At 59.6% G+C, this 113277-nt stretch carries 109 protein-coding genes, 3 tRNA genes, 4 pseudogenes and 1 riboswitch (2 of these 117 cut by a window edge); of the genes and pseudogenes, 71 read left to right on the top strand and 45 right to left on the bottom strand.

Translation table 11 applies throughout. The features are described from left to right. Window positions 1-52 carry the end of a hypothetical protein gene (locus tag ACOYW1_RS03565; protein WP_482421684.1) on the top strand. Its footprint begins 347 nt before the window's first position, so the window shows 52 of its 399 coding nt (coding positions 348-399); its start codon lies off the left edge, out of view; the stop codon is at window positions 50-52. 396 nt (window positions 53-448) lie between these two features. On the opposite strand, the pseudogene ACOYW1_RS03560 reads toward ACOYW1_RS03565, so the two are convergent. The 14 genes and pseudogenes from ACOYW1_RS03560 to ACOYW1_RS03495 form a co-directional block, all read right to left on the bottom strand. Further along, window positions 449-974 (bottom strand): annotated as a pseudogene (locus ACOYW1_RS03560) (2-oxoacid:acceptor oxidoreductase family protein). A gap of 17 nt (window positions 975-991) precedes the next feature. Beyond that, the gene (locus ACOYW1_RS03555; protein WP_482421683.1) at window positions 992-1792 is read right to left on the bottom strand and encodes a 2-oxoacid:ferredoxin oxidoreductase subunit beta; all 801 of its coding nucleotides are present in this window, start codon (window positions 1790-1792) and stop codon (window positions 992-994) included. Then, a pseudogene (locus ACOYW1_RS03550) lies at window positions 1793-2939 on the bottom strand (2-oxoacid:acceptor oxidoreductase subunit alpha). A 74-nt stretch (window positions 2940-3013) separates the two neighbouring features. Next, window positions 3014-3220 carry a 4Fe-4S dicluster domain-containing protein gene (locus tag ACOYW1_RS03545; protein ID WP_180136688.1) on the bottom strand — a complete coding sequence of 69 codons (207 nt, stop codon included), beginning with the start codon at window positions 3218-3220 and terminating at the stop codon, window positions 3014-3016. 93 nt (window positions 3221-3313) lie between these two features. Continuing rightward, on the bottom strand, window positions 3314-3640 hold the full coding sequence (locus ACOYW1_RS03540; RefSeq protein ID WP_482421682.1) for an MGMT family protein: 327 nt from the start codon (window positions 3638-3640) through the stop codon (window positions 3314-3316). A gap of 293 nt (window positions 3641-3933) precedes the next feature. Next, entirely contained in the window at window positions 3934-4230 is a 297-nt protein-coding gene (locus tag ACOYW1_RS03535; RefSeq protein ID WP_482421681.1) for an oligopeptide/dipeptide ABC transporter ATP-binding protein, read from the bottom strand. Further along, entirely contained in the window at window positions 4149-4901 is a 753-nt protein-coding gene (locus tag ACOYW1_RS03530; RefSeq protein ID WP_482421680.1) for an ATP-binding cassette domain-containing protein, read from the bottom strand. The genes ACOYW1_RS03535 and ACOYW1_RS03530 overlap by 82 nt, the downstream gene beginning before the upstream one ends. Before the next feature lie 544 nt (window positions 4902-5445). Beyond that, entirely contained in the window at window positions 5446-6453 is a 1008-nt protein-coding gene (locus ACOYW1_RS03525; protein ID WP_482421679.1) for an ABC transporter ATP-binding protein, read from the bottom strand. Window positions 6454-6455: 2 nt separating this feature from the next. Next, window positions 6456-7502, bottom strand: a complete 1047-nt coding sequence (locus tag ACOYW1_RS03520) for an ABC transporter substrate-binding protein (protein ID WP_482421678.1) — start codon at window positions 7500-7502, stop codon at window positions 6456-6458. Next, a complete protein-coding gene (locus ACOYW1_RS03515) occupies window positions 7499-8254 on the bottom strand; it encodes an ABC transporter substrate-binding protein (protein WP_482421677.1) in 756 nt (251 codons plus the stop codon). The genes ACOYW1_RS03520 and ACOYW1_RS03515 overlap by 4 nt, the downstream gene beginning before the upstream one ends. 215 nt (window positions 8255-8469) lie before the next feature. Then, the gene (locus ACOYW1_RS03510) at window positions 8470-9513 is read right to left on the bottom strand and encodes an ABC transporter permease (RefSeq protein WP_482421676.1); all 1044 of its coding nucleotides are present in this window, start codon (window positions 9511-9513) and stop codon (window positions 8470-8472) included. Further along, on the bottom strand, window positions 9510-10520 hold the full coding sequence (locus ACOYW1_RS03505) for an ABC transporter permease subunit (RefSeq protein WP_180136693.1): 1011 nt from the start codon (window positions 10518-10520) through the stop codon (window positions 9510-9512). Before ACOYW1_RS03505 ends, ACOYW1_RS03510 begins: the two co-directional genes overlap by 4 nt. A gap of 337 nt (window positions 10521-10857) precedes the next feature. Then, window positions 10858-11430 (bottom strand): hypothetical protein, encoded by a 573-nt coding sequence (locus tag ACOYW1_RS03500; protein ID WP_482421675.1) that lies wholly within the window; start codon window positions 11428-11430, stop codon window positions 10858-10860. A 5-nt stretch (window positions 11431-11435) separates the two neighbouring features. Further along, on the bottom strand, window positions 11436-11801 hold the full coding sequence (locus tag ACOYW1_RS03495; RefSeq protein WP_482421674.1) for a diacylglycerol kinase family protein: 366 nt from the start codon (window positions 11799-11801) through the stop codon (window positions 11436-11438). A gap of 393 nt (window positions 11802-12194) precedes the next feature. On the opposite strand from ACOYW1_RS03495, the gene mraZ reads away from it, so the two are divergent. The 21 genes from mraZ (at window position 12195) to ACOYW1_RS03390 (ending at window position 34841) form a co-directional block, all read left to right on the top strand. Further along, on the top strand, window positions 12195-12647 hold the full coding sequence (gene mraZ, locus ACOYW1_RS03490) for a division/cell wall cluster transcriptional repressor MraZ (RefSeq protein ID WP_482421673.1): 453 nt from the start codon (window positions 12195-12197) through the stop codon (window positions 12645-12647). A 6-nt stretch (window positions 12648-12653) separates the two neighbouring features. Further along, window positions 12654-13592, top strand: a complete 939-nt coding sequence (gene rsmH / locus ACOYW1_RS03485; RefSeq protein ID WP_482421672.1) for a 16S rRNA (cytosine(1402)-N(4))-methyltransferase RsmH — start codon at window positions 12654-12656, stop codon at window positions 13590-13592. Window positions 13593-13673: 81 nt separating this feature from the next. Continuing rightward, window positions 13674-13973 carry a hypothetical protein gene (locus ACOYW1_RS03480; RefSeq protein WP_482415209.1) on the top strand — a complete coding sequence of 100 codons (300 nt, stop codon included), beginning with the start codon at window positions 13674-13676 and terminating at the stop codon, window positions 13971-13973. 87 nt (window positions 13974-14060) lie between these two features. Next, window positions 14061-15824 carry a peptidoglycan D,D-transpeptidase FtsI family protein gene (locus ACOYW1_RS03475; RefSeq protein WP_482421671.1) on the top strand — a complete coding sequence of 588 codons (1764 nt, stop codon included), beginning with the start codon at window positions 14061-14063 and terminating at the stop codon, window positions 15822-15824. Continuing rightward, on the top strand, window positions 15821-17320 hold the full coding sequence (locus ACOYW1_RS03470; protein ID WP_482421670.1) for a UDP-N-acetylmuramoyl-L-alanyl-D-glutamate--2,6-diaminopimelate ligase: 1500 nt from the start codon (window positions 15821-15823) through the stop codon (window positions 17318-17320). Before ACOYW1_RS03475 ends, ACOYW1_RS03470 begins: the two co-directional genes overlap by 4 nt. A gap of 10 nt (window positions 17321-17330) precedes the next feature. Then, window positions 17331-18725, top strand: coding sequence for a UDP-N-acetylmuramoyl-tripeptide--D-alanyl-D-alanine ligase (locus ACOYW1_RS03465; protein ID WP_482421669.1), 1395 nt, complete (start codon window positions 17331-17333; stop codon window positions 18723-18725). A gap of 9 nt (window positions 18726-18734) precedes the next feature. After that, window positions 18735-19814, top strand: coding sequence for a phospho-N-acetylmuramoyl-pentapeptide-transferase (gene mraY, locus ACOYW1_RS03460; protein WP_482415205.1), 1080 nt, complete (start codon window positions 18735-18737; stop codon window positions 19812-19814). Window positions 19815-19822: 8 nt separating this feature from the next. After that, window positions 19823-20851, top strand: a complete 1029-nt coding sequence (gene murD / locus ACOYW1_RS03455; RefSeq protein ID WP_482421668.1) for a UDP-N-acetylmuramoyl-L-alanine--D-glutamate ligase — start codon at window positions 19823-19825, stop codon at window positions 20849-20851. Then, a complete protein-coding gene (locus ACOYW1_RS03450) occupies window positions 20766-21176 on the top strand; it encodes a glutamate ligase domain-containing protein (RefSeq protein WP_482423648.1) in 411 nt (136 codons plus the stop codon). The genes murD and ACOYW1_RS03450 overlap by 86 nt, the downstream gene beginning before the upstream one ends. Next, a complete protein-coding gene (gene ftsW, locus ACOYW1_RS03445; protein WP_482421667.1) occupies window positions 21169-22272 on the top strand; it encodes a putative lipid II flippase FtsW in 1104 nt (367 codons plus the stop codon). The genes ACOYW1_RS03450 and ftsW overlap by 8 nt, the downstream gene beginning before the upstream one ends. Then, complete coding sequence (gene murG / locus ACOYW1_RS03440; RefSeq protein ID WP_482421666.1) at window positions 22262-23356, top strand: undecaprenyldiphospho-muramoylpentapeptide beta-N-acetylglucosaminyltransferase; 1095 nt, start codon at window positions 22262-22264, stop codon at window positions 23354-23356. Before ftsW ends, murG begins: the two co-directional genes overlap by 11 nt. A gap of 47 nt (window positions 23357-23403) precedes the next feature. Next, a complete protein-coding gene (murC, locus tag ACOYW1_RS03435) occupies window positions 23404-24777 on the top strand; it encodes a UDP-N-acetylmuramate--L-alanine ligase (protein WP_482421665.1) in 1374 nt (457 codons plus the stop codon). 2 nt (window positions 24778-24779) lie between these two features. Further along, window positions 24780-25727, top strand: coding sequence for a UDP-N-acetylmuramate dehydrogenase (murB, locus tag ACOYW1_RS03430; RefSeq protein WP_482421664.1), 948 nt, complete (start codon window positions 24780-24782; stop codon window positions 25725-25727). Window positions 25728-25749: 22 nt separating this feature from the next. Beyond that, window positions 25750-26547, top strand: coding sequence for a cell division protein FtsQ/DivIB (locus tag ACOYW1_RS03425; protein ID WP_482421663.1), 798 nt, complete (start codon window positions 25750-25752; stop codon window positions 26545-26547). 12 nt (window positions 26548-26559) lie between these two features. After that, complete coding sequence (gene ftsA, locus ACOYW1_RS03420) at window positions 26560-27786, top strand: cell division protein FtsA (RefSeq protein ID WP_482415198.1); 1227 nt, start codon at window positions 26560-26562, stop codon at window positions 27784-27786. 176 nt (window positions 27787-27962) lie between these two features. Next, the gene (gene ftsZ / locus ACOYW1_RS03415; RefSeq protein ID WP_180136708.1) at window positions 27963-29168 is read left to right on the top strand and encodes a cell division protein FtsZ; all 1206 of its coding nucleotides are present in this window, start codon (window positions 27963-27965) and stop codon (window positions 29166-29168) included. 434 nt (window positions 29169-29602) lie between these two features. Further along, complete coding sequence (locus tag ACOYW1_RS03410; RefSeq protein WP_482415197.1) at window positions 29603-30184, top strand: peroxiredoxin; 582 nt, start codon at window positions 29603-29605, stop codon at window positions 30182-30184. A gap of 168 nt (window positions 30185-30352) precedes the next feature. After that, on the top strand, window positions 30353-30751 hold the full coding sequence (locus ACOYW1_RS03405; protein WP_482421662.1) for a YkgJ family cysteine cluster protein: 399 nt from the start codon (window positions 30353-30355) through the stop codon (window positions 30749-30751). Window positions 30752-30867: 116 nt separating this feature from the next. Beyond that, window positions 30868-31713: a metal ABC transporter ATP-binding protein gene (locus ACOYW1_RS03400; protein WP_482421661.1), complete on the top strand. Its 846-nt coding sequence runs from the start codon at window positions 30868-30870 to the stop codon at window positions 31711-31713. Continuing rightward, window positions 31710-32555, top strand: coding sequence for a metal ABC transporter permease (locus ACOYW1_RS03395; protein WP_482415194.1), 846 nt, complete (start codon window positions 31710-31712; stop codon window positions 32553-32555). Before ACOYW1_RS03400 ends, ACOYW1_RS03395 begins: the two co-directional genes overlap by 4 nt. A 714-nt stretch (window positions 32556-33269) precedes the next feature. After that, window positions 33270-34841, top strand: a complete 1572-nt coding sequence (locus tag ACOYW1_RS03390) for an alanine/glycine:cation symporter family protein (protein WP_482415193.1) — start codon at window positions 33270-33272, stop codon at window positions 34839-34841. A gap of 146 nt (window positions 34842-34987) precedes the next feature. Here the strand turns inward: ACOYW1_RS03390 and ACOYW1_RS03385 are convergent, their stop codons facing one another. Continuing rightward, window positions 34988-35365: a translation initiation factor Sui1 gene (locus ACOYW1_RS03385; protein ID WP_482421660.1), complete on the bottom strand. Its 378-nt coding sequence runs from the start codon at window positions 35363-35365 to the stop codon at window positions 34988-34990. Between the two features lie 231 nt (window positions 35366-35596). Beyond that, window positions 35597-37435, bottom strand: coding sequence for a glycerophosphodiester phosphodiesterase family protein (locus ACOYW1_RS03380; RefSeq protein WP_482421659.1), 1839 nt, complete (start codon window positions 37433-37435; stop codon window positions 35597-35599). A 555-nt stretch (window positions 37436-37990) separates the two neighbouring features. Here ACOYW1_RS03380 and ACOYW1_RS03375 point away from each other — a divergent pair. Next, window positions 37991-38950 (top strand): class I SAM-dependent methyltransferase, encoded by a 960-nt coding sequence (locus ACOYW1_RS03375; protein WP_482421658.1) that lies wholly within the window; start codon window positions 37991-37993, stop codon window positions 38948-38950. Between the two features lie 538 nt (window positions 38951-39488). Beyond that, complete coding sequence (locus tag ACOYW1_RS03370; RefSeq protein ID WP_482421657.1) at window positions 39489-40079, top strand: pseudouridine synthase; 591 nt, start codon at window positions 39489-39491, stop codon at window positions 40077-40079. A 790-nt stretch (window positions 40080-40869) separates the two neighbouring features. Here ACOYW1_RS03370 and epmA read toward each other — a convergent pair. After that, complete coding sequence (gene epmA / locus ACOYW1_RS03365; protein WP_482421656.1) at window positions 40870-41775, bottom strand: EF-P lysine aminoacylase EpmA; 906 nt, start codon at window positions 41773-41775, stop codon at window positions 40870-40872. 11 nt (window positions 41776-41786) lie between these two features. Continuing rightward, window positions 41787-42596: an XRE family transcriptional regulator gene (locus tag ACOYW1_RS03360; RefSeq protein ID WP_482421655.1), complete on the bottom strand. Its 810-nt coding sequence runs from the start codon at window positions 42594-42596 to the stop codon at window positions 41787-41789. A 237-nt stretch (window positions 42597-42833) separates the two neighbouring features. Here ACOYW1_RS03360 and ACOYW1_RS03355 point away from each other — a divergent pair, with 237 nt between their 5' ends. The 23 genes and pseudogenes from ACOYW1_RS03355 to ACOYW1_RS03245 all read left to right on the top strand — a co-directional run bounded on the left by ACOYW1_RS03355 (window position 42834) and on the right by ACOYW1_RS03245 (window position 57630). After that, the gene (locus ACOYW1_RS03355; protein WP_180136718.1) at window positions 42834-43268 is read left to right on the top strand and encodes a Mor transcription activator family protein; all 435 of its coding nucleotides are present in this window, start codon (window positions 42834-42836) and stop codon (window positions 43266-43268) included. Window positions 43269-44422: 1154 nt separating this feature from the next. Further along, window positions 44423-44575 carry a hypothetical protein gene (locus ACOYW1_RS03350; protein WP_482421654.1) on the top strand — a complete coding sequence of 51 codons (153 nt, stop codon included), beginning with the start codon at window positions 44423-44425 and terminating at the stop codon, window positions 44573-44575. Between the two features lie 16 nt (window positions 44576-44591). After that, window positions 44592-44774 (top strand): hypothetical protein, encoded by a 183-nt coding sequence (locus ACOYW1_RS03345; RefSeq protein ID WP_482421653.1) that lies wholly within the window; start codon window positions 44592-44594, stop codon window positions 44772-44774. Window positions 44775-44928: 154 nt separating this feature from the next. After that, window positions 44929-45462 (top strand): hypothetical protein, encoded by a 534-nt coding sequence (locus ACOYW1_RS03340; protein ID WP_482421652.1) that lies wholly within the window; start codon window positions 44929-44931, stop codon window positions 45460-45462. Next, window positions 45459-46034, top strand: a complete 576-nt coding sequence (locus ACOYW1_RS03335; protein WP_482421651.1) for a phage baseplate assembly protein V — start codon at window positions 45459-45461, stop codon at window positions 46032-46034. Before ACOYW1_RS03340 ends, ACOYW1_RS03335 begins: the two co-directional genes overlap by 4 nt. 10 nt (window positions 46035-46044) lie before the next feature. Further along, the gene (locus ACOYW1_RS03330) at window positions 46045-46260 is read left to right on the top strand and encodes a hypothetical protein (protein ID WP_482421650.1); all 216 of its coding nucleotides are present in this window, start codon (window positions 46045-46047) and stop codon (window positions 46258-46260) included. 367 nt (window positions 46261-46627) lie between these two features. Next, the gene (locus ACOYW1_RS03325) at window positions 46628-46984 is read left to right on the top strand and encodes a GPW/gp25 family protein (RefSeq protein WP_482421649.1); all 357 of its coding nucleotides are present in this window, start codon (window positions 46628-46630) and stop codon (window positions 46982-46984) included. Then, window positions 46981-47871 carry a baseplate assembly protein gene (locus tag ACOYW1_RS03320; RefSeq protein WP_482421648.1) on the top strand — a complete coding sequence of 297 codons (891 nt, stop codon included), beginning with the start codon at window positions 46981-46983 and terminating at the stop codon, window positions 47869-47871. The genes ACOYW1_RS03325 and ACOYW1_RS03320 overlap by 4 nt, the downstream gene beginning before the upstream one ends. After that, window positions 47868-48224 carry a phage tail protein I gene (locus ACOYW1_RS03315; protein ID WP_482421647.1) on the top strand — a complete coding sequence of 119 codons (357 nt, stop codon included), beginning with the start codon at window positions 47868-47870 and terminating at the stop codon, window positions 48222-48224. Before ACOYW1_RS03320 ends, ACOYW1_RS03315 begins: the two co-directional genes overlap by 4 nt. After that, window positions 48221-48439, top strand: a complete 219-nt coding sequence (locus tag ACOYW1_RS03310; RefSeq protein WP_482421646.1) for a hypothetical protein — start codon at window positions 48221-48223, stop codon at window positions 48437-48439. Before ACOYW1_RS03315 ends, ACOYW1_RS03310 begins: the two co-directional genes overlap by 4 nt. 9 nt (window positions 48440-48448) lie before the next feature. Further along, window positions 48449-48586 carry a hypothetical protein gene (locus ACOYW1_RS03305; RefSeq protein WP_482421645.1) on the top strand — a complete coding sequence of 46 codons (138 nt, stop codon included), beginning with the start codon at window positions 48449-48451 and terminating at the stop codon, window positions 48584-48586. Between the two features lie 103 nt (window positions 48587-48689). Beyond that, on the top strand, window positions 48690-49070 hold the full coding sequence (locus tag ACOYW1_RS03300) for a phage tail-collar fiber domain-containing protein (protein WP_482421644.1): 381 nt from the start codon (window positions 48690-48692) through the stop codon (window positions 49068-49070). Between the two features lie 111 nt (window positions 49071-49181). Beyond that, entirely contained in the window at window positions 49182-49703 is a 522-nt protein-coding gene (locus ACOYW1_RS03295; protein ID WP_482421643.1) for a phage tail protein, read from the top strand. A 42-nt stretch (window positions 49704-49745) separates the two neighbouring features. Further along, the gene (locus ACOYW1_RS03290) at window positions 49746-50342 is read left to right on the top strand and encodes a tail fiber assembly protein (protein WP_482421642.1); all 597 of its coding nucleotides are present in this window, start codon (window positions 49746-49748) and stop codon (window positions 50340-50342) included. A gap of 54 nt (window positions 50343-50396) precedes the next feature. Beyond that, a complete protein-coding gene (locus ACOYW1_RS03285) occupies window positions 50397-50804 on the top strand; it encodes a hypothetical protein (protein WP_482421641.1) in 408 nt (135 codons plus the stop codon). Continuing rightward, the gene (locus ACOYW1_RS03280; RefSeq protein WP_482421640.1) at window positions 50743-51573 is read left to right on the top strand and encodes a phage tail sheath family protein; all 831 of its coding nucleotides are present in this window, start codon (window positions 50743-50745) and stop codon (window positions 51571-51573) included. The genes ACOYW1_RS03285 and ACOYW1_RS03280 overlap by 62 nt, the downstream gene beginning before the upstream one ends. 404 nt (window positions 51574-51977) lie before the next feature. Beyond that, window positions 51978-52385 (top strand): annotated as a pseudogene (locus ACOYW1_RS03275) (phage major tail tube protein); the annotation flags it as partial. A 331-nt stretch (window positions 52386-52716) separates the two neighbouring features. Continuing rightward, complete coding sequence (locus ACOYW1_RS03270) at window positions 52717-52962, top strand: phage tail assembly protein (protein ID WP_180136728.1); 246 nt, start codon at window positions 52717-52719, stop codon at window positions 52960-52962. A 490-nt stretch (window positions 52963-53452) separates the two neighbouring features. Beyond that, window positions 53453-54373 carry a hypothetical protein gene (locus tag ACOYW1_RS03265; RefSeq protein ID WP_482421639.1) on the top strand — a complete coding sequence of 307 codons (921 nt, stop codon included), beginning with the start codon at window positions 53453-53455 and terminating at the stop codon, window positions 54371-54373. 785 nt (window positions 54374-55158) lie between these two features. After that, complete coding sequence (locus ACOYW1_RS03260; RefSeq protein ID WP_482421638.1) at window positions 55159-56028, top strand: hypothetical protein; 870 nt, start codon at window positions 55159-55161, stop codon at window positions 56026-56028. Between the two features lie 24 nt (window positions 56029-56052). After that, the gene (locus tag ACOYW1_RS03255) at window positions 56053-56490 is read left to right on the top strand and encodes a phage tail protein (RefSeq protein WP_482421637.1); all 438 of its coding nucleotides are present in this window, start codon (window positions 56053-56055) and stop codon (window positions 56488-56490) included. Continuing rightward, on the top strand, window positions 56487-56693 hold the full coding sequence (locus tag ACOYW1_RS03250; RefSeq protein ID WP_482415172.1) for a tail protein X: 207 nt from the start codon (window positions 56487-56489) through the stop codon (window positions 56691-56693). Before ACOYW1_RS03255 ends, ACOYW1_RS03250 begins: the two co-directional genes overlap by 4 nt. 1 nt (window position 56694) lies before the next feature. Further along, window positions 56695-57630 (top strand): contractile injection system protein, VgrG/Pvc8 family, encoded by a 936-nt coding sequence (locus ACOYW1_RS03245; protein WP_482421636.1) that lies wholly within the window; start codon window positions 56695-56697, stop codon window positions 57628-57630. Window positions 57631-58445: 815 nt separating this feature from the next. On the opposite strand, the gene ACOYW1_RS03240 is transcribed toward ACOYW1_RS03245, so the two are convergent. Together ACOYW1_RS03240 and ACOYW1_RS03235 are read right to left on the bottom strand one after the other, a co-directional pair. Further along, window positions 58446-59771 (bottom strand): histone deacetylase family protein, encoded by a 1326-nt coding sequence (locus ACOYW1_RS03240; protein WP_343052467.1) that lies wholly within the window; start codon window positions 59769-59771, stop codon window positions 58446-58448. Window positions 59772-59859: 88 nt separating this feature from the next. Continuing rightward, on the bottom strand, window positions 59860-61506 hold the full coding sequence (locus ACOYW1_RS03235) for a hydantoinase/oxoprolinase family protein (RefSeq protein WP_482421635.1): 1647 nt from the start codon (window positions 61504-61506) through the stop codon (window positions 59860-59862). A gap of 772 nt (window positions 61507-62278) precedes the next feature. On the opposite strand from ACOYW1_RS03235, the gene ACOYW1_RS03230 reads away from it, so the two are divergent. The 11 genes from ACOYW1_RS03230 to ACOYW1_RS03180 all read left to right on the top strand — a co-directional run bounded on the left by ACOYW1_RS03230 (window position 62279) and on the right by ACOYW1_RS03180 (window position 70493). Continuing rightward, entirely contained in the window at window positions 62279-63001 is a 723-nt protein-coding gene (locus tag ACOYW1_RS03230) for an enoyl-CoA hydratase/isomerase family protein (RefSeq protein WP_482415168.1), read from the top strand. 39 nt (window positions 63002-63040) lie between these two features. Next, a complete protein-coding gene (locus tag ACOYW1_RS03225; protein WP_482421634.1) occupies window positions 63041-63448 on the top strand; it encodes a VanZ family protein in 408 nt (135 codons plus the stop codon). Between the two features lie 532 nt (window positions 63449-63980). Continuing rightward, the gene (locus ACOYW1_RS03220) at window positions 63981-65306 is read left to right on the top strand and encodes a (Fe-S)-binding protein (RefSeq protein WP_482415166.1); all 1326 of its coding nucleotides are present in this window, start codon (window positions 63981-63983) and stop codon (window positions 65304-65306) included. A 593-nt stretch (window positions 65307-65899) separates the two neighbouring features. Beyond that, a tRNA-Met gene (locus tag ACOYW1_RS03215) sits at window positions 65900-65976 on the top strand. A gap of 60 nt (window positions 65977-66036) precedes the next feature. Beyond that, window positions 66037-66113 (top strand) — tRNA-Met (locus tag ACOYW1_RS03210). A gap of 302 nt (window positions 66114-66415) precedes the next feature. Further along, a complete protein-coding gene (locus tag ACOYW1_RS03205) occupies window positions 66416-66799 on the top strand; it encodes a DnaJ family domain-containing protein (protein WP_482421633.1) in 384 nt (127 codons plus the stop codon). Between the two features lie 34 nt (window positions 66800-66833). After that, on the top strand, window positions 66834-67778 hold the full coding sequence (locus ACOYW1_RS03200; protein ID WP_482421632.1) for a D-alanine--D-alanine ligase family protein: 945 nt from the start codon (window positions 66834-66836) through the stop codon (window positions 67776-67778). Between the two features lie 67 nt (window positions 67779-67845). Continuing rightward, window positions 67846-69627 carry a phosphoribosylamine--glycine ligase gene (purD, locus tag ACOYW1_RS03195; RefSeq protein WP_482421631.1) on the top strand — a complete coding sequence of 594 codons (1782 nt, stop codon included), beginning with the start codon at window positions 67846-67848 and terminating at the stop codon, window positions 69625-69627. Between the two features lie 90 nt (window positions 69628-69717). Further along, entirely contained in the window at window positions 69718-69855 is a 138-nt protein-coding gene (locus tag ACOYW1_RS03190; RefSeq protein ID WP_482421630.1) for a hypothetical protein, read from the top strand. Beyond that, a complete protein-coding gene (locus tag ACOYW1_RS03185; RefSeq protein WP_482423647.1) occupies window positions 69821-70366 on the top strand; it encodes an L-threonylcarbamoyladenylate synthase in 546 nt (181 codons plus the stop codon). The genes ACOYW1_RS03190 and ACOYW1_RS03185 overlap by 35 nt, the downstream gene beginning before the upstream one ends. 40 nt (window positions 70367-70406) lie before the next feature. After that, window positions 70407-70493 (top strand) — tRNA-Leu (locus ACOYW1_RS03180). Between the two features lie 1116 nt (window positions 70494-71609). Here ACOYW1_RS03180 and ACOYW1_RS03175 read toward each other — a convergent pair. Beyond that, window positions 71610-71996 carry a LysR family transcriptional regulator substrate-binding protein gene (locus tag ACOYW1_RS03175; protein WP_482421629.1) on the bottom strand — a complete coding sequence of 129 codons (387 nt, stop codon included), beginning with the start codon at window positions 71994-71996 and terminating at the stop codon, window positions 71610-71612. Beyond that, complete coding sequence (locus ACOYW1_RS03170) at window positions 71993-72490, bottom strand: LysR family transcriptional regulator (protein WP_482421628.1); 498 nt, start codon at window positions 72488-72490, stop codon at window positions 71993-71995. Before ACOYW1_RS03170 ends, ACOYW1_RS03175 begins: the two co-directional genes overlap by 4 nt. Before the next feature lie 140 nt (window positions 72491-72630). Here ACOYW1_RS03170 and ACOYW1_RS03165 point away from each other — a divergent pair, with 140 nt between their 5' ends. Next, window positions 72631-73914 carry an APC family permease gene (locus ACOYW1_RS03165; RefSeq protein ID WP_482421627.1) on the top strand — a complete coding sequence of 428 codons (1284 nt, stop codon included), beginning with the start codon at window positions 72631-72633 and terminating at the stop codon, window positions 73912-73914. A 39-nt stretch (window positions 73915-73953) separates the two neighbouring features. Here ACOYW1_RS03165 and ACOYW1_RS03160 read toward each other — a convergent pair whose 3' ends face one another. Continuing rightward, the gene (locus tag ACOYW1_RS03160; protein ID WP_482421626.1) at window positions 73954-74604 is read right to left on the bottom strand and encodes a LysE family transporter; all 651 of its coding nucleotides are present in this window, start codon (window positions 74602-74604) and stop codon (window positions 73954-73956) included. 153 nt (window positions 74605-74757) lie between these two features. On the opposite strand from ACOYW1_RS03160, the gene ACOYW1_RS03155 reads away from it, so the two are divergent. Both ACOYW1_RS03155 and ACOYW1_RS03150 read left to right on the top strand, forming a co-directional pair. After that, on the top strand, window positions 74758-75195 hold the full coding sequence (locus ACOYW1_RS03155) for an Lrp/AsnC family transcriptional regulator (protein ID WP_482421625.1): 438 nt from the start codon (window positions 74758-74760) through the stop codon (window positions 75193-75195). Window positions 75196-75521: 326 nt separating this feature from the next. Next, window positions 75522-75598, top strand: a riboswitch (cyclic di-GMP riboswitch). Between the two features lie 49 nt (window positions 75599-75647). Next, on the top strand, window positions 75648-76253 hold the full coding sequence (locus ACOYW1_RS03150) for a PEP-CTERM sorting domain-containing protein (protein ID WP_482421624.1): 606 nt from the start codon (window positions 75648-75650) through the stop codon (window positions 76251-76253). A gap of 84 nt (window positions 76254-76337) precedes the next feature. On the opposite strand, the gene ACOYW1_RS03145 is transcribed toward ACOYW1_RS03150, so the two are convergent. After that, entirely contained in the window at window positions 76338-77375 is a 1038-nt protein-coding gene (locus ACOYW1_RS03145; RefSeq protein WP_482421623.1) for a glycosyltransferase family 9 protein, read from the bottom strand. Between the two features lie 451 nt (window positions 77376-77826). Between ACOYW1_RS03145 and ACOYW1_RS03140 the strand changes: the two genes are divergently transcribed. From ACOYW1_RS03140 to ACOYW1_RS03130, 3 genes are all read left to right on the top strand, one after another. After that, window positions 77827-78075 (top strand): hypothetical protein, encoded by a 249-nt coding sequence (locus ACOYW1_RS03140; protein ID WP_482415136.1) that lies wholly within the window; start codon window positions 77827-77829, stop codon window positions 78073-78075. Window positions 78076-78087: 12 nt separating this feature from the next. Beyond that, window positions 78088-78474, top strand: a complete 387-nt coding sequence (locus ACOYW1_RS03135) for a peroxiredoxin-like family protein (protein WP_482418843.1) — start codon at window positions 78088-78090, stop codon at window positions 78472-78474. A 73-nt stretch (window positions 78475-78547) separates the two neighbouring features. Next, window positions 78548-79387 (top strand): pirin family protein, encoded by an 840-nt coding sequence (locus ACOYW1_RS03130; RefSeq protein ID WP_482421622.1) that lies wholly within the window; start codon window positions 78548-78550, stop codon window positions 79385-79387. On the opposite strand, the gene ACOYW1_RS03125 is transcribed toward ACOYW1_RS03130, so the two are convergent. The 4 genes from ACOYW1_RS03125 to ACOYW1_RS03110 form a co-directional block, all read right to left on the bottom strand. After that, a complete protein-coding gene (locus ACOYW1_RS03125; protein ID WP_482421621.1) occupies window positions 79377-80720 on the bottom strand; it encodes an ATP-binding protein in 1344 nt (447 codons plus the stop codon). The genes ACOYW1_RS03130 and ACOYW1_RS03125 overlap by 11 nt on opposite strands. A 33-nt stretch (window positions 80721-80753) precedes the next feature. Beyond that, window positions 80754-81482, bottom strand: a complete 729-nt coding sequence (locus ACOYW1_RS03120; RefSeq protein WP_482423646.1) for a response regulator — start codon at window positions 81480-81482, stop codon at window positions 80754-80756. 158 nt (window positions 81483-81640) lie between these two features. Next, complete coding sequence (locus ACOYW1_RS03115; RefSeq protein WP_482421620.1) at window positions 81641-82345, bottom strand: phosphatase PAP2 family protein; 705 nt, start codon at window positions 82343-82345, stop codon at window positions 81641-81643. After that, on the bottom strand, window positions 82333-84267 hold the full coding sequence (locus ACOYW1_RS03110; protein ID WP_482421619.1) for an LTA synthase family protein: 1935 nt from the start codon (window positions 84265-84267) through the stop codon (window positions 82333-82335). The genes ACOYW1_RS03115 and ACOYW1_RS03110 overlap by 13 nt, the downstream gene beginning before the upstream one ends. A 522-nt stretch (window positions 84268-84789) precedes the next feature. Here ACOYW1_RS03110 and ACOYW1_RS03105 point away from each other — a divergent pair. Both ACOYW1_RS03105 and ACOYW1_RS03100 read left to right on the top strand, forming a co-directional pair. Further along, window positions 84790-85524, top strand: a complete 735-nt coding sequence (locus ACOYW1_RS03105) for an alpha/beta hydrolase (protein ID WP_482421618.1) — start codon at window positions 84790-84792, stop codon at window positions 85522-85524. 16 nt (window positions 85525-85540) lie between these two features. Further along, window positions 85541-86365 carry a HesA/MoeB/ThiF family protein gene (locus ACOYW1_RS03100; protein ID WP_482421617.1) on the top strand — a complete coding sequence of 275 codons (825 nt, stop codon included), beginning with the start codon at window positions 85541-85543 and terminating at the stop codon, window positions 86363-86365. A gap of 43 nt (window positions 86366-86408) precedes the next feature. Here ACOYW1_RS03100 and ACOYW1_RS03095 read toward each other — a convergent pair whose 3' ends face one another. Then, complete coding sequence (locus ACOYW1_RS03095; RefSeq protein ID WP_482415129.1) at window positions 86409-86945, bottom strand: outer membrane beta-barrel protein; 537 nt, start codon at window positions 86943-86945, stop codon at window positions 86409-86411. Window positions 86946-87912: 967 nt separating this feature from the next. Between ACOYW1_RS03095 and ACOYW1_RS03090 the strand changes: the two genes are divergently transcribed. The 4 genes from ACOYW1_RS03090 to ACOYW1_RS03075 all read left to right on the top strand — a co-directional run bounded on the left by ACOYW1_RS03090 (window position 87913) and on the right by ACOYW1_RS03075 (window position 92333). Next, window positions 87913-88449, top strand: coding sequence for an outer membrane beta-barrel protein (locus ACOYW1_RS03090; protein ID WP_482421616.1), 537 nt, complete (start codon window positions 87913-87915; stop codon window positions 88447-88449). A 404-nt stretch (window positions 88450-88853) separates the two neighbouring features. Beyond that, complete coding sequence (locus ACOYW1_RS03085; RefSeq protein WP_482421615.1) at window positions 88854-89873, top strand: DUF3187 family protein; 1020 nt, start codon at window positions 88854-88856, stop codon at window positions 89871-89873. Between the two features lie 172 nt (window positions 89874-90045). Next, a complete protein-coding gene (locus tag ACOYW1_RS03080) occupies window positions 90046-91131 on the top strand; it encodes a 4Fe-4S binding protein (protein ID WP_482421614.1) in 1086 nt (361 codons plus the stop codon). Between the two features lie 218 nt (window positions 91132-91349). Further along, window positions 91350-92333 (top strand): GlxA family transcriptional regulator, encoded by a 984-nt coding sequence (locus ACOYW1_RS03075; protein ID WP_482421613.1) that lies wholly within the window; start codon window positions 91350-91352, stop codon window positions 92331-92333. Here the strand turns inward: ACOYW1_RS03075 and ACOYW1_RS03070 are convergent. The 8 genes from ACOYW1_RS03070 to ACOYW1_RS03035 form a co-directional block, all read right to left on the bottom strand. Then, window positions 92314-93201 (bottom strand): alpha/beta fold hydrolase, encoded by an 888-nt coding sequence (locus ACOYW1_RS03070; RefSeq protein ID WP_482421612.1) that lies wholly within the window; start codon window positions 93199-93201, stop codon window positions 92314-92316. The genes ACOYW1_RS03075 and ACOYW1_RS03070 overlap by 20 nt on opposite strands. Before the next feature lie 129 nt (window positions 93202-93330). Further along, a complete protein-coding gene (locus tag ACOYW1_RS03065) occupies window positions 93331-93744 on the bottom strand; it encodes a hotdog fold domain-containing protein (RefSeq protein WP_482421611.1) in 414 nt (137 codons plus the stop codon). A 167-nt stretch (window positions 93745-93911) separates the two neighbouring features. After that, entirely contained in the window at window positions 93912-96146 is a 2235-nt protein-coding gene (locus ACOYW1_RS03060; RefSeq protein ID WP_482421610.1) for a molybdopterin-containing oxidoreductase family protein, read from the bottom strand. A 623-nt stretch (window positions 96147-96769) separates the two neighbouring features. Continuing rightward, window positions 96770-97291 carry a hypothetical protein gene (locus tag ACOYW1_RS03055; protein WP_482421609.1) on the bottom strand — a complete coding sequence of 174 codons (522 nt, stop codon included), beginning with the start codon at window positions 97289-97291 and terminating at the stop codon, window positions 96770-96772. Then, the gene (locus ACOYW1_RS03050) at window positions 97281-97964 is read right to left on the bottom strand and encodes a hypothetical protein (RefSeq protein WP_482421608.1); all 684 of its coding nucleotides are present in this window, start codon (window positions 97962-97964) and stop codon (window positions 97281-97283) included. Before ACOYW1_RS03050 ends, ACOYW1_RS03055 begins: the two co-directional genes overlap by 11 nt. Before the next feature lie 199 nt (window positions 97965-98163). Then, complete coding sequence (locus ACOYW1_RS03045; RefSeq protein WP_482421607.1) at window positions 98164-99750, bottom strand: sigma 54-interacting transcriptional regulator; 1587 nt, start codon at window positions 99748-99750, stop codon at window positions 98164-98166. Window positions 99751-99963: 213 nt separating this feature from the next. Further along, the gene (locus tag ACOYW1_RS03040; RefSeq protein WP_482421606.1) at window positions 99964-100704 is read right to left on the bottom strand and encodes a DUF3656 domain-containing protein; all 741 of its coding nucleotides are present in this window, start codon (window positions 100702-100704) and stop codon (window positions 99964-99966) included. After that, entirely contained in the window at window positions 100622-101794 is a 1173-nt protein-coding gene (locus ACOYW1_RS03035; protein WP_482421605.1) for a peptidase U32 family protein, read from the bottom strand. The genes ACOYW1_RS03040 and ACOYW1_RS03035 overlap by 83 nt, the downstream gene beginning before the upstream one ends. A 437-nt stretch (window positions 101795-102231) precedes the next feature. On the opposite strand from ACOYW1_RS03035, the gene ACOYW1_RS03030 reads away from it, so the two are divergent. Further along, on the top strand, window positions 102232-104295 hold the full coding sequence (locus tag ACOYW1_RS03030; protein ID WP_482421604.1) for a methyl-accepting chemotaxis protein: 2064 nt from the start codon (window positions 102232-102234) through the stop codon (window positions 104293-104295). Between the two features lie 84 nt (window positions 104296-104379). Here ACOYW1_RS03030 and ACOYW1_RS03025 read toward each other — a convergent pair whose 3' ends face one another. From ACOYW1_RS03025 to ACOYW1_RS02990, 8 genes and pseudogenes are all read right to left on the bottom strand, one after another. Continuing rightward, complete coding sequence (locus ACOYW1_RS03025; RefSeq protein WP_482421603.1) at window positions 104380-105504, bottom strand: NADH:flavin oxidoreductase; 1125 nt, start codon at window positions 105502-105504, stop codon at window positions 104380-104382. 393 nt (window positions 105505-105897) lie between these two features. After that, a complete protein-coding gene (locus tag ACOYW1_RS03020) occupies window positions 105898-106128 on the bottom strand; it encodes a TetR family transcriptional regulator C-terminal domain-containing protein (RefSeq protein WP_482421602.1) in 231 nt (76 codons plus the stop codon). Continuing rightward, window positions 106083-106499: a TetR/AcrR family transcriptional regulator gene (locus tag ACOYW1_RS03015; RefSeq protein WP_482421601.1), complete on the bottom strand. Its 417-nt coding sequence runs from the start codon at window positions 106497-106499 to the stop codon at window positions 106083-106085. Before ACOYW1_RS03015 ends, ACOYW1_RS03020 begins: the two co-directional genes overlap by 46 nt. A gap of 304 nt (window positions 106500-106803) precedes the next feature. Next, window positions 106804-107067 (bottom strand): hypothetical protein, encoded by a 264-nt coding sequence (locus ACOYW1_RS03010; protein ID WP_482421600.1) that lies wholly within the window; start codon window positions 107065-107067, stop codon window positions 106804-106806. Between the two features lie 312 nt (window positions 107068-107379). Then, entirely contained in the window at window positions 107380-110355 is a 2976-nt protein-coding gene (locus ACOYW1_RS03005; protein ID WP_482423645.1) for an efflux RND transporter permease subunit, read from the bottom strand. Between the two features lie 230 nt (window positions 110356-110585). Next, a pseudogene (locus tag ACOYW1_RS03000) lies at window positions 110586-111278 on the bottom strand (efflux RND transporter periplasmic adaptor subunit); the annotation flags it as partial. A 367-nt stretch (window positions 111279-111645) separates the two neighbouring features. Continuing rightward, window positions 111646-112824: a TolC family protein gene (locus ACOYW1_RS02995; RefSeq protein WP_482421599.1), complete on the bottom strand. Its 1179-nt coding sequence runs from the start codon at window positions 112822-112824 to the stop codon at window positions 111646-111648. 4 nt (window positions 112825-112828) lie between these two features. Then, window positions 112829-113277, bottom strand: partial view of a hypothetical protein gene (locus ACOYW1_RS02990; RefSeq protein WP_482421598.1) — the 3' end only. Its footprint extends 658 nt past the window's final position; the window shows 449 of its 1107 coding nt (coding positions 659-1107); its start codon lies off the right edge, out of view — the gene reads right to left on this strand; the stop codon is at window positions 112829-112831.

Here is a 113277-nt window from a genome sequence, read left to right as displayed (position 1 = left end):
CATCGACACCCGATTCATGAAAAAATATCAGCGTTTATTCAGCCGGCCTTAGGCGGGTAGGGAATAAAGCCCCTGCACCCCAGGTTCGCACATGCTCCGCCCCTTCGTTCCTCAGGGACATCATGGTTAAAGAGACCTGTCCGGCGTGGCTTGAAAAAAAGCTCCGCAAAAAACTTTCCTAAGAAAATGTCGAAATTGTTTCGGCAGAGCCTGGAAGGCTTACTCAAGACCTGTTTGTCAAACTTTTTAAAAGTTTGGCCCCCGGCAGGGCCGCCGGAGGCTTTTTTGAGCTGAATAGTTACGATCGACGTTTGTTTAAAAGGCGAATGAGATTTGACCCGAGGAACGAGGCGCAAAGCACATTCGCAATCTGCTTTCAAGGTGGTACACCTTGCCGCCGGAGGCTTGTTTTGATCTGAAGAGTTACACACCCGCCCTGCTCAAGCCGTTAAAGCCTCTGTCCGAAACCATGCCCCAGGTCCAGGGCCTTGCCATTCATTTCCACGTATGCCTCGGGCACCCGCTTTTCTATGACGGCACGGATTGATTCTGTGCGCACCACGCCGATGAGCCCCATGAGGGCCCCCAGCATGCAGATATTGAAGGCCACGGGGTCGCCAAGCTCTTCCATGACCGACTGGAACATGGGCAGGCTTACCTGACGGGCGTCGACTTTTTTCCCGGGGGCGGGCGCGCGCCAACCGCTGATGAAGAAGGCCGCCCCGCACGATAATGGGGGTGAATTTGTCGTAGGCCTCCTGGGTCAGGCACACCAGCACGTTGGGCTGGGTCACCTTGGGAAAGAGAATGGGAAACTCGGAGATGATGAGGTCTCCACGTGTTGCCCCACCCCTTGCTTCCGCGCCGTAAGACTGGGACTGAACCGCCACGAGCCCCTCGTGGAGAACGGCTGCTTCGGCCAGGATGATGGCGGCGGTGATAACGCCCTGCCCCCCTGAGCCCGAAAACACCATGCGGTACTTTTCCATGGTCACTTGCTGGCATAATCGCGGATCACCGCCTCGTAGGCGTCGCAGTATTCGGTTCGCTCCTCCTCCACAAAAATCCCCCGTTCAAGGATATCGGGGTTCTCCCTGGCCTTGGCCGACCCGATGGGGGCGGTGTTTGTCTTAAAGTACTCCAGCATGGCCGAAGCATCTGCCAGCTGGTTTCTCCGGCCGAACTGGGTGGGGCACTGGCTTAAAAACTCCACCACGGAAAACCCCTTGTGCTGGATGGCCTTTTTCAGAATCTGGATCCCCTCCTTGGCGTGGTAGGTGGTGGTGCGTGCCACAAAGGAGGCACCTGCTGCCCGTGCGAGTTCCACCGCGTCAAAGGCGTTGTCGATGTTGCCGTACGGCGCGGTGGTGGCCATGGCGTCCGGGCAGGTCATGGGGGAGTACTGTCCGCCGGTCATGCCGTAGATCCTGTTGTTCATCACAATGGCGGTAATATCGATGTTCCGCCGGGCCGCGTGGATAAAATGGTTGCCCCCGATGGCCAGGGCGTCGCCATCTCCCATGGGCACGATGAGGGTGAGCTCTGGCTGGGTAAACTTTACGCCCGTGGCAAAGGCCAGGGCCCTGCCGTGGAGGGTGTGCAGGGAGTGAAAATCCACATACCCTGAGATCCGCGCCGAGCATCCGATGCCGGAGGTGACCACGATGTCGCTCTTGTCCACGGCCAGCTCCTCGATGGCCCGGACCAGACAGTTCAGCACCGTGCCATGGCCGCATCCCGGGCACCACATGTGCGGAAAAAAACGCTCACGGATATAGTCTCGGGTCCCCATCTACACCCCCTTGCCCTGGATGATCCGCAGGATGTTCTTGATGTTGGTGGGAGAGATCAGCTCCCCGTCGATGCGGTTGGCCAGAAAGACCCGTTCCGGGTTGTCCACGGCCGCCTTCACCGCCTCGGTCACCTGCCCCTTGTTCATCTCCACCACCACGATATTCGTGGCGTTCCGACACTTTTCCCGCACAAGAAGCGAGGGAAAAGGCCAGATGGATTGCAGCTTGAATGACCGATTTTTGGCCGCGCCTGCGCCGGTTCTCCACGGTGTGAAGGGCCGATCGCGCGGCCGAGCCAAAGGAGAGGAGGATCACCTCCGCGTCCTCCAGGTACGCTTCCTTGTAGCGGGTGATCTCGTGGACGTTGGTTTCGATCTTGTCCACCAGGTGGTTCAACAGGCTCTCCACCACCTCGGGCTTGCCCGAAGGGAAGCCCCACATGTCGTGGTAGAGGCCGGTGACGTTGTATCGGTGCACCCCGCCGAAGTCGCTCATGGGCAGCCTTCCGTCCTCCCGGGGCAGGTAGGGGTGATAGTCCACCCCCCGCTTTACCGAAGTGCGGAGCCGATCCACCACAGGCAAAACGCCGGGCTCGGGGATCACGAGCTTTTCCCTCATGTGCCCGATCACTTCATCAAAAAGGAGAATAACAGGGGTGCGGTAGGTCTCGGCCATGTTAAAGGCGTGGACGGTCATGGCAAAGACGTCCTGGTGATTGGAAGCGGTAAGGGTGATGATGGCGTGGTCCCCGTGGGTGCCCCAGCGCGCCTGGTTGACGTCCCCCTGGGCCACATGGGTGGGGTTTCCCGTGGACGGACCGCCCCGCTGCACGTTGACAATAACGCAGGGGATCTCGGTCATCACCGCGTAGCCCAGGGCCTCCTGCATCAAGGAGAAGCCCGGGCCGCTGGTGGCGGTCATCACCTTGTTGCCCGTGAGCGACCCACCGACAATGGCGCACATGGAAGAGATCTCATCTTCCATCTGAATGAAACGGCCCCCGCGCTTCGGCAACCGCCTTGCCAGAAGTTCTGCGATCTCCGTGGAGGGCGTGATGGGGTAGCCCGCAAAAAATCCGACCCCCGCATACAGGGCCCCTTCCACACACGCTTCGTTTCCCTGAACGAACACAACGGTCTCTTCCATATGGGCAGCCTCTTTCGGAGCGCAACGGTTAAAGATCCTGAGCGTTTGTCACATCGGCAAATGGTATGGGCGATTCACTTTTCCACGATCACTTCGCTGGCGAGCTCCGGGCACCTCAGCTCACAGAGCCTGCAGCAGGTGCACTTTTCCGGATGGGCCACAACCACCTTGTCAAAGGGGTCTTTTTCCAGGACCTCCTTTGGGCAAAAGTGGATGCACACCCCGCACCCCTTGCACCAGTCCCGGTTGATGACGATCTCCTTCAATTTCTGTGGCCTCATGGTTGCGCCCTCCTTGCGTTATCCGGTCGCTATGAGTTGCCCTGTCGCGGGAATTACTCCCTGTTTTAGGGGTAGAGGTTTTGCAGGGGATTGTCAAGAAAAAGAGATTTCGTGAGGAACCCACAAATAGCGATCCAGATCCAGGCCGCCGTCCGGGCCGAAGACAACGCCTTCGGCAGCAAGAAGACCGGCCTGTATATCCCGGGACGAGCCGGTCAGAGAGATCCGCCCCAAGCGGTTCACCACACGGTGCCAGGGCAACCCCTCCGTTTCAGAGCAGCTGTGGAGAATACGGGAGACCTGGCGCGCCCCCCGAGGGTTTCCCGCGGACGCGGCCAGAAGGCCGTAGGTGCACACACGGCCGGAAGGGATGGCGCGGATCAGGGTGATCACGCGCCGGGTAAAAAGAGAGTGGGACACAAAGGCCTCCAAGGACAAAATCGGTTTTAAAATCGTGCCTCCGGCGGGCAGGAGCTTAAGCCCCTGCACCCCAGGATCGCAAATGCTTCCGGGCTGTGCCCGTACGTAAGCGGATCGGCCTGGCTAGTTTCTTATAAAATTATCCGGGTTAAGCTGTCGGAAACAAATAATCACACAATAGCTCGCCAGAATACCGCTGGGACTTGACCACAGGAATGAGGGGCAAAGCCCGGCGGTAATTTGCTTTCAAGGTGCTACACCTTGCAGCCGGGAGGCATGCTTTTTCCAAGTACCTAAACCACTTGGGGCTCGTACAGATGGCAGGCCACGAGGTGCCCTTGCCCCTGGTCCAGGAACTCGGGTTCTGTGGTGCGGCAGATGTCCATGACGTGGGGGCAGCGGGTGTGGAACCGGCACCCGGACGGGGGGTGGATGGGGGACGGCACATCGCCCTTGAGGATAATGCGGTTTCCCTGCGCCCCGGGCTCGGGCACCGGGATGGCGGAGATCAGCGCCTGGGTGTAAGGGTGCAGGGGCTCGCGATAGATGGTGTCGGCGTCGGTCTGCTCCACGATTTTGCCCAGGTACATGACGGCCACCTGATCCGACACCAGGCGCACCACTGCCAGATCGTGAGCGATGAACAGGGTGGTGGCCCCATCTCCTCCTGAAGGTCGAGGAGCAGGTTAATCACCTGGGACTGGATGGAGACGTCCAGGGCCGAGACCGGCTCGTCACAGATCAAAAGGTCCGGGGAAAGAGCGATGGCACGGGCAATGCCGATGCGCTGGCGCTGGCCACCCGAAAACTCATGGGGAAACCGACTCTCCGCAGACCGGGGCAGCCCCACCTGATCCAGAAGCTCGGCCACACGCTTTCGCCTGGACGGCCCGTCCCCTATGCCATGGATCACCAGAGGTTCCTGGATGATCTCCCCCACGCTGTGGCGGCTGTTGAGGGACTCGAACGGATCCTGAAACACCATCTGGATACGGCGCCTGAAAGGCTTCAGCTCCTTTTCGGTGAGGGTGGTGAGATCCGTTCCGTCAAAACGCACGCTGCCGGAGGTGGCCTCGTACAAAGCCGCCAGGGTGCGCCCCAGGGTGCTCTTGCCGCACCCGGACTCCCCCACCAGCCCCAGGGTCTCGCCCGGGGCCACGGAAAAGGAGACTCCGTCAACGGCGTGGACATTCCCCACCTTGCGCTTGAAGACGCCCCCCGTCACCGGAAAGTATTTCACCAGATCCTTCACCGTCAACATGCCGTGCCGCTCCTTCCAATGGTTGCAACGTGTCCAAAAAGAATAAAATACCTGCCTCCGGCGGCCAAGGGCTGAGCCCTTGGAACCCAGGATTGCAAATGCTCCGGGGCTCGTTCCTCGCCCTGCGCATTTGCTGACGGGCTTCGCCCGTGTTGGATACCAGCGTTAAGGTGCGATGCGCTTGTATCGGGGTACCTTTCGCTCCCAGGCAGAGCCTGAGAGCGAGAAGAAGAATAAAACCTGGCACCTGTTTATGTGACATCCTGTAGGGTGTGCTTGCGCACCATTTGTTTGGAAAACCGCCATCTTTTGCTATGTCTATACGGCGTGACGGTCACCCGCACAGGTAGTTTTATGACCGTTACGATTCTTCAGCGGTGCCCAAGCGCACCCTACCTCCCCGGTAACGCGTCCCCCACATAAAAATACGATTGCGCACCCTTTACATTTTACACAACCTGTCTGTCTCACTTTTTAAAAGCTTGGCCCCCGGCAGGGCCGCCGAAGGCAGGCTTTTGGCAACGACCTTGAGCGTTGGGTTGGCTCAAGCCCCTTGGTGGTCGTACAGGTGGCAGGCCACTTCATGGTCCTGGCCTACCATCAGGTCAGCCGGCACCTCGGCTGCACAGCGTTCCATGGCATGGGGGCAACGGTTCCTGAACCGGCAGCCCGAGGGCAGCTCCATGAGCCCGGGCACCTGGCCGGTGATGGTCTCAAGACGGGTTTTCCTCGGGGAATCCAGCCGGGGCATGGAGGCGAGGAGCCCCTTGGTATACGGGTGCCTGGGGTCGGAGAAAAGGGTCTTCACAGCAGCCCGTTCCACCACCTTGCCCGCATACATCACCACCACGTCGTCGCACTGCTCGGCGATGACGCCCAGGTCGTGGGTAATGAAGATCACGGACATGCCCATGGAGGCGCGGATGTCCCGAATCAGATCGAGAATCTGGGCCTGCACCGTGACATCCAGGGCGGTGGTGGGCTCGTCCGCAATGAGAATGGAAGGTGACAGGGCCAGGGCCATGGCGATCATCACCCGCTGGCGCATCCCGCCGGAGAGCTGGTGAGGATAGGCGGACAGGCGACTTTCGGCATCGGGAATACCCACGGCCGAAAGAAGGCGCACCACCTCGGCCTGCAACTCTTTTTTTCCCATCTCGGGCTGATGAATGCGAAGGGGCTCGGAGACCTGTTTGAAGAGGGTGTGGACGGGATTCAGGGCAGCCATGGGCTCCTGAAAGACCATGGCCACGGAAGCGCCCCTCACCGTCTGCATGGCATCGGCGGAGAGGCCCAGAAGGTCGGTACCGTCCAGCACCACCTCCCCCTCCTCAATGCGGGCCATGGGGCGCGGCAGAAGGCGCATGACGGAAAGGGCTGTCACGCTCTTGCCGCAGCCTGATTCTCCCACGATCCCCAGGGTGCGCCCTCGGGTCAGCTCAAAGCCCACCTTGTCCACGGCCCTGACCACACCGGCCTCGGTGTCAAAGGCCACGGTGAGCCCACGCACCGAGAGAATGGGATCGTCCGTTTGCCGAAGATCGTCTGCCATGCCTATCCTTTCGGCTTGAAGGTCTCGTCGATGATGGTCACCGGCTCAAATGCCTTTTTCTTTTTCATGGCCTTCTTTGTCTCCTCGTGGCGGGCCTTGTCGTACCAGAGCACGCTGTCGCCAAAGGGGTCAAAAAGGTCATTGGAGTGCTTGGTGCCGGGGGGCTCGGGCAGCCGCCACCAGCGCCAGTACGCCTGTCTGAAATAGGGCACCATCATGGTGGGCACAAAGTTCGCCTGATCGTGGAGCATGCGCTGGATTTTCCGGGAAAGGACCTTGCGCTCCTCTTCGTCCAGGGAGTTGTGGTAGCGGTCGATGACCTCATCCAGTTCCTTGTTGTCCGTGTTGGTGATGTTGTTGGTCTGGGGCTTGTGGGCGTTGTCCGAGTGGTAGGTCTGCCAGTACCTCGGATGAAAGCTGGTGGACCAGGCCATCATGGCCACGTCGTGTCGCTTCTCCAGAAATTTCTTGAAGGCCGCAGAGTTGTCCAGCTTCTGGAGGCGAATCTCCACTCCGGCCTTCTTTGCTTCTTCCTTGAGCACCACAAGCCGCTCGGTGATCTCATCAAAGGAGTAGCTCACCTCCACGGAGAACCGCTTACCCTCCTTCTCCCAGATGCCGTCGCCTCCCCGAGCCCACCCCGAAGCGGTCATGTACTCGGCCACCTTGCCGATGTCGTAGGGGCGTGCTTCGATGCTCTCGTCCGTGTACTCCCCGTATCCCTGGTAGGCCTGCTTCAGGCGGAAGTAGTCACCCCGAAGCACTTTCTTGATCACCTTGTCCACGTTCATGGCGTAGGCAAAAGCCAGACGCACGTTACGATCCTTGAAGATCTCCCGGTCCTCGTTGAGGTAGAAGCCCTGGGGCGGTCGCCTGGTGTCGTTGAAAAACCAGATCCGCTCCACATACCCCTTGTTTACCACGTCGGTGTCGCTCTTGCGGTACCAGTATTTGGGATAGGTAATGCGAAAGGTGTCGAAGCGCCCTTTGCGGAAATACTCCCACTGGGTGTTGTAGTCCCGCACCACACGGAAGATCACCTTGTTCACATTGTACCGGCCCTTGGTGTCATGGAGAGGTCACTTCCACCGAGTCCTTTTTCCGGGTAAAGACAACCTCTTTTCCCTTTAAAGGAGCTGATCTGGTACGGGCCGGTGTTGGGAACAATCTTCCAGTTGTACCTGGCAACAAAGTCTTTACCGAGCTTGCCGTAATAATGGCGCGGGGTGGGTGAAATGGTAAGCTTCAAGTGCAGGTCCGGCTCCGCCCTGGTGCTCACCACCGCCAGTGTATGGTCGTCGTAGACGATAACCTTTTCGATCTCCTCGGTGTAATAGCGGTTGTACCAGGGCGCCACGATATCCTTGGAACGCATGAACTCCAGGGTATAGGCAAAATCCCCGGCCGTCACCGGCACCCCGTCGGACCAGCGTGCCCTGGGGTCGAGCTTGAAGTACATGGTCGTCTTGTCGTCCCCGAAGGCCCAGTGGGTGGCCAGGGCCGGGATAATCCGCTCGGTGTTGGGGTGAAGCGCCACCAGGCTCATCTGGTTGGCCCCGATGTTGCTCCGAAAGCTGCCGTTGGAATCCGGCCCCACGGTGCGGAAGGTCAAAGGGTAGCTGGCAATGGCACTTCGAAACACCCCGCCCTTCACCGCATCCGGGGAGGCAAAGACCGGGTCCTCATGGTTGGTCAGCCACGTTATCCCTTCGGGCAAGGTTTCGCCTGCCAGGCAGGCTCCCCCCCACACCAAAAAAGCCAAAGTCAAAACGATGAACCGAGCCATCACCTGTTGTCGCATTCTGTTCTCCTGATAAAAATAAAAACCCCCGGGACTCGCCCACAAGCCGCCCGCCCCCTTTCCCCTTTCGCCTTTAGCCCTTAGCCTACCCCATTCCCCCGTTTTTCCTATCACCTGTTTTCCCTATAACCAGCGTGCCCCCCTCACCCTCGGCACAATCACACCATTACTCACCACCAACTATTCACCATTCACTACTGACTACTCACCATTCACTATTCATAATACGTATACATCTTCGGATCAAACGCCTCCCTCACCGCCTCTCCCACAAAGGTGACGGTGGTGAGCACCACGGTCAAGGCCACGATGACCGCCCCGGCAATCCACCAGGCATCCATGTTGGCCCAGCCCTGGTTGAGCAGCTCCCCCCAGCTCGGGGTGGGCGCGGGCAGGCCGAAGCCCAGGTAGTCCAGGGAGGTCAGGGCAACGATCCCTCCAGACACGGAGAACGGGGCGTAGGTCACCACCACGGCCAGGGTGTTGGGCAGGATGTGACGAAAAATAATCCGGCTCCGGGAGGCGCCCATGGCCCGGGCGGCCAGGACGTACTCGCGTTCCCGTTCCCGATAGGTCATGGTGCGCATCACCCAGGTCATGCCCATCCAGCTGAACAGGGCCATGAGGATGATGAGGGTCCAGAAGCCCGGGGTCATCACCGAGGCGATAATGATCACCACATACAAAAAGGGCACGTTAGACCAGATCTCAATGAGCCGCTGGACAAAGAGGTCGAAGCGCCCCCCCAGGTATCCCATGAGGCAGCCCACCCCCACTCCGACCCCGTAGGTCACGATAAGGAGCCCCAGGGCAAAAAAGATGGCCGTTCGAAAGCCGTAGACCAGGCGGGCCAGCACATCGCGGCCCACGGTGTCCGTTCCCAGGAGATGCCGCCCTTCGATGGACGGGGCAAAGGGCGGGTAATCCCCCTCCTTGAGGTCGGTCTCCAGGGGGTTCCAGGGAATGGGAGGCATAATCACCCACCCCGTCCCTTCTTCTTCAAGATGCTCTTTCAGCTTCCGATAGTTGGTCTCGTAACTGTAATCCAGGCCAAAGTCGGTGCCCGGCACCATGGCCCCGTAGGTGGGAAACACAAGGCTCCCGTTATAACTCACAACCAGAGCCCGGCTGTTGACCCATAACTCGGCCCCCACGGCCAGCACCAGGAGGATCATCAGGATCACAAAAGACCAGAATCCGCGCTTGATGGAGCGGAATCGTTTGAGCTTTCGTATGGTCAGGGGATTAAGCGCCATCATTCGAAGGTCACCCTTGGGTCGGTTAAGGCCACGCAGATATCCGACAGGATATTGCCGATGAGAAAAAGCAGGGAGGAGATCACCAGCACCCCCAGCACCACGGGATAATCCCGTTCCACCACGGATTCGTAGCCGAGGAGGCCCATGCCGTCAATGTTGAACACCTTTTCAATTAAAAAGGAACCGGTGAGGATCAGGGAAATGTTGCTGCCGAAACTGGTGGCGAGGGGAATGAGGCTGTTGCGAAGCGCGTGGCGGAACACCGCCTTGCGAAAGGGAAGGCCCTTGGCCACGGCCGTGCGCATGTAGTCGGCGGCCAGGTTGTCCATGAGGGTGTTTTTCATGAGCATGGTCATGACGGCAAAGGAGCCCGCCACATAGGAGATCACCGGCAGCACCGTGTGCCACACCACGTCCTTCACCTTTCCCCAGCCATCCAGCTCGTCGTAAAAGTCCCCCACAAAGCCCCCCAGAGGAAAAAACTCCCAGCGCGCCGCAAAAAGAAGGAGAAGCAGCACCCCGATGACCCAGCCGGGAATGGCGTAGCCCGTAAAGACGAGAAGGGAGGAGATGTTGTCGAACCGGCTGTTGTGGCGCACGGCCTTGGCCACCCCCAAAGGGATGCACACCCCGTACACCAGCACCAGGGAGATGAGCCCGAAGTAAAGGGAGATGGGGAGCCGGTCCAGAATCATGGAAAGCACCGGGTCGTAATACCGCGTGGAGGTTCCCAGGTCCCCGGTCACCACCTTGCCCAGCCAGGAGGCATAACTTTGGAGCAGGGGCTTGTCGAACCCGTAGTACCGCTTGAGTTCCTCAATCTGATCCTCGGACAGGGGCTGGCTCTGATCCCCTGTGACCATGCCCGTCTGCTGAGCCCGCGCCTCGGCGATCATCCGCTCCACGGGCCCCCCCGGCACAAAACGGGTCACGGCAAACACCATCACCGTGATGCCGAGAAAGGTGGGGATCACCAACAACAATCGCCTGATAAAGTATGCTTTCATCGATGCCTTTATTAATCGTATTCTATGGTTACCGTAGGGGAAAAGAAGGCCTCCGGCGGCGAGGTGGGCCACCTCGAAAGCTGATTGCCCCTTGCGCTTTGCCCGATACAAAAGCCGGTGGTTTAGACGGACAGGCTCTCACCCATCCAAGCTAAGGGATACGTTATCAGTGACTCCATCGGTTTAACCGGACCTAAAACGGGTGGTATGGCTGACGTCGCCACGGCCTTTAATGTTCTGGAGCGCCGCACTCCCGTGCGGCTTTTTGTCTTCCCGACAGGGCCACGCAGATGCAATATCAGATCATAAGCCCTGTTTACGAGCATCATACGGCCACTCAAAAAAGCAAAGTCGCCACCCCGAACTTACCAGAGAAGCTCCACCTCGCCCCACACCTTGATGTCAAGCCGGTCGTCGGTGCGGCACTCGCCGTCGAGCATCCAGCGGACAGGCCGCCCGAACGGATGGTCACCTGCTCGGCCGGAGCGGAATAGTGCATGGCGTCATGGGGAATGTCGCGGCCAGTCCAGAGCCTGGGAATCTGCCCCACGATCTGCATGGGGGAAAGGGAGCAGGCCATGAAGTGAAAGGCACCCTTGCGCTCATAGGCTCTGGGGGTTGCCCTGCAGCCCATGCTGATGTCCTCCACGGTGCAGCCCAGGATGATGCTGAACTCCGTCTCGGGCAGGGGCTCTCCATCCACCTCTACGATAAGGGGCTCGGGCTTGAACATCTCTTTGGCGTAGCCGGTACCGGCAAGGGTGCTCCCTGCAATCTGGAATCCCATCTTCACCGCCTGCACCGGCCCCTGGCTCGGGGCGTCGTAATAGGCATCCAGGAACCTCACCACCACGGCAGCCCCGGACATGAACCCCAGGTGCCCGTTTGCGCAGAGGACCTGGTTCTTCATGCGGGTCAGGGGGCGGGTTCGAGCCCCCTGACCACCTTGCTCAAAATGGACTCGGGCGTCCCCTTGATGCCCAGGCCGCCCGCCACGGTGTTCATGGTGCCGCCGCGCATCACCACAAAGGAAGGCAGGGGGTTCTCCTTATAGATATCGGCAAAAATGGTCATGGCCATCTGAAGCGAGCCGTCGCCCCCGTTGACCCCCACCACTTTGCACCCCGTCTCCAGGCAGTGCCTGGCCACATCATGGACCGCCTCCACGGATCGGGTCTGGTGAAGGGTGCCGACCCCCTCCAGAATCTTTGCCAGCCGCTCGGCACGCTCGGGTCGTTTTCGGTTCTGCTTGGCGTTGGGATTATGAATGACTGAAATCACGGGTCTCGTTTCCTAAAATTGTATTTAAGGTATAAAAAAAATCGCAATACACGGCTTGAAATGCGAGGTACCTCTGCCCGCGACAAAGGGATGTCGCGTCACGACGCGATGCGTACGGGCTGTCGGGAATGCTTGCTCCGGGATGCCAGAGGGAGGCGGTAGTTTCCTGAATTGACCGCAGAACTTTCGGCCCCGTGCCCAGATCTTTTTTGAACCCCGTTCCACTCCACTTTACATCTCATCAACTGCACTTTTCTTTTACACGGTTAATCGCATATAATCATTAAATAATTTGTAACAAATTTTGTTTTTTCCCTTGACTATTCGACCAAAAATTGTAGTCTTACAAAAGTAAAGTGGATGTAATGTGCACCAAACACCCAAAGGCTTGGCATGAGCGCATTCAGAGGCACCTCGAATCACACGCTGGACCCCAAAGGGAGACTCATCATCCCTTCGCGGTTCCGATCCGTCATCAAGGCGGGACGGGAGGAGTGCGTGATGGTGACAAAACTGGACGGGGCCCTCTACGCCTACACCATGGAAGAGTGGGACATTTTTGAGACCAAGCTGCGCAAAGCCATGGGCAAGCACATGAACAAGATCCGGCGTTTTATCATCGGCAGCGCCCAGGCGTGCCCCCTGGACAAACAGGGGCGTATACAGATCCCCAAAGACCTCCGGGACTATGCCGACATCCGGCCCGAAGGAGAGGTCACCCTCGTGGGCCTGGTAGAACGCTTCGAGATCTGGCAATCAGACAAACTGAAAGACGAGCAGGACGCCATCGAAGAACTGCTCCAAACCGACGAAGCTCGTGACGAGCTGATGGAACTGGGACTTTAGATCCAAATGGATTTCAAACATATATCCGCCATGCCCCGAGAGGTCATGACCGCCCTTGATCCCAAACAGGGCGGCACCTTTGTGGACGGTACCCTGGGCGGGGGGGGCCACTCGGCGCTGATCATCGATCGCATCATGCCGGGGGGCCGGTTCATCGGGATCGACCAGGACATGGACGCCATACAAAACGCCCGGAAACGATTCTCCGACCACGGTGAGAGCGTCACCCTTGTCCACGACAACTTTGCCAACATCGCCGCCATCCTCACGGACCTCGGCGTAAGCGGCGTGGACGGGATCCTGGTGGACATCGGGCTCTCGCAGCACCAGCTTGAAGGCAGCGGCCGAGGATTCAGCTTCATGCGGGACGAGCCCCTGGACATGCGCATGGACGCCCGGGGCGACACCACCGCCGAAGACCTTGTCAACACGCTCCCGGAAAAGGAGCTGGCAGATATCATCTTCAAATACGGGGAAGAGCGTTTCTCCCGGGGTATTGCCAGGGCCATCGTTAAAAAGCGCCAGGCATCGCCCATCACGACCACGGCGGAGCTTGCCGACATCATCCGTTACGCCATGCCGGCCAAGGCGGTTGCCAAGCAGAAGATCCATCCGGCCACCCGAAGTTTCCAGGCCATCCGCATCGCCGTCAACCGCGAGCTGGATCGGCTGGAGCGGTTCATGGATGATTTTCTGGGGCTCCTCAACCCCGGCGGCAGGCTGTGCGTTCTCTCCTTTCACTCCTTGGAGGACCGCATCGTCAAGCAGAAGATGAAGGAGCTGGCCACCGGATGCACCTGCCCGAAACAGTTCCCCATCTGCACCTGTGGAAACGAGCCGAAGGTCAAGCTCCTCACCCGCAAGGCCGTTCGACCCGCCGACGACGAAGTGGCGGACAATCCCATGGCACGCAGCACACGCCTCAGGGCCTGTGAAAAATTGTAACGCTGGGGCAGGATGCTTTACTTGACCGCCCCTGAGCGCACGTTGCCGAGCCCCGGCCTCACCCTCTGACGGACCTGTCCCATGAGCCGAAAAAAGTTTTTGATCTCCCCGGCCATGCAACTGGCCGTCCTGCTGTTTCTTGCGGTGCTGCTGGCGGAAGGGTTCACCTACACCTGGGTACGTAGCAGGTGCCACCTGACCAACCGCTCCATCGCCTCGGAGACGATCCTGAACCAGAAACTGGTCAAGACCCGAAAACGTCTCAAGGTCGAGCTGGCGCACCTGAAATCACCCCGGCAGATCACGGGCAGAGCCCGGAAGGAACTCGGTCTGAAGCGGCCCACCCAGGACCAGATCCTCCGGCTGAAAAGTCCGCAGTAGGCCGTCGGAACCAGCAAACAAGACAAAGCAAGTAAAACGGCCTTGATTCCTTATTTTTCAAGCCCGTCAAAACCATAAGAGGAAACCATGCCCGCACACACCGACACCACCATCAAACGCGTCAAAGCAAGGGGGACCCTGCTCTCCCTTATGTTTGCCGCGGGGTTTCTGGTCATTGCGACACAGGCGGTCTCCCTGCAGGTCCTCAAACAGGGGTGGCTCAGCCGCAAGGCTGAGGTTCGGTTTGCCCGGTCCGACAAGGTCATGGGCAAGCGAGGCACCATCAGCGACCGCAACGGCCGCCCCCTTGCCGTAAGCATTGCGGCCAAGGCCATCGGGGTCTACCCCAGAAAGGCCGCCGCCATCGACAACGTGCCCCAGGCGGCACGGCAGATCGCCTCGGCGCTCAAAATGAGCCGCAAAGAGGTGGAGCGCGCCCTGCGGCACCCGAAGTACAACTGGATCAAGCGCCCCGTCTCCCCTGAAATGGGCGCGGCTGTCGCCGCCCTCAAGATTCCCGGAGTAGAGGTCCACCCGTTCCACAAGCGGGTCTACCCCAGCATGGAGTTGGCAGGCCAGCTCATCGGCGCCTCCAAGATCGATGACATCGGCGGGCGAAACGGGCTGGAGTACCGGTACAACGACATCTTAAGCCCCACCACCGCCAACCGCACGGTTAAGTGGGACGGCACGGGCAAACCCGTGGATATCGAGTCGGCCCCCATCGAAAAGATCAGCGGGAGCAACCTGGTCCTCACCATCGACGCCAACATCCAGGACATTGCCGAATCCGCCCTGAGGGACGCGGCCGTCACCCACAAGGCCTCCTCGGGCATGGCCGTGGTGATGCGACCCAAAACCGGCGAGATCCTGGCCATGGCCAACTACCCGGGCTTCAACCCCAACAACTTCGGCGCCTTCAGCGGGGAGACCCGGAGCAACCGCGCCGTATCTGCAGATTTTGAACCCGGATCCACCATGAAGGTCTTTGTGGTGGCCGCGGCCCTGGACTCGGGCAAAGTGAAGCGCTCCAGCATTTTTTACTGCGAGAACGGGGCCTATGATATCGGCGGGTTCACCTTCCACGACACCCACGAGTACGAATGGCTCAGCCTTGAGCAGGTGATCAAATTCTCCAGCAACATCGCCGTGGTGAAGATCTCCGAGATCATCGGCAAAAACGCCCTGTACACGGCGTTGAAAGACTTTGGCTTCGGCCAGAAGAGCGGCATCAACCTCAACGGGGAGTCCCGTGGCATCCTCACCAACGCCTCCAACTGGAACCGGGTCGAGACCGGGGCCGTGGCCTTTGGCCAGGGGGTTTCGGTGACCGCCGTCCAGCTGGCCACTGCCTACTCTGCCCTGGCCAACGACGGCATGCTGGTGAAGCCCTGGATCGTCAAGGAGGTTGTCTCCCCCAACGGTGAAAGAGAGAAGGCCTTTTCATCCCCGGGCCAGAAACGGATCATCACCCCGGAGACCGCCCGGTTCGTGAAAAAAATCATGGCCTCGGTCACCGAAGAGGGTGGCACCGGGGTCAAGGCGGCCCTCACCGGCTACACGGTGTGCGGAAAAACCGGCACTGCCCAGAAAATCGGGCCGGACAAGCGCTATTTCAAAGACCGGTACATCGCCTCCTTTGCGGGCTTTGTCCCCATGAAGAACCCTGAACTGAGCATTGTGGTCGTCCTGGACGACCCGAGAAGCGGCGGGTACTACGGCTCCACCGTGGCCGGCCCCGCCTTTCGAGAAATTGCATACAAAACCCTGGACTACCTGCATGTTGCCCCGGAAACCGAATCCATTCCGGAGAAACTGCTTCTGGCCTTGAAGAGCGAGGAGAAGAAGTGACATTATCCTGCCTCACACATAATATAGGAGACCTGCTGGCAGCCCCGCTGCCCGAGGCGGACCCGTTGGTATCCGCCGTTCAGTACGACTCCCGAAAAGTAACCGAAGGCGCCCTGTTCGTGGCTGTCCCCGGAGAGGCGGTGGACGGCCACCGCTACATTCCGGAAGCCATTGAGCGCGGGGCCGTGGCCGTCCTCGGAGAGCTTCCCCACGACGACCTTTCCGTCCCCTACATCCAGGTCACCGACTCGCGCAAGGCCCTTGCGCTGATCTCGGCAACCTTTTACGAGAACCCGGCCGACAGGCTCACCCTCGTTTCGGTCACCGGCACCAACGGCAAAACCACCGTGGCTTATATTATGGAGAGCATCTTTGCTGCCGCAGGCCACTCCGCAGGGGTCATGGGCACCATCAGCACCCGGTTCTGCGGAAAAGAAGAAGCCAGCGCCATGACCACTCCCGAGTCCCGGGACATTCAGGACACCCTGGCCCGCATGGCGGCAGCCGGGGTCACCCACGCGGTGATGGAGGTCTCCTCCCACGCCCTGGCCCTGGACCGCGTGGCCGGATGCGCCTTTGACGCGGCCATCTTCACCAACCTCACCCAGGACCACCTGGATTACCACGGCACCATGGAGGTCTACGGCGAGGCCAAGCGCCAGCTCTTCGAAGGGCACCGGAAAAAGGGCGGCGCCGCTGTCATCAACATGGCCAACGAGCACGGACGCCACCTGGCCGAGACCCTCTCAGGCAAGGTCTTCCCTGTGGGAGGCGACACAAGTTTCTCTGCCGACCGCATCGAGGTGGCCATCGACGGCATCAAAGGCGAGTTCGTCACCTCCGAGGGGCGCACACCCTTTGCCTCTGGGGCCACGGGCCGCTACAACCTGGAGAACATTCTCTGTGCCGCAGGGGCCGCCCTTTCCGTAGGTATCCCCATGGACGCCGTGGTGCGGGGGGTTGCCGCCTTCAAGGTGCCGGGACGCCTGGAGCGCGTGGACACCCCCTGCGGACGTCACCTCTTTGTGGATTACGCCCACACCCCGGACGCCCTTGAAAATGTCCTGTCCACCCTCCGGCACCTCGTGCCGGGACGGCTCATCTGCGTACTGGGATGCGGCGGGGACCGGGACCGCACCAAGCGCCCCCTGATGGCGGGCATCGGCGCGGCATACAGCGATCTTGCCGTCCTCACCTCGGACAATCCCCGGAGTGAAGCACCCGAAAAAATTATCGAAGACATGGTTCCGGGTATAGACGGGGAAACAAGTTTCAGGTATGAACCTGAGCGTCTCTCAAAGGATTTTTCCCGAAAAGGGTACGTGGTGGTTGTCGATCGCCGCGAGGCCATCGGCCTGGCCGTGGCGTCGGCCCGACCCGGAGACACCGTGCTGGTGGCGGGCAAAGGCCATGAGACCTACCAGATCATCGGCGGCAAGCGACTCGATTTTGACGACAGGAAGGAGGTTCTGAAGGCGGTTGAAGACAGAAGATAGGTCATACCCGATGCCCTGGAGCACGGGGGATGTCCTGGCGGCCACCGGAGGTGAACTGGCCTTCGGAGACCCGGACGCCACCCATGCGACCGTCTCCACAGACACCCGATCCATCGGTAATAACAGTATTTTTGTCGCCCTCAAAGGCGAATCCTTCGACGGACACCGGTACATCGGCGTGGCCGTGGACAAAGGCGCCAGCTGCATCGTGGCCGCCTCAGCCGCCATGGAAGGGGTGGAGACCGGAGGCTGGAAAGCCGCCGGTGTGTCCCTGGTCCTGGTGGACGATACCCTCGCCGCCCTGGGCCGCCTCGGCCGGTTCAACCGTGGCCGAAGCCATGTCCGCCTCATCGCCATCACAGGCTCCAACGGCAAGACCACCACACGGGCCCTCACAGCCTCGGTCCTGGCGGTTCGCCATGCTGTCCACGCCACCCGCGGCAACTTCAACAACGAAGTGGGCCTGCCCACAACCCTGTTGCGCCTTGCCCCCGAGCACCGCTGGTCGGTGGTGGAGCTTGGCATGAACGCCCCCGGGGAGATGACCCGCCTGGGCCACATCTGCCGGGCCGACATCGCCGTCATCACCTGCATCGGGGAGGCTCACCTGGAAGGGCTGGGCACCGTGGAGCAGGTGGCCGAGGCCAAGGCCGAGCTCCTGGACACCCTGGAAAGCGACGCCGTGGTGATCCTCAACGGGGACGACCCGCACTTAAGAAAGCTCGCTTCAGACCGCGGGCTCTCTCCCGTCTGGTACGGTTTCTGTGAAGACGCCCATGTCCGGGCCGAGGAGATCACCTGGGAGGAAGGCCTCCAGCGCTTCACCCTCTGCCACAACAGAGAGAGGGTCCGGGCCGCCATTCCCCTGGCCGGGACCTTTATGGTACAAAACGCCCTGGCGGCGGCAGCCGCCGGAATCCAGGCGGGGCTTTCTCTCACCGAGATCGCCCGGGGCCTTGAGGCAGCCACCTTTGAACCGGGCCGTCTCACCATCCGGGAGACCCAAACGGGCATCCACGTCATCGACGATACATACAACGCCAACCCCCTCTCCATGGGGGCGGCCCTCACCACCCTCTCCCGCCTCAAGGAAGGCCACCGGGCCCTGGCGGTTCTGGGAGACATGCGCGAGCTCGGTAAGGGAGCCCCGGGCTTCCACCGCGAGCTGGGCAGAAAAGCCGCGGAGTCGGGAGTGGCAGGCCTTTACGCCTGCGGCGACTTCGCAGGGGAGATCAGGCTGGGCGCCCTGGAGGCAGGGCTTTCGGACCATTGTATTTACACAGGCACGAAAGAGGCGCTCCTGGAGCGCATCTTACACGATATCCACACAGGAGACTGGGTCCTTGTCAAAGGATCCCGCTCCATGGGCATGGAACAGATCGTCACCGATCTGCTGTGCAGGTAGCAGGACGTTATGATTTACAACCTTCTTTATGGTCTTTATGGGGACATCTCGTTTTTCAACCTGTTCCGATACATCACCTTTCGAACCATTTACGGCACCATCACGGCCTTTCTCATCTGCTTTCTCATGGGCCCCTGGCTCATCAACAAGCTCCGGAGGCTCCAGATCGGACAGTACATCCGGGAGTGCGGCCCGGAAAGCCACCTGGGCAAGGCCGGCACCCCCACCATGGGCGGGGTGATGATCCTTCTGGCCATCATCGGCTCCTCCCTGCTCTGGGCGGACATCAAGAACCCGTATGTCTGGATCGTCCTGCTGGCAGCCGCCGGCTTCGGTCTCATCGGGTTTACCGACGACTACCTGATGCAGATCAAAAAGCGCAGCAAGGGCCTCTCCGCCCGGGGGAAATTCACCCTCCAGGCCCTTCTGGCCCTTCTCATCGGGTGGCTGGTCTACAGCTCTCCGGGTTTTTCCACCACGGTGACGGTGCCTTTCCTTAAAAACGTACAGCCGGACCTGGGCTTCGGATACATCTTCTTTGCCGCCTTTGTCATCGTGGGGTGCTCCAACGCCGTAAACCTCACAGACGGCTTAGACGGCCTGGCCACCGGTCCCATGATCATCGCCAGCATCACCTACATGGTCTTTGCCTATGTCTCGGGCCATGCAGGGATTGCCGAGTATCTCCAGATCCCCTTTATCAAGAACGGCGGGGAGATGGCCGTCCTCTGCGGTGCCACAGCCGGTGCCGGGGTGGGCTTTCTCTGGTTCAACTCCTACCCGGCCCAGATTTTCATGGGGGACACGGGCTCCCTGCCCCTGGGGGCTATCCTCGGGACCATCGCCGTCATCACCAAGCAGGAGATCCTGCTGGTCATCGTGGGGGGGCTCTTTGTGATGGAGGCCCTCTCCGTTATCATCCAGGTCACCTACTTCAAGCTGACGGGGGGCCAGCGGATTTTCCGCATGGCACCGCTTCACCACCATTTTGAGCTCAAGGGCTGGCAGGAACCCAAGGTCATCGTCCGGTTCTGGATCATTTCCGCCATGCTGGCCCTTCTGGCCGTCAGCACGCTCAAGATTCGATAGGAGTCACCATGAAGCTTTCCGGTAAACACATCGTTGTGGTGGGTCTGGCCCGTTCCGGGGCCTCCATCGCCCGCTTCCTCACAGAACGCGGGGCCAGCGTCGTCATCAGCGACGCCAAGTCCAGGGAAGCCCTGGGCGACCTGCCTGCAGCCATGGAGGCCGAGGGGATTGCCCTGGACCTGTCAGGGCACACGCCCCATCTCTTTGAATCCGCGGACCTGGTGGTGTTGAGCCCCGGCGTGCCCCACACCATCGCCCCCATCAAGCGGGCCCGTGAGATGGGCGTCTCCGTGGTGGGAGAGATCGAACTGGCCTCCCGATTCATTGAGGCCCCCATGCTGGCCGTCACCGGCACCAACGGCAAAACCACCACCACGGCCCTGCTGGGCGAGATGCTCGCCGCCTCGGGAAAGAAGGTGTTCACCGGGGGCAACATCGGCACACCCCTCACCGAGTACTTACGGAAAGACGACCCCGCCGAGGTGGTGGTGGTGGAGGTGAGCAGCTTCCAGCTCGACACCATCGAAAGCTTCAGACCCCATGTGTCGGTGCTCCTCAACATCACCGACGACCACCTGGACCGCTACCCAGACTTTGACGCATACAAGCGCTCCAAGGGGCGCGTCTTTGAAAACCAGCAGCAGGACGACGTGGCCATCCTCAACACCGCCGACGACCATGTGGCCGATATCGGACGGATCCTGCAGAACCGCAAGCTCACCATCGGCGGAAGCGGCCCCAATGCCGCGGCCGTCACACGGAATCAGGTGACCATCCGCACCCCGGGGCTCCCTGAGGTCAAGATCGACCTGTCGAAATCGTCCCTGGTGGGCGCGCACAACCGCCAGAACATTGCCGCAGCGGCCCTGGCCGCCCTGTCGGCCGGTGCCACCCCCGAAGGGTCAGGAGGCCGTGGACAATTTCCAGGGCCTGCCCCACCGCATCGAGTACGTGGACACCGTCTCCGGGGTCAAGTTTTACAACGACTCCAAGGCCACCAACATCGATGCCGTGGAAAAAGCGGTCACCGGCTTTGACGACCCCATCGTGGTTATCATGGGGGGACGCCACAAGGGAGGCCATTTCTCCGCCCTGTCCGGCGCCCTGAAGAAAAAGGCCCGGGCCATCGTGGCCATCGGCGAGTCAAAAAAAAAAATCGTTTCCGACCTGGCCCCCTGCATCAAAACGGTTGAGGCCGGGGACTTGGACGATGCGGTGAGCAAAGCCTTTTCCAAGGCCCGGAGCGGGGACGCGGTGGTCCTCTCCCCGGCCTGCTCCAGCTTTGATATGTTTACCAACTACAACGAACGGGGCGACAAGTTCCGCGAATCGGTCCACCGACTGAAAGCACAACATGGCTAACGATAAGGAAACAAGGCATTACGGTCTCTACGACCCCTGGCTTTTCTACACCACGTTTACCCTGGTGGGGCTGGGCCTGCTGATGATTTTCAGCGCCACGGCCCAGAGCAGCAACGGACTGTTCTACCTCAGGCGCCAGGTTCTCTTTGTGATAAGCACCAATGTTAATGCGTGTGCCAGTCGAATTCCTTACCGATGCTGGAAAAAAATTGCCGTTCCGTTTATGTTAGTCACCTTGGGCCTGGTCATTGCCACCCTGTTCCCGGTGATCGGCCACAAAATCAAAGGGGCCTCCCGCTGGATACGCATCGGCGGGTTTTCCATACAGCCCACGGAATTTCTCAAGGTTGCCCTGGTGATGCTCCTGGCCGCCTCCCTGAGTAAAAAGGGCGAAAAGGTCCGCCAGTTTGAGATCGGGGTCCTCCCCCACCTCATGCTCCTGGGGGCCATTGCCCTCATCGTGAACTTCCAGCCGGACTTCGGCACCGTGGTGGTCCTCTGCGCCGTCACCTGGATCATGCTTTTTCTGGGAGGCGCCCGGCTCCTGCACATCGTGGCCCCCCTGGTGCCGCTGGCCATTGTCCTGACGCTCTTTGTCACGGGGGAAGGCTACCGCATGGCGCGCATCAAGGCCTTCATGGACCCCTGGGCCGTGGAGAAAAACGGGGGCTACCAGGTAACCCGGTCCCTCATGGCGTACGGCTCTGGAGGCATCACCGGTAAAGGGCTCTCCAACAGCGAGCTTAAGCTCAAGCACCTGCCGGAGTGCCACACCGATTTCATCTTCCCCATCCTGGGGGAAGAGCTGGGCCTCATCGGGGTCCTTTCCGCCCTGGGTATCTACGTGCTGCTGTTGACCCGGGGCTTCCTGGCAGCCATGCGCTGCCCGGACATGTTTGGCTGCCTGCTGGCCGTGGGAATCTGCGCGGTCATCGGGCTACAGATTATCATCAATCTTGCGGTGACCATGGGCATGCTCCCCCCCACGGGACTCACCCTTCCCCTCATGAGTTACGGGGGAAGTTCACTGCTTTGCACCATGACGGGCATCGGTATCATCATGAACGTGGCCCGGGAGGAACCGCATGCTCGCTAAAAAAGAGTGCCGCCTCGTGGTGGCCGGAGGGGGCACCGGCGGCCACCTGTTCCCAGGCATTGCCATTGCCAAGGCCTTCTGCCGGAAAAAGCCCGGCACCAGGGTGCTGTTCATCGGCACGGACAAGGCCTTTGAAAAAAAATGCGTCACCCGGGAGGGATTTCACCATACTGCGGCAGGGGCCTCGGGCATCAAGGGCCTGGGTCTGAAGAAAAAACTGGCCGCCGCCGTCAAGCTGCCCCTGTCCGTTGTCGGCTGCATGATCAAGTTGATCCGCTTTCGTGCCGATGCGGTGGTGGGAGTGGGAGGCTTCTCCTCCGGTCCGGTGATCCTGGCCGCATGGCTCCTGCGCCGCCCGGTGGTGCTTCACGAACAGAACTCGGTGCCCGGCATCGCCAACAGGCTGTCGGCCCGGTTTGCAAAGAAAATATACCTGACTTTCCCGGGAAGCGCGGCGTGGTTCCCGGAAGAAAAGTGCGTCCTCTCCGGCAACCCGGTGCGAGAAGAGATCCTCGGCATTGAGCCCTCCCAAAGGGACACCGCATCCCCCACCCTTCTGGTGGTGGGCGGATCCCAGGGCGCCGTGGCCCTTAACCGGGCCGTCACCGAGGCCCTGCCCCGGCTCAAGGCCCTGGGGCTCACCGTCATCCATCAATGCGGCGACGCCGATGTGGAGCGGGTGAAAACCTGTTATGCCGAGGCCGGTGTCAACGGAGAGGTCCTGGCCTTCATCGACAACATGTCCGGGGCCTATGCCCGGGCCGACCTGGTCCTCTGCCGGGCCGGGGCCACCACCCTGGCGGAGCTGACGGCCATTGGAAAAGGCGCCGTGCTCGTGCCCTTCCCCCACGCCACGGACAACCATCAGGAGATCAACGCCAGGTACCTTGAAGACAACGGCGCGGCCCGCATAATCCTGGAAGCGGACCTCACCGGAAACGGGCTGGCCGATCTCCTTGAAGAGCTGCTGGACAACCCGGAGGCCCTTGGGGCCATGGATCAAAACGCAAAAACGCTGGGGCGTCCCGATGCCTCGCAACACGTGGCCGAGGGCATCCTCGACCTCACAAAAAAAACGACCTGACCCCCATCATCTGAGTACAACGGGGCAAACCATAAGCAGGACTGTGCATGTACCAAAAGAAATACCATATTCACTTCGTGGGCATCGGCGGCATCGGCATGAGCGGCATCGCGGAAATTCTCGTTCGCCTGGGTTACACCGTCACCGGTTCCGACCTTAAAGCCTCGGCCAACACCAGGCGCCTGGAAGAGCTGGGCTGCAAGGTCGCCATCGGCCACGCCGCCGAGAACATCGGCGATACCGACGTGGTGGTCACCTCCTCAGCCGTCAACGGGAAAAACCCCGAAGTGGCGGCCGCCAAAAAGAGCGGGATTCCCATCATCCCCAGGGCCGAGATGCTGGCCGAGCTCATGCGCCTGAAGTACAGCATCGCCGTGGCCGGGGCCCATGGCAAGACCTCCACCACCTCCATCACGGCGGCCATCCTGGAAAAAGGTGGGTTCGACCCCACGGTGGTCATCGGCGGCGTCCTGAAAAGCAAGGGCACCAACGCCATGCACGGCCTGGGGGATTTTATCATTGCCGAGGCCGATGAGAGCGACGGGTCGTTTTTGAAATTCTCCCCGTCCATTGCCATCATCACCAACATCGACCGGGAGCACCTGGACCACTACGGCAGCCTGGCCGCCATCAAGAAGGCCTTTGTGCAGTTCACCGAGCGGGTTCCCTTTTACGGGCTCTCCATCCTCTGCATGGACAACGAATCCGTGCAGGAGATCCTGCCGGAGCTCACCGGCCGCTACACCACCTACGGTCTCAATACCCGGGCCGATTACCAGGCCAGGGGCATCTCCTTTGAGGGGAGCCGCAGCACCTTTTCGGTCTACCATCACGACGAGCTCTTAGGGGAAATTACCCTCAACCTTCCCGGGGTGCACAACGTCTCCAACTGCCTGGCCGGCATTGCTGCCGCCCGGGAGATCGGCATCGACTTTCCCATGATCAAGTGCGCCCTGGAGAACATCGAAGGGGTCAAGCGGCGCCTGGAGAAAAAGGGAGAGAAAAACGGGGTCATGGTGGTGGACGACTACGGGCACCACCCCACGGAGATCAAAACCACCCTTCTGGCCGTGCGGGAGAGCTGGCCAGAGAAACGCATCGTGGCCGTGTTCCAGCCCCACCGGTACACGCGGACCCGGGACCTCTTCGATGAGTTCACCCGGGCCTTCTACAACACGGACACCCTGAAGATCCTGCCCATCTACGCGGCCAGCGAAGACCCCATCGACGGCGTTAACAGCCGAAGCCTGGGGGAGATGATCGAAAAACGCGGCCATGAAGACGTGGGCTGCTGCAACAGCTTTGACGAGGTACTGGACAACCTGGAAGAGACCCTGGAAGAGGGGGACATCCTCCTGACCCTGGGCGCAGGGGACGTCCTCAAGGTTGGTGAGATGTACCTGCAGCGGGAAGAGGCCTGATCATGGCCGCCCTGGACCCCATAGCCGCCCTCTCCGCCCTCTATCAGGGCGTGCTCAAAAAAGGGGAGCCCATGGCCCGCCACACCACCTTCAGGACCGGAGGCCCTTGTGACCTCTACCTGGAGCCCGAAAGTCTCGACGACCTGCGCATCGCCGTGGCCTTCCTCACCCAGCAGGGCATGCCCCTCACCGTGGTGGGGGGCGGCAGCAACCTGCTGGTCCGGGACAAAGGCATCGAAGGGGCCGTCATCTCCCTGGCCGGGCTCGACACCCAGATCGCCGAAACCCGGGAGGGGGAGTCGACCATCCTGACGGTTCCCGCAGGGGCTAAGACCCAGCACCTTTGCCGGTATGCCGCGATGAACGGCCTTGAGGGGCTCACCTTTGCCACGGGGATTCCCGGTACCGTGGGCGGGGCCCTTGCCATGAACGCAAGCACCGACCCCAAGGGGTTTGGGGCCATTGTGGACGCTTTAACGGTGGTGGACATCTCCGGAAAAATCCGGACCGTGCCGCGCAGCGCCCTTGAAATCGGCTACCGCCACCTTGCCATTGACGGCAAAACCCGCCATGATGACGGGTTTCCCATCATCGTGGAGGTGAAGCTCCGGCTCACGTCCGGGGACAGCGACACCCTGGTGGCCCAACGGGAATCCCTTCTGGCCCGACGCAAGGCAAGCCAGCCCGTGGGCCAGGCCAGCGCCGGATGCTTTTTCAAGAACCCGGAGGGCGGCCCTTCAGCAGGCAAGCTCATCGACGATCTGGGCCTCAAGGGAGAGGCCGTCGGAGGAGCGACAGTCTCCGAGCTGCACGCCAACTACCTGGTCAACGCAGGGGGTGCCACCACCGCCGATATTCTGGAGCTGGCGGCACGTATCAAAGAGAAGGTCCAGAAGGCCCACGGCATAACCCTGGAAGAAGAGGTGACCCTTGTCGGCAGGGAAGCGTAAACCAGCGAAAAAGAACCGCTTCGTGGTACCTGAAGCGGTCCGCCTGGAGAGACGGCGCCAGAGGCGCCGGGCCTTCCTCTTCGGGACAGGGCTTCTCTGCCTGGCCGCCGTGTGCAGCGCCCTGTGCGTGGTCTCCTACGCCTGGCTGACCCAGACCCCCTTGTTCAAGGCCCGGTTCGTCATCGTCTCGGGCAATCGGGTGGTCACCCACGGGGCGGTTCTGGAGACGGCGGGCATTCACAACGGGGACAACATCTTCGGCATCAACCTGGATGTGGCCCGAACACGCCTTGTGGCCCATCCGTGGGTGGATACGGCGTCCGTCATCCGGGAGTTTCCCAACCGGATCATCATCCGGGTCACCGAGCACACTCCGGTGGCCGTGGCCGAGATCGGTCACCCCTACCTGGTGAACAACCGGGGAGAGATTTTCGAAAAGAGCAGTAAGGCCTTTGAGGGCCTTCCCGTCTTCAAGAACCTGAAGCGCGGTAGCCTGCCTTTGGCCGACGGTGCCTCCGCAAACCGCAGCGGCACCGTCCACAGGGAGATCAAGGAGCTTATTCCCCTGCTGGACAGCCTGACCCGAAAGGGGGGCCGTTTTGTCATGACCGGTGCCGTGGCCGACCCGGACACCGGCCTTCGCCTCCTCACCGAAGGGGCGACCCAGAGCATCGACCTGGGATTCGGCCACTATGAGAAAAAGATCAAGCGGGTAAACGAACTCTTTGCCCTTCTGGAAAAAAAAGTGAACCTTACCGCTGTTGCCGCCATCGACGTCAGTGACCCCAACAGCGTTGTTATCAAACCGGCAAAAAGTTAAAGGAGGATGCCCATGCAGGCACATGAGGATATTATTGTCGGCCTGGATATCGGCACAACAAAGATCTGTGCTGTTGTCGGGGAACGCTCAGGGGACGACGTAAACATCATCGGCACCGGCACCCACCCCTCCATCGGGCTCAACAAAGGGGTGGTCATCGACATTGAGGCCACGGTGGATTCCATCAAAAAAGCGGTGGAAGAAGCAGAACTCATGGCCGGTTGCGAGATATCCTCCGTCTATGCCGGAATCGCGGGCGGGCACATCACCAGCCTCAACAGCCACGGCGTCATCGCCATCAAGGGGCGCGAAGTGACCCAGGACGACGTGGACCGCGTCATCGAGGCGGCAAAAGCCGTTTCGATCCCCATGGACCGTGAGGTGATCCACGTGCTCCCCCAGGAGTACATCGTCGATGACCAGAAAGGGGTGCACAACCCCATCGGCATGACCGGCGTCCGACTGGAAGCCAAGGTGCACATCGTGGTGGGTGCGGCCTCCTCGGCCCACAACATCATCAAGTGTGCCAACAAAGCGGGCCTGGATGTCAACGACGTGGTCCTGGAATCTTTGGCCTCTGGCAGCGCGGTCCTCACCGACGAAGAGCGGGACCTGGGCACGGCCCTCATCGACATCGGAGGCGGCACCACGGACCTGGCCGTCTTCTCCGGCGGCAACATCCAGCACACCTTTGTGCTGGCCATCGGCGGCCTGCAGCTCACCAACGATATCTCCATCGGCCTTCGGGCGAGCAAGAACGACGCCGAAAAAATCAAGCTCAAGTACGGCACCTGCCTGTCCAGCGCCGTCTCCCCCACGGAGACCATCGAGGTGCCGGGCATGGGCGGGCGCGAGCCCCGCAGCATGCCCCGCCAGGTACTGGGAGAGATCCTGGAACCCCGCGTGGAAGAGATCTGTGCCCTTGTGAAGCGTGAAATCTTCCGGGCCGGCCTTGAAAACCAGATCGCCTCGGGCATCGTCCTCACCGGGGGCTCGTCCCTCCTGGACGGTATGACCGAGGTGGCCGAAAGCATCTTTGACCTGCCCACCCGCCTTGGCAAACCCCGCCAGATCGGCGGCCTGGTGGACATCGTCAGCAACCCCATGTACGCCACCGGCGTGGGGCTCGTGCTCTACGGCACCGAGAACCAGGTGGAGAAGAAGTTCCGCATCCGGGACGACAACATCTTTCAGCGGGTCACCACCCGCATGAAAAAGTGGTTTTCCGACGTGATGTAGGGGAGAAGGTGCCGCCCGGCACAGGGCGGTGACCGATACATCCGTTCGACATACAGCAAGCTATTTCTGATCTGCCGTTTCCATCGGAACCCTGCCGGGCGTTGGCGAGGCTCCGGGCGGGGAGACGGCATAACAAAGGACCAGTAACCGATGATGAACAAGAGTGGAGGTGGGAGATGAGTTTTTCTTTTGTAGACAGTGACAAGTCGGCAAAGATCAAGGTTATCGGAGTCGGGGGTGCCGGAGGCAACGCGGTCAACAACATGATCGAAGCGAGCCTGCACGGCGTGAAGTTTATCGTGGCCAACACCGATGCCCAGGCCCTGGAGAACTCCAAGGCCGAAACCAAAATCCAGATCGGCGGAAAGCTCACCGAGGGTCTCGGGGCAGGCGCCAACCCGGAGCTAGGCAAGCAGGCGGCCCTTGAAAACGTGGACGCCATCCGTTCCGCCCTCCAGGACAGCCACATGGTCTTTATCACCGCAGGCCTCGGCGGCGGCACCGGCACCGGAGCCGCCCCTGTGGTGGCCCAGATCTGCAAGGAGCTGGAGATCCTCACCGTGGCCGTGGTCACCCGGCCCTTCTCCTTTGAGGGCAAAAAACGCGCCCGCCAGGCCGACCTTGGCCTGGAAGAGCTCAGAAAACACACGGACACGGTCATCACCATCCCCAACGACCGCCTGCGAAGCATCGCCGAGAAAAAGGCGACCATGATCGACATGTTCCGCAAAGCCGATGAGATCCTCCACCACTCGGTGAAGGGCATCACCGACCTCATCATGATGCCCGGCCTCGTCAACCTCGACTTTGCCGACGTGCGTACCACCATGCGACGTGCCGGCCTTGCCCTCATGGGCATCGGCATCGCCTCCGGTGAAAACCGTGCCCGGGAAGCGGCCCAGAAGGCCATTGCCCACCCGCTTCTGGAGGACATCTCCATCCGTGGCGCCAAGGGCGTGCTCATGAACATCACCAGCGGCCCGGACCTCACCCTGGATGAAATGACCGAAGCCTCGGACTTCATCCACGACCAGGTGGGAGAAGACGCCGAGATCATCTGGGGTCAGGCCATCGACGAAGAGATCGGCAACGAGATGCGCATTACCGTCATTGCCACGGGCATCGGCGAAGAGGGCGACGCCCCTTCCGTGGACCTGCCCAAGCGCAACCTCGATGCCATTGAAAAACGGGGCAAGGTGCGTGACCTCACCTTGAACGAGCTTGAGCTCAACACCCACACCCTGGAGGAGCCTGCCTACGTGCGCCACAACATCCCTGTGGGAAGCACCCAGGGCACGGCCGTCTCCTCAGCCGCGGGGCTGACCATCAACGCCGAGGAAGATCTGGACATCCCCACCTTCCTCCGCAAAAAAGCGGACTGATCCGCTTCCGCAACCCACGTCTGCGCCCGGGGTCTCCCCACCCTGTGACGCGCAACCCGGGAGTGCGCTTACGGAACCGCGCCGTCACCTGATGTGACGGCCCGTTGTCCTGCTGCACCCTGCCGCCTGTCGGCTTCCCCTTTCTGCAGTCCCAACGCCGAAGGAGTGTCCCACCCTCCTTCCGACTGCAGAAAGGGCCCCGGGCTGTTTTAAGGCGTTGTTTCCCTTCTGTTTCCATGGTACTTTTTCTACTAATGCTTATCTGATGGCCCGGGCACCTGTCCCTGATGCGTCCACCTGCGCCTCCTGCTCTCCGTCGCCTTCTCCCCTTGCCCCGACGCTCGAAATACCGCATGACCCAATTTCAAGCCCAGGCCGTTTTTTAAAACGCCAACCAGGGCTCTGCCCTCTCCGAACCCATGATGGAGGAAAAAATGAGCGTTCTCGTAGGAAAACCGGCCCCTGATTTCCAGGCCGTTGCCGTCAAATGCGGGAGTTTTGATGAATCGTTCCGGCTCTCGGACCTTAAAGGCAGATACATCGTCCTCTTCTTCTACCCTCTGGACTTCACCTTTGTCTGCCCCACCGAGCTCCACGCCTTCTCAGACCGCCTGCCCGAATTTGCCGACCGAAAGGTGGAGGTGGTGGCCGTGAGCGTGGACTCCCACTTCAGTCACCTGGCCTGGCTCAACACCCCCCGAAACGAGGGGGGCATCGAAGGGGTGGCCTACCCCATCGTCTCAGATATCCACCGTTCCATCTGCAAGGACTACGATGTCCTGGCGGAAGAGCATGGCGTGGCCCTTCGCGGCCTTTTCCTCATCGACCGGGATTTCATCGTCCGTCACCAGGTGGTCAACGACCTTCCCCTGGGCCGAAACGTGGACGAGGCCATCCGCATGGTGGATGCCCTGAAATTCTTTGAAGAGAACGGAGAGGTCTGCCCGGTGAACTGGAGCCCCGGCGCCAGGGGAATGAAACCCTCATCGGAAGGCCTTAAAGAGTACTTCGAATAAGCCCGTTCCGGGGCTGACCTGCCCCTTTCCCGTAGCGGTGTCCCCGGAGGTGAGTCATCACCCCGCCGTGGGACGCCGTTACGTCCGCCCAACTTTGATTTTTCCCGCTGTCGTCTTTTCAGTGCTATTCTCCCGGGTTTTGAAAAACCGAAAACCCCGGAGTACGGCATGGCACGACAGACGGACACCAGGGGCTGCGACATCGAGCGCCCCGCTACCTGGAAAAAATTCAACACCACCCTCTGCACAGACTGCATGGCCCTGTGCTGCTACCTCATTGTGGAGGTCACCACCAGCGACCTCATCCGCCTCGGCATCACCGATGAAGAGGAGGTGGCCTTTGACATGAAGGGCCTTGTGAAGCGCCTCAAAAAAGAGGGCATCATCACCCGCTGCAACCTCTCCAAGGGTAAGTTCACCCTGGCCACGCGCAAAAAGGGAGGCTGCTGCTTTCTTGACAACCGCAACCGCTGCAGCGTCTACGAAGACCGTCCCGAGGTGTGCCGCATGCACCCGACCCGCCTGTCTCCGCGTCTCGGATACTGCCCCTGGTCCCCGGCCCGGTAAGGCCCTGTGCGCCGCGCACCTTCTATTTTTTGCTTCCTGTTGCAATCCGAAGGGGAAAGGAGTAAGGATACGGCACCACGCGATACCTTGCCCCTTTGCTCAGGCGGGCCCGAGCCTTGACAGACCCCGTCCGCCCCATTGACATCAACGAACCGGTGAATCCCATGGAACCCGCCATCGTCTTAGACAACGTCTCCTTTTCCTACACCCGTCACCCGGTCCTCGACGGCGTCACCCTCACTGTGCCCAAGGGAGACTTCGCCATGGTGGTGGGCCCCAACGGCGGGGGAAAAACCACCCTGATCAAGTTGATTCTGGGTCTTCTGGCCCCCACCTCCGGCCGGGTCTCCCTCTTCGGCAAATCCCGAGTTAACCTGGAACCAGTGGCTACATGCCCCCAGTACACCCATGTGGACATGGCCTTCCCCGTCTCGGTCATGGACGTGGTCCTCATGGGACGACTCACCCAGTCAAAGCGATGGCGCTACTCGAAAAACGACCGGGAAGCCGCCCGCCACGCCCTCAACGAGGTGGGGCTCCTGGAAAAGCAGAAAAAACCGTTCAGCAGCCTCTCCGGCGGCCAGCGCCAGCGGGTCCTCATCGCAAGGGCCCTGTGCAGCAACCCGTCCCTCCTCTTGATGGACGAACCCACGGCCAACGTGGACCCGGCCGCCGAAGCCACCCTCTTTGAGCTCCTTTCCAAGTTGAACAGCCGCATGACCATTCTGGTGGTCTCCCATGACCTGGGGTTTGTCTCCAAGGTGGTCAAGAGCGTCATCTGCGTCAACAAAAAGGTCCTGGTCCACCCCACGAGCAGCCTGGACGGGACCCTCATCAACGAAATCTACGGAGGCGACCTTCGCATGGTGCGCCATGACCACCGATGCAGCCACCAGGGCCACTGCATCAACGAGGCCCTTACACACCCAACACCCTTTATGCCGCACCCTGATAAGCCATGATCGAATTTTTCCACGCACTCTTCGACCCCAACAGCAGCTTTCTCCGCCTCGCCCTGGCGGCAGGGACCCTTGCCAGCATCTCCTTCGGCATCATGGGCACCTATGTGGTCACCCGGCGCATCGGCTACCTGGCCGGAGCCATTGCCCACTGCGTCTTCGGCGGCATCGGCGCCGCCCTCTACCTCAAACACCGATGGGGAGTCACCTGGCTCGACCCCATGGCCGGGGCCCTGATTAGCGCCATCGTGGCCGCGGTCCTCATCGGCCTGGTCAGTATAAAGGCAGGGGAACGGGAGGACTCCATCATCGGGGCCCTCTGGGCCGTGGGCATGGCCTCGGGGCTTATCTTCATCGATCTGACCCCGGGCTACTTTGAGCTCTCCAGCTACCTCTTCGGGGACATCCTCCTCATCTCACACCAGGATGTCCTGATGGTGGCGGGCCTGGACCTGGTCATCATCCTCCTTGCCGTCGTGTTTCACCCCACCTTCCTCTCCATCTGTTTCGACGAGGAGTTTGCCACCTTAAGGGGCATCAACACCTCCTTTTTCTATATCCTCCTTCTCGTCATGACGGCGGTCACCGTGGTGCTCCTGGTGCGCCTCGTGGGCGTGATCATGGTCATCGCCATGCTCACCCTGCCCGCTGCCGCCGCCTCCACCTTAAGTCGCCGCCTCTCGGTCATCATGATCCTGGCCACGGGCTTTGCCCTCTTTTTCAACTGGAGCGGCCTGGCCTTGAGCTACACCCTGGATCTTTCGGCGGGCCCGGTGATCATCTCCGTGGCGGGGCTCGTCTACTTAGGGCTCCTGACCCTCTCCCGGGTGCTCCCAAACCGGTAAGCCGTATCGTACCTCCGGCACAGGCCCTCCCCGGACCGCACTGCCACCTCTCCGATCCCGTGAAGGGTACCAACCTGCCCCTCCCGCATTGCGTACAGCGGTTTGCACAAAAACCGCGTTCCGCCTTTAAGAATCCCTGAAGCTCCCGTCAAATGGGCGTCACACCCATCCCATCTGTAGAAGGCGTCCCCGTAAAAACCGACCGACACACAGATCCTAACCACCTAAAACAACAAACAATAAACCTTCTCGATACCGTTTTTTACGTCGCATTCCGGTGCTCACACCCCTTGAAGCGGACCCCACACTTTTTTTGACGCCCCCCAAAACCTGCCCCGGAGGGCAAACAATCGATTGTTTTTCCATATCATTACGATAAATATATTTTACCCCAGCACCGCACTTCATCCCTGATACGTGATATATCAGATAATAGATATCTATTGATTCCGGAAGAAATATTGGCTAAGAATCGTCTCCAACATATCACATGTTCCTCTTTTAAGAACCCGTTCGACGCAGAACGGGCAGGGTTGGGGGATCCTGTTAAAAGAGAAACGATGACCGGAACCCGGTCATGATGGCTGAACGATTACGGGAACAGTCGCATGGGCCTTTCACCGATTCGCAACGCAGCGTTTCGGGCGGATACCCCTCCCCTTTCCTTCGTCGCGTTCGCCATCTGCTGTTATTCATTTCATCGTTGGAGGATTTATGAAGTTCTTATTCAAGGCGATCGTCCTGCTCCTTGCGGCAGCGACACCCGCCTTTGCAGAAACCAAAAAAGGGGTCAGCCTCGACCACGTCTTTGAGCCCATCTCTAATTTTCTCACCGGTTTTATCTTCTACAAAGTCCATCTCTTCGGCAACGACTGGTCCCTGATCGTCTGCCTCCTCATCTCCGCAGGCCTCTTCTGCACTTGCTACCTGGGATTCATCAACATCCGCGGATTCAAACACGCCGTTCGCCTGGCCAAAGGCGACTACATCGACGACCACGCCGCAGGCGAGGTGTCCCACTTCGGCGCCCTGTGCTCCGCCATCTCCGGCACCGTCGGCATGTCCAACATCGCCGGTGTCCCCATCGCCATCATGATCGGCGGCCCCGGCGCCATCTTCTGGATGATGTTCGCCGCCTTTATCGGCATGTCCGCCAAGTTCACCGAATGCACCCTGGCCACCAAGTACCGTACCTACAAGGAAGACGGCACGGTCAAGGGCGGGCCCATGTACTACCTTTCCCAGGGCCTTGCCGCCCGCGGCATGGAGGGGCTCGGAAAGTTCGTGGGCAAGTTCTACGCCTGGGGCCTGGTCCTCGGCTGCCTGGGCATCGGCAACCTCTTCCAGTCCAACCAGATCTACAACCAGCTTAAAACCATGTGCAACAACGAAGGCGCCATCATGCACCTGGGCTGGCTCGTGGGCCTCATCGGTGCCGTCATCGTGGGCATCGTCATCATCGGCGGCATGAAGCGCATCGCCTCCATGGCCACCAGGATCGTGCCCGTCATGGTCTTCACCTACCTCGCCCTGGTAGCCATGGTCCTCCTTCTCAACGGCTCTTTCATCCTGCCCGCCATCAAGCTCATCATCGCCGACGCCTTCACCGCCAAAGCAGCCGGCGGCGGCATCGCGGCCGCCATGATGATCGGCTTTCAGCGCGCCGCCTTCTCCAACGAATGCGGTCTGGGCACTGCAGCCATCGCCCACTCTGCCGTCCAGACCGACGAGCCCGTCACCGAAGGCTTTGTCTCCATGATCGAGCCCTTCATCGACACCATCGTGGTCCAGTTCGCCACCGCCCTGGTGGTGGTCACCACCATGATCGCCGTGCCCGAGTACGTCAACATGGGCCTGCAGGGCATGCCCATGAGCTCCTGGGCCTTTGAGCGTCACTTCAGCTTCGCCGTCTACCCCCTGACCTTCGCCGCCATCCTCTTCGGATTCACCTGTGCGGTCTCCTGGGCCTACTACGGGCTGAAGGCCTTCGAGTACATCGTGGGCGAAGACCCCAAGCTGGGCCTGGCCTACAACATCTTCTACTGCATGGTCTACTGGTCGGGAGCCATGATCAACCTGAAGTACGTCGTCAATATTGCCGACGCCCTTATCTTCGTGGTCTGTATCCCCAACATCATCGGCCTCTACATCATGGCACCGGAAGTCAAAGAGGAGCTCAACAACTACCTCGCACGCCTGAACTCAGGAAAAATCCTTTCCTCCAGAGAGAAGCGCAAACTGGGCGCCACCAAAGCCAGTAAGCCAGCCATGGCAACCTCGCGATAACCAACGGTCCATCTTCACTCCCTTGTGATGTGACCTGCGTTTATCCCTTCTCTCGCCCATAAAAAAACGGGCAGGGGCTTTAAAAAACCCCTGCCCGTTTTTTCTTTTGATCCGTCAAAGCAAAACCAATCCTTACGAGCGCATCTTTATCCCCCCGCTTTTTTGACGGTAAACCCCTTGGCTTTCAGCGCCTCCACCAACTTGTCCCGGTGGTCCCCCTGGATCTCGATGACCCCGTTTTTCACGCTGCCGCCGGTGCCGCAGATCTGCTTCAGCTCCTTGGCAACGGCCTTGAGCTCAGCCGCATCCCCGGGAACCCCCGTCACCAGGCTCATGCCTTTGCCTTTTCGGCCCTTGGTCTCGCGCATGACACGAACCACACCGTCCTGCTTCACCGCAGGACCGGCCGGGGCCCCCTTCTTCTTTTTCCTGCAGGTACAGCTCTTCACCGGCTTGCCGCAGGAAGGACAGACCCTGCCCGTCTCCGTGGAATACACCAGTCGGCTGTTGGAATCACCGCCCATTGCCTTTCTCCCATGTCTTTTGGTCACATCTGTTGCCCCCGGCCGGGCCAGGGAATTTGAACCGCTCTGGCGGTCATAGCATCATAGCAAATGAAAGGCCAAGGGCCAAAGAGCACTGTGAAGGGCTTACACATGCAAAAGGGCAGTCGGTTTCAGAGAAACAGACTGCCCCTTCCTGCTGGTGGGCGTGACACATCAAGCCCGCCATGTTGCGTGAAAGCCGCTTATCAATCAGGGCGCCATAAGGGCTTCAAGACGCTCAGGGTTGTCGGTCATGATGCCGTCGACCTTGAACCACTCCATCTGCCGCTTCATCTCGATCTCGGTGTTCACGGTCCAGACATAACACTTCATGCCGAGGATGCGGATTTTGGCCATGAGTGCCTGGCTCATCATGGCGGCCGGAAGGCAGAGAACGTCGGCGGGCATTTCGTAGTCCTCTTTTTTCATGATGGCCGTGGGGGTAAAAGTAAACTCAAGCACCCCTTCGGTGGAAAAAATTGTCTTGATGTCAAGGCCCCGCTCATGGGCCTTTGCTTCGATCAGATCAAGGGTCGAGTTGTCGAAGCCGCCCAAAATAAGCTTGTCCTGCATGGTGTAGGCCTCGATGAGGTCCAGCACCTTGTCCACGATGAGACTTCCCTCCTGCTTGATCTCAAGGACCATGGGGGCCCCGCTGAGCTCACCGTCGGCAAAGACCTCCGCAAGGGTGGGCAGGGTCAGCCCCTTGCCACGCCAGGGGTAGGTGGCCCCGCCGTCCGGGGTAAACCGGTACCCGGCATCCAGGGCCTTGACCTGGGCCAGGGTCATATCGGCAATGGCCCCGGTGCCGTCGGTGCAGCGGTCCACGGTCTCGTCATGGGAGACCACAACCACCCCGTCGGAGGTCATGTGCACGTCCCCTTCCAGGGTGTCTGCCCCTTCAGCCAGGGAATTTCGATAGGCCACCAGGGTGTTTTCCGGGGCCAGCTCACCACCGCCCCTGTGGGCAATGTTCTTAAAGCCCGTGTGGTGCTTCAGAAAAAAATTGTCCGGAACCACGGGGCCCTCTGCAATCTTCTCGGCCACCTCCCCCCAGTCCGAGGCAATGGTATCCGGATGGATCCACCCGTAGCCTTCGGTGTCCAGCAGCCAGAAGTCGGGCTCGTAATGGATTTGAAAGGGTACATAAAGGATCTCGTTCGCTACGGCCCCGTAGCCATCCTGCCGCACGGTGTCCCCCACCATGGCCCGGGCATTGGCGCCGCCGTACAGGTCCTTCAAAATTTTCAGGCACTCTTTTTTAAAGGTGTTGCTGTGCTCAAAGAGCATGTCTTCCTTGACGATGATGGGAATGGTGCGGTGAGCACCCTTTTCAAAGTGGCTCATCATCTGGGTCCTGCAGGCGTAACGAAGCTCCGGGAACATGCCCGTCACGATAATAAGGTCGCTGCCCTCGTCCATGAGGGCGGGGATCACAGATTCCACCTTGTCGTCCACGTAAGGCCAGTCCCCCTGGAACACGTTGAGAAAATCCACCCAGTCCTGAAGGGCGTTGAGACCGCCGGTGGCGTGGATGGTGTTGTCATGATCCGCGGCGATCATGCCGGGGTTAAGCTCCGCATCCTCGGAAAGCACCCGGACGATGCCCAGGTTGTCGGCTGTGTACTCGGTCTCGCTGAAATAGACCCGGGCCTGGAGCTGAAGGGTCACGGGGGCCGCTTCAAGGTAGGATGCCGGAAGCCTCTCCTTCAGTGAGGAGAGACGGGCACGGCCGTCCCCATCCGTGAGGATCGCCTCTGCCATCAGGGGAACCCAGTCGGTCTCACCAAAGGCCCTCACCGCAAAGCCCACATGGGCCCCTTCCACTTTTTCCGCAAAAACCAGATCGGCAAAGGGGACCTTTGCTGCATCGGCAACCTTGTACACCATGGCATTGGGCAGCACCTCACCGGCCCCCTCCGGGCCGCCGGTCACCCCGTCAGAGACAACAATCACCGTGTTCTCCGGTGTCAGGTCCGAGTCACACCCCATGGCGCCCAGGGTCACCAACATCATCAAACCGATCAAAAGCCCATGTTTCACCGTCATCCTGTGCCTCCTTCTTTGATTGGTTGGGGCTCGTGCACACAAGGCATATCTCGGATGGCTTGCAGGATCCGTTGCGCGGATGGATGCCAGGTGTGCCGGAGCCCGTTGCTTGTTGACCTTCGACCTACCCGAAACAATCGAATATCTAATGTTGATACCGTCAGCTTCCTGTTAGATTTCGCCGTTAATTATCACAAATATCGTTCATACAATCAAACAGATTTTCACTCATATCAACTGCCATTTTAGGTGGTTAACCAGACACCCCCAAAGAGACAAAAGGCCGACTCACAGTAAAATTGCATGGTCGACACCGCCCCCTGGCGATGTTTTCCCCTTTGCCTTGTCATAGGCAATTTTCTGTCATATCAGTTGCCACGGCACCTTTCCTGAAATCCATGGAAGAAAAGAGTGTCACTCAACAATGTACCACATTGCTTAAAGAGTTCGGACAATACATCGGCAACCGCATCGGTTGTACTGCCATGAATTCGCTGCCGTAACCTCTAAGGAACGGATTATTCCCGGAAAACATATGTTATGAAAAAAAATCGCATGAACAAACGTGCCGACCTGCACGAAGAGCACGTCAGCAGGTTCGCCCAGGAAGAACTCCCCGAGCTTCCCCGGGCAACCCTGGTCGCCGAAGACGGGAGGCTTGCCAATGCCCTGGGAGCCGAGTTCTGGAGCCGCTGGTCCTCCGGCGAGCGAGCCGGCCAAGCCTGGCCGTCTCCGGGTCCCTTTGACGTGGCCACCCTGCGGTTGCCCAAGGGACGCCTCGCCGTGGAGATGGCGGTCCACGCCCTTGGCGGGGCCCTGAGCCCGGACGGCGAGCTCTATATCTATGGTGCCAACGACGAGGGCATCAAATCCGTTCCCAAAATGCTTGCCGACCTTTTCGACGAGGTCGACACCGTAAGCTACCGCCAGAAATGCCGCCTTATACAGGCCAAAGGCCCCAAAGAGATGAAGGCCTCCCTGGCCCAGTGGGCTCAGCACGGCGAGCTGGTTCTGGACGCCCAACCCCTGCCGTGGGTGACCTACCCGGGGCTCTTTGCCAAAGGCGGTGTGGACGAAGCCACGGCCCTGCTCCTGGACGGCCTTGACGTCCAGGGACGCGTCCTGGACTTTGGGTGCGGAACCGGAGTCCTCACCGCGGGCCTCCTTGCACGGGGAGCCGCCCACGTGGACGCATCGGACGCCGACGCCCTGGCTGTCGAGGCCACACGCCTCAACGTGCCCGAAGCCCACACCCACCTTGGCGACGGCTGGCATGCCCTGGAGGGGCAAGGGCCATGGGACATGATTGTCAGCAACCCGCCCATCCACAAAGGGGTCTCCGAAGATTTCGGTATCCTGGAATCCCTGATCCGGGAAGCGCCGGGTCGCACAAAGAGCCTCACCCTGGTTGTCCAGCGTCAGGTCCCGGTAAAGAGGTGGCTTGAAGAGAGTTTTTCCAAAGTCACGCGATTGAAAGAGAGCCCCAGGTTCCACGTCTGGCAGGCAAGGTGCTGAAGAGTTGCCAGACGGTAAGAGCCTCCGGCGGGTCGCTTTTTGAAAAAAAGCTCCGCAAAAAACGTTTCTTATGGGAACATATCGATATAATTTCGACGGTGCCTGAAAGTGATTAAGCCTTGCTTGTCAAATGCGAGCCGTAAAATCAGACAAACATTTGGCCACCGGAGGCAGTGTGGTTAAATCCACAATGGACAAGTAACAAAAACGTATCCTGTGACGTCGAAGCTTGTGAGCCAGCCCGCAAGAACCATAAGGGTTTATGTCGGGCGAAGCCCGAGCCGAAGGCCCTTGCGCTTTGGCCCGAGGAACGAGGGAGAAAGCGCAAGGGCTATATGCTTTCGAGGTGGCTCACCTCGCCGCCGGAGGCCTGCTTTTTCCACCCATTTTAACCATAGAAGGCACACCATGAGACTGGATAAACTGCTGGCCCATTGCGGGTACGGCACACGCAAAGATGTGAAAGCGCTTCTCAAGCACAGGACAGTAACGTTCGAAGGGGAGATCGAGACCAGCGCCAGGGAGGGTGTGGAATCCCATGGATGTGCTGGTCAACGGAGAAAAGGTCGAGCTGCCTCCCACCGAGGTGCATCTCATGCTGCACAAACCCGAAGGCTATTCGTGCAGTCACAACCCCTCCGAATCCCCCCTGATCTACGACCTGATTCCCGAGATATGGCAACAGGCCGAACCCAAATCCGCCGGGCGACTGGACCGCTACACCTCCGGCCTGCTCATCTTAAGCACCGACGGCCAGCTCCTCCACCGCCTGGTGCACCCCAACAAAAAAGTGGGCAAACGCTACCGCGTCGTCTTTGAGGGCACCCTGGCGAAGGACGCGGTGGCCCAGGTGGAAAAGGGCCTGCCCCTCCCCGACGACGACCGCCCCTGCCTTCCCGCCACCCTGACCCTCCATGACCCGGACGACACCGGAAGGGGCCACGCCACCCTCCTCATCCACGAAGGGCGCTTCCACCAGGTGCGCCGCATGTTCGAAGCCCTGGGCGCCCAAGTCGTCAAACTCCACCGCGACCGCATTGGCAGCCTCGAACTCCCGGAAGACCTTCCCGAAGGCCACTGCCGCGAGCTCACCGACGACGAGATCCATGCCATGACCGAAGACGAATAAAAAAGCGTGCCTTCTATGGTTAAAGTGCAAGGGGAAGAGCGCCTCCGGCGGCCAGGGAATTTTTAGCTTAAGTGGCTTCGCCACCCCTGAGACCCCAGTTCAGAAGCCCTCCCCTTCGTTCCTCAGGGTAAGAGCTTCCGCGAAGAGTTTCGTGAAATTGAGCAAAAAACCTGTTTGTCAAGCTTTTCAAAAGCTTGCCGGCAGGGCCGCCGGAGGCGTCTTTAACCTGGCTGCCTCCGGCGGCAAGGTGGGGGCACCTTGACACCCCATGGCGAATGCATGGTGGTGACCCATTCGGCCTGCGTTATCGAGGCATTCGCGTGATGTGTACCATCTGGCAACGGTCTTTGCAGGAGAGGCCCATTTCATTCTTCTAAAAACACGATGAAGAACTTTGGGGTTTGCTTGACTTTAACCGGAATAACTCCGGCGGTGAGGTGAGCCACCTCGAAAGCTGGTTGCCGCCATGCTTTCCCCCTCGTTACTCGGGGTAAAGCATGGCGGCATTTTTGTGGGGTTTGTGGGTTTTCTCATGCCGCAGACACTGCGCAATGCAAGCCGTTCAAGAATGCCACGCCGGCCCTTATGGAGCGCCGCACTCCTGTGCGGCTTTTTTTGCTGGTGCGATACGATATGCCTCACGGAGTGCGGCGCTCCAGCCCCTTAGAGAATGACACCGGCAAAGCCCATCAGCGAATGTGATCGGCCTGAGGGACGAAGGCCGGGAGCATTCGCGAACCTGGTTTCCAAGGGCTCAGCCCTTGAGCCACCGGAGGTTTTTCCCGTTTCCTTACAGGCTTTCAGGCGGAAAGGTGAGCACCTCGTCGATGGTCTCGGCGCCGCAAAAGAGCATGGCAAGGCGATCCATGCCCAGGGCAATGCCGGCCGAGGGAGGCATGTGGGGCAAATCGTTGAGAAAGGCTTCGGGGACGGGCCAGGTGGATTTGTTCAGGCGCTTGCGAAGGGCCACTTCCTCTTCAAAGCGCTTTCGCTGCTCGTCGGCGTCGGTGAGTTCGGTAAAGCCGTTGGCCAGCTCCAGGCCTTCCACGTAGAGCTCGAAGCGCTCGGCAACCGAAGGATCCGACTTTTTCCTTTTGGCCAGGGCGGCCATGGGGGCGGGGTAGTCGCAAAGGATCACCGGGGTGTCGCCGCAGAGGCGGGGCTCCACCTCAAGGCCCATGACCTCGTCGAACCGGTCTCCAGAAAGGGCTTGGTCCATGGGCTCGGAGCCATAAAGGGAGTAAGCGTCCTTAACGGTCAGTCGTTTCCAGGGCCGATCCAGGTGGATGGACTTGCCCTGGACCTGAAGGGTGGTTCCCAGGCCCAGGTCCTGGGCCACGGCAAGGAAGAGACCCTGGCAATCGGCCATGAGGGACTCGTAGTCCGCGCCGGGGGTGTACCACTCCAGCATGGTCATCTCCGGGATGTGCTTTGCTCCCCGCTCACCTTTTCTGAAGGCCTTGGTGATCTGGAAAATAGGCCCGGACCCGGCGGCCAGGAGCCTTTTCATGCACAGCTCCGGCGAAGCCTGAAGGTAACCGTTTCCAGCCTCCAGGGGGTCGATGTGGGCCTCGGGGATGGGAGCCGGAACCCACAACGGTGTCTCCACCTCCAGGTACCCTTTCTCCATAAAAAAACGGCGCACCGAAGCTGTGATCTGCGCACGTCGGTGGAGGTTTTCCATATGAATCTTCATGGCGGGATCCTTTAAATGGGGTAGAGTCGATCGCCCCAGATCACCTGGCCGATGATGCGCAGGGAGTTGGCTTCTGCCTCGTAGGCGGGGTACTCCTCCCGGTTCTTGGAAATGATGCGGACCCGGCCTTCGGGGAGCCTTTCCAGCTCTTTGATGATGATGGTGTCTTCAAAACCCAGGGCAAAGATGCAGTTGTTTTTGATCTTGCGACGGCCCAGGTCGATCATCACCGTGGCTCCGTTGCGGATCTCAGGATCCATGGAGTCCCCGGAGACCCGCATGAGCACCAAATTTTTAGGGGAGGTGGCGATGTTGGCGATAAAACGCTTTCGAAAGGCGTAGTAGTCCCGGATGCGCTCACTGGCCATGAGGGAGCCGCCCCCGGCCGAGAGTTCCGCCTCCACCATGGGGACCCAGTTGTAGTTGTCGGTGTTGGGTTCTTCAAGGACGGGGACCGTGAACTCGCCGCCATTTCGCCCCACAACGCCTTCGGCCGAAAAGGTGCCGTCACCTTCCGCGGACAACGCCCCGCCGTGGGATCCCTGGCCCAGGAGCAGCCAATCCAGAGAGCAGCCGAGGACCTCGGCCATGCGTACCAGCACATCCCCTTTGGGTGAGCCGCCGTACTCGTAATTCTGTACGGTGGTGGTGGTTACACCAATTTTTTTCCCTAACCCGGCCTGGCTCAGGCCAAGTTTTTCACGTGACATCTTAAGACGATCACCAAATTCCTGGTTACCCGTCGAGGTACCCGCCCCGTGACCGCTTCCCTTACTCCCTGCCGGATAGGGCTCCTGGCTGTTTTTTTCATTATTTTTCATGGTTATGCCTCAGGGGGCCACCACACGCACATCTTTTTGTGTGACACCCAATTTTATTGTTGATAAACCAATGTTTATTGGTTATTCTTTTCCAAACTTTGGACGTAACGGCCCAACCGTACCACAATTCCTTTGGTTATACCAACCATGAAACCCCTACGGCCCGGTCAGGCGCCCTAACTGTTTGGTGACGTACACACGGAACCCATCCATCACCCGAAGCACTGGAGACACACCTTGAACAAGCAGCCCCTCACTCCCGAGACCTTTTCCCCCGACATGATGGACACCGACCACATCATGGACGCCATGGACCCCGTCATCCGAAGCGCCCCCCGTATCTGGCCCGCTCTTCTCACCGAGCTCGTGGACGTACTCACGGACCACCTGGAAACCCGCGAACACATGGACCCGGACCAGGCCATGACCCACGCCCAGGACATCGTGGTGGTCCTCTCCCACCACCTGGGCGGCCGCAGCATCTACCTGCCCCGGGACGACCGCCTCAAGCGGGCCATCCGGGATGCGGCCATCTACAACGCCTTCACCGGCGACAACCACCGGGAGCTGGCCGCAAGGAGTAAACTCACCACCGCCCAGATCTACAACATCATCAAAAAGCAGCGCGCCCTGCGCCAGACAAAAAGCCGGGAACCCCTCGCCTGGTCCTGATCCCATTTAATGCCCATGATGGGCATGCTTCGCTTTGCCCATCCTACGAAAACCACGCGCTACATGTAGGATGGGCAAAGGTGGTGCCGTGCCCATCGGGCACGGCGGTTGGCGCATCACCCCATATATTTTGGGTTCCTATCCAGCATCACCCCTTATGAAGCGCCGCTCCCACATGGTCATCCGGCGGCTTATTGCCCGATGATGGGCACGCTCCGCTTTGCCCATCCTACGAAAACCACGTGCTACATGTAGGATGGGCAAAGGTGGTGCCGTGCCCATCGGGCACGGCGGTTGGCGCATCGCCCCATATATTTTTGGTTCCTACCCAGCATCACCCCTTACGAAGTGCCGCGCCCACATGGTCATCCCGTGGGTCATTGCCCGATGATGGGCACGCTCCGCTTTGCCCACCCTACGAAAACCACGCGCTACATGTAGGATGGGCAAAGGTGGTGCCGTGCCCATCGGGCACGGCGGTTGGCGCATCGCCCCATATATTTTTGGTTCCGACCCAGCATCACCCCTTACGAAGTGCCGCTCCCACATGGCCATCCGACGGCTCATTGCCCGATGATGGGCACGCTCCGCTTTGCCCATCCTACGGAAACCTCACGCTGCATGTAGGATGGGCAAAGGTGGTGCCGTGCCCATCGGGCACGGCGGTTGGCACATCACCCCATATATTTTTGGTTTCGACCCAGCATCACCCCTTACGAAGTGCCGCACCCACATGGTCATTCGGTGGGTCATTGCCCATGATGGGCACACTCCCCTTTGCCCATCCGACAAAAACCACGCGCTACATGTAGGATGGGCAAAGGTGGTGCCGTGCCCATCGGGCACGGCGGTTGGCACATCACCCCATATATTTTTGGTTCCTATCCAGCATCACCCCTTATGAAGCGCCGCTCCCACATGGTCATTCGGTGGGTCATTGCCCCATGATGGGCACGCTCCGCTTTGCCCATCCGACGAAAACCACGCACAACGTGTAAAAAAAAACCACATTGCCATGCTTCCCTTTTTTTAAACCCTTCAACCCCATCTCCATCCCCTGCCGTGGTTTACTCTTGCACCGCCCCTCCACGGGCAAAAATCCTAAAGCACCCTGCTTTTCAATCAACACCACACACACATTCCAAGGAGACCCCATGGAGCAACATTCCACAGACTACGCATCCCTCCGGTTCTGGTTCAACATCATCCAGTACCTCATCACCCTGGCCGTGAGCCTCTACGTCTGGTTCAACTCCCGACTCAATGCCAAAGCCCGGGAGCTCAAAGAGCTCGGCCCGACGGCTTGATCAGGCTAAAATTCAGATGGACGGACGACTCACACGCCTGGAGACCGACATGGCCCATGCCCTCTCCCATGAGGACCTCGCCGCGGTCTACGACCGGCTCAACGACATGGCTGAGCAGGTGGCAGGCCTCTCCGGCAAAATGGACGGAGTCAAAGGCGCCGTGGACATGATCCAGGCCCACCTGCTGAACGATCACTAAGAAAGAATGTCCCGCCCCTGTTTCCAGTGAAACGTTTGAAACCCAACGATACCGGGGGTTGCGTAGAATGGCACCCATCAATGAGCGATCAAACCCAAACCGAAACCCCAGGCGGGGTTAGACACTGCGCCCCGTCATCCATAAGGAGAGCCCCATGCACATCGCATCTTTGCTTCACGCCATCTGCGCGGACCTCACCCGCACTTTTCCCGGGCTGGCCGCGTGCACCCCCTGCCTGGGCGACCTCGCTCCCGAGACGATCCCTGAAGGCGGAGACGACGGGCCCCGTGCCTGGGTCGCCCTTGCCGGGGCCGATACCGCCCTGGAGACGGCCACCGGCGAGTGGGACCTTCCCCTCTCCCTGGAGGCGGTGATCGCGGGCCCCGTCACCCCGGACGCCACCCTCCTCAACCTGGTAGAAGGACTCCTTGCTCACATTCCCGGCACCACCTGGGGGTTGGCCAGCGCCCACCCCGCCGGGGGAGTCGAGGCCAGGGGGTGCCCCTCCCACCCCCTGGCCTCCGGGGAACGGGCTGTCTGGACCCTCACCTGGAACCAGATGCTACGCCTGGGCGAATCCCTCTGGACCTCCCCGGCGCAGCATCCCACCCGCCTCTTCACGGGCCAGGCCCCCAACATCGGCCCGGGCCATGAAGGCGACTACACAACCCTGGAGGTGACCCCATGATGACTGAACTGGAGTACCGCATCGCCGAACTGGAACGACGCCTCCGAAGCCTGCTCCTCGTGGGAACGGTGCAGGAACTGGATGAAAAAACAGCCCGGGTTCGGGTGGCGTCAGGGGGAATTGTCACGGACTGGCTTCCCTGGCTCACCCACCGGGCAGGCCCCGACAGCCAGTGGTGGGCCCCGGAACCCGGAGAGCAGGTGATGCTCCTGTGCCCCTGCGGGGACCCGGCCCTGGGTGTGGCGCTTCCCGGCATTCCCAGGGATGCGTTTCCCGCACCCGCAGACGTTAAGACCGTTCACCGCACCGCTTACCAGGACGGTGCCGTCATTCAGTACGACCGGGAGGCACATGCCCTGTCCGCAACCATCCCCGGCACCATGGAGGGCACATGCAACGGAGATGCCTCCCTCACCTCCGGGGGCAAGGTAACCGTCAAAGGATCCGGGGGCATTATCCACGACGGAGACAGCACTGGGGCCTGCCTGGGCACGGTAAACGGACACTGCCTCTGCCCCTTTACGGGTACCCCCCATGTCCATGTGTCCGCAAGCGTCACCTCAACCAAGTAAAGGAGGCCACATGGCCATGACAGCCAAAGGCATGGCAAACGCCATCCGAACCCGACAAGGAGCCCTGGAGCCGGTACAGGCGTCCGATCCGGCACAGGCCCAGGCCTTTGCCCAAAAAAGCCTGGAAGCCCTGTGCCAGGGCATCATCGACGAAATCACCGCCCACGCCGTGGTCACCACCACCTCCGGTGCCCCGGATGGCGAACACTCCGGCAACATCTCATAAGGGCAAGCTTCCGGCGGCGAGGTGAGCCACCTCGAAAGCGGGTTGCGCTTGCGCATTTTCCTTCGTCCCTCAGGAAAATACGCAAACGCCTTCGACTCGGGCTTCGCCCGATACATAAGCTGGTGGTTTGTACGAGCTGTCCCACAAGCCTTGAAAGACCGGGACTCATTCACGTAACCCGTTGACTGTCAGATTTAACCGCACTGCCTCCGGCGGGTCGCTTTAAAAAAAGCTCCGCAAAAACTTTTCGAAAATAAGATGGGCAATGCAAGGTTGCTGTGTGCACCAGAAACGAAGCCTGTTTGTCAAACTTTTCAAAAGTTTGGCCCCGAGCGAGGCCGCCGGAGGCAATTTTAAAGGAGAAACAATGCCCGACACGATCCCCGCCGTGGGGATGGACGCTGAAACCGGCGCCCGACTCTCCGGTTACGACCACTTGAAACAGAGCATCGGCGACATCCTCTCAACGCCCCTGGGCTCCCGGGTCATGAGGCGGGACTACGGCTCCCGGCTCCCGGAGCTCATGCACGCCCCCATGACCCCGGGGCTCAATGTGGAGGTCTTCGCCGCCGTGGCCGAAGCCCTGGCCACCTGGGAAACCCGTTTTCGCCTGACCCGTGTGGAATCCGTCTCCGCCGGGCCCGGCCAACTCACCCTCAGCCTTCGGGGAGACTACCTTCCCCTGGGCAAGGAGATCCTCATGGAAGGAGTGATAGTCCAATGAGCCATGCCCTGCCGACCATTGACCTGACCCGGCTCCCGGCCCCCGACGTTGTCGAGGAGCTCAGTTACGAAACCATTTTGGACCAGTGGAAAGCCACGTTTCGAGACCACTGGGGCCATGCGGAAGACGCCCCCCTGCTGGACCTGGAGTCCGACCCCGTGGTGAAGCTTCTGGAAGCCGGTGCCTACAGGGAACTTCTGCTTCGCCAGCGCATCAACGACAGTGCCAGGGCCGTGATGCTCGCTTATGCCGTGGGCAGCGACCTGGACAACCTGGCCGCTCTCACCCCGGCTGCTCGAAAGGTGATCCACCCGGGGATCCCGATGCCGTCCCCGGTGCCCCCTGTCCTGGAGAGCGACGACGAATTCCGTCGGCGCCTCCAGATGGCCCCGGAGAGTTTTTCCGTGGCAGGGCCCGAAGGTGCCTACCTCTATGCGGCCCTTAAGGTGCCCGGATGCCGGGACGCGTCCGTCACCAACCCCGGCCCCTGCAAGGTGGAGGTTACCGTCCTTGGCCGAGAGGGAGACGGCACCCCATCTGACGCAGTGGTTCAAGCGGTGGAAACGGCCCTTACCGACGGCGACGTGCGGCCCTTAACCGACGAGGTCACCGTAAAAAAGGCAACCATTTTGCCCTATGCCATCCATGCCACCCTGGCCTTTTACGACGGACCGGACACCCAGGTGGCAACGGACGCAGCCCGGGATGCAGTGAAAGACTACGTGCAATCCCACCACCGGCTGGGAGACGGCATCACCCTCTCGGGGATCTATGCCGCCCTCCACCAGCCCGGGGTACGCAAGGTCACCTTGACGAGCCCCACGGCGGACATTCCGGCCCTCGCCCACCAGGCTGCCTACTGCACGACCCTGGAGGTCATGGCATGAGCATACTGCCTCCCAACAGCACCCGCCTGGAACGGGCCCTGGATGCGGTGTTGGCTGACCGGCTGGAGAGCCTGCCCGTGCCCACGGACCACCTCTGGGACCCGACCACGTGCTTAAAGAAAACCCTGCCCTGGCTGGCCTGGGCCCTGTCCGTGGACACCTGGGATCCTGCCTGGACCAAAGACCAGAAGCGACGGGTCATCCAAAACAGCCCGGCCCTCCACCGCACCAAGGGGACACGACGCGCCGTGGAAGACGCCCTTTCTGCTTTGGGCTTCCGGGTGGAGGTGGAGGAGAAGCTGGGTGGAAGAACTCCGAGGAGAGTGCACCCGGCACCTTTGACCTCGTGGTGAAGGTACCCGCCGGATACGCCGTGGACAAAGCCACCTACGATGAGGTGTCTGCCCTGGCAAACCGTGCCAAAAACGCGCGGAGCCAATTAGGAACCATTTCACTGATCCCCGAGGGCCTGACACAAAAGCCTCTGTTTTCAGCGGCCACGGCCTCGGGCATCGTCACCACAATTTACCCCCTGGGCCGCATCGGCTTAGGGGACGACGTCAGATAAAGGAGCATCATGTCAGAGTTCTACACCCTGTGGACCGACGCCGGACTGCAACAGATCGGTGCATCGGTTGCTCAGGATAAAAAATTCACCATGCCCACGGCGGGTGGGAGACGGTGGTGCACCTCCTGTCCCCATGCAAGGGAATGACCGACCTTAAAAGCCCTGTATGGGAAGGCCCCATCTCCAGCATCACCCAAAGCCGTACAGACGCGAATACCTTTGTCTACGAGTTTGCCGTGCCCTCGGAACGGTGCCCTTCACCGTCCGTGAGGTAGGCCTCAAGGACGAAACCGGCGCCCTCTGCATCGTCGGCAACTTTCCCGACACCCCAAAACCAGTGGCAGCAGACGGCTCTGTTCGGGACATGGTCATCCGCATTCCCGTCCATTTTGAAAACGCCGACAGCGTCAGCCTCACCGTGGACCCTCGAGTGGTGGGCCAACGGAGACGTGGACCGAAAAATCGCGGTTCACAACGAGCATGGGGAATCACACCGAGATATCCGGCAGGATCTTGCCGAAAAAACAGCACAGGCCACGGAAGACAATCGAGCGATGCAGCCATTGCCTCCCAGGAGGAGGTGGATGCTGGCGAAGATGCGATAAAGATGGTTGTGCCTGAACGAGCTTAAAGCGTGGTGGGAATCGGTAAGGACGTGCAGATCAAAATAAAGCCGACAGTGTTTCCCCCTCACCACACACCCACACACCAGACCAAGTGGGGTGTGGTGAGTTAAGAGGCTATGAAGCAGGAGATGAAATTATGCTCTCCTACGCGCCGTAGGATTGAAGAAATGGACTCTCGTCGGTTGCTTGAGCGTAACGGCGCTTCGTTGCTCCGGTCTGACTATCCTGAATTATTTAAAAAAATAGGAACCATATATGGTTTCGCAGACTCAGACCATTTCAATTTACCGGATGACCGCGGCCTATTCCCACGCTTCTGGGACCATGGCGCAAATATTGACCCTGATATTGAGCAACGCCGTGATCGCGGTGATGGTGCTATTGGGGACCATGTTGGGACAATACAATATAGTATAAATAAGTCTCATATCCATGGTTTACCAACAGAGATGTCAGCAACTCCACAGTTAGGAAGTGAAGGCTGTTTTTGTGACACAGACCAAATTTGGAGACGTCGAACAGTTGTTAATAACGTAGCTTATGCTGAAAATGATTCTGTGCATGTCAACACAATGCATGATGGAAGAGGCGAATCAAGACCTATCAACAGAGTTAAATGGGGAGGTATTTTCTACTAATGTCTACGTTATATAACGCTCATCCAGAAAACAGGCGAATACATGCAAGGGAATGAAACTCGACCAAACAAAAACCCCATGTATAACCCTGAAACACACAACCCGAATGACAAATACCTCTTCAACCCAAAAACCTCAACAATGATTCAACCCCTGACCACCCAAAAAAATGAAGTAAATGTCCTTCAAAACGGGACATGGGTAATTAAAAAAGATTTTCGAGGAGTCTCTTTTTGGAAAAAAGATGGCACCCACAACACCATCAAAAACATTGGTGAGCTCTTGCCTCCCGGGGTATTAACAACGCCCCCTTCATCGCATTTCCACCAAATCCACGACGGAACCGCCTGGATTGTCGACATACCCATGATGGCCGAGTCAAGACGCCAGGAACGCGACGCCAAGATTTCAGAGACCTACAGCCCTGCCATCCAACAACTCACACGTTGGATAGACAACAACCGGGAAGTCCCAGAGCCCCTGGCCTACTATACCCATCAGCGGGACGCCTGGCACGCCTGGGCCGATGCACTGTGCACCCTGCCGGACCAACCCGGATTTCCCTGGCCCGAGGGTGAGGTGCCCTGGCCGGAGCAGCCCCCCAGGCCAACCCCATACGACGCAACCAATAAAGGTTAACCGCCGGGTTACCGGCACCCACGAGAGATATCAACACACAAGGAGACAAGCATTATGAGCGAAACATTCCTGCACGGCATCGAAACCATTGAGATCGACGACGGCACCCGGCCCATTCGCACCGTCAAGAGTGCGGTCATCGGCCTCATCGGCACGGCACCCGACGCCGACGACGCCCTTTTCCTGCCACGCCCGATCCCCGGTACGCCCAGGGCGGCAGCGCCCCTGGGAGACAAGGGCACCCTCAAGGCGGCCCTGGACGCCATCTTTGACCAGGCCGGAGCCATGGTGGTGGTGGTGCGCGTGGACGAAGGCGCCGATGACGCAGCCACCCTCACCAATGTCCTGGGCGATGCCGCTACCGGCACCGGGGTTCACGCCTTTCTGGCCGCGGAAAGCGTTGTCAAGGCAAGCCCCCGCCTCCTGTGCCCCCGGTTTTACCGGCACCCGCACCGGAGATGACGCCAACCCCGTGGTGGCCGAGCTCCAGGGCCTGGCCGAGAAAATGCGGGCCGTTGTCATTGCCGACGGCCCCAACACAAACGCCACCGATGCCATCGCCTACCGGGAGACCCTGGGCAGCGACCGCGTGTTTGTGGTGGATCCCGGCGTCAAGGTGTGGGACCCCGCCACCAAGGCCAACGCGGTGCAGCCTGCCTCGGCGCGGGTTGCGGGCATGATCGCCAAGCGGGATGCTGAGAAAGGCTTCTGGTGGAGCCCCTCCAACCAGCCTGTCAACGGCATCGTGGGCACGGCTCGGCCCGTGGCCTTTCACATGAGCGACCCCGCCTCCGAGGCCAACCGCCTCAATGAGAAGTGCGTGGCCACCATCGTTCAGAAGAACGGCTACCGCCTCTGGGGCAACCGCACCACGGCCACCGACCCGATGTGGGCTTTCCTCTCCGTGCGCCGCACCGCGGACATGATCTACGAGAGCATTGAAGAAGCCTTCCTCTGGGCCATGGACCGCCCCATGAGCGCCAACCTCGTTCTGGACATCCAGGAGAGCGTGGGCTCCTATCTCCGGCACCTCAAAGCCGTGGGCGCCATCCTGGGCGGCTCCTGCTGGCTCGACCCCGAGCTCAACAGCCAGGAACAGCTCATGGCGGGCAAGCTTTACCTCGACTTCGACATCGAACCCCCTGCGCCCCTGGAGCACCTTACCTTCCGGGCCCACAGGGACAACGGGCACTACACCGAGCTGGTGAACCAGGTCCTTTCTGCCTCATAACCAGGGGATATATCCCCTGGACCCCAGGTTCGCGAATGCTCCGTCCCTTCGCTTGTCGCGCCGTAGCCCATTGACGTTGAGCAGGTAACAATACCTTGCCATGGACGAAGGCGGATTCCTCAGGGACGTCTCATTCGCTGACGGGCTTCGCCCGCGGAACATCATCGGTGGTGACATAACCGCGCAATCATCCATCACCCGACTCTGCCTGAAACAGACCGGGTCATAACCCCAACACACACAGGCCCCTTCCCAACATCCCCGCATAACGGGGCCGGGAGAGCCTTACCCAAACAAGGAGATACCTTATGCTGCCTAAAAAATTGAAAAATTTCACCGCCTTTGTGGACGGATCTGTAGGGTATGCAGGAAAGATTACCGACTGATTCGCCAAGCTCACCCTCAAAACCGAAGAATTTCGCGCAGGAGGCATGGACGCCCCCGTGGAGGTGGACATGGGCATGGAAAAGCTCGAAGCCACCCTCACCTTTGGCGAGTACAGCGAAGCGATCTACAAAAAATTCGGCCTGGTGAACGGAAAAGCCGTGAGCCTTACCCTCCGTGGCGCCCGCCAGAACGATCAAGGCACCGATGAGATCATCATCAACCTCCAGGGCGGCTTCAAAGAACTGGACGCAGGCTCCTGGAAAGCCGGGGACGACACCTCCCTCAAAGCCTCCGTGGCCCTTCGCTACTACAAACTCACCATCGCGGGCACCGTCCTCATCGAACTCGATGTGGAGAACATGGTCCGCAAAATCAACGGCGTGGACCAGCTCCTCGAACAGCGCCAGGCGTTGGGATTTAAGTAAATAAGGTTAAAAGCCTCCGGCGACCTTGCCGGGGGCCAACCTTTTGCCTGATTTCTAAAAATCGGGTTTGCCAAACAGGTTTTACATATGGTGTCGGCTGTGCTGGTGAAACCGGCATACCCTGAACGGCAGCGACCCATGTGTTCGTTTAAGGAGCGCCGCACCCAAAAAAAAGCCGCACAGGAGTGCGGCGCTCCAACTATCTTGGCTCACCACGGGCCTTTTACGAATCCTGAAAAGCCGACGGCCACCGTAGGACATATCTCAAGCCTGCGTCTGCCTCAATAAACACACGATTGAATCGACTCTATTTTTTTATAAGGAGACACCCATGAACACCACCACCCTCACCCTCACATTCCCCGTGACCCTCAACGGCATCGAAACCACAGCCCTTTCCATGCGACGTCCCAAGGTGCGGGACATGCTCATTGGAGAGAAAAAAGGCAAAAGCGACGCCGAGCGCGAAATCCACGTCTTTGCCAACCTCTGTGAAGTCACCCCGGACCTCATCCAGGAACTGGACATGGCAGACTACGCCGAGCTCCAGAAGACCTATCAGGATTTTTTATCCTAAGCCCGTCGGCGGCGAGAGCCCTCACCCTTGACATCGCCACCCACACAGGCTGGGGCCTGGGCGAGCTCCTGGAACTCGACGGCGAAGAGCTCCTGGCATGGCACCAGGCCCTGAGGGAGGCCCTGGAATAACGACGGGGCCTAAAAACAACCTCCGGCGGCGAGGTGAGCCACCTCGAAAGCGGGTTGCCGTTGCGCTTTGTCCCTCGTTCCTCGGGCCAAAACGCAACGGCCTTCGGATCGGGCTTCGCCCAAAGCATGTTAACCCGGCAACTGAATACCCAACACAGGCCAACGTGAAATCGTTACACGACAGTCATGCGTCTAACCGCCGGGTTCAGAGCCGAAGCGATCTCCGGGCTAACCAAAGAAACCGACATAAACGTTACTGTTGGGCACGGGCGTAGCCCGTCAGCGAATGTGCAGGGGTGAGGAACGAACCCCGGAGCATTCGTGATCCTGGGCCTGCCCTGCTTACTGAGGAAAAACAAATGGCATCCACAGACACACTCACACTCCCCACGGGCACCTCGGCCGCACAGGCCATGGTGGCCGCGGGTGAAGCCGTGATTGATCAGATCAGCCGCGTTGGGCAAAGCCTTAAGGAGTTCTCCCTTGGCCTTTCCAGTACGCAAGGCGCCACCGGAAAGGCAAAAAAAAACATGCCGGGTGCCGCCCTTACGGCCACTCCCAAACAACCCAAAACGCCCGTGAGCGATGCCTTAAGCTCCCTGGCACCTATCATCACGGACCTGGGCAAGGCGGTGGTTCCCCTTCAAGAGACCGGAGAACTGGCACAGGAAGCCTGGGAAAAAGCCAAAGGCGGTGTAGGCTCGGCTTTCGCGGCCGTTAAAGCCCTCAAGGATCCCAAAGACAACCAGACCAAAGCAGACACAAAGGCACCCGGAAAAGCCGCCCAAAAAAAACGGCAGAAAAAGCCGGGGAAGGCGAAAAAAGAGGCCGGTGACGCGGACGATCCAGCCAGGCCCGGCACAGCCCTTGAGCGGGTCACAGCGGCGGCCTCCAAACTGGGATCGGCGTTTTCGGACATCACGGAGAGCGCAGACACGGCGGTTGAAGCCTGGGACAGTGCAAACGAAGGCATGGACGCGGCGCAAAACGCTCTGGCATCCCTGCAAGAGGGCTTGGGAGACGCCGGGGAAGCTCCTGACGGAAGCATCCTTCAAGGCATTCAAGCCACGGCAGGTTCCTTTCAATCAGCCCTGGGCTCCATCCAGGGTCTGGGTCAGGAGAGCTCACCCTTCCGACGAGCCTTGCCCCCCTTACCACCGTGGTCACCGATTTCGGCGAAGGCCTGGAATCTCTCCAGGACAAAGCAGCCACCGCACAGGATGCATGGAACAGCGCCAAAGAAGGCGTGGATGCGGCCAAAAACGCATGGGCATCCCTGAAGCAGGGCTTTGGTAAAAAGCCCGCCAAGGACGGAGAGGATGCTGAAAATACGGGAAAACCAATCCGGGCGCGCCTGGGTCCGTTTTCCAGGGCATCGGGACGGCGGCCTCTTCCTTCCAGACCGCCCTGGGCACCCTCAAGGGACTGGACACCGGTGACATCACCCTTCCTGCAAGCCTTGCCCCCCTTACCACCGTGGTCACCGATTTCGGCGAAGGCCTGGAATCTCTCCAGGACAAAGCAGCCACCGCACAGGATGCATGGAACAGCGCCAAAGAAGGCGTGGATGCGGCCAAAAACGCATGGGCATCCCTGAAGCAGGGCTTTGGTAAAAAGCCCGCCAAGGACGGAGAGGATGCTGAAAATACGGAAAACCCCTCCGGCACGCCCGGCTCCGTTTTCCAGGGCATCGGGACGGCGGCCTCTTCCTTCCAGTCGCTCGGGCAATCCTCAAGGGACTGGACACCGGTGACATCACCCTTCCTGCAAGCCTTGCCCCCCTTACCACGGTTGTCACCGATTTCAGCGAGGGGTTGGAATCCCTTCAGGAGAAAGCGGCAAGCGCCCAGGAAGCCTGGGACAGCGCCAAAGAGGGCGTGGACGCAGCGAAAAACGTGTGGGCAGGCCTGAAACAGGGACTTGGCGGATCGAAAAAGGGTGAAAAAAACGCTTCGGACAAGGCCGGTGGAAAAGCAAAAAAAACACCCGGCGACATCTTCCAAACGGTTAAAAAGCAACGGCCGCCTTTGAAACCACCCTCGGCCGAGTTGGCCAGATGGCACACATGGACCTCGGCCTCCCTGCCCAATTTGAACCCCTGCAATCGGTTCTCTCCAACGTGGGCAGCTGCATCGACGCCGTTCAGGAAAAAGCCGAAACAGCCAAGGCCATCTGGGAAACACCAGGCAGGGAGTGGATGGTGAAAACAGGTCTCACCACCATGTCCGGCATGGGCGGCCCCATCGGGGGCGTTGCCACCAAGCTCCTCTCCATGGGCTCGGGGGTCAAGGCCCTGGGGGGCACCTTCATGGGCTTTGCAGGCAGGGTGATCCCCATGATGGCCGGAGGCATCCGCGCCCTGTCCGCTGCCTTCATGGCCAACCCCATCGGCATTGCCATCGCCGGGATCGCCATGGCAGCGGTGCTCATTATCAAGTTCTGGAAACCCCTGGGAGCGTTTTTCAAAGGGCTCTTTGGGGGCATTATGGGGTTAGTCAAAGGCGTCCTGGGCTGGCTCATGCCCACCTTCAAGGTCATCGGCGCTGTCTGGAAAACATTCTCGGGGCTTTTTTCCCGGAAAAAGAAATCCGAAGACGAGGAGCCCAAAGAAAAAGAGGCGTCTCCCAAAGACAAAAAAAGCGCAAAGGCTTCGAAAAAGACCAAACCGGGCACGGCCCTTGCCAAGAGCACCGGCGGAGCACGCGTCGGCAGCACCCCGAAACCGGGGAGCACGGCGTCCAAGCCCAAAACAGTTCAGAAGCCCAAGGGAAGCAAACGCAAAAATAAACCTGCAGTCCAAGACAAAAAGGCACAGGCCACCAGGAAAAAACAAAAAAAACGGACTCTGCCGGCGGTGGCCCCATCAACATCTATGTCTACGGCGCCGAAGGGCAATCCACACGGGAACTGGCCCAGGAGGTCCTGCGCCACCTGAAACGCGAACAGGCACGGAGGCTTTATGACTAAGAACCTGACCAAAGAGGAGAAAGAAGAGCAGCGCGTCAAAGAGCACCTGATGATGGCCCTGGGTGGCTACAAGTTTGCCGTGGACACGGCGGCCTATCAGGAACTCCGGCGCACCACCCCCTACACCTGGACCGAGAAGAGCCGAAGCGGACGACGACCGGCCCTGAAATTCACGGGCATGGGCAAGGAGACCATCGATCTGTCCGGCACCATCTACCCCACCTACAAAGGAGGCCTGGGCCAGCTTGACGCCATGCGAAAGGAGGCAAAAAAAGGAAAACCCCTGCACCTGGCCGACGGGTTCGGTAACACCCGGGGACGCTGGTGCATCGAAAGCATCGAAGAGACCCAGACCTTTTTTCTGCCCAACGGCATCCCGCGAAAACAGACCTTTCGCATGACTCTGTCCGCCTATGGAGACGACAAATGACCCATTACCAGACCAAAGACAACGACATGCTCGACGAGGTGGTGTACCGCTTCTACGGCACCACCTGCGGCACGGTGGAAGAGACCCTTGAAGCCAACCCCGGCCTTGCCGCCTGGGGCCCGAGGCTCCCTGCCGGGCTCACCGTCACCCTTCCGACCATCACAGGGCCCGTCACCGAGGCCCCCATCAGATTGTGGGAGTGATATGACACCGGACTACAGAATTGAAGCCAACGGCAAGGACATCACCGACACCGTCAAGGACCGGCTCATCTCCCTGGCCGTTCTGGACGAGGCCGGGCTGAGGTCCGACACCCTCGTTCTGGAACTGGACAACAGGGGCAACCGGGTGGTCCTTCCTTACACGGGGGCCCGCATCGAGGTGTGGCTGGGCTATGCGGAAAGCGGCCTGGCGTCCATGGGAAGCTTCACCGCCGACGAACTCCGGGTGGAAGGGCCTGCCGAGACCCTTACCATTGTGGGCACCGCAACCGACATGACCGAGAGCATCAAGGAGATCAAGGAGCGGTCCTGGCACGGAATCAGCCTGGGGGACCTGGTCCGTACCCTGGCCATGGAGCATGGCCTCAGCCCCCAGATCCACAGCAGCCTCGATAAAATCCATCTTGAGCACCTGGACCAAAACGAAAGCGATCTCCACCTTCTCAGCCGTCTGGCAGAACGATACGGAGCCATGGCCAAAGCAGCCGCTGGGCGCCTTCTTTTTCTGCCCAAAGGAAAGGGAACCACGGCCTCGGGGACGGCCATCCCTCCGGTGCAACTCACGGCAGAGGACCTCACCCGGTGGTCCATGAGGCAGGTGGCCAGAAAGGTTTATCGCTCCACCCTGGCCTTCTGGCAGGACACGGATCGAGGGGCCAAGGGACACGCCCTGGTGGGTGCCGGGCATCCCCAGCGAGTGCTCACCGTGCCTGCCCCCACCTCCGAGGCCGCCTACACCCGGGCCCTGGCCGCCCACCGCACAGGCCCGCAGCAGGAGACCACCCTCTCCCTGGAGTGCTCCGGCCGGTTCGACCTTCGCAACGCCCCTGGACCTGCGCGAAGATCGGGCCGGGCATTGACGGCATGTGGGTGCTCGACCAAGTCACCCACACCCTGGACAGCACCGGGTACAACATAAGGGCCAGGGCGCGGCCCAAGGCTGCATGATGATGGGAATCAGGGATCCGGAATGACGCCCTTCGACCGGTGGAGAGGTTTTGTAACCATGAGGATGGGCAAAGGTGGTGCCGTGACCATCGGGCACGGCATGCTCCTGCACACCCGGCAACCGGAGAGGTGATTCCACGTATACCGATATGGGGTTCTCACGCCCCGATGGGATATGCATTAACGACACCGGTGGGATTTCGACCAGACGATGGGCACGCTCCGCTTTGCCCATCCTACGAGGTGACGCCCTGCGACCGGTGGAGAGGTTTTGTAAACAGGTAGGATGGGCAAAGGTGGTGCCGTGCCCATCGGGCACGGCATGCCCCTGGCATACCCGGGAACCGGTGAGGGGACTCCACGTTTACCGATATGGGGTTCTCACGCCCCGGTGGGATATGCATTAACGGCACCGTTGGGATTTCGACCACACGATGGGCACGCTCCGCTTTGCCCATCCTACGAGGTGACGCCCTGCGACCGGTGGAGAGGTTTTGTGAACAGGTAGGATGGGCAAAGGTGGTGCCGTGCCCATCGGGCACGACATAAACCGAGCATACCCAAAAGCCGGTGAGGGGACCCCACGTTTACCGATATAAGGTTACCACGTCCCGGTGGGATATGCATTTAACGGCACCGTTGGGATTCGAACCGCACGATGGGGACGCTTCGCTTTGCCCATCCTACGAGGTGACGCCCTGCGACCGGTGGAGAGGTTTTGTGAACAGGTAGGATGGGCAAAGGTGCGCCGTGCCCATCGGGCACGGCGGTGCGGCGCTCCAAGACCTATGCCTCCCGGGGCTCGTCGTAGAATGTCTGGCTATCGAGGTCCTGCATGGTGCGGAGGGTGTAGGGACCGTTTTTGGACTCTTCGAACCACTGCTCTGCCTTGGCACGGCAGGCCGGGCACACCCCGTTGGGGATGTGAACGCCGAAGAGGTGGTGGCCGGTGTCCGAGGAGGAGTCCACCTTGAGGGCGCCTTTGCACTCCCTGCACACGGTGATCTCATCAATCTGCATTTCATAGATCATGTCTGTGTCGTACATGATGTTGCGGCGGCGGCTCACGGTCTTGTGGTTGCCAACGAGCTTGGCCTGGAGGGCTTCTCTCTGGCGCCAGGTGGAGAGGACGGCCTGGCCGATCTGGCGCACCTGCCGGGTGACGTCGGGGGGCTGGGCAATGCGGGCGGCATCGAAACCCGGCTCTTTGATGCCGGTGTAGTCAAGACCCGCAAGGGCCAGGATGATCCCGGTGTTGACATACGGGAGAGCCCCTTCGATGGAGTAGCCCCCTTCCAGAACGGCGATATCCGGGCTCAGCATGTCGGTGAGGTCGGCGTAGCCCCGGGCCGAAAAGTTCATGTTGGTGAGGGGGTCGGAGAAGTGGTTGTCCTGGCCTGCGGAGTTGATGATGATCTCAGGCTTGAAATCCTCGAGGATGGGCATGACCACGTTTTCAACGGTCCAGAGGTAGCCTTCGTCCGAGGTAAGGGGCGGCAGGGGAATGTTCACCGTGGTACCCAGGGCGTTGGGCCCGCCCAGCTCTTCGATGAAACCGGAGCCCGGATAGAGGGTCCGCCCATCCTGATGAATGGATATAAACAGGGTGTCCGGGTCGTGCCAGAAGATGTCCTGGCTGCCGTCGCCGTGGTGGCAGTCCGTATCCACAACGGCCACGCGCCGCACGCCGTGCTTGGCCCTCAGGTACTCGATCATGATGGCTTCGATGTTGATGTTGCAAAAGCCCCGGTTGCCGTGGACCACCCGCATGGCATGGTGCCCGGGGGGACGCACCAGGGCAAAGCCTTTTTCCACGGCCCCTTCCATGACGGCCTTGGCCACGGTCACTGCTCCCCCTGCGCTGATGAGGTGAGATTCGGTGGTGACGCTCTCGATATCCGGGGCGCAGAAGTGCACCCGCCGGATGTCCTCATGGGTCACCAGGTCGGGCTTGAACTCGGTGATGCCCTCGATATCAAACAGCCCCTCTTCAAACACCTGGTCCTGGGTGTAGAGCAGCCGCTCCTCCCGCTCCGGGTGGGTGGGATCGATGGCCCAGTCAAAGGCAGGAAAAAAGACCAACCCTGTTTTTCTGTCCGCTTTGATCATCATGCGTGTCCTTATAGTATATGGACGGCTCGCAACGACGCCATCCTGTATCCTCAGTCCTTGCTACTCACCACCGGCTATATCGTACCCATCAATGAGCCCCGGCTTCACCTGGGCCCGCACCCGGATGTTCTTGCCCGTGGCGCGCATGTACCATGTTGAAGGCAATGCTCTCGACGATCTCGGTCTCCGGGCTTGCCGTGCGGCTGCCTGCCTGGCGCGCCTTTTCCACCAGAAAATTCCTGGCCGTCTCTTCGGCATCATCCAGGGTGTAGTGATGGTCCATGGTTTTGGAGTAGTTCTCTTCGGGGATGAGGATCACCCCTTTTTCCGTATCGGCAAACAGAGTCACCTCACAGGTGGTGCGGGCAAGGGCCGCCCCGATGGCGTTGGCGACGCCCCAGCGCGGAACGGGCCGAACGGCCTTGTCCGTGCAGTCTGCAAGGTATCCGGAGAGGGCCTTGGCCGGGCCGCCGAGAAGAAGGATCTCCTCCGGGGCCACCCGGTACCCTTCCATCATCTCGTGGATGGTGTAGACCGGCTTTGCGTTGATCTCGGCCACGGCCTTGCGGGCATGATCCAAGATGGTGCGCCCCATGGTTTCCATGACCTTGCGGGCCGCCTCTTCAGGGGAAAGGCCCAGGGCCTCTCCCACGCGGCGCATCCCCTCCTGGGCCAGGGCAAGGTCCCCTTGGGTGCCGTCGGGATCAAGGACCACCATGGCGTCCGTGGGGGTTGGCTCCGGACCGCCGAAGGCCATGGCAGGCCCAAGGCGCTGGGGTCCGATGATCACGGCCCCGTTGTCCACACGGACCTGACTGTCGCCGCCCAGACCCACGGAGGTGCTCTTCAGGGAGCGGATCAGGGTGCGCCAGGGGCCTACGGTGATGCCCAGGGGCTCCAGTACCGGGGCGCGCTTGACCAGGATGGCGATATCCGTGGTGGTCCCCCCCACATCCAGAACCAGGGTGTCCACCGAGTCCGATGCCCACGGAATGGAGCCCATGACGCTTGCCGAAGGCCCGGACATCACCGACTCGCCGGGATGAATCATGGAGGTTTCCATCTCCATGGTGCCGCCGTCGGCTTTGAGGATATAGATGGGAATGTCGATTCCCTTTTCCTTGAGGCTGTCCCGGACGGACTCGTAGAAGCGTCGGTGAATGGCGTAGACCGATGCGTTTAAAAAGGTGGTGTGAATCCTGCGGGGAAAGTTGAGTTGCCCGGAGACGGTGTGGCCGGTGAAGACACGCTCGATCCCTTTTTTCATGAGGATCTCTTCCATGCGCTGCTCGTGGCCGGGGTTGCGGGTGGAAAATTTTCCCACCACCCCGACCGTTCGGATCCCTTTGGCAAGGAACGCATCGGCAAGGGCCTCCACCGCGTCACGGTCCAGCCCCTCCACCACCCGCCCGCGATGATCCACGGCCCCGGAAGCGGTATGGTACTCCTCACAGCAACGGAACAGCATGGGGTCGAGGCCCGGCCCCCCCGCCACCACCATGCCCACCGTTTCGAGTTTTCCAGTCACCACGGCGTTGGTGGTCAGGGTGGTGCTTAGCACGATGCGTTCCACCGACGCGGTGTCGGTATCCCGGATCACGCTCTCCAGGCCGGAAAGGATGGATTCAAAAAGGTTCTCGGGGTCGGTGGGCACCTTGGTCTGCCGAATCAGCCCCTCCTTCCCGATAAGCACAACATCCGTGTGGGTTCCCCCCACATCCAGGCCGATAATCATGACTACCTCGTTTCTTTAGAAATTGGGGACTTCGGGGAGGCCAACGCCGTTCATGCTCACCCAGGCCGCTTGCCGAGCTGCGGCATCTAAGCGAACACAGGTGGGGTGGCCATGATCCCAGGGTCTGAAATCACCGTACAGGGTCTACGGGTTCATCAGATCATGATGAGACGCAGCATCACCCGCAGGCATGGGCATCCATGGTATTGCGTCGGTGACGGAGCTCCCGGTAAGTCGAGCTGAATACTAACGTATCTATAGGAATATTCTTACGGTGTCAACACAGACTCAATCATTGATAAACCCTTGATTACGAACCATTTAGACTCGCACAGGCAGAAGAGCCCTTGCCCCTGCGCGACAGTGCATATCTACCTCCGGCATCCTTGTGAAAGAACATGTTCCCCTTTTCCTCCCTGATTTTACAAAGCGCACAAACTATAAAAGCAAAAAAGACACCCAAATGGATCCGTGCTTCAATGATTTGATTTATCGATCAATAAGTTAGAAACCCAAACAAAGAGGCCTTCCCCCGCCACCCACACCTTATTTCGCATACAAATCAACTTTCCCCCTTTCTTTTTTCCAACATTTCCATTATCAGATAATAAAATGTGTTTTATCCCGCAATCATTGATGCGCACACAAAAAGCCCGATTTCACAGAGCCTCCGACCTCATCCCGGCCAGGGCCCTCGGGTCTGAGCCAACGGCTCCGGCGCCCAATGAACCGGTTGTTTTCGATGGACCTACAATGCTTAACGGGGGTTATCATGTCTGTTGTAAAATGGGAGAAAAAGGACCGCACCGCCGTTGTCTGGATGGACAACGGCGCCAACACCCAGAACCTGGTTTTTGCCCAGGAGCTGAACCGCTGCCTCGACGAGGCCATCGCCGATGAGGAGGTCACGGCCATCATCCTTACCTCCACGGACCCGAAATCCTTTTCTCAAGGGGTGGACGTCCAGTGGATGGGAGGCGCCTTTGCCGACGGAAAGCTCGATGACATCAAGGGCTTCATGTACGGCATGAACGATGTATTCACCAAGCTTCTGACCCTGCCGGTCCCCACCATCGCCGCCATCAACGGCCACGCCTTCGGCAACGGAGCCATCCTCTCCTGCGCCTGTGACTTCCGCTTCATGCGCGCCGACCGTGGTTATTTCTGTTTTCCCGAGGTGGACCTGGGCATCCCCTTCCTCCCGGGCATGCTCGCCTTCGTGAAAAAGGCCTTTGCCTTCGACCACTTCAACGACCTCTACCTCACGGGTCGCCGGGCCGGTGCACCCGAGCTTGCCGAGCGCAAGATGCTCGTCAAAGCCAGTGAGAACCCCGAGGCCCTCATGGAAGACGCCCTGGCCTTTGCCGCCACCTTCGCCAAGAAGCGCGGTATCTTCAAGATCCACAAAGCGAGGAACCACAAGCAGATCCTCGACATCATGGAAGCCGAAGACAAAGAGGTCATCGAGTCCCTGGCCCTTTTTGTTACCGACTAGCCGACCACAGGAGCCGGCCCGTACAGGGCCGGCAACGCCATGCCCGTATCCATTTACACCCGCACATCCCGCATCGTCCTTGTCCTTTCCATTGCCGCCATCACCGTCTTGTCGCTGGTGCCGGTCCAAGGGAGCCTGGCCGTGAACATCTGGGACAAAGCCCAGCACGCCGGGGCCTATATCTACCTGGCCCTGCTGACGTGTGCCGCCACGCCGCTCCGGCGGCTCACCTGGCGTCACGCCGCCCTGCTCATGACCTACGGAATCTGCATCGAAGGTGCCCAGGCATTCCTTCCCTGGCGGAGTTTTTCTCTTTTGGACATGGTGGCCAACGCCTCGGGTATCGCCCTTGGCTGGGCCCTTTCGGCAGGCCTTCGCAGGGCGGGAGCACCTGGGTTTGACCCCGAAAAAGAGCAAAGCCCCAACGGACGGAATTCCCATCAATAATAGTGATGACTACCATCAAAAGCCCCCCTCCCTAAACACCCCATCCACTCTGCGCATCCCCCCGGCCTGAAAGGCTTTTCAGCAAAACCTCCTTCCCATCGCCACCCCGGCGTTGATGGGAGAAGACCCGCCCATCGAACCGCCCCGCTCGCAGTTCCCCGTCCCGCAGATCCCCTCTTCCCCTTTGAAATCATGCAACATACAGACACCGTTCCCCTGCGAAATAGGCGTACCGAAAACGCATCGCCGCTCCCTGCCGGGTGTGGGTATTTACTCGATATGTTTTGTTTATTCTTATTGACACGCTTTCATCTTTAAGAGTAGAAACACTATTGTCCTGAAAAGGACACTATGGTATAAATTTTTTCTTGGAATAGTTGTGAGCATAAGGTTTTCACGGATTATACCATTCATATAATGACTGATTTGCTCTTTTGTGTTGTGGGAGCACATCATCCTTTCCTGCCATAATCGACGGTAGAAACGACCAGTGGCTTGGGGCGGGAAAAATGACACGGAGGATAATGTAAGTATGGCTGAGGCAATCAAAATCGGCGGAGGCACCAGAAGTGCCTTCAAAGACAAGGTGATGGAGATCCTGCCCGAAGGTGGGAACCTCAACGCCTGTCTGACCTGCGGGCTCTGTGCCTCGGGCTGTCCGGCAACCGGACTGGCCGACATGGACCCCCGAAAGTTCCTGCGCATGGCGGCCCTGGGCATGGACGAAGAGATCGCGAAACACGACTGGGTTTGGATGTGCAGCATGTGCCAGCGCTGCGAGCGTATCTGCCCCATGGAGATCAACATTCCCCAACTGGTGTACAACGCGCGTAAGCTCACCCCGAGAGAAGAGCGACCCAAGGGTATCCTCGGCTCCTGCGACATGGCCGTAGCCAACGACACCTGCAGCGCCATGGGCTGTTCCCAGGAAGACTTCGAGTTCGTCTGCGAAGACGTCATCGATGAAGTCAAAGAGTCCCAGCCCATGTGGGAAGAGAAAGACCTCCAGGCCCCCATCGACAAGCAGGGCGCCGAGTTCTTCCTCAACCAGAACTCCCGTGAGCCCATGACCGAGCCCGAGGAGATGGTTCCCCTCTGGAAAATCCTCAACATCGTCGGCGCCGACTGGACCTACGGCAGCAAGGGCTGGGCCGGTGAGAACTACTGCATGTTTCTCTCCGATGACGAGAGCTGGAACAAGCTTACCAGCACAAGCGCACAGAAGTGTAATGAATTGGGGTGCAAGACGTTCCTCAACACCGAATGAGGGCACGTTACCTTCTCAGTCCTGGCAGGACTGAAAAAATTCAACATTGAGCACAACTTCGAAGTCGAAAGTATCTACAACCTCTACGCCCAGTGGATCCGTGAGGGCAAGCTTCCCGTCAATTCCGACTGGAACAAAGAACTTGGCATCAAGTTCACCGTCCAGGATCCCTGCCAGATCATCCGTAAGTCCTATGGGGATGAAACGGCGGACAACCTGCGCTTTGTCGTTGAGTCCGTGGTCGGTAAAGAAAACTTCATCGACATGTACCCCAACAAGAGCAACAACTTCTGCTGCGGCGGCGGCGGTGGCTTCCTCCAGTCCGGCTACAAGGATGAGCGCCTCGCCTACGGCAAGATCAAAGATGCTCAGATCCAGAAAACCGGTGCCACATACTGCATCGCTGCCTGCCACAACTGCCACGCTCAGATCCATGAGCTGAGCGAGCACTACGGCGCGCACTACCACGTGGTTCACCTCTGGACCCTGATCTGCCTCTCCCTGGGCGTTCTTGCCCCCAACGAGAGAACCTACCTCGGCCCCGAGCTTCAGGAAGTCAACGTTCCTGAATACATCGAGCCCGAGTTTTAATGGAGCCCCCTTTTAAGGGGAATCCGTTGCAGAGCCGATAATAAAAAGGCCGCCCGTTTCGGGCGGCCTTTTTTTATTTGGAAACCAAACCTACCCGACGCAGCCTCACACGGCCAAATCTCATCCATATACCCTTCACGCCTCCCATCCCCCCCCCCCCCCATACATAGGCCCTTCCATAATAAACGGCAAAAAAACCCACGAGACACAATCAAAGCCGAGTCCACCGGCAAGGGGAAGCGCCCCCTGCCATCACAGATCCCTGCCGGTAGCCCCATCATCTTGCCCCACAAAAAAAGCTCCCCCTCCCGTGAACATAGACAAGGGCACCACCACCCCCGTCCGGCACCGCTTGCACCCACGGACCGCTTTAGGCACACCAGCTGTGGCCACAGGCCATCATGAGACCCTCAACGATTTCCGTATGATTTCCAGCTTCTGGTCAGACAAAAACGCCCAAGAGCCAAGCCCTGCGGCTTTTTTTCCACTTTTTTATCAAAAACCCCTTGACCATTTGCTTCAAAATAGATTAAAAGCTTTTTGTCTCGACGCGGGATGGACACCTTCCGCAGCGAGTGTTAAATTAAAAATATGGCGATGTAGCTCAGTTGGTTAGAGCATGCGGCTCATATCCGCAGTGTCCGCGGTTCAATTCCGTGCATCGCTACCATTTATAGAGAAGCCGGTTAGTTTCCCTCAAACTCTCCGGCTTCTTTTTTTAGAAAAATATGGCGATGTAGCTCAGTTGGTTAGAGCATGCGGCTCATATCCGCAGTGTCCGCGGTTCAATTCCGTGCATCGCTACCATAATTATAAAGAAGCCGGTGTGTTTCCCTCAAACTCACCGGCTTTTTTTGTACCCGCCCCTTCACCCTGCCCACCCCCGGTGGCCCCGGCGCGAAACGGCCCATCCCACGGCTTGATGCGCCCAGCGAATCCCCCCGGTTTACAGCTATTTCCCACTTCGTTCTTGAAATCAGCCCCAACCTTTATTAGTGTGGGGGCACACGACCCAGGCGATTTTAACCTTACCCACTGACATTGTTGAACAATCCGCTTTTACCACCATTAGGGCGTGATGATCACTATTTTCAGGATTTCAGTCACTCATGCGTATCGGTTTTAACCGCATCATTGAAGAGAAAATTCTAAAGGCCCAGGAAGACGGCAAACTCGACAACCTTCCCGGCCTCGGAAAGCCCCTGGAAATGGAAGATGACAGCCGGGTCCCCGAAGACCTGCGCCTTGCGCACAAGATCCTCAAAAACGCGGGCTGTGTTCCGCGGGAACTTGAAGACCATGTGGAGATCAGGCGCACAGAGGACCTGCTCCGGGAGAGCGACGACCTCTCGGAAACCTACCGTGCCATGAAGCGTCTCCGGCTGCTCAAGGCAAAACTCCTCCGCGACGGCCGTTCCCCGGCCATCTTCGATATCCCGGAAGCCTATCAAGAGGGCGTGCTCAACAGACTCAACAGAAAACAGAACGGTTAACGGGGCTACGGGCCCCTTTCAGGACAGATACACCATGAAGAAGTTGAACCTTGCAGTGATCTACGGAGGCACCTCCCCCGAGCGGGACGTCTCCCTTGTCAGCGGAAAAGAGGCCCTGGCCGCCTTGGACCAAGACCGATACACCATCCATGAGTACGACCCCAAGGACGGCCTTGACGCCCTTGTGCGCGACGCAGGCACCCTGGACGTCGCCCTCATCCTCCTTCACGGATCTCCCGGAGAAGATGGGACCATCCAGGGCCTCCTCGACCTCTTGAAGATCCCCTACCAGGGTTCAGGCGTTCTGGGCAGCGCCATTGCCATGAACAAGGAGCTCTCCAAAAAGCTTTACCTCGACGCGGGGCTTCCCACACCCGAGGCCATCCAGGTCCGCAAGGGCGAGCCATTTGACGCGGCAGCCACCGTGACAAAGCTCGGCCTGCCCCTCTTCGTCAAGCCTGCCTGCGGAGGCTCCAGCCTCGGCATGTTCCGGGTCTCTGAGGCCAATGAGCTGGCCGGAGCCGTCGCCAAGAGCCTTGCCTACGACGACACCGTGGTCGTGGAGGCCTTCATTGACGGACCCGAGGTCACCTGCGGCGTCCTCGGCAACGACGATCCCAAGGCCCTGCCCGTCATCGAGATCATTCCCGAAGGAGACAGCCCCTATTTCGACTACGAGGCCAAGTACACCCCCGGAGCCACCACGGAGATCTGCCCGGCTCGCATCAGCGACGCCCTCACCGCCCGTGTCATGGACTTTGCCGAGCGTGCGCACCGCGCCCTTCACCTGAAGGGCTACAGCCGCACCGACATGATGATCAAAGGAGAGGACATCTTTCTCCTGGAGACCAACACCATCCCGGGGATGACCCGCACCAGCCTGCTGCCTCGGGCAGCCAAGGTCGCCGGTCTCTCCTTTTCCGCCCTTCTGGACCGGCTCATTGAGCTGGCCCTGGAGTCTAAGAACGGACAGCCGTAACAACGCCCAATTCATTTTAGGGAACGCATTGTCGTTTATTTAACCTGAGACATGAGAGGATATGGACATGAAGGTACTGGTTGTAGGCAGTGGAGGCCGAGAGCACTCCCTGGTCTGGAAGATCACCCAGAGCGCAAAGGTGGACGAGGTGTTCTGTGCACCGGGCAATGCGGGCATCGCCGACCTGGCGACCTGCGTCGACATCGCAGCGGACGATATCTCCGGGCTCCTGTCCTTTGCCCAGGATAACGAAATCGACTTCACCGTTGTGGGTCCTGAAGCCCCCCTTGCCGAGGGCATCGTGGACATCTTTGAGAAAAAAGGCCTGAAGGTATTCGGCGCCTCCAAAAAAGCCGCTCAGCTTGAAGCGAGCAAGGCCTTCTCCAAGAAAATCATGAACCGCTACGGCGTGCCCACAGCCACCGGTCGCAGCTTCACCTCTTATGAGCCCGCCGCCAAGTACATGGCCGAGTTCAACGGCAACGTTGTGGTTAAGGCCGACGGCCTGGCCGCAGGCAAGGGCGTCATCGTCTGCTCCACCCCCAAGGAGGCCGAGGCCGCCCTTAAAGAGATCATGCAGGACAAGGCCTTTGGCGAGGCAGGTGCCCGCGTGGTCATCGAAGAGCGCCTGGAGGGCGAAGAGGTCTCCTTCCTCGCCTTCACCGACGGCAAGACCGTCCTGCCCCTGCCCACCTCCCAGGACCACAAGCGCGCCTTTGACGGCGACAAGGGCCTCAACACCGGCGGCATGGGCGCTTACTCTCCGGCCCCCATCATCGACAAATTCATGCACGACAAGATCATGAAAGAGGTGATGATCCCCACCGTGGAAGGCATGGCCAAGGAGGGCATCCCTTTTAAAGGCGTGCTCTACGCAGGCCTCATGATCGACCGCGACCGAATCAAGGTGCTGGAGTTCAACGCCCGGTTCGGCGACCCCGAGTGCCAGCCCCTGATGATGCGCGTGCAAAACGACATCATCGACCTCATGATGGCCACCACCGACGGTACCCTGGACCAGCACACCATCGACATCGATGAACGCGCCGCGGTCTGCGTGGTCATGGCCTCCGGCGGTTACCCCGGTGCCTACCGCAAGGGCAATGTCATCAAGGGCCTGGAAGAGGCCTCCTCCGCCAGGGACCTGGAAGTGTTCCACGCAGGCACCACCCTGCGCGGCAACAAGGTGGTCACCTCCGGCGGCAGGGTCCTGGGCGTCACCGCCCTGGGCAGCGACGTCAAGCGAGCCATCAACAAAGCTTACAAGGCCGTGGACAAGATCTCCTGGACCAAGGCCTTCCACCGCACGGACATCGGCGGCCGCGCCATCGGCCACCTGGCCACCAAGCCCCGTGTGGGAATCATCATGGGCAGCGACTCCGACTACGAGACCATGAAGGGCGCCACCGAAATCCTCCGGAAATTCGGCGTGCCCTACGAGTTCATGGTGGCCTCGGCCCATCGCACCCCCTTTGTGGCCGCAGAATTCGCCATCAAGGCCCGTGAAAACGGCCTGGAGGTGATCATCGCCGCCGCCGGTCACGCCGCCCACTTGGCAGGCGTCATGGCCGCCCACACCACCCTGCCCGTCATCGGGGTGCCCGTGGACTCCTCGGCCCTCAACGGCATGGACGCCCTGCTCTCAACCGTGCAGATGCCTCCCGGCGTTCCCGTGGCCACCGTAGCCATCGGCAAGCCCGGCGCCAAAAACGCAGGCATCCTCGCCGTCCAGATCCTCTCCATCGGCGATCCGGTCATGGCCGACCTCATGGCCGAATACAAAAAAGACCTGGCCGCCGAAGTGGAAGCCAAGTCCGAAAGACTCAAGCAGAAGCTCAAGTTCGGATAAGTCGATCAAAAAGGCCTCCGGCACCTGCCGGAGGCCTTTTCGCCAACCGTCCGCCCCACAGCATCACCTAATTCGTTGGAAAACCTTCCCATGGGACCCCAGATTTCTATCCAGACAGACCGCCCCGACCCAAATATCCTGGCCAGGGCCGCCGACATCCTCACCGCAGGCGGCTGCGTGGTGATCCCCACCTCTGCCTCTCCGGCATGGCGGCCAAGAATGCCTTGACGAAGATGCCATACGAAACGTCTTCGCCATCAAAGAGCGCCCCCTGACCAACCCCATCCTCCTGCTCATCAAAGACAGACAGGCCGTGGACGAACTGGTCGCCGAGGTCCCCCCGGCCGCCGAAGCCCTCATGAAACACCTCTGGCCCGGCAAACTCACCCTGGTCTTCAAAGCCGCCCCCGCCATCCCCGGACTTATCACAGCAGGAACCGGCAAGGTGGGCCTAAGGGTCCCCTCTCACCCCGTGGCCCGCGCCGTGGCCCAGGCCGTCCACTTCCCCGTCACCGGCACCAGCGCCAATATCTCCAAACAGGGAGGCATCGCCGATGTCCGAGACCTGGACCCGCGCATCGCCACCGGCGCCGATCTCGTCCTGGATGCAGGCCCCTTAAAGGGCGGCTCCGGCTCCACCGTGGTGGACGTCACCTGCACGCCCCCGAAAATCCTGCGACAGGGTTCGACCCCGGCCGCCGCCATCCACGCTATTCTTGAAAAACTGCCCTCATTTTGATTGACAATCGAATCAAATTTACATAAAAAGCATTTCGTGTGCCGGAGTGGTGAAACTGGTAAACGCAGCGGACTCAAAATCCGCCGGGGGCGACCCCTTGTCGGTTCGATTCCGACCTCCGGTACCATAAGAATGCCAATACGATCCGCAACATCTAAAGGATGCTGCGATTGTGTTTTAGGGCTTGGGATAACATTAGTGCCTTTCAAATAAATCCACACATTGGGCAACTCACTCAGGGTACCTTCGACCCTGCTTTTTGGCCATGGTGACATTCTCCTTCCAGGAGGTTAATACCACAGCCAGGTCCACAAGATAAATTTACACTCTCACGTCTTAATATTCTCATCATTGATAATTCAGCATTTGATATATATAGTTATCCGAAAAATGCTTGTCTACGGCAAAAAGCTGAGATTATTCCTCCACATTTAGTATTACAAACAGATTGAAAATCAGGAGAAAGAAGACATGACAGGTTTCGGACTTAAGGTCCTTGAATGTGACAAGACATCACACGCCGCCGCAATGGGAATCAACAAGGATGATTACATTATTTCTTTTAACGGTGAAATCATAAGCAATATTGAGTCAAAGAAAAAATATCTACCAACGCAGATACAGACATCGTATATGAAATAATTAGAGACAACGAAAAACTTCAGATTAACGGAAAATCCAAACCACTTGGTGTAATACTTCAAAAACAACCCTTAAACCCCATTAAAACAGATCAAGCCACAGAAAAATTTGCACCAGAATATAAAACGGCACAAAACGTTTCAGAATTCATGTCAGGCATAGGCTGGATTGTTGCAGCGCTTGGCGGGATAGGGGCTTTTGTCTCTTTTTTTGGGGTAATGCTTAGCATAATACCATGCCTTGGCCTATCTGTTTCCGAGTTTTCTTGTTGCAGCTGGACAAATTATACGGGCAACCGTTGACAATGCCAATAGCACACGAGAGATTCTTAGCATTCTGAAAGAAAAAGCATAATCCCAACGTCAAGATATGTACCAAGCATAACCACAATGTATGAGGCCCCAAAAATCCTGAGACCGCTATTTTTATAGGGCATGGCGGTTAGTTAAAAACACAATCGGTTCAATTCCGGCCCCCGGCACCACTAAATAAAAAATACTTCAAAAGCCTTATGCGAAAGCGTAAGGCTTTTTTTGTTTGATCTCACCTTATGCCCGGCAGGGCCGCCGGAGGCATTATTCTGCACTGAGCAATCACGATCTCACGCGGCTTGCCACTGGACGGCCTCGTCCGAGACAAAGCGGATGAACGCCTTCATGGCAGGCGTCAGCCATTTGTCTTTGTGATACGCGATTTTCAACTCAACGGGGTCGTGGGATTCCCAGGGCACATGCTTGAGCTCTCCGCGTGCCAGTTCGTCCCTGATCACAATGGTGGGCAAAAACGAGACGCCGATGCCGCAGAGCACGTATTTTTTGATCACCTCCACGCTGGCGGTTTCGATGACGTTGTCGGTTTGTATCCCCTTCTCTTCCAATAACCGCTGAAACACCTTCCGGTAGTTGCAACCCTTTTCCGTGTAGAGAATGACGTGTACTTCTGCGACGAGGTGGTCTGCCGGATACTGCCTGGGAAGAACGATGCTCATCGGTTCTCCTTGAGCAGCAGCTTTTTTGCAAGGTCGGGTTCCGGCACGTCTTGTTCCAGGAGCAGCCCCAGGTCCAGGTCGCCCTCTTTGAGGGCGCGGCGCATCACCGGGCACAAAGTGTTCTGCATGATGATCTCCACCTTGGGGTATTGCGCTTTGTAGCGCTGCAAAACGGGCGAAAGCCGATAGAGCATGGTGGATTCGGGAACGCCGATGCGAATGGAGCCCGAGGGCTCGTCTGTGTCATTTTTCAAGTTGCAGATGTCCTCGTAGCCGGCCAGCAGCACCAGGGAGTGGCGGTATACCTCGGCCCCAAAGGCGTTGAGCACCACCCGTTTGCCGATTCGATCGAAGACGGGTTGATCGTAATAGTCCTCAATGGCTTTCACATGGGAGGTGATGGAAGACTGGGCATAGTTGAGGGCCCGGGCGGCGTTGATAAAACTGCCCTGCTCTACGATGGCCTTCAGGGTCTGGAAATGTCGGATGTCCATAGGTCCCCCCTGTAGAATGTCGGGATAAAAAAGAACCCCTATCCTTATCGGTTTTTCCGAACGTTTCAAGCGAAACATTCGTTTTTGAAGATACAGTGCCCTTTGGTAAGGTGGCGTCACTTTTTTGCGAAAGGAGGCACATGCCAAAGGAAAAAATGGGACCGCTGCAGTTGAGCGGGCTGATCACCGGAGCGGTGCTGGGATCGGGGGTCGTTGTACTTGTACCCATGGCCCAGGCAAGCCTGGGAAGCTGGTCGGTCACGGCCTGGCTCATCATGATGGCTCTGGGGGCTGTGTTTGCCGGGCTTTTTGCCAAGATGGCCTTGCACTATCCCGGCTCGGAGGGCGTGCCCATCGCCGTGCGAAAGGCCTTTGGGCAGCGGGCCGGACACCTGACCTCCGTCTATATGATGTGCGCGGTCTGTGTGGGGCCCGTTGCGGTGCTCATGACCGCAGCCGATGCCATGGCGCGCACCTTTGGGCTATCCCCCGATTCCCTGCCCGGCCTTTCCGCAGGGATGCTCCTTCTTTGTATGGCCCTGTTGATGAGACGGGTCTCGGTTCTGGGGGGCGTGGCCCTTTCAGCCAGCCTGTGCATCGGCGTGATCCTCACAGCGGGAAGCCTTGCCACCATTGCCAAAACCCCGATGGCACCATGGCCGGATACTCCGTGCGATCTCTCCGCCATGGGGCGTACGCTGCTGGTTCTTTTCTGGGCCGTCGTCGGATGGGAGGTGGTCGGCAACTACACCATGGACGTGAAAAACCCCAAACGAACGATTCCTCAAGCGACAATGATGGGAGTGGCGGGAATAAGCGGCATCTATCTTTTGGTGGCGTGGGCCGTGTTCACGTCATCAGCGAATCACCCTGTGGGAGAGAACGGCACCATGGTATCGGTGGCCCAGGTGATACGGCCTCTTTTCGGGGTATCTGCCGAGGCCGTGGTCATGGTCGTGACATCCCTCCTCTGCATCTGCACGGTGCTTCTCATCGTTGGCGGCGTATCAAGGCTTGTGGCCACCCTGGCCCGGGAGGGGCACATACCGGGGTGGCTTTCCCGATGCAATAAAAACGGGGTACCGGTGGCCGCTTTGGCCACCCTTTCCTGTTTTCATGGGGCGGATCTCCTTTTGCTCCATTTTAAATGGGTCTCTCTGGAACAACTCGTGGCGGTGGCAAACGTCTTTTTCCTGGCCAATTCCCTCATGGCCGTCGCAGCGGCCATTCGCCTTTTTCCCTCCATGGCCCTGCGCGTTCCCTGCCTCTTCCTTTTCACAGGGTTCATCGCCTTGCTCTGCTTCTCAGCGATATTGCCCCTCATGGGACTGGCAGCCATCACGGTCTGTGTCGTATGCAACCATCCAAGCCCAAGGGTGAAAAACGATGCCTCCGGGGGCGAGGTGAGCCAACTCGAAAGCTGATTGCCTTTGATTTTAATGGACCTGAATCGTAACACCCCATCAACCATGGCTTGCTGCAGCAACCTTGCAGCCAAACCCAATCAAGACACTGCCAACCACTTTTTCGATCACACTCTTTGAATGTTGGAACCGTTGCAACAAGATGGGATGGCTTAAAAAAACCGCCACGCCGGTGAACCACGCAACATGGGACAATGAGATGATCAGCCCGTAAACAAGTTGCATCCATATTGGTGTTTCAGGATTGACGACCTGTGTAAAAATACTCAGGAAAAAAATAGTGGTCTTGGGGTTCAGGGCATTTGTAACAAAACCGATTTTAAAGGCGGCCCCGTTAGACAATGCATTTCCAGCGGAAGGCTCATCCATGTCTATCAGGTCTTTTGATGTAAGCGTCTTCCAACCCATGTAGATTAAATAGGCTGCGCCAACGTACTTGAGAACAGAAAACAGCACAATGGACCGTGAAATGATGAGGGCCAACCCGGCAATGGAATACGCCACATGAATCCAGATGGCACAGCCGACCCCAAGGGCCGATAAAATACCTGCAGAGCGGCTGTGAAAGATACTGTTTCTTGTCACCATGACGAAGTCTGCGCCCGGGCTTATGGCCATGAACATGGCAATAACGCTCACCGAAATAAGTTCCGACAAATATGGCAGGGTTTCAATGCATGCTATGTTCATAGTGCCTCCTGTTGATACAATCGTACCTGAAGAGATAAAGAGGGCGCATGGGCCCCCTTTGGGTGATTTGGATTGGTATTGTAACCCAACTATCGTGGATATAATCACCAATTATTATGTCTTTATCGGGGTAATTCAGGTATTATTACCGCCATGGATACCATTGACAGGAAAATTTTGCATGAACTCAGACTCAATGCAAAAGTCACACATGCAGAGCTGGCAGATCGTGTGGGGCTCTCTGTTTCAAGTTGCCAGAGGCGCGTCAAGGCATTGGAAGAAAGGGGGGTTATCACCGGTTACCAGGCCGTGATAAACCCGGAGGCCCTTTCCGAAGGGCTGATGATCATCGTTGGGTTGACGTTGGAGAGCCATACCCGGGAGGCACTCCATGACTTCCAGAAAGCCTTGGCCAAGGCCCCCGAAGTCAAGGAGATCTACCACCTCGCCGGCCAGTTCGATTTCTTCGCAAAGGTGGCGGTGAAAGATATCAACGCCTATGAAGACTTCCACCTCGATACCCTGGCCACCATTCCGGGCCTGGAACGAATCCATTCGTTCATGGTCATGTCCACGTTAAAAGGGTCTTAGTAAAGTTCCCTCCCTCCTGTATTCAAAAATCGCCTCCCCTCGTCCCCCCACAACGCCTGCAGCAAGTAAAAAAACGTCGCGGCGATATTTCGGTACGCAATCTTGCTCCGGAGCACTTCCATGATGCCCACACAGCCTGACTGCGCCCGTCCAGACGACCCGGAACACGGCAGGAGTCCGGCGATGAATACGAGGCAAAAAAGTGATAACGCCCCATAATTCTATACTCATTCGCAATTGACATTTTTCATTTTTCTTACTAAACAAGTACTACCAAACAGTCTCACCGTAGCACACCTAGCAAGAAGTCATTTTGGAATCACACATCAAGTCAAAGCCGACCCTGTAGCGATACAGGTACGGAAAGCCACGGGTCTCGTGGGGAGACAGCCGGGTTGCCTTGAACCAACCAAGGAGCAACAACGATGAGAAAATTGTTGAAGGTGTTGTGCATGGCAGGTCTTATGGTTTTTATAGGAACAAGCGGGGCATGGGCCTTTTCCATCGACTTTGAAAACGGAGTTGACGGCGCCAGGGTCGAAGGAATCGAAGGGATCGAGTTTTTAGATTTTTCGGGCAATGCGCCGATGTATGGCGACAGTCGCAAGGGGTATAACACCACCTCGGACGATCTCGGGTATGGGCATGGTTCCTTTCACCATAACGGCAATATGTGGTTGTGGGCCGGCACGAGCGCGGATGCCCGTGGCGTCAAGGTCGATTTTGCCAACGACAACGGCACCTGGTTCCAAACCGGCTACAGCTCAGCATCCAGTTTTTACATTGATGCCTACCTGACGGACGGGACCATGGTCACCGCCAAGGGCAACTCAAACACCGGCGGCTCCATGGATTTCTTGCGAATCGACGCAACAGACGGTACCTTCATCGATTATGTCGTGCTGCATGACAGCGGGAACATGTGGCTGGTGGACGACATGAGCGGCGATACCTCACTGGTGGCAAGCCCTGTGCCTGAGCCTTCCACAATGCTCCTCCTGGGCTTCGGCCTTTGCGGCATCGCCGGGTTTCGCAGAAAAAAAAGCCATAAGCACTAAGCCATAAGGCCGGACCATCGATGGGTTGGCAATTCAACACCGATGCTCCGCATATCAGGCATTGGCAACACGCTCCGCAGCATCTCAGGATGCTGCGGATTTTTTGTCCTGAAGCCCTTCCCCCCCAAGACAGGATGCGGCCACCAGATCGTAAACGTCAGACACGGAAATGTCTTTCATGCAGCGGTTGTCGCGGCAGGCTTTCATGGCCTCGGTTTTGTAGCAGGGACTGCAGGGCAGGTTGGCCGAAATGATGTGCACGGTGTTGAACGGTCCCTGGTAGGGAGCGGTTTCACAAGCGGGCGTGGGACCGATAAGGGTAAACACCTCGGTGCCCGTGGCGGAGGCCACGTGGGCCGTTCCCGTGTCCGTGGCAACGAGCCCCACGGCCCCGTCGATCAGCCCCACCAGGTCCACCACGGGTGTTTTGCCCACCAGGTCCGCAACGCCTGCGGGAAAGGGCCTCAGTCGGTTAAAAAAATCGTCCTCACCGCGACTTCCCACAACCACCACCTGAATGTCCCGACTCAGGGCATCAATCAGTTCCGCCCATGAGTCCTGCTCCCAGGCACGATGATTGACGTTTTTTTTGTGGTGGTGGGAGTTGCTGGGGCTGACCACGAGATACCGATGGTCCAGTCCGTAAGTTGCTTTCACCTCCTCAACCGGGGTACCCACCAGAGAGGGCAAAGCGCGCCAGAGGTGCTCGTCGTCGATGACATCACTGAAGATGCGTTTCAAGGCGTCCACCATGTGGATTCCCTTTGGGAAATGGGACTCCGTGCTGTGGAACCCCACCTTTTTCCCGGCACGAATCTTCTGCACCAACCCTTTGAACTGCTTTCCGCTGCCGAAATTTATGAGGAGATCGTAAGGGACCTCCCGGGAGGAGTTGACGACGTCGCGCTTTGCCGGATGGAGCCACACCGGCCATTTACAATGGTTCACCTCAAAAACCTTGTTCACCCGTTTATCCAAAAAAAACAGGGCCCCGGGCCCGGACTTGCACACATAATCAATGCAGGTCCCCGGGCCGAACTGACGGGCCACCGCATCAATGACGCTGGTGGAACAGATCAAATCCCCAAGAGCACCGCATTGGATTACAAGAACGGTCTTCACACGCATTCGCCCTCCTCAAACTGGTCGTGGTGGCATTTTCTCAAAAGACAAAATCAATTCCTGAAAAGATAACCGCTACGTACGACAGGCAACAAAAAGAGCTATTTCAGTTCGTAACACTACACACCCGCCGCACAGGCGGCAAGCCCCAAGTGAACCAGCACAAAAAAACGGCACCTGATTCCGTTGTGCTTCCGGCAGGTGTTTTTTTGAACGCCGCAGCACCATTCCGGTTACACGGCCTGCCCGTCCTCTTCTTTGCTCTGATGAGGGGGTATGATATCATTGAGCATCCAAGACACCGACAAATCATTTTTTCAGGAACCATCCGGCGTACCGCCCTTGGATATCCGTGCCATGCATCTGAAGCCACTGCCGACCGTTATCCCCCCTCCGCATTCGTCCTCACGGCTCAAGTGGGCACACCATCCCCATCAAAAGCGAGGTTGCCATGAAACTGCAGGACAAACTGCACGCGTTAAAACAAGAGTTTGAGGCAAGCGCCCCCAAAGAGGCGTTGGAGATCATGCACCAGGCCACCCGGGACCTGGCGGCCTCCGATCTGTTGGACCGCATCCCCAAGGCGGGTATGCAGGCCCCTGCCTTTACCCTGTCCGATACCGCGGGACAGCCCGTGGACAGTCGAGACCTCCTGGCCCGGGGGCCCCTTGTGGTCACCTTTTACCGTGGAGCCTGGTGACCGTACTGCAATCTGGAGCTGGAAGCTCTGCAGGAAATCGTCCCGGCCCTGACCTCCCTGGGAGCCTCCCTGGTGGCTGTCTCCCCCCAGCAGGCAAAATTTTCCAAACCCCTGGCCAAGAAACTCGGGCTTACCTTCCCCATCCTGGCCGATCCCCAAAACACGGTGGCTTCGGCCTTTGGGCTGGTGCACAGGCTGCCCCTTCCGCTCAGAGACATTTACCTGGGGTTCGGCATCGACGTGCCGCGGTTCAACGGCGATGACTCCTGGGAACTGCCCATTCCGGCCCGGTTCATCCTGGACCCCAGCGGAAAGATCCTCAGCGCAGAAGCCCACCCGGACTACACCAGGCGTCCCGATCCCAGGGAGGTGATTTCCATCGTCTCCCCTGACGACTAACCCGGATAGTTCACGAGATTACGTTGGGACAAAACGCGGGGGCACAGGCTTCAGCACCCCCGGGAGGAACACCATGAAACGACATGTAGAGACCCTTCTCTGGGGCCAGCCCATCACCGAGGGCGCGGGAGTCCGCCTTCACAGGGCCTTCGGATTCCTTGAAGCCCCCATGTTCGATCCGTTCCTGCTCCTGGACGACTTCCGGTCGGACAACCCTGATGATTACACAAAGGGATTTCCCTGGCACCCCCACCGAGGTATCGAGACCATCACCTATGTGCTCAAAGGGGACGTGGAACACGGGGACAGCCTTGGAAACAGCGGCGTCATTTCAGATGGCGACGTGCAGTGGATGACCGCCGGGTCCGGCATCATCCATCAGGAGATGCCCCAGGGAGACGCCAGCGGTGCCATGCACGGATTCCAGCTCTGGACCAACCTGCCCGCCTCCTACAAGATGATGCCACCCAGGTACCGTGAGTTCACGGCCGCCCGGATCCCCGAGACCCGGACCTCCGAAGGGTGCCGCGTCAAGGTCATCGCCGGGACCGCCGCAGGCATCTCAGGGCCGGTGACCGATGTGGTGACGGCACCGCTTTACATTGACTGCACCGTCCCCCGGGGCGCCTCATTCCGGCATCAGTCTCCCCAGGGCCACACAGCGCTGGTCTACGGCATTGAAGGAGCGGGGCGCATCGCAGGTACCGAGGTCCCGAGCCGACACCTGGCCCACCTCTCCCCCGGCACGGACATTGAGGTGGAGGCACCGGACGAACCGTTCCGGTTCCTTCTCTTCACGGGCTGCCCTATCGGAGAGCCCGTGGCCTGGAAAGGCCCCATCGTCATGAACACACAGGAAGAGCTGGACCTGGCCTTTCTCGAGTACCGAAGCGGAACCTTCGTCAAGTTATAAGCCAGGATGGCATGGGGTTGCTGGGTGCGCTCACCGAGCTGTTTGCCTCCGGCGGGGTCCCCGGCCAGGAGAGGGTAAACCGGGCCCCGCCCAGGGGAGAGTCGTCCACCGTCACCGTGCCCTTATGGGCCACGGCAATACGCTTGACGATGGAGAGCCCCAGGCCATAGCCCCCGGATTTCCTGTTGCGGCTGGTGTCCAGGCGGGCAAAGGGCTCGAAGATACGGACACGGTGGACTTCCGCAATGCCGGGGCCATCGTCGTCCACCAGAATGCGCACCATGCGATCCGTATTCACCACGGTGACACTCACCCGCGACGCGGCATGGCCCATGGCGTTTCGAATAAGGTTTCGCACGGCCCAGGCCATGTACTGGGGGTCGAACCACGACTCCAGGGAAACCTCCGGTGCCGCCAGCTCAAGCCGTACCCCGTCGTTGGACTCCTCACAGGCAACGAGATAACGCAGCCAGGCGACCATCTCATGGGCCTCCGGCTCCACCCGACCGGTTTCCCGGTCGAACCGGGCGTAGGTCAGCATCTCCTCCACCAGGGTCTCGATCTCCCCCACATCCCGTTCGATGCCGGAAAAGTAACGGTTCTGCTCCTCCTGCGTCTTGCCGGTCTTCACCATCTCCATGCCGAAGCGGATCCGGGACAACGGGGTCCGCAGCTCATGGGAGACGGCATTTGTCAGCTCTTTGTGGGAGGCGATGAGGTTTTCGATGCGGTCGGCCATGGCGTTGAAGGTGAGCTTCAGGTGGGCCAGGCTTGAAAAACGGGAGGCCCTGGCACGTGACGAAAAATCCCCCCGTCCGAAGGTCCGGGCCGCCTCTTCCAGCCTGGACAGATCCCGCCAGAGAAACAGCGACCAGACAAAAACAGGGATGGCAAGAATCACAAAAGCCACCACCACCATAAGAGACTCGATGAGCCTGATATTCTCGGGCTCAGGCAACGGCCCCATACACAGGCTGTACTGGCTGCCAGGAATCTTCTGCACCAGAATCTCCACATCTTCGTTACCCGGAACGATCTGCCCCTCGTCGTATGCCCCTCGATAGGCTTCGGGCAGGCGAACGGTTTTGTTTCGTTCCAGGGTGATGGGGTAATCAAAGGATTGGTTCAGCTCGTTAAGGAAACCCTGCCAGGAACTCTCGGGCATGGAGATAAGGTCTGCGACGATCAGGGAAAAAATCCCCCTGAACTCGGAGCGTTCCTCCTCGACTTCGGCCCCCTTCATCAAGTGGTCGGCAATGGGGGTCAGCCCCAGGGCAATGGCGAGCAGAGAACAGACAATGAGCGCATAGATGGTAAAGAAGATTCGTTTCACGGCAGCGGGCCTCCGTCCCCGCAGGTGGCACCATCAGCTTAGGGATTCTTCCCCCCAGGCGTCCGTCACAAAAAGATACCCGCTGCCCCACACTGTCTTGATGCGCTCCGGCTTTTCCGGGTTTTCTTCCAGTTTCCGTCTCAACCGGGAGATGCAGATGTCGATGGACCGGTCGATGCCGTCATACTCCCGCCCTTTGAGTTCCCGGCTCAGATCATCCCGGCTGAGGGTCTCCCCCCCGTGGGACGCAAGGACCCGGAGGGTGTCAAACTCCGTGGTGGAGAGCTTCACGTCCTGCCCGCAAAAGCTTACCGTCCGTGTACTCAGGTTAATCTCCAGCCCGCCGAAACGAAGATCCTTTGGGGCGCCCTTTGCCTCGGCCGAAGGGGGCGCCCCTTCGTACCTCCGGAACAGGGCGCGGATCCGTGCCAGGAGCACCCGGGGCTCCACCGGCTTCTTCACATAATCGTCGGCCCCCATCTCCAGGCCCGCCACCTGGTCCATGTCGTCTTCCCGTGCCGTGAGCATCAAAATAGGCCCCGGGTAGAGGGGCCTCACCTCGCGGCAGACGGACAGGCCGTCCAGACCGGGAAGCATCAGGTCGAGAATGACCAGGTCCGGCTGCGACGATGCGATGACGGAAACCGCCTCGTCACCGGCATGCACCTGGGTTACCGTGTACCCGTTCTGTCCGAGGTACTCACTGATCAATCCCGCCAGGGGAAGGTCGTCCTCCACCAGCAGCACCTCTTTGGCCCCCATTGCCCTCACATTGTCCTCCTTGACATCATCCAAAAAAACCTTTCGAAACCTAATCTGTTGTGGGTCGAATCCAGCCCGCGCATGCTTACATCATCACTTATAGGGGATCAGGTCAAGGCGCGCCGGGGCTGATGCCTGCCTTGTACCCTCTGAGTCTATCATACGGAGCCGGAGCCGGGTTGCACCTTTCCCGCGATCTCGGCAAGGCAGTCGATGAAAATCCAGGCCATGACCATGGTCACCACGGTGTGGCTCAGGAAATGGGCGCCTTTCATCATCTGGTAGCCCCCCATCACCCAGCCCAGGGCCACCCCCGCCCCCAGCCCGGCCATCTTTCGCCGCCTGTCCCCAAACAGGCGGGCCAGGGCCATGAGGGCAAAGCCCCCGGAGGCGTGGCCCGCCGGAAAACAGCGACCGGAATCACAGCGGGTGCAGGCCTCCGGATAGGGTTCAAAGGGTTTCACGTAGGGCCTGTCCCCTCCGTAACGCTCGATCTGGGACGGGCAATAGATGTTGGTCACATCCTTCATGGTGGCGATGGTCAGGGGGACCACGATAAGCGAGAGTATCACCGTCAACCACCGCTGCCTGACCCCGGGGCGTTCTTTGGCCACTCTGTTTTTCGTTCGAAAGGAGAGGCCGTACCGTGCCAGCAGGATCACCCCGAAGGCGATGATCATCCCCTTGATCCCTGTATAAAAAAGAAGGCGCGGGACAACGGCGTTGCGGTCCACCAGCCATGAGCCGGTCTCGAAATTGAACAGGCTGTCCTGGACCCAAAGGTCCAGGTCGGTCATTTCAAACAGGGCCAGGACCGCCCCGAGCACCGCCGCACCCAGGGCAATTCGTCTTAGGAATCCCATTCCTGCTCCCCTGTGATGCGCCGGGTCAACCCGTGTTTGTATAGCCAGGAGGCGGACTGGTAGAAACTGATGGCGTCGGTGAGATCAGAGTCGCCAATGGCCGCACGCACCTGCTGTTTCGTCACCCGGTCGTACACATAGGCCTCGGTGCCCCCTTTGGGAAGCAGCACCGTAAGGCGATCCCCTTTCAGGTACCCCAGCTTCTGGTAGGTTCCCACAAAGGCACGCTCCTCCTCGGGCTTCATGGCGAGGATGTCCTTGCCCAAAAACTTGCTGTCGTAATCCCAGTTCAACAAGGATAAAAGGGTCGGGGCCACGTCGATCTGGGAGCAGAGCTTGCTGACCCGCGCAGGCTCGATGGTCCTGGGGCTGTAAAGAATGAGGGGGATTTCATACTTGCGAAGGGGCAGGCTGGTCTTCCCGGCGCTGCTGCCGCAATGGTCTGCCACAAAGACAAAGAGGGTGTCGTCGAACCAGGGCCTCTTGCGGGCCGCCTTCATGAACTCGCCCACGGCGTAATCCGTGTACTTTACCCCGCCTGCGCGCCCCGTCTTCACCGGAATGTCAATCTTGCCCTCCGGGTAGGTGTAGGGCCGGTGGTTGGAGGTGGTAAAGACAAAATTCATAAAGGGCTTGCCCGCAACGTAAGAGGCATCGGCCTCCTTTAGGGAGCGGCTGAACAGGTCCCCGTCGCAGACGCCCCAGACATTGGCAAAGGTTTTCTCCTCCTTGGACATATCGGTGCGGTCCACAACCGAAAACCCGTTGTTGGCGTAGTAGTAGTTCATGTTGTCGAAATAGCCGTACCCGCCGTAGATCCACTTGGTGTCGTAGCCCCTTTCTTTAAAGAGGTACCCCAAAGAGAACATGCCCTCGTTGCCGGGGCGCTTCACGATGCTGCGGCCCGCCGTGGGCACCGTGGACAGGGTCAGGGCCTCCAGCCCCCTTACCGACCGGGTGCCCGTGGCGTAGAGGTTGTCGAAGAAAAGCCCCTCCCGCGCCAGCCTGTCCAGGTTCGGGGTCAGCCCCGCCCGGTTACCGAAGATGCCCATGTACTCTGCGCTCATACTCTCGATGGTCACAAGCATGATATTAAGCCGTTTTTCATCCCCGGGGTTGACCACCCTGCGGGTGATATCCTCGAGCGATTCGCTCAGATACTCCGCATTGTCGGTGGCCACCAGCTTCCGCAGGCGGGCGAGCATATCGGTGGTATCCCGCTGCTCGTAAAAACTGGCGTAATCCAGGTCATTGTTTCGAAAGGCCGCAAAGAGCTCGTACACCCCGTTTTTTGCCAGCTCGTTGTTAAACGTGTTCTCCGAAACACGGACCCTGGAGCTGTCCACCCCCAGAAAGCAGACCACCGGCACCATAAGACACATGAACCCTGTTGCCGCACGCTGACGGAACGGGCACGGTGCCGCAAGGGCCCCCTTGAAAGCCCGGCTGCGGGCACAGACAAAATAGATGAGCCCCGAGGGCACCAACAGACCTGCCAGCATGGGATATACCGGGTAGGACTCCATGATGTTGCCGATGACCTCGGTGGTGTACACCAGATAATCCACGGCAATAAAGTTAAAACGCTTGCCGAACTCATCCCAGAAGAGCCATTCCGCCACCACCCCGTAGCAAAGGATATAAACACCCACAAAGAAAAAGAGGTGGACCACGGGCCGGTGAAACCGGTGCCGAAACACCCGGTCCGGGACGACCACGAAGTAGAGGACAACGGGAATGATAAAATAAAAGGCGGTGATGCCGTCAAAAACCAGGCCCACCCCGTAGATGGCAACCAGCTGGCGAAACCCGAAGTCCACCTGGGAGGCGGAAAGGGTCATGAGAATCGTCCGGGTCACGGCGTTGACACCCAGAAAAACTCCGATGAAGAGGCCGAGCAGAGAAAAACGGTCGATGAACAAAGAGCGAACCCCTTGCCTCATCCGCTGAAACAACCCGGAACCATGGGATGGCGTCTGATTTGGTACAGAAGGATAATCGTTCATTTTTTGTGGCCTATGCGTCGTATGGAAGGTGTTTGGGAACACAAGCGATGCACGACTGTTTCCAAGGAGCCCCCTGCCGCCTTCAGCAGGTCGGTCATGCTGACGCATGACCACCCGGGCAGGGGCACGCTCCTTTGAAACGGTCATTCAACCCGATTTCTTCGGGTGTGTTCGCTGCAGGGACACCATGACGGATCAGGCCCTTTATGTCTGTTGGGGAAGTGTAACGGTCTGTTGCAAGCTGTGTGGCGAAACCGGTGGCAAGGGAATCCCCACAGGCAAAGGGTCCCTTTTCACCGGCGGTTCGGCGTTTGTAGCAAAATGTACAGCTGGATCCCTCGCCCTTGAAATCAGCCCGGCCCCGGGCTACAGTCACCACACGATTCCGTGTTTCCCGACCCGAACCACCCACGAAAGGACCTTTGAAAGGCAAGCGCCATGACAGAAACAACACTCACCATCCCCGTCTCCGGCATTCACCTCAAAGCCGTGCTCCACATGCCAGACGCCGAGAACCCTCCGGTTGTCATCGGTTCCCACGGCCTCCTCTCCACCAAGGAGTCGGGGAAACAGCTTATCCTGGCCCGCTGCTGCAACGACTTTGGCGCCGCCTACCTGAGGCTGGACCACCGGGGGTGCGGTGAAAGCGAGGGTCGATTCCTCGACACCACCCTGGCCACCCGGGTGGAAGACCTCCTGGCCGCGGCCGAGGTCCTCCGGCACATGGGGCTTACCGACAACGGCCTGGCCCTTTTCGGCAGCAGCATGGGCGGGGCCACCTGCCTGGCCGCCTGGAAGCCCCTCGCTGACAGCGGCTTTCCCCTGAAGGCCATGGTGAGCCTGGCCGCACCGGTCAACGGCATGGGAATCACCGAGGCGGCCATCTCCGCCCAGCAGGAGCTCCACGATGTGCCCCTCTCCTACTACAAGGAGAACATGGGCTTTGACATCACCGACGGCCTTTCCGGCATCCACCACATTCTCGTGGTTCACGGGGACTGCGACGAAATCGTTCCCGTGGACAACGCCCACAAAATCATGGCCGAAGCCGGAAGCCCCAAGGAGCTCATCATCAACCCCGGCGGCGACCACCGCATGAGCGACGCCGACCACCAGGCCCGCTTCTTTCCCCGTGCCACGGCCTGGCTGAAAGCAGCGCTCCTGGAAACCTGAAACAAAAGGCTTAGACATGATGATCAAACGGATTCAGCAGGCGGCGCGAGCCAATGAACACGGGCATGAGATGCTCTCCGAGGCGGAGGCCGGAATAATAGCCGATGAGGTGGGGCTGGCCGTGGGGAAGGTTCATAAGGCGGCCCTGGAGACGGGCATCTGGCCGGAGCGCTATGTGCGCAATGCGGGGAGTTTTACCTGCGACGAGCAGAAGCAGCTCATGGGCAAGGTGGTGGCTGTGGCGGGGTGCGGCGGGCTTGGGGGGTACATCGCCCAGTTCCTGGCCCGCATGGGGGTGGGAAGGCTCCTGCTCTTCGACCCCGACGTGTTCGAGGCCAGCAACCTGAACCGCCAGGTGTTTGCCACCGGGGAGACCCTGGGTTCAGGAAAAGCAGAGGCGGCCCGGGCAGCCCTGGCCGCCGTCAACCCCTCGGTCTCGGTGACGGCCCACAGGCTCGACGTCACGGGCGACGAAGCCCGCCCCCATCTCACCGGCGCAGACCTCATGGCCGACGGCCTGGACACCCTGGGGGACCGGGCCAGGCTCTCGGAACTGTCCCGGGGCCTGGGCATCCCCATGGTCCACGCCACCATCTCCGGGTTTGAGGCACGGGTCATGGTCCTCTGGCCCCATGGCCCCTCCTTTGGCGATCTCTTCGGGGCCGAGGCCGAATCCACCGCCGAATCCGTTCTGGGCACTCCGGCCGTCACCCCTGCGGTGGCAGCGGGCCTTCAATGCACTCAGATCATAGGGGCCCTTCTGGGTCACATCTCTTCGGGCCAGGCCACCATGGTGCACATGGACCTGATGTCCATGCGCTCCGAGGTGTTTCACTTCTGATCCGGCCCCGACCGGTTGACGGTGCGGGCAGGGCCGAGCCCAATTAAAAGGTGCAGAAAAGAGCGGTGCTCAGGTCAAAGAGGGTGATCTCGTCCGTGGAGCCCAGCCCGCGGCTGAACCCTGCCCCGCAGGTCAGCCCCAAATGATCCGTAAGGGGCACATCCACCCCCACCCCGAACCGGGCCACACCGCCTGTACGGGAGTCATCGGCTCCGGCGGCCACCTCGTCGGCCTCCAGCTTGAGAACCCCGATGCCTGCGGCAATGTACCCGGTGCTGTTGTCGCCCATGGAAGAGAGGTACCGCGCTCCTAAGGTAAGCATGGAGACCGAGGCGTCTCCACGGGTCAGGTCGTTGTCCACCTCAAAATCAGAGGTCACGGCGCCGTAGATGTCCAGGTCCACGGACGGTGCCACACGGTACCCGACGTTGAGGTACCCTCCGGCACCGGCTTCCTGGCTCATGGAGTCGTAAAACAGGCTCGGGCCTGCGGAAATTCGAAAAGTGTGTCCCTCAGCGGCAAAGGCGCTCTGGCCCAGCAGCATGAGGACGGCTGTCATTGCAACAATCATTCGTTTCATCTTTAACATCCTTTAAACGTATCCAACCCCGTCAACGGGGTTTGTTGTCCGCTTGTGTCATCCCCGGGCAACATGCTCCGGGAACCAGTCATAAAAATCCCGCCCGTGCGGGAGCCTGAATACCGTCCTGCGGTGGTTCCGGGCGGTGGCGTCACCGCCGGAAATGCCGGGCACCGTGCCATCACGGCGGGTGGTCGATCCAGGCGTATATCGAATCCGAAAAAGAGTGGGCCTCCACGTTTTCACCTCTCCTGCCCTGCATGCGCTGTCCGGTCTGGCTCCGGCCCTCCGGAACTGTGAACTCACGCATTCTGGACACTCGTAAAAAAAGGCAATTTGTCAACTGCATTCAAGCTAACAATGAACTCCGGAAAATCAAGCGGTGCAGTCATACAACACGTCACAATCGACTGCAATAACAATACGCTGTACTGCTACAAAGAACAGCGTACAGGACATTGTACACGCGCCCCGATCCCTGTTAGGAAACACGGCCTGCGCACGTTCCTTTGCCGGGAGAGCAACGCCCCGTAAGTCAAAAACCGGCCTCTCCTCCCGTCGCTGTATCGCCCTCGCCAACGGACGAATGCCGAAGCGCCCCAGCGGCTTTAAAGACCGCCTTTTTCCTGCCATGCGTTTTCCATAAACCGGGGTTTGCTGTTGCGAGCCGATGCAACGGCGTAGTATCATGGGTCATTGATTCAATGTAACACGTCCCGTCCATGTCGCTGCCATGCAGCCCATGCCGGACACTCTCCTTTCCGGGACTCCGCTTTCCCCTGCGCTCCTGCTTTTCAGGCTGGCCTCGTCCCTTTGACGCCTCCCTCTCCTGCCCCCGCTGCCCGCAGGTCCTTGCCCCGACTTTTCTCGCCCCTGCGATACCGCAGGCACGACCGGGACCGGTACATCTTGCGCAACGGCCCTGTGCAACGGGCCCCCGTCAAACCCTATCCAAAGGATACGGCTCATGAGACGAATTACCCTTTTATCTGCAGCCATTCTGGTGATGCTGGGGTCCACGGCCCTGGCAGAGAGCGGGCCTTCATTCAAGATCTCCGCAGGCCCCACCATGCTCTTTGACCCATCAACCCAGGAGGCGGGCCTAGGCGGCCACGTGACCCTGGGGTACCAGGTGGCATCTGCCTGGGAAATTGAGCTCTACGGCGCAACCAGCGACCACTTTGAGATGGAAAACAACCTGACAAGGGGAGATGCCTCTATCTCCCTGGTGACCCTGGGCGGACGCTACCTCTCCTCCTTCAGCGGAAAAACCAGGGGCTTTATCGCCTTTGGGGCCGGGGTCATGGAAATTGAAGCCGAGGACGCGCCCTCCGGGGAGGACGACACCCAAAGCGGCGGAATCGGACGGTTCGGGGTCGGCATCGACCACGCCTTCATCCCCAACCTGGGGGTCACCTTCGGCGCCGGGTTCAACCGGGGCTTCGGGGACACGGACGAGGTGGTTCTCTACGACCTGACCTTTTCTGTTTTCTGCGCGTTTTAAGCCCCCCGCCGGCTGACGCCCTCGACATGCACACCCTCTGATCCAGGAAGGCCCGACCGTGTACCCCACGGCCGGGCCTGACACACCTTTCTTGCCCTCGCTATCAAATGCGGGAGCGCTGTCAGGGCACCCTTGCGCCTAAATAGTTCATATGCTAAACATACTTCTTTTCCTATACATCCCCCGAGCCAGCCCCACGTTCGTGCGCCCTGTCGCACAACCCGGTGCACGCCCCGGGGGGCCACAGACAGGCCCGAACCGTCTTCGGTGACGCAGCCTGTGACGAGCCCAGCGAATCGATCCGCGGAATACCGGTGAAGCCCGCTCACTGTTCGGGCTTCCCTATCGACACGAACCCAGAGCGACAAGCGCACTGACATACGTTCACTGAAAAGGCCCGACACATGACCCGTTTTGCCTCCTGCCTCTCGACCCTGCTTCTCGTCCTTTTTCTGTTCACCGCCCAATTCGCCTCAGCAGACGAAGGCAGCGCCTCCCCCGACTTCGGCCCGGGGATCCTCAACATACGCTCCCAGTCCATCGCCCAGAGCTTCCGCCTGACCCTGCCCCTGCTGGTGCCCGGTGACATCCCCCGCGGCTGGCAAGTCTTCTCCCAGGCCACCTGGACCAATGTGTGGGCTGAAGACCCAACCTACCTCCTGGACTACGAAATGCTGGACACCACCCTCGGCTTCAGCTACGGCATCAGCGACCGCTTCGGGGTCTCGGTGGTTATGGACAGCAGGCGCTACTTCGGTGGGGAGATGGACGGGTTCATCCAGGGATTTCACGATTTGGCGGGGATCGGACAGAACGGCAGGGACAATTACAGCAAGGGCCGTTCCGCCATCACGCTCTTCGACCCTGCCACCGGAAACGTTGCGGAAGAGAGGTCCCCGGGGGACTTGAACAACACAGGGGTCAGCCTTTTACTCAACTACACCATGCTCCACAGCCACCCCTTGCTGCCGGACGTCAACATCTACGGGGTGGCCCGGTACGCCTTTGAAACAGCAGATGTCATCTCACACGGAGACGAGGTGGACACAGGGGCAGGGCTTGGTTTCGCCAAGCAGGTGTTCTCCGGGATCCACGCCTACGGCATCCTCGGATACACCCTCTACGGCAGCCAGGAGGCGTCGGAAAAAGAGATCATCGACCTGAAAAGCTACCAGGTCACCGGCCTGTTTGCCCTTGCCTGGCAGGCCACCCCCAGACTCAGCGCCGTGGGCCAGTACCTCTACTCTTCCTCGGTGGTGGAGAAAATCGGCGGGTTGAAAGAATCGTCCCACGAGGTCCACTTAGGGCTCAAGTACAAGGTCTCTCCCCGCACCGGCCTGAATGTCTCCCTCATCGAAAACATCGTCACCATGGACAACAGCCCGGATTTCGGGCTTCATGTGGGCTGGTTCATGCGGCTGTGATCCCCGGGGCAGTGACAGGGGCAAAAAAGTCTGATTTGGCCTCTTTTTTGTCAATTCTGCCCCTTCCGCAAGCATGGTGCCTTTGCATATCATTCATTCTGGAATGGAGTCGTAAGCATTTGCCACCCCAGTGGTAACACACACCAGGGCAAGACATGTCAAAGGAGACACCATGGACATCTACGAACAACTTCGGCAACGACTGGCCACAAACCCTGTGGGTGCACCGCCTTCAGAGGCGTTTGATGAGATCCTGCGCATTTTGTTCACCCCCGATGAAGCAACACTGGCCCTGTCCCTCACCTTCCTCCCACAGCCCGTGGACCGGATTGCCGATAAAACAGGCCTCTCAATGGAAACGGTTCGGGGTACCTGTGAAACCATGGCAGACAAGGGAGTGATTTTCAGCCGCGAAAAAAAAGGAGACATGGGCTATTGCCTTCTCCCTGCAATTCCCGGCCTGTTTGAGTTCCCCTTCATGGGCGGCGGTGGCACCCCCATGCATGAGCGTCTGGGGACCCTGTGGGAGATCTACCACAGGGAAAGCCAGGGCATGGAGTTCGCCTCAAGCCCGACGCCCCTGATGCGTGTCCTGCCCGTGGAAGAGTCGGTCACCGGCCACGACGAGGTCCTGCCCTATGAGGTCATTACCCGCATGATGGAGAAGAACCACACCTTTGCCCTGGCCGAATGCGCCTGCCGAGTCTCCAGAGGCGAGGAGGCCTGCGACAAACCCACCGATGTCTGCCTGCTCTTTGACGGCATGGCCCGCTTTCTCATCGACCGGAAGCACGCCCGGGAGATCACACGGGAAGAGGCCCATGCCACCCTGCTCCGGGCAGAAGAGGCCGGCCTTGTGCACACCACCAACAACAGCCAGGACCGCCTGAACCTCATCTGCAACTGCTGCGGATGCTGCTGCACCATTCTCACCTGCCGGACCAAGCTCGACGCCCCCCACCCCTTCTCCACCTCACAATGGTTTGCCCGGGTGGACGAAACCGAATGCACGGGCTGCGGAATCTGTGCCGATGAAAGGTGCATGCTGGATGCCATCGACACCACCGGGGACACCGCATCCATCGACGAGGAAAAATGCATCGGCTGCGGCCTGTGCGTCTCCTCCTGTCCCGCAGAAGCAATTGCCATGGAAAAACGGGCCACGCCCCCGCCGCTGCCCGAGACCGGCTCACAGCTGGGAAGCCAGGTCCTCATGGAAAAAGGTCGCCTCGAGGCGTTTATCGAGATGAATACCTGATCGAAAACACCCGGACACGGGGCCAACGCATTTAAGAATCCAGTTGCCTCCGGCGGGTCGCTTTTTGAAAAAAGCTCCGCAAAAACGTTCCGGTGATCAAGGGGCTATGCAAATTTGCTGTGCCCCCCAAAAAAAAGAACTTGTTAGTCAAACGTTTCAAAAGCTTGCCCTCCGGCAGGGCCGCCGGAGGCAAACATCACCCTTAGCAAAGGACTCCCATGGCACACATCACCCTGCTTGCCGCCACAGGCTGTGCGACCTCCTGCATCACCGGCGTCATCGACGCCCTGTCCATCGCCAACCGGTGGCAGGCCCTCTCCGGGGAAAACGGCTCCCACGGGCAGCCGCTTTTCCACTGGGACATCGTCTCCAGGGACGGACTCACCGTGGAGGGAGAAAACAGGGTCCGCATCGAGCCGCACCGGGCCATGGATGATGTGACGGCAACCGATCTCATCCTCATCCCCGGATTCATTGCCCCCGCCCATGTCACCCACAAGCCCCCTGCCGAACTGATCACCTGGATCCGGGACTGGCATACACGGGGTGCCACCATCGCCGCCACCTGCACGGGCTCTTTTCTCTTGGCGGAAACCGGCCTCCTTGACGGAAAGGAGGCCACCACCAACTGGGTCTTTGCGCGGTACTTCAAAAAGCGCTACCCCAACGTCAGGCTCCTGCCGGAGCGCCTTTTCACCAAAGACGACCGCCTGATCTGCACCGGGGCCACCTCCGCCTACATGGACCTTTGCATGTACCTGATCAAAACATTAGCGTGGAAAACTGCCACGTGTGCCAAGGGGCTGCTCCTGGACCCGAACCGGTCGAGCCAGTCCCCTTTTTTCATCTTCGACTACCACAAGGCCCATTCAGACCCCACGGTGCTCAAGGCCCAGGCCCTCATGGAAACCCACTACCCCCATCCCCTCTCCATGGAAGCCCTTGCCTCGGAGCTGGCCATCAGCCCGCGCCACTTTGTCCGACGGTTTAAAACCGCCACAGGGGAGACGCCCCTGGCCTACCTTCAGCGGATCCGCATCGAAGCGGCCAAGCAGACCCTTGAGACCACCTCCGAGCCCATCGACGTCATCACGCGGCAGGTGGGCTACGAAGACACCAACTCCTTTCGCAAGCTCTTCAAGAAAAACACGGGGCTCTCCCCCAAAGAGTACAGGGACCGCTTCACGAGGCTCCGGAACTGACAGCCGGGGTCTCCTTCTCTCCGGTCATCCCGGCTTCGGCCATTCCTGAGGCAATCAGCCCACAGCACCCTTCGGGGTCTTCAAGGGGCAACAGGTGACCTGCCGACAGGTCTTCCAGAAAGACGCTCCCCGGGCTGACGCGCTGCCACTGAGCCCAGAGCGCCTCGGTAAAAAAGACCGAAGGCCTGGCCCGCAGGGCAACGCACGGCAGGTTGATTCCGGCGAGCTCTCCCATGACATTGGGAGGCTGGGTGTAGTTGTGGGCCTCCCACACCTTTGGAAAGGCCAGGGACCAGAGACCGTCTGCGGTTTCCGTGACACCGTGGGTGGCCATGGCCGCAAAGGCGTCATCCCCCAGGCCGCTGTACATCCGCTTTCCCCGGCAGTGGGCCAGGTAGGCGTCCCGGCTTTTCCAGGTATCGGTCTTTTTTAAGGTTCCTTTGGCTGGCTGGGTAAGGTTCATGGCGGCCTTGGGCAGGATGTTGGCAAGGAGAGCCAGGGTTCTGGAGAGCATGGCAGGCTCAATGAGAACCAACCCCTTGAACAGGTCGGGTCGCCTGGCCGCCGCCAGGATCGTGCAGGTGGCGCCCATGGAGTGCCCCATGCCGATCACCGGGGCATCCACCGTCTGTTCCAGAAAGGAGATAAGATCGTCTGCGTACATCTGCCAGTCCCGCCGGACCGGAGGCGGCCCGACCTTGGGCCAGGTCGGACGCAGGTCCAGGGTATGCAGGGTCACATGGCCGGTCAAACGGGCCAGCAGCGGAGAATAGACCCCCGTGGGAGGCCCGTCCGAGCGCGCGTCAAGGTGGGCCGTGGGGCCTTTGCCCCCGTGGTGGGTCCAGGTTGCGTTGGAAGGCAATGTCATGCGGGTCTCCATTGTTTGCGTTACTGCCCCTCCCCCGAAGCCCCGCCGAAAACCGGAAGGGGCACTGCATTCCTGCCTCCGCCGGGGCTGTCAGGAGAGAACGTTCCAAAGGGGCTTAGCCCGGATATGTCACGCCTTGGGGCTGATATTCATTGTTATTTCGGCGGTGAATACCTCGATGCCTTCTGTATCCACGATGGAGACAGGCACCGTGATGTCGCTTTCCCCGCTCCAGTCAAGACCGGAGCCGTCTGCCACGGCTCGCAGGTCTGTCTTGGCCTTTTTGAGGTAGTGGACGGACATCCCCACCGGGATCCATCGATGGGTCTCCGGAATGGAGACATCGGTCATGGTGCCCGCCACCAGTTCCGCGGCGTTGCACATGGCAATGGCGTGAACCGACCCCAGGTGGTTTTGCACCTTGGCCTGCTTTTTCACGGACACCTCGGCATATCCCGGCCTCAAGTCCACGAACATGGGGTCGATGCTCCCGAAGTAGGGGGCAAACTGCACCACCCCGTCGGTGAAGGCTTTGTTTCCCATCTGATTATACATCGTCAATGTTCCACTCATCATAACCTCCTCTCTCGTTGTCTGTGGCAAAAACTGCCCGCCATTTATTTTACATGCGTACTATTTACTTTACATGTGAAATAAAAGTCAACCAAAGAGAAGAAGCCTGCCATGGGGCTCCTTATGTTTGTCTCACATCAACACGCCTCAAGCCGGCAGGGCACAAAGCGGTGAAGCGGGGTACCGATGGGGTCCCGGTGGGTACTTTTTGTCAGGTCGTTGACGTTGAACCCCGTGACCTGGCCGTTGTAGTTCAGGCCGAACCCGTGGGGGATCAGCGGCCTGCACATGAAGTTCATCTTGACCTCCAGCTCGCCCACGGCAGAGCCCGCCTCGGTGGTGACCCGCACGGAATCACCGTCGATCAGGCCAAGCGTCTCCGCCAGTGCAGGGCTTACGGCAATGGTGCACCCGCGTTTTCCCTTGAGCCATTCGGGGTTGCGAAGCTGGGTATTCATGGTGGTCATGCGGTGGCGGCCCGCGTTGAGGACCAGAGGAAAGGCGTCGGTAAGGGCAAGGTCCCGGGCTTCGGTGTCGGCATCAAGGGCCATGGCCTCGGCTTCCAGCTCGGGGATCACCAGCTCGATCTTGCCTGAAGGGGTCTTGACCTCGGCCAGGTTGCTCTCTGTATCCATGGTCCCCACCCAGAGCCCTTGGGGGGTGTCGAGGATCGTTTGAAAGATCCGGTCCCCCATGTCCATGCCGGTTTCAAACCCCAGGCGCGCGGCATTTTTGCGAAATGCCTTGGGGGCCGTCATCATCATGCCCCAGAAACCGGCAAGGGCCGCACTGTCCCATGCTTCCCCCAGGGTCTTGCCCAGAATGAAGAGCATCTTGGGAAAATACTCGGGATGGGCCCCCACCCACGCCATGAGGGCGGCCCCAAAGGTCATGCGGTCCTTGTGGGCCGCCTTCATAACCTCTTCCGGGATCTCGGGGATAAGGCCCATCTTGTCTGCCAGGCGGGTGAAGATCTGGGAGGACTCCAACTGGTCGCCCTCGGGTGTCACCACCGGGCGGCGCATCTGAAAATAGACGTTGGGAAAGCTCCAGGGGAAAAAGGTGCCGTCGTATGCTTCGTAAAAACTCCGGCAAGGGAGCACGTAGTGGGCTTTTCGGGCGGTCTCGCTCATGACCATGTCGTGGACCACGAGGAGATCCAGGTGCTCGAAGGCGGTCTCCAGGGCCTTTGTATCGGGCCAGGAGCGCAAGGGGTTGCAGACACTCACGATGGCCGCGCGGATCCGGTCCGGGTGGTCGGTGAGGATCTCTTCGGGCAGGGCGCATGCGGGAAACGAGCCCGCGGCCGCAGGGGGCAGCCCGGAGACAGCGGTCTTCCACACCTTGGGGTTTCGCTCGTCCGCGTGGTAGCCCAGGGGCATCACCATGCCGGGGATGATGTTGCCGCCCCTCTGGCCGAAGATCCCGCAGACGCAGCCCAGGATGTTGAGAAGGTAGGAGTTGAGGGTGCTGTGCCGTCCCATGAAAATCCCCAGGTCCGGGTGAAAAGCCCAGCGCCTGGTGGTCATGAGACGGCAGAGGTCAAAGACAGTGTCGTAGGAGAGCTCGCAGACGGCAAGGGCGGCCCGGGCGTCAAAGGCCTGGAACCAGGGTTTGACGGCCTCCCACCCGTCGGTATGGGCCGAAAGGTAGGCCTCGTTTTCCCACCCCTGTTCCACAATGATGGCGACCATGGCCTTCACCAGCAGGGCGTCGGTGCCCGGCCTCAGGGCCAGGTGGATGTCTGCGATGCGGGCGGTCTCGGATTTTCGGGGGTCAACCGAGACCAGCAGGCGATCCGGGTCTTTGCTGATGCCTTTAAGAACCAGGGGCGCCCGGGGCATCTGATGGCTCTCCATGCCGTTCCAGCCCCAGGCCACGAGCATCTCGGTTTCATGGTCGTCCGGACCGGTGAGGATATACTGCTTGCCGAACATCCGGCCCTGCACCCACCAGGTGCCGCTGAACTCCTGGCCCGCCGAGGTATAAAGGTTTTGGGAGCCCAGGCACTTCATCAGGCTCACCCCAAAGCCCGCCTCCATGTGACCTCCCTGGGCGCTGGCCCCCATGTAGGCAAAGGACCTCGGCCCGTGGGCATCCACCGTGGCCGTAAGCTTCTCCGCGATCTCTGTCAAGGCCTGGTCCCAGGAGACGGGAACAAACTCGCCCCCCACCTTTTTCAAGGGCTGGGTCAGCCGATCCGCCGGGTACTGGTGATACAAAACGTTCATGCCCTTGCGGCAGGCATACCCCTGGCTGCGCGGGTTGTCCTTGTCCGGCCTCACCTTCACCATGCGGTTGCCCTCAACCAACACCTCCAACCCGCAGTTCTGCGCGCAAAGCACGCACCCTGTCTTGTGCCACATCCCCATGATCGGCCTCCTTGATTGTCTGCTTAGTCTGAATCGCTGTTGTCCCTCCGGCGAGGGGGTGCCATGCAACGGAATACAAGCCGCGAAAACGAATAGGTCATGCATTGGGGAGGTGCCCCTTCACATGCGTTTCGCAAAGAATCGGGCTCTTGCCCCTTTTCCCCGGTCTTTCTTGGGAAAAAGGGCACCCCAAATGTACCCCCGGTGCACGCCGTCGAAAAGAGGCAGATACGACAAATAGCAGGCCATATCAGACAAGAAGGTCATCCTCCCCAGGGTCAACGCATGTAAACATTCAGTTGCCTCCGGCGGGTCGCTTTTTGAAAAAAGCTCCGCAAAAATTTTCCGGTAATCGGTAATAAAAAAAGAAGAGGAGCTATGCCTTGCAGGGAGGCATCCTCAAAAAACAAAACCCGTGTGTCAAACGCTTGGGCCCCGGCAGGACAGGGCCATACGGAAATCGGGGCAGCCCGGGACCAGTTCGGGAGGTATGAAGGTGGATTCCTGCCGTAAACTGTTGTGATGTCCCGATGCTGCCCCGGTCGCTGCCGGAAGCGCGGTGCAAGGGCGCGCTCCCTGTCATGACCGGCCATGTTGGTGAGACATGCCCGGCCAAAGGGGGATCAGATGATCAGCCACTCCACGCCGAAGGAGATGTCCAGGGTATCTTTCTCCATTTTAACGCCTTTTTCCGTGGTGTAGCTGTCGTAAAAATAGGGGGCCGCCGAAAGGCTGAAGGAGAGGGTGTCGCTGTGGTGGTACTTCACGCCTGCGGCCACGGTCTGGTACTCAAGCTTGGGGTTGACGTAGTAGTAGCCGGTTCGCTCCAGGTCGTCTTTGGGGTCACATGTGATGTACCCCAGGCTCAGGGTCCACTTCGGGGTGGCGTCGTACTCCACGCCTGCGGCCACATAGTAACCGTTGCCCATGTTCTCCTCGGCGCCGCTCCGGTCGGCGTCCTTTTGCCATGCCACCACACCGTCGGCCGCCACTCGCCATCTCGGGGTAAGGCGATACATGACCCCCACAGCGGTCTGGGCGGGAAAATCAAGGCGCATCTTGGAGCCCTTGGAGGACCCGTTGAGCATGTTCAGGGCACCCAGGAGCATGGGGTTGCCTTCAAAGGTGTCGATCTCATACTCCATCTTGGTCCGCATCTCGTGCCGCAGGGAGAGGGCCAGTCGATCCGTGGCCTTCCACGAGAGACCGAACACCGGAGCCGCCCCCGTGGCGTCCTTGGGAGAGGTCCAGCACCTCCCCTCCGTCAACCTCAACCTCCTGAATTCCGTAAAGCACGCGCACCCCGCCCGAAACAGCCAGGCTGTCGGAGAGCTGCCAGGAGACACCGGTTGTGAGCCCCGGCACCAGGTAGGTAAACTCCGTCTCCTTTTTCAGGATCGCGTCCAGTGGGTGACCGGGGATGAGGACAAAGCCATCGTCATAGTCCACGATGCCGAGGCCGCCGAAGACGGCCGTTCCCAGGTACATGCCGAGGCGGCCTTTGCGGTAGACTGCGTTGGGAAGGGCAAGAAAGGAGGGGGTGGTGGTCTCGTAGGTGGTACCGTCGTAGGTATGCTGCCACTCTTTTAAACAGGCTTTCACGGAAAGCCCCACATGAAAGCCATCTTGCAGCCAGGCCGTGCCGGCCGGGTTGTAAATGGCGGTATCCGAGGAATCAAAACTGGCCGTACGGGCCGGCATCCGGGTAAAGTCGGCCGTAAGGCTCGACTGGTTGTCCACCATGCTTGCCACGGCAGAGGTCGTCATGAAAAAAACCGCCAGCACACCGCTTCCAACACGTAAAACAAAATCCTTCATACCTTCACGCTCCTTGAAATAGATGGGTTAACGCGCCACACAGAATCACTGTTTACTCGCGTCAACCTATTTCAAGAACGATGCCAGCATTGAACACACTGAAAACATGATGCATTGGAAAGACTGGTTCTCAGGCCCTGCCAAATATGGCAACCCTTTCATCCCAAATATGGTGGATATCCAACATGATGGGGCTTGTTCAGGGCACTGTCGCATCCGGAGTGAAGGTTCCCTTCGTCTCTTCACGCCAGCGAATCCCGAAATCCACGCCGAGCTTTTTCATGCGGGCCCTCAGGGTATTGGGCTTGACCTGGAGGAGCTCGGCGGCGCCACCCCGTCCCTGGACCCTTCCGCCCGCTGCTTTCAGGGCCCTTTCCATGGCACGCCTTGTCACCACATCCAGGGGCTCCACGCGGAGCTTTTCCGCGGCCACAACCTCACCGGTATCGGCCACAGGAACCAGCCCGTCAAACAGAAGGCGCCCCCCGGGGCGAAGGATCATCTCCCGCTCCACCACATTTTGAAGCTCCCGCACATTGCCGGGCCAGTCATAGGCCACAAGCCGCCCCAAGGCGATATCGTCCACGGCGGCGGCCGCCGAGAGCTTCAGCTCCTGCTGCTTGACGCCCACAAAGTGGCGGACCAGGGCCGGGATGTCCCCTTTTCGCTGCCGCAGAGGGGGGACCGTAACCGGAAAGACATTAAGGCGAAACCAGAGATCCTTTCGAAACGATCCCTGTGCCACCATGGCCTCCAGATTCCGGTGGGTGGCCGAGATCACGCGCACATCGACCTTTACCGGACGCACCCCTCCCACCCGTTCGATCTCCTGGTTCTGGAGCACCCGGAGAAGACGAACCTGGGCCGCATGGGGAAGCTCGCCCACCTCATCAAGGAAAATCGTGCCCCCGCTGGCCCTCTCAAAGCGCCCCTTGTGGTCCTTGGTGGCCCCGGTAAAGGCGCCTTTCTCGTGTCCGAACAGCTCCGAGTCCAAGAGGCTGTCATGGATGGCCCCGCAGTTTACCTTGATAAAAGGGCCGTCGCGTCGATCCGACGCGTTGTGGATGGCGTTTGCCACGACCTCCTTGCCGACCCCGGTATCCCCGAGGATCAGTACGGGGCTGTCGGTCCGGGCCACGCGGGCCGCCATACCCATGGCCTGCTTCAGCCCACCTGTGGCACCGACCACCTTGCCGTCTGCATCGTCCCGGAGCTCGCATTGGAAAAACCGGCAGTCATCCCGCAAGGTCTCCTGATGCTCTAAAAGCACGAGGTGCTTTCGCCAATTGGCCATGGAAACGGAAAAGGGGGGCTGGAGAAGCGTGAGGAGTTCAATCTCCCGGTCGGAGAAGGTGACCGGCGCCGTGGAGGTCAGGATCAGGAGCCCCAGCAGCTCATCCCCCACGGTAAGGGTCATCAAAAGGCAGGACAAGTCGGGAATAAACCCGAAATGGCGACGGCAAAGGGTCTGGACAATGGGCTCTGCCGCGGAGAGGTCTTCGATGACCAGGACCGGCGGGCCGGTTTCCATGATCTCAAAGAGGCCGTCCCGCTCGGTTTTGGAGTAAGCGGCCTCGTTCAAAAAGGGGATAAAGGGCTCGCCCTCCCGGTGGGAGGATGCCACCACCACGCCCCGCCCTTCGTCCTCCTTAAAATAGGAGACCGAAACGTGGTCAAAACGGATATGAGCCCTTGCGTACTCAAGGAAGGCGTCCAGGGCTTCCTGAATATCCAGGCTGCCGCAGATGCGCAGTGTCGCCTCGCGAAAAAACTGATTCTCGTCCACCGTTAAAACACACCTCCTCACACGAATTGTTCCACCCACACCCGTGGGACCCACGGATCATCGGTCTTTACCGTACAAAACCCGTGCCAGTTCCCGCCCGCGCGCCTGCACCGCCACGACTCCCGGTTTTAAGACCACTCCCATATATCTCAGTTTCACATGACAAATATGGGAGAACCACCATATATGGGAGCGCGTTTCAGGTGCGGGGTTTCAACGCCTTTCGATCCGCATCCCGCAGGTGCCGCAGAGAAAATGGACGGTAAAGCGCCCCTTTTCGTTTTCAAGGACCAGGGGCTCTGCCTGGTTCCCCCTGCCATTGCAGAGGCCCAGGGTTTCACGGATGCAGTGGCGGGTCTCCATGACGGTGACCGCACCGTCCGGCTCCACGGCTTCAAAGGCGGGCTCCACGGAGGTTACCCCCCGTCGGGTGTAAAAGGTACGGGCCAGGGCATTGGCCACATTGGCCTTGTAGGTGAGACGGGTCTCGGGAAAGGGCACCACGGGCCGCTCCACGGGCTCTGAGTCCCGCACCGGAAGGGTATTGGCCTCGTCCAAGAGAAGGGCCACCACCTCGCGGCGCAGGCGGTTGATCTCGGAGACCGGGATGAACAACGGGGGAAGGTTGAGGGTGAGCCCACGAAGGTAAAAGGGGGTTCCCCCCAGCTTGGCAAGCTGGGTCTCCAGGGTCTTGCGGGCCTTCTCTTTGTCCCGGGCCGGGACCTGCTCCACACCGAACCAGTGGGTAACGCTGCGACCGGTTTCATCGCCTGCGGCAATCCAGAGGCCGTCTTTGACCTCCTTGATGGACAGGTCCAGGGCAAGGCGCCGTTCGGCGCTCTCTTTTTCCAGGAGTTTCAAAAACGCATGGTCATAGTTGCGGTAGAGCACCGCCCCCTTGAAGAGGCCGGTCTTGACCACGGGCTGGCTGGGCCGGATAAGCCCTCCGTCCACACGGTTGGCCTTGATGCCCTTGAGGTTTCCCGATTGATCCAGAAAGCAGAGGCCGTCGCCGTTCACCACGGGAGTCAGCCCTTTGTCCGTTTTCAGGGTCACATGATCCTTTGCCACGTGCACCACGGTCCCCATGCGTTCCCCCATGGCCTTGGGTGTATCCGGGGAGGCCACCTTTCCCCGTTTCCCGGAGAGAGAGCAAAATCGACCCTCCGCGGAAAAAGCTCTTCTCCGGGTTGGGGGTAAAATGATGGGTCACCTTGCCGAAGGAGGCCCGGGTTGCCCCGGCACGACGCTCAAGCTCCCGGTCCAGGGCCTGTCGGTAATAGGCGGTGACGTTTTTCACGTAGTCCGCGGACTTGAGCCGCCCTTCGATTTTAAAGGAGGAGATGCCCGCATCCAGCATGGGCCCGATGTGGGCGGAACGGTCCATATCCTTTAAGGAGAGAAGATGACGGCCTGTGCTGAGCACCTTGCCGGACGCCTCTTTCAGGTCCCAGGCAAGGCGGCAGGGCTGGCCGCAGGTTCCGCGGTTGGCGCTTCGCCCGCCCAGGGCGGCGCTCATCCAGCACTGACCGCTATAACTTACGCAGAGGGCCCCGTGCACAAAGGCTTCCAGGGCAACCGTGGTGGTATCGGCGATGGCCCAAATCTCGTCCAGGGAGAGCTCCCGGGCGAGGATCACCCGATCGAACCCGGACTCTTCCAGGAATCTTGCCCGCTCCGGGGTCCGGTTGTCGGTCTGGGTGGAGGCGTGCAGGGCAATGGGTGGCAGGTCCATCTCCAGAAAGGCCATGTCCTGGATGATGAGGGCATCCACCCCGGCGTTCCAGAGAGCGATGGCCTGCTCCCGGGCCGCCTCCAGCTCCCCGTCAAAAAGCAGGGTGTTCATGGTGGCATGCACGGAAACCCCGTAGAGGCGGGCGTGGGCGCACAGCGCCTCAATGTCGGCCAGGGTGTTTCCGGCGGCGGCCCGGGCACCGAATTTCGGGGCCCCGATATAGACCGCATCCGCGCCGTGGTTGATGGCTTCTTTGCCGCAGGCCAGATCACGGGCCGGGCTCAATAGTTCGATTCGTGTTTTATCCATGATACATCCTGAAAGGGTCAGACCATAAAAGGCCGAAGCCCAGAGCTTCGACCTTAATCTTATCTGTATACCAGATGCCGCGGGGTGGATTGCTGCACTTTTATGGGCACTGCCCGCCGACCCGTTCCCTGATATCTTCGCATCTGTGTTCGCCGCCCATAACCCCCATATTTCTTACCAAATAACTACACATTAAAAAAAGTCGACATGACAAACACAGCCACACCCTCATCTTAGCGCCCCCTAACATTCCCCTAAGGACGAGGCTTAGCGCCGAATACAGCCCCAAAAAAAATCACCATCCCTAACACGCCGTTATTTCATAACTCCATAACGACACCTCAAAACAAGTCAATATTTTCTCTCAAAACACGCGAAATCAGGTCGATATAAATAGTATCTTTTTTGACCTTGAACATTCCGGAGAAACGCCATCGATGTTGAAACGAATGAAGTTAAGAGGAAAAATTGTCTTTCTTATCTCTCTCACAGCCTTTATCACCTTCAGTGTGTCCATTGCCGTCATGACGACAAAAACACACCGCATGGCAAAGGAGGACGCCCAAGCCAAGGGCACCGAGATGGCCTACCGCTACGCCAATGAGGTAAAAGTCATCCTGGAAGAGCCCATGGAAGGGTCCAAGGCCCTGGCCTACGCCTTCATGGGTATGAAAAAAGCGGGAAACATCCCGGACAGGGAGGTTCTGACCAACCTGCTCAAGGGGCTGGTGGAAAACGACGCCAACCTGGAAAGCCTCTGGGCCTGCTTTGAACCCGATGCCCTGGACGGTCGGGATGCCGAGTATGCGGGCTCCGCCCACCATGACGACACCGGCCGGTACATCCCCTACATCTTCCGCACCGGCGGAGCCCTCACCGTGGATCAACTCCGGGACTACATGATCCCGGAGACCAACAACTACTACGTCATTCCCCAGCGCACCGGCAAACCATACGTCACCCCGCCCACGGTCTACCACATCGGAGAGACGGGCATGGACGTGGTACTCACCAGCATGGTGACCCCCATCAGGCACGGCGGACAAACCATCGGGGTCGTGGGCCTGGACATCGAGCTCAAGGCTCTCTCGGACCTGGTCTCCGCCATCACGCCCTACGGCACGGGAAGCGCCGCCATCGTGGCCAACAACGGCACCTTTGCCGCCCACCCGGACAAAGAGCGCATCGGCAAGGCCATGGGGGAAGGGGGCCAGTGGCGCAGCGCCATGGAAGCAGTGAAGGCCGGCAGGCCCTACACCTTCACCGACCACTCCGAGGCCCTGGACACGGACACCCGGCAGATCCTCGTCCCCATTGAGGTCGGGACCACGGGCACCCCCTGGTCGTTCCTCGTCACCCTGCCCATGGACAAGGTGATGGCAAACGCCCAAAGCATCCTTTTGACCAACATCACCATCGGGCTCGTCTCCTTTCTCATTTTCGCCGCCGTGGCCTGGGCCATCGCCAACTCCATTGTGGCACGCATCAAGGAAAACGCCCTGATGATGAACGACATCGCCGAAGGCGAAGGGGACCTGACCAAACTCCTCCAGGTGCGATCCACAGACGAAATCGGGGAACTCTCCTCAGGCTTCAACCGTTTCATGGAAAAACTCCAGGTCCTCATCCGGGATGTGGCCGCAGGGGTCGCCTCGGTGAGCGATGCCTCCACAGGCCTTTTGTCCATGTCCGAAGAGCTGGCCCAGAGCGCTGGAAACACCTCTTCCCGGACCACCCAGGTGGACCGAGCCACCCAGGACATGACCGACCGGATGGCGGGTGTGGCTGCCGCCATCGAACAGGCCTCCGCCAACATCGCCATGGTGGCCACGGCCACGGAGGAGATGTCCGCCACCATCGGCGAGATCGCCAAAAACACGGAAACAGCCCGGGGCATCTCCGCCACGGCCCTTGAACGCACCCACGGCACCTCTCAGGAGATGGAAGCCCTCCAAAGCGCCGCCGAAGAGATCGGCAAGGTGACAGAGACCATCACCGATATCTCCGAGCAGACCAACCTGCTGGCCTTAAACGCCACCATTGAGGCGGCACGAGCCGGGGAAGCTGGCAAAGGGTTTGCCGTGGTGGCCCATGAGATCAAAGAGCTGGCGTCCCAGACCGCCGAGGCCACCCTGGGGATAAAAGCCATTGTGGAAAGCGTCCAGTCCACGGCCACAACCTCCACCACCGGTATGCAGGAGATCACCACGGTCATCGGCGAAGTCAACGACATCGTCTCAACCATCGCAGGTGCCGTGGAAGAGCAATCCGCCGCCACCAGCGAAATTGCGGAGAACGTCAGCCAGGCCTCACAGGGTATTGCCGAGGTCAATGAAAACGCCGCCGGAATCAGCGCCATGGCCGGCGACATCGGCACAGCCGTTGTGGATGTCAACAAGGGGGCCGAAGGGGTGACCCTCATTGGGGAATCCCTGCAGGCCAGCGCCGGGGACATGCGGGCCATGGCCGATCAGCTCGGCAGCCTGGTGGGGGTGTCTTAGGTGTCCTAAAAAAGCCGATGTCCACGGTGGCACCCAAGCATGACGGGGAGGCTGCGGTTTACGCCGCCTCCCCGCCCTTTGGAATCACGCCTTGCCCTTCATGGCCGCCATCACCTGTTTCTGAGCTCCCCTCTCCTCCCCTTTCAGGTCAAAAAAACAACGCACACCCTTGGGATTGAAGCAACCGTTGCAGGCCACGCAGGCGGCCTTGGACCGGTCCCCCAGCCGCCAGCGCTTCACAAGGCCAGGCTCCCGAATCAGGGGCCGACACAGGGAAACGGCCTCAACGCCCTCCCCTGCCAAGGCAGCCTCAATGGCCTCAATGCGACGAAAGCCCCCCACACTGATCACCGGCGCCGACACTTCGGCCGCCAGCGCCTTCCCCGCTTCCAGGTGATAGGATTCATGCTTCATGGGCCTGCAGGGCGTCCAGGCCCCTGCAAAGGTTCCCCCGCTCAGTTCAATGGCATCGATGCCCCCGGCGTCCAGTTCCCTTGCCGCCACGAGCATTCCCCCAAAGGTCAACCCTTCCCCCTTTGTCTCGAAATCATCGCAGTTGAGCTTGGCCCAGACCGGGTAGGTTGAGCCACAGACCCGCTTGATCTCTCGCAGGATATCCGAAAGGATGCGGGCGTTTTTCTCGGGGCTTCCTCCGTAGGCGTCTGTCCGCCGGTTGTACACAGGGCTCAAAAAGCGGCTCAACAGGTACCCGTGGGCAGCGTGGAGCTGGACCCCGTCAAACCCTGCGCTCTTTGCCCTCAAAGCGGCCTCTCCGAACTCCGCCACCAGGGTCTCGATCTGCCCTGCGGAAAAAGGTGTGGGCAGAATCCCGCTGACAGGGTCTACAACGGCCGACGGGGCAAACACCTCTCCGGAAGGGGCGTGATGCAGCTGTGATCCCACATGGGCCAGTTGCGCCACTACGCGACCGCCGTGCCCATGCACGGCATCGGTCAGGGCCTTTAGCGCAGAAAGATCCGCGTCCGGGCCCATGGACACCGTCCGGGCAGAGGGGTTGTCCGTAGAGGCAAAACAGACATAGCCCGTGATGATCAGCCCCACCTCCCCTTTGGCCAGGCCGGTGTACATCTCGGTCATGGCCGGGCTGACCCTGCCCCCGTCATCGGCCATGGATTCATAGGTGGCCGACCTGAACACCCTGTTTTTCACCTCGATACCGCCTATCGTTCCTTGTTGAAATACCTTCATGCTTATCGTCTCCTTTGTGTTTTCGGCCTTAACATTAGACCGGTCGTCTATTAATTAAATATAAAAAGCCTACGCCTGCCTTCTATGCGGGCTGGCTCACACGCTTCGACGCAACAGGATACCTTGCCGCTAGGTGTCCATTATGGATTTAACCGCTCTGCCACAGGCAGTCCTGTAAATTTACAAGACACAGATTTGACAAACAGCTCATACGATAACGTGTGAATGAATGTCGTTTTAAAGGCGGATGTGATTTGACCCGAGAAGCGAGGGGCAAAACGCATCCGCAACCAGCTTGCAAGGTGGCACACCTTGCCGCCGGAGGCAGGCTTATCCTGCCCACTTTAACCATAAAAGGCATCGCTTTTATGCGCTTCACTCCTGTGACATGCCTTATGCCTTGGCGGGCCGAAACAGACGGTCCAACAGGGCATCCATGACCCGGGAGAGATGCTCTGGGTCTCCGCCAATCTTCATCCCGAGAAGAGCCCCCTGCCAGGTGCTCCAGAAAATATCCGCAAGGGCCCGGGCGCTCAGTGTCTCCTCCCGGAACAGGTGCCGTTGCTGGGCCTCCTCGATCAAGGCCACCACCTGCTCCCGGAACATCTCGGTTCCGCGCTGCATGGCATCCCGGCAGGGGCCGTCCGCATCGCCAATCTCGGCGGCGAGGTGCTGGACAACATCCCCAAGCCATGGGTTTCCGAGGCCCTCAAAGAGAGCCCATACACACGGCGGAGCCCTTCCACGGGGTCGTCACCGGCAGCCTCCAGGCAGGCGTCCACCGACGCCTTCATCCCCAGGCAGTATCGGACGACGACCTCCGCCACGAACTCTTCTTTGCTTTTGAAATAATTATAAAAAGACCCTTTGGGTACACAGGCGGTATCCAGGATTCCCTTGAGGCCTGTCCCATGGTACCCGTGCTCCGCTATCATTGCCATGCCAAGCTCCAGCAGGGCCTCTCTGGTATGTTCGCTTTTTCGTGGTCGTGCCATATCTCCTTATTATGACCGATCGTCTACGAATGCAAGTTTTTTCCTGACCCCGCCTATCAGCCTTCATTCGCTTTAGGCCTACCTAACTTTTTTCATGCCAACCACACCTTTTCCCTTGACCGCACAACCCCATCTCTATATGATATATCTCAAAAGATGAGCCACTCCCCCGGTTTCATCTTCAGGCCTCCCCGGCTTTTTCGTATCATCAAAAACAAACGGGGATGCCGTCCACATGGTAATCTCGAAGGCTCCCTATCCTTCGATTGATTATAGCCATTGCTTGGCAAAAGCTTCCTTTCTCTCACCCAAATAAAAAAGGCCCGCCACCCCGGCGGGCCTTTTTTATTCCAGCCGGCTTCCCTTGAGTCTTCATCTTCACGCCGTATAACCGAACCTGCATCACCGCACAAAAATCAAAATACGCACCGTAAAAAAGCAGGCCCGGAAAGGCGGTGGCCGTGGCAGGAAGGATGGGCAGGAAGCCCGAAACGGCAGCAGCCACAATGCCTTGGTGTGGCCGCTCCGCTGCGCCGGATACATCACGGGTCGAGTGCCCCGGAACCATGGTGGCAGCTTCTTCTTTTTAGGCTTACCGAACTTTTTTCATGTATATGATATTTTCTTCTTGACCCCAGACACATCCACCTATAAGGTTGAGCACATCAGATGGGGCCATTCCCCCGGTCCTGACTGAAGGTTCCCCCAAACTGTCCAAAGAATCGGGGATGCCGATACTCCACATGATAATCCGTCGGAGGATTTCTATCCTCCGACAGATTATAGCCATAACTTGGCAAACGCTTCCTTTCTCTCACCCAAATAAAAAAGGCCCGCCATCCCGGCGGGCCTTTTTTATTGCAGCCTGTCTCCCTTGCGTTTACATCTTCACGCCGTAAAACCGGGAATACATCACCGGTACGAAAATCAGGGTGAGCACCGTGGAGAAAAGCAGGCCAAAGAGGATAGAGATGGCCATGGGCTCCCACATGATGCCGCCCCCCAGCCACAGGGGCAGCAGGCCCAGGGAGGTGGTGGCCGTGGTAAGCAGGATAGGCCGGAAGCGCTGGCAGGCGGCATCCACGATGGCCTGGGCCGGTTCCTTCTTCAGCTCCTCTTCTTCAATACGGATCCGGTCCAAAAGCACAATGGCATTATTGATGACGATCCCCGCAAGGGAGATCACCCCCAGAAACGCCATGAACCCGAAATAGGAGCCGGTAATGAGCATGCCGATGATGACCCCGATGAGCCCCAAGGGGATGGTCAGCAGAATGATCAGGGGCTTTTTAAGGGAATTGAACTGCCAGATCAGCAGCAACACGATGATCACCCCGGACCAGGGAAGCTTTTCCACCACAGCGCCCATGGCATCGGAGCTGCCTTCGGCGTCGCCGCCCAGCTCGTAGTGGGTGCCTGCGGGCCACCCGGCGGAGGCCTCATCCAGCCAGGGGGTAATGGCTTTGAACACGGAGCTTGCCGTGGTGTCTCCCCTGACGTCGCAGGTGATGGTCTGGGTGACGTTCAGATCCCTTCTCAGGATCTTGCCGGACTGCCATTCGGTGGTGATCTCCGCCACCTGGGTGAGGGGGATGCTCTTGCCCGTGCTACGGGAGGTGATGGAGAGGCCCTCGATCTCCTCCACGGAGAGGGTCCCCGAACGGTTCTCCCGCATGATGATGGGAATGGCGTCCTCCCCTTCCCGGTAGGATCCGGTGCTGGAGCCCGAGAGCTCCGTTTCCAGGGCCACGGCAATGTCCTGGTTGGTCAGGCCCGCCATCTGGGACTTGATGGGGTCCACCTTCACCACCAGTTTTTTGGAGAGGAGGCCCCAGTCGTCGGAGATGTTGGTCGCCCCGGGGATCCTGGCCAACTCCGCCTTCACGGTTTCGGCGATGCGGTAGAGGGTTTCGGCCTCCCTTCCGATGATACGGACTTCCACGGGGTCTGCCGAGCCGCCGCCGCTCACCAGCCGCGAGACCTTGTATTTGGCATCCGGCCAGGTGGCGAGGAAATAGGCCTCCAGGGCTTCGATCACCGGGGTGCTGGCCTCATCCGAGGTGGTGTTGATGAGGATATGGGCGTTGTTGGGGCTGGCCTCCGGGGCCACGTATCCCAGGTCGTATTTCGGGGCGCCCTCCCCGGTGTAGGTGGACCAGCTCACCACCCCCTCCCCCTCGTTGCCGTCCGGTGCCATCTTCTCCTGAATGAAGTCGTTGACGCCCTGCACGACCTGCTGGGTCCTCTCGATGTCCGTGCCCATGGGAAGTTCCACGTTCACCGTCACCAGAGGCCGATCGCTGGGGGGCATGAAGACAAAGGGGATGAATCGAAACAACCACATGCAGACCACGAAAATACCCACGATGCCCCCGATGGTCACCCAGGGGCGCCTGAGGGAGAGCTCTAAGGCTGTTCGGTAGCGCCCGGCAAACCGGGTGAAGAGGCTCTCCTTCTCCCCTTCGGTTGAGACCCGGATGGCCTTGATGCACAGCAAGGCCACCATGGAGAGGGTGAGCAGCCAGGAGCAGATCAGGGCGATGGTGAGCACCACAAAAATCTGCCCCATGATCTCACCCATCACCGACTCGGCCAGCCAGAAGGCCATGAAGGCCGCAGACGTTGTCAGCGAGGAGGTCAACAGGGGCACGGTAAGTTCCTTGGCCGAATCCACGGCCGCGTCCACCGGGGAGTCCCCCCCTTCCATCTTCACCATGATGGATTCGCTCATGACAATGGCGTTGTCCACCAGCATGCCCAGGGCAATAATAAGGGAGGCCAGGGAGACCTTGTTGAGCCCCACCCCTGCAAAACTCATGAGAAGAAGGGTCGTCACCATGGTGGCCGGAATAAGGGATGCCACCACCAGACCGGTTCGCAGGCCCAGGAAGGCCAGCATGGTCAGCAGGACGATGACCACGGCCTGCACCAGGTTGCTGGTGAAATCGTTCACGGACTTTGCCACCACCGTGTCCTGGGAGGCCACCCGGAAAATCTCCACCCCGTAAGGGAGCTCCGCAAGCAGCTCGGACACCTTGGCGTCCACCTGGCTGCCCAAAGAGAGGATATTGCCCCCTTTCATGAGGTTCACGCCGATGGCCAGCCCTTCCCGGCCGTTGATCTTGACGATGCTCTCCCTGGGGTCGGTGTACCCCCGGGTGATATCCGCGATATCCCCAAGCTTCAGGACACGCCCGCCGCTTGACGCCACCACGATTTCGGAGAGGTCCTCCAGGGACTGAAAGTTGCCGGTGGGCTCTAAGATGATGCGCCGCCCGTCGGCCAGGATGTCCCCTCCGGGAACCACGATGTTGGTGGCCGAGATGATCTCCTGGAGCGTGTTCTTGGAGAGCCCCACCGCGGCGAGCCGTTCATTGGAAAAGGAGACGTAGATCCGCTCCTCCTGGGCCCCCTGGATCTCCACCTTGGCCGAGGCCGGGAGCTTGATCAGCTCATCGCGCACGTCGTCTGCCAGGTCGCTGAGTTCCGCCGGGGTGTAGCCGTCGGCGATGATCCCCAGGATGATCCCGAACACGTCCCCCAGCTCGTCGTCCACCCGCACGTGGGACCCGTCGGGAAGCTCCGGCTCCACGGCTTCCACCTTGCGCCGGATGCGGTCAAAAATCGGCTGCAGGTCCGTGGTGGACTCCAGGAGGTTGATGTTGATGATGGAGATGCCGGTGCGGGACTCGCTGGTGATGTAATCCACCTCGGGGACTTCCTGCACGGCCTTTTCGATGCGGTCGCTGATAAGGTTCACCACCCGCTCGGGGGAGGCCCCGGGGTAGGTGGTGACCACGTTGATTGTCCGGATGAGGAACGGAGGCATATCATCCCGGGGAAGGCTCTTAAAAATCGTAACCCCGGAAGAGCGACCAGAACGGTATACACCAGCACGCTGTTTTTAATGGCAAATCTTGTAATCATGGTCCATATCCTGCTGCCCGCGCCCAGTAGGGGGAGGGGCGGGCCAAGGGGTTAGTCGGAAAGCAGCTTCACTTTTTTGCCGTCGGTGGACCAGGATAGCCCGTTGCACCACCTCTCGCCGCCCCTCAAGGCCGCTAAAAATCTCGAACCCGTGGGACATCATCCGGCCGCGACTACCTGTTGCTTGGTCACCGTGCCCTCCCCTTCCCCGGTCTTTTCAACGGTGTAGACGTAGTGGCCCGCGTAGTCCTTGGCCACGGCGTGGACCGGCACCATCAGGGCAGAGACCGCCCCTTCCCGCCCGAACCGGAAGACCACGGAAGCCGGCATGCCGGGCCGGATGTCCGCCCGGGGCCCTTCCATGACCAGGGTCACGGGGTAGGTGTGGGTCTCGGGGTCCGACTCAAAGGCCACCTCCGTGACCCGGCCGCCGAACCTTTTGTCCGGCATGGCGGGGTAGACGATGTCCGCGGTCTGACCCTGGCTGATCTGGGCAATCCAGAGCTCGGGGATCCCCGCCTCGACCTCGATGGAGTCACCGGCCTGCACCACGGCCACCACCTGGCCGGAGGAGACGTTCTCATTGGCTTCCACCTCCCGGGCGGTGATGATGCCGTCCATGGGGGAGGCCAGGGTGTAGTAGGTCAGCTCCCGTTTCTGGAGCCGGACCGCACGCACGTCCACATCGTAGGCTGCCGACGCGTTGGCGTAGGTGTCCCGGGCCTTTTCGTACTCACTGACCGGGACGTTGTTGTTCTCGTACAGGGCCTTTGTCCGCTGAAGGTTGGATTTGGCGTTGTCGCTCTGGATGCGGGATTTTTCCAGGTCCACCAGGGCCTTTTCCAAGTTGAGCCTGGCATCCCTGTTTCTGCAAGAATGGCGCGGACTCCGTTGACCCGGTCCCCCACCCCGGCCTGAAGGGTCTCTATCTTGCCCCCGGTACGAAAGCTCATACGCACCACGTCCCCGGCCTTGGTGATGCCGGAAAACCGCCGCTCCAGGTGGGTGGGAATCGGCGCCACCTCACGGTACTTCACCGCCCGGATCACTTCGGGTTCCTGCTGCTTATCGCCGCCGCAGCCGGTCATCGCGACCAAAAGCCCCGCAGCCACACCACATACGGCCTTCTTTTTCCATCCCATAAGGTCATCTCCCATGCTCACAGCCTCTCTGACTGCAGGTCCTGATGATATATTCTGTGTTGATACGCAATACCTGATCACTGATCGAACAAGGCCCGAATTCGCCCGGCAAAGGCTTCCGTCTCCGCAGGATCGGAGACCAGGGTCATTTTGCCCACGGTGCGCTCAAGCTTCAAAAGCGCCCTCACCTGCTCGTAAATGGCGTTGGTGGCCTCAAGATCCGCCGTCAACGACGAGTTCTGGGCCTCCACCAGGTCGGTGAGGGAGGCCTTCCCCTTGGCGTAGGAGTCGGCGATGAGGTCCAGGCTTTTTTTGGCGTACTCAGCCGACCTCACGGCCTGTTCCCGGTTCACATAACGTGTGATGGTGTCCAGAAGGGCCACCCGCACGGCAAGTTCGATCTCTTTTTCGGCCTTTCGCCTCTTCTCTTCCAGCTGGGCCAGTGTCAGGCGCTCCCTGGCAAGCTCCACACGATTCTCCCCCCCGGAAAACAGGGTCCAGGTGAGCTGGACCGAGGCGTCCCATCGTTCTTCATGGTAAAAGAGGGTGTCATCGGACCCGGCGCCCCCGCGATCCATATCCCGGACCCAGGTGCCTGCCGCGCTCACCGTGGGGACCCAGTTCTTTCTGGACAGCACCCCCGCACGGGTCTGCACCGCAGAAATATTGCTGGAAAGGGCCGCCAGCTCCGGGGCATTCTCGATGGCCTCCGCCACCAGAAACTCCAGGTACATTTCAAACCCCTCGGTGTTGTTCAGCCGCCCTTCGACACTTCTCACCAGATAGCTTCCGGCCATAAAATTATCCAGGCCGGCATCCAGGGCCCGGGTCTTCTGGTCGATGGGAACCCCCATGATAAGGTTCAGGTTCCGTGACGCCACATTGACATTGGACCGCGCCGTGAACAGCGAGGCCCTGGCCGTTGCCAGGCGGCTCTCCCAGCTGAACACGTCCCCGGAGCCTGCGTACCCGGCCTCTTCGCGCTGCTTGGCGATGACAAGGTTTTTCCGGATAAGGGCCAGGTTGTCCATCTGGACCTTCTCTTCGGTGCGCGCCTTGAGAAGATCGGTGAAGGCCACGGTGGTGTCGAACACCGTATCCAGGACCAGGGCATGCCTGCTGTCCTGTTCGGCGGCCAGCAGGTCCTTCTGGCTGGAGATGTTGCCGATGGCCTCGTCGGAATAGATCAGCTGCTCCACCACGGCGCTGCCCGAGGTGGTGCGCTCGGCCTGGGTGTTGTTGGAGGTTGCGGCCACATCCTCATCGATGTAGTAGAATTCTCACCAGCTTCACGTCGGGAAGAAACGAGGTGCCGGCAAGGCGAACAGCCTCTTTGGCCTGCCGGACATCAAAGGTGTTGATGCGCAGGTCCGGGTTGGCGATAAGGGCACTGTTCACCGCTTCCGGCAAGGTGTAAAAGGCACCGCCTTCCTGAAGGTCTCCCATGAGCTCGGCCCCGGAGAGCATCTCAAAGGAGGGAGAAAAGCCAATGGCCCGCGCCGTCTCCATGTTGATGGTCAGGGCCACCTCAAAGTCCATGTTCACGGGAAGATTGGCCAGCCTGTCGCCCCCGACCCACCCGTCGATGTTCAGGGCTACCCGCCTGGCCACCCGGTTATAGGTCCCCTCCGGAGAGGCAGAGGCCAGGACCCCCTGGCGCACATCCCGGAGGGTGGCACCGAAGGTGGGGATCTTCATCTCTTTCAAGG

The organism is Desulfoluna sp. CYM3A, from assembly GCF_056829965.1.
This window is presented reverse-complemented; position numbering and strand designations above follow the sequence as displayed.

What these genes read in the sequence shown, in the direction of transcription:
- ACOYW1_RS03235 (WP_482421635.1), bottom strand. Translation starts at nt 61,506, where the DNA reads ATGATTATCGGCCTGGATGTGGGGGGAACCCACACGGATGTTGTGCTT.
- ACOYW1_RS03170 (WP_482421628.1), bottom strand. Translation starts at nt 72,490, where the DNA reads ATGGACATCCGACATTTCCAGACCCTGAAGGCCATCGTAGAGCAGGGC.
- ACOYW1_RS03150 (WP_482421624.1), top strand. Translation starts at nt 75,648, where the DNA reads ATGGCAGGTCTTATGGTTTTTATAGGAACAAGCGGGGCATGGGCCTTT.
- ACOYW1_RS03240 (WP_343052467.1), bottom strand. Translation starts at nt 59,771, where the DNA reads ATGATGATCAAAGCGGACAGAAAAACAGGGTTGGTCTTTTTTCCTGCC.
- ACOYW1_RS03270 (WP_180136728.1), top strand. Translation starts at nt 52,717, where the DNA reads ATGAACACCACCACCCTCACCCTCACATTCCCCGTGACCCTCAACGGC.
- ACOYW1_RS03285 (WP_482421641.1), top strand. Translation starts at nt 50,397, where the DNA reads ATGAGCGAAACATTCCTGCACGGCATCGAAACCATTGAGATCGACGAC.
- ftsA (WP_482415198.1), top strand. Translation starts at nt 26,560, where the DNA reads ATGCAGGCACATGAGGATATTATTGTCGGCCTGGATATCGGCACAACA.
- ACOYW1_RS03465 (WP_482421669.1), top strand. Translation starts at nt 17,331, where the DNA reads ATGCCCTGGAGCACGGGGGATGTCCTGGCGGCCACCGGAGGTGAACTG.
- ACOYW1_RS03385 (WP_482421660.1), bottom strand. Translation starts at nt 35,365, where the DNA reads ATGGGCGGTGATTCCAACAGCCGACTGGTGTATTCCACGGAGACGGGC.
- ACOYW1_RS03190 (WP_482421630.1), top strand. Translation starts at nt 69,718, where the DNA reads ATGGGACCCCAGATTTCTATCCAGACAGACCGCCCCGACCCAAATATC.
- ACOYW1_RS03060 (WP_482421610.1), bottom strand. Translation starts at nt 96,146, where the DNA reads ATGGGGATGTGGCACAAGACAGGGTGCGTGCTTTGCGCGCAGAACTGC.
- ACOYW1_RS03080 (WP_482421614.1), top strand. Translation starts at nt 90,046, where the DNA reads ATGGACATCTACGAACAACTTCGGCAACGACTGGCCACAAACCCTGTG.
- ACOYW1_RS03330 (WP_482421650.1), top strand. Translation starts at nt 46,045, where the DNA reads ATGGCCATGACAGCCAAAGGCATGGCAAACGCCATCCGAACCCGACAA.
- ACOYW1_RS03295 (WP_482421643.1), top strand. Translation starts at nt 49,182, where the DNA reads ATGAAGCAGGAGATGAAATTATGCTCTCCTACGCGCCGTAGGATTGAA.
- ACOYW1_RS03245 (WP_482421636.1), top strand. Translation starts at nt 56,695, where the DNA reads ATGACACCGGACTACAGAATTGAAGCCAACGGCAAGGACATCACCGAC.
- ACOYW1_RS03075 (WP_482421613.1), top strand. Translation starts at nt 91,350, where the DNA reads ATGGCACACATCACCCTGCTTGCCGCCACAGGCTGTGCGACCTCCTGC.
- ACOYW1_RS03120 (WP_482423646.1), bottom strand. Translation starts at nt 81,482, where the DNA reads ATGGGGGCCAAAGAGGTGCTGCTGGTGGAGGACGACCTTCCCCTGGCG.
- murD (WP_482421668.1), top strand. Translation starts at nt 19,823, where the DNA reads ATGAAGCTTTCCGGTAAACACATCGTTGTGGTGGGTCTGGCCCGTTCC.
- ACOYW1_RS03390 (WP_482415193.1), top strand. Translation starts at nt 33,270, where the DNA reads ATGAAGTTCTTATTCAAGGCGATCGTCCTGCTCCTTGCGGCAGCGACA.
- ACOYW1_RS03290 (WP_482421642.1), top strand. Translation starts at nt 49,746, where the DNA reads ATGCAAGGGAATGAAACTCGACCAAACAAAAACCCCATGTATAACCCT.
- ACOYW1_RS03100 (WP_482421617.1), top strand. Translation starts at nt 85,541, where the DNA reads ATGATGATCAAACGGATTCAGCAGGCGGCGCGAGCCAATGAACACGGG.
- ACOYW1_RS03370 (WP_482421657.1), top strand. Translation starts at nt 39,489, where the DNA reads ATGGATGTGCTGGTCAACGGAGAAAAGGTCGAGCTGCCTCCCACCGAG.
- ACOYW1_RS03315 (WP_482421647.1), top strand. Translation starts at nt 47,868, where the DNA reads ATGAGCATACTGCCTCCCAACAGCACCCGCCTGGAACGGGCCCTGGAT.
- ACOYW1_RS03320 (WP_482421648.1), top strand. Translation starts at nt 46,981, where the DNA reads ATGAGCCATGCCCTGCCGACCATTGACCTGACCCGGCTCCCGGCCCCC.
- ACOYW1_RS03475 (WP_482421671.1), top strand. Translation starts at nt 14,061, where the DNA reads ATGCCCGCACACACCGACACCACCATCAAACGCGTCAAAGCAAGGGGG.
- ACOYW1_RS03085 (WP_482421615.1), top strand. Translation starts at nt 88,854, where the DNA reads ATGACCCGTTTTGCCTCCTGCCTCTCGACCCTGCTTCTCGTCCTTTTT.
- ACOYW1_RS03345 (WP_482421653.1), top strand. Translation starts at nt 44,592, where the DNA reads ATGGACGGACGACTCACACGCCTGGAGACCGACATGGCCCATGCCCTC.
- ftsZ (WP_180136708.1), top strand. Translation starts at nt 27,963, where the DNA reads ATGAGTTTTTCTTTTGTAGACAGTGACAAGTCGGCAAAGATCAAGGTT.
- ACOYW1_RS03050 (WP_482421608.1), bottom strand. Translation starts at nt 97,964, where the DNA reads ATGAAGGATTTTGTTTTACGTGTTGGAAGCGGTGTGCTGGCGGTTTTT.
- ACOYW1_RS03020 (WP_482421602.1), bottom strand. Translation starts at nt 106,128, where the DNA reads ATGCAGCGCGGAACCGAGATGTTCCGGGAGCAGGTGGTGGCCTTGATC.
- rsmH (WP_482421672.1), top strand. Translation starts at nt 12,654, where the DNA reads ATGGATTTCAAACATATATCCGCCATGCCCCGAGAGGTCATGACCGCC.
- ACOYW1_RS03525 (WP_482421679.1), bottom strand. Translation starts at nt 6,453, where the DNA reads ATGGCAGACGATCTTCGGCAAACGGACGATCCCATTCTCTCGGTGCGT.
- ACOYW1_RS03350 (WP_482421654.1), top strand. Translation starts at nt 44,423, where the DNA reads ATGGAGCAACATTCCACAGACTACGCATCCCTCCGGTTCTGGTTCAAC.
- ACOYW1_RS03305 (WP_482421645.1), top strand. Translation starts at nt 48,449, where the DNA reads ATGTCAGAGTTCTACACCCTGTGGACCGACGCCGGACTGCAACAGATC.
- murG (WP_482421666.1), top strand. Translation starts at nt 22,262, where the DNA reads ATGCTCGCTAAAAAAGAGTGCCGCCTCGTGGTGGCCGGAGGGGGCACC.
- ACOYW1_RS03155 (WP_482421625.1), top strand. Translation starts at nt 74,758, where the DNA reads ATGGATACCATTGACAGGAAAATTTTGCATGAACTCAGACTCAATGCA.
- ACOYW1_RS03480 (WP_482415209.1), top strand. Translation starts at nt 13,674, where the DNA reads ATGAGCCGAAAAAAGTTTTTGATCTCCCCGGCCATGCAACTGGCCGTC.
- mraZ (WP_482421673.1), top strand. Translation starts at nt 12,195, where the DNA reads ATGAGCGCATTCAGAGGCACCTCGAATCACACGCTGGACCCCAAAGGG.
- ACOYW1_RS03265 (WP_482421639.1), top strand. Translation starts at nt 53,453, where the DNA reads ATGGCATCCACAGACACACTCACACTCCCCACGGGCACCTCGGCCGCA.
- ACOYW1_RS03095 (WP_482415129.1), bottom strand. Translation starts at nt 86,945, where the DNA reads ATGAAACGAATGATTGTTGCAATGACAGCCGTCCTCATGCTGCTGGGC.
- ACOYW1_RS03380 (WP_482421659.1), bottom strand. Translation starts at nt 37,435, where the DNA reads ATGACGGTGAAACATGGGCTTTTGATCGGTTTGATGATGTTGGTGACC.
- ACOYW1_RS03410 (WP_482415197.1), top strand. Translation starts at nt 29,603, where the DNA reads ATGAGCGTTCTCGTAGGAAAACCGGCCCCTGATTTCCAGGCCGTTGCC.
- ACOYW1_RS03375 (WP_482421658.1), top strand. Translation starts at nt 37,991, where the DNA reads ATGAACAAACGTGCCGACCTGCACGAAGAGCACGTCAGCAGGTTCGCC.
- ACOYW1_RS03255 (WP_482421637.1), top strand. Translation starts at nt 56,053, where the DNA reads ATGACTAAGAACCTGACCAAAGAGGAGAAAGAAGAGCAGCGCGTCAAA.
- ACOYW1_RS03115 (WP_482421620.1), bottom strand. Translation starts at nt 82,345, where the DNA reads ATGGGATTCCTAAGACGAATTGCCCTGGGTGCGGCGGTGCTCGGGGCG.
- ACOYW1_RS03250 (WP_482415172.1), top strand. Translation starts at nt 56,487, where the DNA reads ATGACCCATTACCAGACCAAAGACAACGACATGCTCGACGAGGTGGTG.
- ACOYW1_RS03065 (WP_482421611.1), bottom strand. Translation starts at nt 93,744, where the DNA reads ATGGGAAACAAAGCCTTCACCGACGGGGTGGTGCAGTTTGCCCCCTAC.
- ACOYW1_RS03130 (WP_482421622.1), top strand. Translation starts at nt 78,548, where the DNA reads ATGAAACGACATGTAGAGACCCTTCTCTGGGGCCAGCCCATCACCGAG.
- murB (WP_482421664.1), top strand. Translation starts at nt 24,780, where the DNA reads ATGGCCGCCCTGGACCCCATAGCCGCCCTCTCCGCCCTCTATCAGGGC.
- ACOYW1_RS03230 (WP_482415168.1), top strand. Translation starts at nt 62,279, where the DNA reads ATGTCTGTTGTAAAATGGGAGAAAAAGGACCGCACCGCCGTTGTCTGG.
- ACOYW1_RS03395 (WP_482415194.1), top strand. Translation starts at nt 31,710, where the DNA reads ATGATCGAATTTTTCCACGCACTCTTCGACCCCAACAGCAGCTTTCTC.
- ACOYW1_RS03205 (WP_482421633.1), top strand. Translation starts at nt 66,416, where the DNA reads ATGCGTATCGGTTTTAACCGCATCATTGAAGAGAAAATTCTAAAGGCC.
- ACOYW1_RS03510 (WP_482421676.1), bottom strand. Translation starts at nt 9,513, where the DNA reads ATGATGGCGCTTAATCCCCTGACCATACGAAAGCTCAAACGATTCCGC.
- ACOYW1_RS03325 (WP_482421649.1), top strand. Translation starts at nt 46,628, where the DNA reads ATGCCCGACACGATCCCCGCCGTGGGGATGGACGCTGAAACCGGCGCC.
- ACOYW1_RS03340 (WP_482421652.1), top strand. Translation starts at nt 44,929, where the DNA reads ATGCACATCGCATCTTTGCTTCACGCCATCTGCGCGGACCTCACCCGC.
- ACOYW1_RS03025 (WP_482421603.1), bottom strand. Translation starts at nt 105,504, where the DNA reads ATGAAGGTATTTCAACAAGGAACGATAGGCGGTATCGAGGTGAAAAAC.
- ACOYW1_RS03090 (WP_482421616.1), top strand. Translation starts at nt 87,913, where the DNA reads ATGAGACGAATTACCCTTTTATCTGCAGCCATTCTGGTGATGCTGGGG.
- murC (WP_482421665.1), top strand. Translation starts at nt 23,404, where the DNA reads ATGTACCAAAAGAAATACCATATTCACTTCGTGGGCATCGGCGGCATC.
- ACOYW1_RS03175 (WP_482421629.1), bottom strand. Translation starts at nt 71,996, where the DNA reads ATGAGCATCGTTCTTCCCAGGCAGTATCCGGCAGACCACCTCGTCGCA.
- ACOYW1_RS03500 (WP_482421675.1), bottom strand. Translation starts at nt 11,430, where the DNA reads ATGAAGAACCAGGTCCTCTGCGCAAACGGGCACCTGGGGTTCATGTCC.
- ACOYW1_RS03070 (WP_482421612.1), bottom strand. Translation starts at nt 93,201, where the DNA reads ATGACATTGCCTTCCAACGCAACCTGGACCCACCACGGGGGCAAAGGC.
- ACOYW1_RS03530 (WP_482421680.1), bottom strand. Translation starts at nt 4,901, where the DNA reads ATGTTGACGGTGAAGGATCTGGTGAAATACTTTCCGGTGACGGGGGGC.
- ACOYW1_RS03505 (WP_180136693.1), bottom strand. Translation starts at nt 10,520, where the DNA reads ATGAAAGCATACTTTATCAGGCGATTGTTGTTGGTGATCCCCACCTTT.
- ACOYW1_RS03035 (WP_482421605.1), bottom strand. Translation starts at nt 101,794, where the DNA reads ATGGATAAAACACGAATCGAACTATTGAGCCCGGCCCGTGATCTGGCC.
- ACOYW1_RS03225 (WP_482421634.1), top strand. Translation starts at nt 63,041, where the DNA reads ATGCCCGTATCCATTTACACCCGCACATCCCGCATCGTCCTTGTCCTT.
- ACOYW1_RS03260 (WP_482421638.1), top strand. Translation starts at nt 55,159, where the DNA reads ATGGACCTCGGCCTCCCTGCCCAATTTGAACCCCTGCAATCGGTTCTC.
- ACOYW1_RS03010 (WP_482421600.1), bottom strand. Translation starts at nt 107,067, where the DNA reads ATGGTTCCGGGGCACTCGACCCGTGATGTATCCGGCGCAGCGGAGCGG.
- ACOYW1_RS03105 (WP_482421618.1), top strand. Translation starts at nt 84,790, where the DNA reads ATGACAGAAACAACACTCACCATCCCCGTCTCCGGCATTCACCTCAAA.
- ACOYW1_RS03140 (WP_482415136.1), top strand. Translation starts at nt 77,827, where the DNA reads ATGAAACTGCAGGACAAACTGCACGCGTTAAAACAAGAGTTTGAGGCA.
- ftsW (WP_482421667.1), top strand. Translation starts at nt 21,169, where the DNA reads ATGGCTAACGATAAGGAAACAAGGCATTACGGTCTCTACGACCCCTGG.
- ACOYW1_RS03515 (WP_482421677.1), bottom strand. Translation starts at nt 8,254, where the DNA reads ATGCGACAACAGGTGATGGCTCGGTTCATCGTTTTGACTTTGGCTTTT.
- ACOYW1_RS03545 (WP_180136688.1), bottom strand. Translation starts at nt 3,220, where the DNA reads ATGAGGCCACAGAAATTGAAGGAGATCGTCATCAACCGGGACTGGTGC.
- ACOYW1_RS03030 (WP_482421604.1), top strand. Translation starts at nt 102,232, where the DNA reads ATGTTGAAACGAATGAAGTTAAGAGGAAAAATTGTCTTTCTTATCTCT.
- purD (WP_482421631.1), top strand. Translation starts at nt 67,846, where the DNA reads ATGAAGGTACTGGTTGTAGGCAGTGGAGGCCGAGAGCACTCCCTGGTC.
- ACOYW1_RS03335 (WP_482421651.1), top strand. Translation starts at nt 45,459, where the DNA reads ATGATGACTGAACTGGAGTACCGCATCGCCGAACTGGAACGACGCCTC.
- ACOYW1_RS03200 (WP_482421632.1), top strand. Translation starts at nt 66,834, where the DNA reads ATGAAGAAGTTGAACCTTGCAGTGATCTACGGAGGCACCTCCCCCGAG.
- mraY (WP_482415205.1), top strand. Translation starts at nt 18,735, where the DNA reads ATGATTTACAACCTTCTTTATGGTCTTTATGGGGACATCTCGTTTTTC.
- ACOYW1_RS03055 (WP_482421609.1), bottom strand. Translation starts at nt 97,291, where the DNA reads ATGGAGTATGAGATCGACACCTTTGAAGGCAACCCCATGCTCCTGGGT.
- ACOYW1_RS03535 (WP_482421681.1), bottom strand. Translation starts at nt 4,230, where the DNA reads ATGTACCTGGGCAAAATCGTGGAGCAGACCGACGCCGACACCATCTAT.
- ACOYW1_RS03015 (WP_482421601.1), bottom strand. Translation starts at nt 106,499, where the DNA reads ATGGCACGACCACGAAAAAGCGAACATACCAGAGAGGCCCTGCTGGAG.
- ACOYW1_RS03160 (WP_482421626.1), bottom strand. Translation starts at nt 74,604, where the DNA reads ATGAACATAGCATGCATTGAAACCCTGCCATATTTGTCGGAACTTATT.
- ACOYW1_RS03555 (WP_482421683.1), bottom strand. Translation starts at nt 1,792, where the DNA reads ATGGGGACCCGAGACTATATCCGTGAGCGTTTTTTTCCGCACATGTGG.
- ACOYW1_RS03360 (WP_482421655.1), bottom strand. Translation starts at nt 42,596, where the DNA reads ATGAAAAATAATGAAAAAAACAGCCAGGAGCCCTATCCGGCAGGGAGT.
- ACOYW1_RS03405 (WP_482421662.1), top strand. Translation starts at nt 30,353, where the DNA reads ATGGCACGACAGACGGACACCAGGGGCTGCGACATCGAGCGCCCCGCT.
- epmA (WP_482421656.1), bottom strand. Translation starts at nt 41,775, where the DNA reads ATGAAGATTCATATGGAAAACCTCCACCGACGTGCGCAGATCACAGCT.
- ACOYW1_RS03165 (WP_482421627.1), top strand. Translation starts at nt 72,631, where the DNA reads ATGCCAAAGGAAAAAATGGGACCGCTGCAGTTGAGCGGGCTGATCACC.